At 64.1% G+C, this 115,104-nt stretch carries 103 protein-coding genes and 1 tRNA gene (2 of these 104 running past the window's edge); 54 read left to right on the forward strand and 50 right to left on the reverse strand.

Translation table 11 applies throughout. The annotated features are described in order from the left end of the window. On the forward strand, window positions 1-168 hold the 3' portion of the coding sequence (locus AC1DQQ_RS08925; protein ID WP_478039465.1) for a hypothetical protein. Its footprint begins 306 nt before the window's first position; 168 of the gene's 474 nt are visible here — the last part of the coding sequence; its start codon lies off the left edge, out of view; the stop codon is at window positions 166-168. A gap of 190 nt (window positions 169-358) precedes the next feature. Here AC1DQQ_RS08925 and AC1DQQ_RS08930 read toward each other — a convergent pair whose 3' ends face one another. The 7 genes from AC1DQQ_RS08930 to AC1DQQ_RS08960 all read right to left on the reverse strand — a co-directional run bounded on the left by AC1DQQ_RS08930 (window position 359) and on the right by AC1DQQ_RS08960 (window position 10,123). Continuing rightward, window positions 359-916 carry a carboxymuconolactone decarboxylase family protein gene (locus tag AC1DQQ_RS08930; protein WP_478039463.1) on the reverse strand — a complete coding sequence of 186 codons (558 nt, stop codon included), beginning with the start codon at window positions 914-916 and terminating at the stop codon, window positions 359-361. A gap of 100 nt (window positions 917-1,016) precedes the next feature. Beyond that, the gene (locus tag AC1DQQ_RS08935; protein ID WP_478039461.1) at window positions 1,017-1,433 is read right to left on the reverse strand and encodes a hypothetical protein; all 417 of its coding nucleotides are present in this window, start codon (window positions 1,431-1,433) and stop codon (window positions 1,017-1,019) included. A gap of 60 nt (window positions 1,434-1,493) precedes the next feature. After that, window positions 1,494-6,005, reverse strand: a complete 4,512-nt coding sequence (gene gltB / locus AC1DQQ_RS08940; protein WP_478044913.1) for a glutamate synthase large subunit — start codon at window positions 6,003-6,005, stop codon at window positions 1,494-1,496. Further along, window positions 6,002-6,679, reverse strand: a complete 678-nt coding sequence (locus AC1DQQ_RS08945; protein WP_478044915.1) for a DUF2059 domain-containing protein — start codon at window positions 6,677-6,679, stop codon at window positions 6,002-6,004. Before AC1DQQ_RS08945 ends, gltB begins: the two co-directional genes overlap by 4 nt. 31 nt (window positions 6,680-6,710) lie before the next feature. Next, complete coding sequence (locus AC1DQQ_RS08950; RefSeq protein WP_478044917.1) at window positions 6,711-8,150, reverse strand: NAD(P)-dependent oxidoreductase; 1,440 nt, start codon at window positions 8,148-8,150, stop codon at window positions 6,711-6,713. A 156-nt stretch (window positions 8,151-8,306) separates the two neighbouring features. Further along, window positions 8,307-9,113, reverse strand: coding sequence for an undecaprenyl-diphosphate phosphatase (locus AC1DQQ_RS08955; RefSeq protein ID WP_478030663.1), 807 nt, complete (start codon window positions 9,111-9,113; stop codon window positions 8,307-8,309). Window positions 9,114-9,166: 53 nt separating this feature from the next. Then, entirely contained in the window at window positions 9,167-10,123 is a 957-nt protein-coding gene (locus AC1DQQ_RS08960) for a complex I NDUFA9 subunit family protein (protein ID WP_478045273.1), read from the reverse strand. A 117-nt stretch (window positions 10,124-10,240) separates the two neighbouring features. On the opposite strand from AC1DQQ_RS08960, the gene AC1DQQ_RS08965 reads away from it, so the two are divergent. After that, a tRNA-Leu gene (locus tag AC1DQQ_RS08965) sits at window positions 10,241-10,327 on the forward strand. A gap of 275 nt (window positions 10,328-10,602) precedes the next feature. Here the strand turns inward: AC1DQQ_RS08965 and AC1DQQ_RS08970 are convergent. Then, window positions 10,603-11,508, reverse strand: a complete 906-nt coding sequence (locus AC1DQQ_RS08970; RefSeq protein WP_478044919.1) for a LysR family transcriptional regulator — start codon at window positions 11,506-11,508, stop codon at window positions 10,603-10,605. A gap of 98 nt (window positions 11,509-11,606) precedes the next feature. Between AC1DQQ_RS08970 and AC1DQQ_RS08975 the strand changes: the two genes are divergently transcribed. Continuing rightward, the gene (locus AC1DQQ_RS08975) at window positions 11,607-12,596 is read left to right on the forward strand and encodes an aldo/keto reductase (RefSeq protein ID WP_478044920.1); all 990 of its coding nucleotides are present in this window, start codon (window positions 11,607-11,609) and stop codon (window positions 12,594-12,596) included. Window positions 12,597-12,794: 198 nt separating this feature from the next. Then, a complete protein-coding gene (locus AC1DQQ_RS08980; RefSeq protein WP_478044922.1) occupies window positions 12,795-14,876 on the forward strand; it encodes an SMP-30/gluconolactonase/LRE family protein in 2,082 nt (693 codons plus the stop codon). A 200-nt stretch (window positions 14,877-15,076) separates the two neighbouring features. On the opposite strand, the gene AC1DQQ_RS08985 is transcribed toward AC1DQQ_RS08980, so the two are convergent. Beyond that, the gene (locus tag AC1DQQ_RS08985) at window positions 15,077-16,183 is read right to left on the reverse strand and encodes a CDP-alcohol phosphatidyltransferase family protein (protein WP_478044924.1); all 1,107 of its coding nucleotides are present in this window, start codon (window positions 16,181-16,183) and stop codon (window positions 15,077-15,079) included. Window positions 16,184-16,340: 157 nt separating this feature from the next. On the opposite strand from AC1DQQ_RS08985, the gene AC1DQQ_RS08990 reads away from it, so the two are divergent. Next, window positions 16,341-17,216 carry a CDP-alcohol phosphatidyltransferase family protein gene (locus tag AC1DQQ_RS08990; RefSeq protein ID WP_478044925.1) on the forward strand — a complete coding sequence of 292 codons (876 nt, stop codon included), beginning with the start codon at window positions 16,341-16,343 and terminating at the stop codon, window positions 17,214-17,216. Here the strand turns inward: AC1DQQ_RS08990 and AC1DQQ_RS08995 are convergent. Beyond that, window positions 17,189-18,079, reverse strand: a complete 891-nt coding sequence (locus AC1DQQ_RS08995; RefSeq protein WP_478044927.1) for a glycosyltransferase family 4 protein — start codon at window positions 18,077-18,079, stop codon at window positions 17,189-17,191. The genes AC1DQQ_RS08990 and AC1DQQ_RS08995 overlap by 28 nt on opposite strands. A gap of 595 nt (window positions 18,080-18,674) precedes the next feature. On the opposite strand from AC1DQQ_RS08995, the gene AC1DQQ_RS09000 reads away from it, so the two are divergent. The 3 genes from AC1DQQ_RS09000 to AC1DQQ_RS09010 are packed head-to-tail and all read left to right on the forward strand — an operon-like array spanning window position 18,675 to window position 21,641. Continuing rightward, window positions 18,675-19,772, forward strand: a complete 1,098-nt coding sequence (locus AC1DQQ_RS09000) for an inositol-3-phosphate synthase (protein WP_478030673.1) — start codon at window positions 18,675-18,677, stop codon at window positions 19,770-19,772. A gap of 43 nt (window positions 19,773-19,815) precedes the next feature. Beyond that, window positions 19,816-20,580, forward strand: coding sequence for a phosphocholine cytidylyltransferase family protein (locus tag AC1DQQ_RS09005; protein ID WP_478044929.1), 765 nt, complete (start codon window positions 19,816-19,818; stop codon window positions 20,578-20,580). Beyond that, window positions 20,577-21,641, forward strand: coding sequence for a hypothetical protein (locus tag AC1DQQ_RS09010; RefSeq protein WP_478044931.1), 1,065 nt, complete (start codon window positions 20,577-20,579; stop codon window positions 21,639-21,641). Before AC1DQQ_RS09005 ends, AC1DQQ_RS09010 begins: the two co-directional genes overlap by 4 nt. 106 nt (window positions 21,642-21,747) lie before the next feature. Here the strand turns inward: AC1DQQ_RS09010 and AC1DQQ_RS09015 are convergent, their stop codons facing one another. From AC1DQQ_RS09015 to AC1DQQ_RS09075, 13 genes are all read right to left on the reverse strand, one after another. Beyond that, entirely contained in the window at window positions 21,748-22,938 is a 1,191-nt protein-coding gene (locus AC1DQQ_RS09015; RefSeq protein WP_478040593.1) for an FkbM family methyltransferase, read from the reverse strand. 34 nt (window positions 22,939-22,972) lie between these two features. Further along, entirely contained in the window at window positions 22,973-24,085 is a 1,113-nt protein-coding gene (locus AC1DQQ_RS09020; protein ID WP_478039440.1) for an SAM-dependent methyltransferase, read from the reverse strand. 97 nt (window positions 24,086-24,182) lie between these two features. Further along, a complete protein-coding gene (locus AC1DQQ_RS09025) occupies window positions 24,183-25,337 on the reverse strand; it encodes a polysaccharide biosynthesis/export family protein (RefSeq protein ID WP_478044933.1) in 1,155 nt (384 codons plus the stop codon). Window positions 25,338-25,374: 37 nt separating this feature from the next. Then, window positions 25,375-25,965 carry an ABC transporter ATP-binding protein gene (locus tag AC1DQQ_RS09030; RefSeq protein WP_478044934.1) on the reverse strand — a complete coding sequence of 197 codons (591 nt, stop codon included), beginning with the start codon at window positions 25,963-25,965 and terminating at the stop codon, window positions 25,375-25,377. A 118-nt stretch (window positions 25,966-26,083) separates the two neighbouring features. Beyond that, window positions 26,084-27,295: a KpsE/RkpR family capsule polysaccharide export protein gene (locus AC1DQQ_RS09035; RefSeq protein ID WP_478039437.1), complete on the reverse strand. Its 1,212-nt coding sequence runs from the start codon at window positions 27,293-27,295 to the stop codon at window positions 26,084-26,086. Continuing rightward, a complete protein-coding gene (locus AC1DQQ_RS09040; RefSeq protein ID WP_478030684.1) occupies window positions 27,282-28,070 on the reverse strand; it encodes an ABC transporter permease in 789 nt (262 codons plus the stop codon). Before AC1DQQ_RS09040 ends, AC1DQQ_RS09035 begins: the two co-directional genes overlap by 14 nt. Before the next feature lie 2 nt (window positions 28,071-28,072). Continuing rightward, a complete protein-coding gene (locus tag AC1DQQ_RS09045; RefSeq protein WP_478030686.1) occupies window positions 28,073-29,248 on the reverse strand; it encodes a KpsE/RkpR family capsule polysaccharide export protein in 1,176 nt (391 codons plus the stop codon). Next, window positions 29,245-30,216, reverse strand: coding sequence for an ADP-glyceromanno-heptose 6-epimerase (gene rfaD, locus AC1DQQ_RS09050; RefSeq protein ID WP_478039435.1), 972 nt, complete (start codon window positions 30,214-30,216; stop codon window positions 29,245-29,247). Before rfaD ends, AC1DQQ_RS09045 begins: the two co-directional genes overlap by 4 nt. Before the next feature lie 54 nt (window positions 30,217-30,270). Beyond that, window positions 30,271-31,743 (reverse strand): D-glycero-beta-D-manno-heptose-7-phosphate kinase, encoded by a 1,473-nt coding sequence (rfaE1, locus tag AC1DQQ_RS09055; protein WP_478039433.1) that lies wholly within the window; start codon window positions 31,741-31,743, stop codon window positions 30,271-30,273. Between the two features lie 68 nt (window positions 31,744-31,811). Continuing rightward, the gene (locus AC1DQQ_RS09060; RefSeq protein ID WP_478040592.1) at window positions 31,812-33,017 is read right to left on the reverse strand and encodes an AGE family epimerase/isomerase; all 1,206 of its coding nucleotides are present in this window, start codon (window positions 33,015-33,017) and stop codon (window positions 31,812-31,814) included. Between the two features lie 108 nt (window positions 33,018-33,125). Next, window positions 33,126-33,764, reverse strand: a complete 639-nt coding sequence (locus AC1DQQ_RS09065) for a D-glycero-alpha-D-manno-heptose-1,7-bisphosphate 7-phosphatase (RefSeq protein ID WP_478030691.1) — start codon at window positions 33,762-33,764, stop codon at window positions 33,126-33,128. Then, entirely contained in the window at window positions 33,761-35,482 is a 1,722-nt protein-coding gene (locus AC1DQQ_RS09070) for a glycosyltransferase family 9 protein (protein ID WP_478044936.1), read from the reverse strand. Before AC1DQQ_RS09070 ends, AC1DQQ_RS09065 begins: the two co-directional genes overlap by 4 nt. A 2-nt stretch (window positions 35,483-35,484) precedes the next feature. After that, window positions 35,485-36,867, reverse strand: a complete 1,383-nt coding sequence (locus AC1DQQ_RS09075; protein WP_478044938.1) for a glycosyltransferase family 4 protein — start codon at window positions 36,865-36,867, stop codon at window positions 35,485-35,487. Window positions 36,868-36,925: 58 nt separating this feature from the next. Here AC1DQQ_RS09075 and AC1DQQ_RS09080 point away from each other — a divergent pair, with 58 nt between their 5' ends. From AC1DQQ_RS09080 to AC1DQQ_RS09100, 5 genes are all read left to right on the forward strand, one after another. Continuing rightward, window positions 36,926-37,357 (forward strand): hypothetical protein, encoded by a 432-nt coding sequence (locus tag AC1DQQ_RS09080; RefSeq protein ID WP_478044940.1) that lies wholly within the window; start codon window positions 36,926-36,928, stop codon window positions 37,355-37,357. Window positions 37,358-37,611: 254 nt separating this feature from the next. Beyond that, a complete protein-coding gene (locus AC1DQQ_RS09085; RefSeq protein WP_478044942.1) occupies window positions 37,612-39,276 on the forward strand; it encodes an MFS transporter in 1,665 nt (554 codons plus the stop codon). A gap of 1 nt (window position 39,277) precedes the next feature. Beyond that, window positions 39,278-40,396 (forward strand): HlyD family secretion protein, encoded by a 1,119-nt coding sequence (locus AC1DQQ_RS09090; protein ID WP_478044944.1) that lies wholly within the window; start codon window positions 39,278-39,280, stop codon window positions 40,394-40,396. Next, on the forward strand, window positions 40,393-41,808 hold the full coding sequence (locus AC1DQQ_RS09095; RefSeq protein ID WP_478039425.1) for an efflux transporter outer membrane subunit: 1,416 nt from the start codon (window positions 40,393-40,395) through the stop codon (window positions 41,806-41,808). Before AC1DQQ_RS09090 ends, AC1DQQ_RS09095 begins: the two co-directional genes overlap by 4 nt. 389 nt (window positions 41,809-42,197) lie before the next feature. Beyond that, entirely contained in the window at window positions 42,198-43,646 is a 1,449-nt protein-coding gene (locus tag AC1DQQ_RS09100) for an ATP-binding protein (protein WP_478045274.1), read from the forward strand. Between the two features lie 6 nt (window positions 43,647-43,652). On the opposite strand, the gene kynA is transcribed toward AC1DQQ_RS09100, so the two are convergent. Next, window positions 43,653-44,489, reverse strand: coding sequence for a tryptophan 2,3-dioxygenase (gene kynA / locus AC1DQQ_RS09105; protein ID WP_478044946.1), 837 nt, complete (start codon window positions 44,487-44,489; stop codon window positions 43,653-43,655). Beyond that, window positions 44,486-45,679 (reverse strand): kynureninase, encoded by a 1,194-nt coding sequence (gene kynU / locus AC1DQQ_RS09110; RefSeq protein ID WP_478044947.1) that lies wholly within the window; start codon window positions 45,677-45,679, stop codon window positions 44,486-44,488. The genes kynA and kynU overlap by 4 nt, the downstream gene beginning before the upstream one ends. A gap of 182 nt (window positions 45,680-45,861) precedes the next feature. On the opposite strand from kynU, the gene AC1DQQ_RS09115 reads away from it, so the two are divergent. Both AC1DQQ_RS09115 and AC1DQQ_RS09120 read left to right on the forward strand, forming a co-directional pair. Further along, the gene (locus AC1DQQ_RS09115) at window positions 45,862-46,296 is read left to right on the forward strand and encodes a hypothetical protein (RefSeq protein ID WP_478044949.1); all 435 of its coding nucleotides are present in this window, start codon (window positions 45,862-45,864) and stop codon (window positions 46,294-46,296) included. 79 nt (window positions 46,297-46,375) lie between these two features. Further along, window positions 46,376-47,074, forward strand: coding sequence for an NAD-dependent deacylase (locus AC1DQQ_RS09120; RefSeq protein ID WP_478044950.1), 699 nt, complete (start codon window positions 46,376-46,378; stop codon window positions 47,072-47,074). A gap of 149 nt (window positions 47,075-47,223) precedes the next feature. Here AC1DQQ_RS09120 and era read toward each other — a convergent pair whose 3' ends face one another. Genes era through lepB form a run of 3 tightly spaced genes read right to left on the reverse strand, consistent with a single transcriptional unit; the run spans window position 47,224 to window position 49,705 of the window. Beyond that, on the reverse strand, window positions 47,224-48,117 hold the full coding sequence (gene era / locus AC1DQQ_RS09125) for a GTPase Era (RefSeq protein WP_478030711.1): 894 nt from the start codon (window positions 48,115-48,117) through the stop codon (window positions 47,224-47,226). Beyond that, window positions 48,114-48,878 (reverse strand): ribonuclease III, encoded by a 765-nt coding sequence (gene rnc, locus AC1DQQ_RS09130; RefSeq protein WP_478044952.1) that lies wholly within the window; start codon window positions 48,876-48,878, stop codon window positions 48,114-48,116. The genes era and rnc overlap by 4 nt, the downstream gene beginning before the upstream one ends. Then, entirely contained in the window at window positions 48,815-49,705 is an 891-nt protein-coding gene (gene lepB / locus AC1DQQ_RS09135) for a signal peptidase I (protein WP_478039417.1), read from the reverse strand. The genes rnc and lepB overlap by 64 nt, the downstream gene beginning before the upstream one ends. Window positions 49,706-49,824: 119 nt before the next feature. Between lepB and pgi the strand changes: the two genes are divergently transcribed. The 3 genes from pgi to AC1DQQ_RS09150 all read left to right on the forward strand — a co-directional run bounded on the left by pgi (window position 49,825) and on the right by AC1DQQ_RS09150 (window position 53,265). Next, window positions 49,825-51,315 (forward strand): glucose-6-phosphate isomerase, encoded by a 1,491-nt coding sequence (gene pgi, locus AC1DQQ_RS09140; RefSeq protein ID WP_478039415.1) that lies wholly within the window; start codon window positions 49,825-49,827, stop codon window positions 51,313-51,315. Between the two features lie 89 nt (window positions 51,316-51,404). Next, window positions 51,405-52,754, forward strand: coding sequence for a glutathione-disulfide reductase (gene gorA, locus AC1DQQ_RS09145; protein ID WP_478030719.1), 1,350 nt, complete (start codon window positions 51,405-51,407; stop codon window positions 52,752-52,754). Between the two features lie 142 nt (window positions 52,755-52,896). Then, window positions 52,897-53,265, forward strand: coding sequence for a hypothetical protein (locus AC1DQQ_RS09150; protein ID WP_478039413.1), 369 nt, complete (start codon window positions 52,897-52,899; stop codon window positions 53,263-53,265). A 214-nt stretch (window positions 53,266-53,479) separates the two neighbouring features. Here the strand turns inward: AC1DQQ_RS09150 and AC1DQQ_RS09155 are convergent, their stop codons facing one another. Continuing rightward, a complete protein-coding gene (locus tag AC1DQQ_RS09155) occupies window positions 53,480-54,310 on the reverse strand; it encodes a TauD/TfdA dioxygenase family protein (RefSeq protein ID WP_478044953.1) in 831 nt (276 codons plus the stop codon). 72 nt (window positions 54,311-54,382) lie between these two features. On the opposite strand from AC1DQQ_RS09155, the gene AC1DQQ_RS09160 reads away from it, so the two are divergent. Further along, window positions 54,383-55,039: a Crp/Fnr family transcriptional regulator gene (locus tag AC1DQQ_RS09160; protein ID WP_478044955.1), complete on the forward strand. Its 657-nt coding sequence runs from the start codon at window positions 54,383-54,385 to the stop codon at window positions 55,037-55,039. A gap of 157 nt (window positions 55,040-55,196) precedes the next feature. Here the strand turns inward: AC1DQQ_RS09160 and AC1DQQ_RS09165 are convergent, their stop codons facing one another. Then, on the reverse strand, window positions 55,197-55,853 hold the full coding sequence (locus tag AC1DQQ_RS09165; RefSeq protein WP_478044957.1) for an ArsR/SmtB family transcription factor: 657 nt from the start codon (window positions 55,851-55,853) through the stop codon (window positions 55,197-55,199). 71 nt (window positions 55,854-55,924) lie between these two features. Here AC1DQQ_RS09165 and AC1DQQ_RS09170 point away from each other — a divergent pair, with 71 nt between their 5' ends. The 3 genes from AC1DQQ_RS09170 (at window position 55,925) to AC1DQQ_RS09180 (ending at window position 58,136) form a co-directional block, all read left to right on the forward strand. After that, the gene (locus AC1DQQ_RS09170) at window positions 55,925-56,230 is read left to right on the forward strand and encodes an NIPSNAP family protein (protein ID WP_478044958.1); all 306 of its coding nucleotides are present in this window, start codon (window positions 55,925-55,927) and stop codon (window positions 56,228-56,230) included. After that, window positions 56,227-56,574: an antibiotic biosynthesis monooxygenase family protein gene (locus AC1DQQ_RS09175; RefSeq protein WP_478044959.1), complete on the forward strand. Its 348-nt coding sequence runs from the start codon at window positions 56,227-56,229 to the stop codon at window positions 56,572-56,574. The genes AC1DQQ_RS09170 and AC1DQQ_RS09175 overlap by 4 nt, the downstream gene beginning before the upstream one ends. A 128-nt stretch (window positions 56,575-56,702) precedes the next feature. Beyond that, window positions 56,703-58,136: a GH1 family beta-glucosidase gene (locus AC1DQQ_RS09180; protein WP_478044960.1), complete on the forward strand. Its 1,434-nt coding sequence runs from the start codon at window positions 56,703-56,705 to the stop codon at window positions 58,134-58,136. Between the two features lie 124 nt (window positions 58,137-58,260). On the opposite strand, the gene AC1DQQ_RS09185 is transcribed toward AC1DQQ_RS09180, so the two are convergent. Together AC1DQQ_RS09185 and AC1DQQ_RS09190 are read right to left on the reverse strand one after the other, a co-directional pair. After that, entirely contained in the window at window positions 58,261-61,191 is a 2,931-nt protein-coding gene (locus AC1DQQ_RS09185; RefSeq protein WP_478044962.1) for a TIM-barrel domain-containing protein, read from the reverse strand. Between the two features lie 417 nt (window positions 61,192-61,608). Further along, window positions 61,609-62,625, reverse strand: coding sequence for an IS110 family RNA-guided transposase (locus tag AC1DQQ_RS09190; RefSeq protein WP_478044963.1), 1,017 nt, complete (start codon window positions 62,623-62,625; stop codon window positions 61,609-61,611). Window positions 62,626-62,747: 122 nt separating this feature from the next. Between AC1DQQ_RS09190 and AC1DQQ_RS09195 the strand changes: the two genes are divergently transcribed. After that, window positions 62,748-63,281, forward strand: a complete 534-nt coding sequence (locus AC1DQQ_RS09195) for a glycoside hydrolase family 1 protein (RefSeq protein WP_478044964.1) — start codon at window positions 62,748-62,750, stop codon at window positions 63,279-63,281. Window positions 63,282-63,569: 288 nt separating this feature from the next. On the opposite strand, the gene AC1DQQ_RS09200 is transcribed toward AC1DQQ_RS09195, so the two are convergent. The 13 genes from AC1DQQ_RS09200 to AC1DQQ_RS09260 all read right to left on the reverse strand — a co-directional run bounded on the left by AC1DQQ_RS09200 (window position 63,570) and on the right by AC1DQQ_RS09260 (window position 75,732). Next, window positions 63,570-64,136, reverse strand: coding sequence for a DUF4304 domain-containing protein (locus AC1DQQ_RS09200; RefSeq protein WP_478045275.1), 567 nt, complete (start codon window positions 64,134-64,136; stop codon window positions 63,570-63,572). Further along, a complete protein-coding gene (locus AC1DQQ_RS09205; protein WP_478044966.1) occupies window positions 64,136-66,775 on the reverse strand; it encodes an RHS repeat domain-containing protein in 2,640 nt (879 codons plus the stop codon). Before AC1DQQ_RS09205 ends, AC1DQQ_RS09200 begins: the two co-directional genes overlap by 1 nt. Continuing rightward, on the reverse strand, window positions 66,772-67,548 hold the full coding sequence (locus AC1DQQ_RS09210; RefSeq protein WP_478044968.1) for a hypothetical protein: 777 nt from the start codon (window positions 67,546-67,548) through the stop codon (window positions 66,772-66,774). Before AC1DQQ_RS09210 ends, AC1DQQ_RS09205 begins: the two co-directional genes overlap by 4 nt. After that, complete coding sequence (locus tag AC1DQQ_RS09215) at window positions 67,549-68,715, reverse strand: hypothetical protein (protein ID WP_478044970.1); 1,167 nt, start codon at window positions 68,713-68,715, stop codon at window positions 67,549-67,551. Between the two features lie 93 nt (window positions 68,716-68,808). Continuing rightward, complete coding sequence (locus AC1DQQ_RS09220; RefSeq protein ID WP_478042488.1) at window positions 68,809-69,072, reverse strand: hypothetical protein; 264 nt, start codon at window positions 69,070-69,072, stop codon at window positions 68,809-68,811. A 263-nt stretch (window positions 69,073-69,335) separates the two neighbouring features. Further along, on the reverse strand, window positions 69,336-70,088 hold the full coding sequence (locus AC1DQQ_RS09225; RefSeq protein WP_478044971.1) for a sigma-70 family RNA polymerase sigma factor: 753 nt from the start codon (window positions 70,086-70,088) through the stop codon (window positions 69,336-69,338). Continuing rightward, entirely contained in the window at window positions 70,085-72,160 is a 2,076-nt protein-coding gene (gene flhA, locus AC1DQQ_RS09230; RefSeq protein ID WP_478044973.1) for a flagellar biosynthesis protein FlhA, read from the reverse strand. Before flhA ends, AC1DQQ_RS09225 begins: the two co-directional genes overlap by 4 nt. A gap of 3 nt (window positions 72,161-72,163) precedes the next feature. Next, window positions 72,164-73,141 carry a lytic transglycosylase domain-containing protein gene (locus AC1DQQ_RS09235; protein WP_478042491.1) on the reverse strand — a complete coding sequence of 326 codons (978 nt, stop codon included), beginning with the start codon at window positions 73,139-73,141 and terminating at the stop codon, window positions 72,164-72,166. A 202-nt stretch (window positions 73,142-73,343) separates the two neighbouring features. Further along, window positions 73,344-73,661: a flagellar protein FlgN gene (locus AC1DQQ_RS09240; protein ID WP_478044974.1), complete on the reverse strand. Its 318-nt coding sequence runs from the start codon at window positions 73,659-73,661 to the stop codon at window positions 73,344-73,346. Further along, window positions 73,648-73,944 (reverse strand): flagellar biosynthesis anti-sigma factor FlgM, encoded by a 297-nt coding sequence (gene flgM, locus AC1DQQ_RS09245; protein WP_478044976.1) that lies wholly within the window; start codon window positions 73,942-73,944, stop codon window positions 73,648-73,650. The genes AC1DQQ_RS09240 and flgM overlap by 14 nt, the downstream gene beginning before the upstream one ends. 62 nt (window positions 73,945-74,006) lie before the next feature. Beyond that, window positions 74,007-74,537, reverse strand: coding sequence for a flagella basal body P-ring formation protein FlgA (locus AC1DQQ_RS09250; protein ID WP_478044978.1), 531 nt, complete (start codon window positions 74,535-74,537; stop codon window positions 74,007-74,009). Continuing rightward, window positions 74,534-75,064 carry an OmpA family protein gene (locus AC1DQQ_RS09255; RefSeq protein ID WP_478044980.1) on the reverse strand — a complete coding sequence of 177 codons (531 nt, stop codon included), beginning with the start codon at window positions 75,062-75,064 and terminating at the stop codon, window positions 74,534-74,536. Before AC1DQQ_RS09255 ends, AC1DQQ_RS09250 begins: the two co-directional genes overlap by 4 nt. Beyond that, window positions 75,061-75,732, reverse strand: a complete 672-nt coding sequence (locus tag AC1DQQ_RS09260) for a motility protein A (RefSeq protein WP_478044981.1) — start codon at window positions 75,730-75,732, stop codon at window positions 75,061-75,063. The genes AC1DQQ_RS09255 and AC1DQQ_RS09260 overlap by 4 nt, the downstream gene beginning before the upstream one ends. 341 nt (window positions 75,733-76,073) lie before the next feature. Here AC1DQQ_RS09260 and flgB point away from each other — a divergent pair, with 341 nt between their 5' ends. The 23 genes from flgB (at window position 76,074) to AC1DQQ_RS09375 (ending at window position 97,914) form a co-directional block, all read left to right on the forward strand. Further along, the gene (flgB, locus tag AC1DQQ_RS09265) at window positions 76,074-76,427 is read left to right on the forward strand and encodes a flagellar basal body rod protein FlgB (protein ID WP_066807891.1); all 354 of its coding nucleotides are present in this window, start codon (window positions 76,074-76,076) and stop codon (window positions 76,425-76,427) included. 2 nt (window positions 76,428-76,429) lie between these two features. Continuing rightward, window positions 76,430-76,840, forward strand: a complete 411-nt coding sequence (gene flgC / locus AC1DQQ_RS09270) for a flagellar basal body rod protein FlgC (RefSeq protein WP_478042501.1) — start codon at window positions 76,430-76,432, stop codon at window positions 76,838-76,840. 3 nt (window positions 76,841-76,843) lie between these two features. Next, entirely contained in the window at window positions 76,844-77,530 is a 687-nt protein-coding gene (locus AC1DQQ_RS09275; protein ID WP_478042503.1) for a flagellar hook assembly protein FlgD, read from the forward strand. A gap of 29 nt (window positions 77,531-77,559) precedes the next feature. Further along, a complete protein-coding gene (locus AC1DQQ_RS09280; protein ID WP_478030756.1) occupies window positions 77,560-78,816 on the forward strand; it encodes a flagellar hook protein FlgE in 1,257 nt (418 codons plus the stop codon). Between the two features lie 25 nt (window positions 78,817-78,841). After that, window positions 78,842-79,585, forward strand: coding sequence for a flagellar basal-body rod protein FlgF (flgF, locus tag AC1DQQ_RS09285; RefSeq protein ID WP_478030758.1), 744 nt, complete (start codon window positions 78,842-78,844; stop codon window positions 79,583-79,585). Window positions 79,586-79,598: 13 nt separating this feature from the next. Next, entirely contained in the window at window positions 79,599-80,387 is a 789-nt protein-coding gene (gene flgG, locus AC1DQQ_RS09290) for a flagellar basal-body rod protein FlgG (RefSeq protein ID WP_478030759.1), read from the forward strand. Continuing rightward, complete coding sequence (locus tag AC1DQQ_RS09295) at window positions 80,387-81,073, forward strand: flagellar basal body L-ring protein FlgH (protein WP_478030761.1); 687 nt, start codon at window positions 80,387-80,389, stop codon at window positions 81,071-81,073. Before flgG ends, AC1DQQ_RS09295 begins: the two co-directional genes overlap by 1 nt. A 67-nt stretch (window positions 81,074-81,140) precedes the next feature. Further along, window positions 81,141-82,241 carry a flagellar basal body P-ring protein FlgI gene (locus AC1DQQ_RS09300; RefSeq protein ID WP_478030762.1) on the forward strand — a complete coding sequence of 367 codons (1,101 nt, stop codon included), beginning with the start codon at window positions 81,141-81,143 and terminating at the stop codon, window positions 82,239-82,241. Next, window positions 82,238-82,624 (forward strand): rod-binding protein, encoded by a 387-nt coding sequence (locus AC1DQQ_RS09305; protein ID WP_478042506.1) that lies wholly within the window; start codon window positions 82,238-82,240, stop codon window positions 82,622-82,624. The genes AC1DQQ_RS09300 and AC1DQQ_RS09305 overlap by 4 nt, the downstream gene beginning before the upstream one ends. After that, window positions 82,621-83,958, forward strand: coding sequence for a flagellar hook-associated protein FlgK (gene flgK, locus AC1DQQ_RS09310; RefSeq protein WP_478030765.1), 1,338 nt, complete (start codon window positions 82,621-82,623; stop codon window positions 83,956-83,958). The genes AC1DQQ_RS09305 and flgK overlap by 4 nt, the downstream gene beginning before the upstream one ends. 5 nt (window positions 83,959-83,963) lie before the next feature. Continuing rightward, window positions 83,964-84,857, forward strand: coding sequence for a flagellin N-terminal helical domain-containing protein (locus tag AC1DQQ_RS09315; protein WP_478042508.1), 894 nt, complete (start codon window positions 83,964-83,966; stop codon window positions 84,855-84,857). Between the two features lie 189 nt (window positions 84,858-85,046). After that, window positions 85,047-85,910: a flagellar motor stator protein MotA gene (gene motA / locus AC1DQQ_RS09320; protein ID WP_478030768.1), complete on the forward strand. Its 864-nt coding sequence runs from the start codon at window positions 85,047-85,049 to the stop codon at window positions 85,908-85,910. Window positions 85,911-86,103: 193 nt separating this feature from the next. Then, the gene (locus AC1DQQ_RS09325) at window positions 86,104-87,045 is read left to right on the forward strand and encodes a flagellar motor protein MotB (protein WP_478030769.1); all 942 of its coding nucleotides are present in this window, start codon (window positions 86,104-86,106) and stop codon (window positions 87,043-87,045) included. Window positions 87,046-87,144: 99 nt separating this feature from the next. Next, window positions 87,145-87,720, forward strand: a complete 576-nt coding sequence (locus AC1DQQ_RS09330) for a hypothetical protein (RefSeq protein WP_478044983.1) — start codon at window positions 87,145-87,147, stop codon at window positions 87,718-87,720. A gap of 92 nt (window positions 87,721-87,812) precedes the next feature. Beyond that, a complete protein-coding gene (locus AC1DQQ_RS09335) occupies window positions 87,813-88,955 on the forward strand; it encodes a serine hydrolase domain-containing protein (protein WP_478044984.1) in 1,143 nt (380 codons plus the stop codon). A 32-nt stretch (window positions 88,956-88,987) separates the two neighbouring features. Further along, window positions 88,988-90,556: an N-acyl-D-amino-acid deacylase family protein gene (locus AC1DQQ_RS09340; RefSeq protein ID WP_478044985.1), complete on the forward strand. Its 1,569-nt coding sequence runs from the start codon at window positions 88,988-88,990 to the stop codon at window positions 90,554-90,556. A 100-nt stretch (window positions 90,557-90,656) separates the two neighbouring features. Beyond that, window positions 90,657-91,907, forward strand: a complete 1,251-nt coding sequence (locus AC1DQQ_RS09345; protein WP_478030777.1) for a dicarboxylate/amino acid:cation symporter — start codon at window positions 90,657-90,659, stop codon at window positions 91,905-91,907. Next, window positions 91,900-92,328, forward strand: a complete 429-nt coding sequence (locus AC1DQQ_RS09350) for a globin family protein (RefSeq protein WP_478030778.1) — start codon at window positions 91,900-91,902, stop codon at window positions 92,326-92,328. Before AC1DQQ_RS09345 ends, AC1DQQ_RS09350 begins: the two co-directional genes overlap by 8 nt. Before the next feature lie 101 nt (window positions 92,329-92,429). Then, window positions 92,430-93,785, forward strand: a complete 1,356-nt coding sequence (locus AC1DQQ_RS09355; RefSeq protein ID WP_478044987.1) for a S41 family peptidase — start codon at window positions 92,430-92,432, stop codon at window positions 93,783-93,785. 8 nt (window positions 93,786-93,793) lie between these two features. Beyond that, on the forward strand, window positions 93,794-95,251 hold the full coding sequence (gene dacB / locus AC1DQQ_RS09360; RefSeq protein WP_478044989.1) for a D-alanyl-D-alanine carboxypeptidase/D-alanyl-D-alanine endopeptidase: 1,458 nt from the start codon (window positions 93,794-93,796) through the stop codon (window positions 95,249-95,251). Window positions 95,252-95,410: 159 nt separating this feature from the next. Then, window positions 95,411-95,839, forward strand: a complete 429-nt coding sequence (locus AC1DQQ_RS09365) for a YciI family protein (protein ID WP_478044991.1) — start codon at window positions 95,411-95,413, stop codon at window positions 95,837-95,839. A 101-nt stretch (window positions 95,840-95,940) separates the two neighbouring features. Next, entirely contained in the window at window positions 95,941-96,588 is a 648-nt protein-coding gene (locus tag AC1DQQ_RS09370; RefSeq protein WP_478030785.1) for a glutathione S-transferase family protein, read from the forward strand. Window positions 96,589-96,636: 48 nt separating this feature from the next. Beyond that, a complete protein-coding gene (locus AC1DQQ_RS09375) occupies window positions 96,637-97,914 on the forward strand; it encodes an RNA polymerase sigma factor (RefSeq protein WP_478030786.1) in 1,278 nt (425 codons plus the stop codon). Window positions 97,915-97,932: 18 nt separating this feature from the next. On the opposite strand, the gene AC1DQQ_RS09380 is transcribed toward AC1DQQ_RS09375, so the two are convergent. Together AC1DQQ_RS09380 and AC1DQQ_RS09385 are read right to left on the reverse strand one after the other, a co-directional pair. Beyond that, a complete protein-coding gene (locus AC1DQQ_RS09380) occupies window positions 97,933-98,952 on the reverse strand; it encodes a serine hydrolase domain-containing protein (RefSeq protein ID WP_478044993.1) in 1,020 nt (339 codons plus the stop codon). Beyond that, window positions 98,949-100,520, reverse strand: coding sequence for an MFS transporter (locus tag AC1DQQ_RS09385; RefSeq protein WP_478044995.1), 1,572 nt, complete (start codon window positions 100,518-100,520; stop codon window positions 98,949-98,951). Before AC1DQQ_RS09385 ends, AC1DQQ_RS09380 begins: the two co-directional genes overlap by 4 nt. 260 nt (window positions 100,521-100,780) lie before the next feature. Between AC1DQQ_RS09385 and AC1DQQ_RS09390 the strand changes: the two genes are divergently transcribed. From AC1DQQ_RS09390 to AC1DQQ_RS09410, 5 genes are all read left to right on the forward strand, one after another. Continuing rightward, window positions 100,781-103,837, forward strand: coding sequence for a TonB-dependent receptor domain-containing protein (locus AC1DQQ_RS09390; protein WP_478044996.1), 3,057 nt, complete (start codon window positions 100,781-100,783; stop codon window positions 103,835-103,837). A gap of 271 nt (window positions 103,838-104,108) precedes the next feature. Beyond that, window positions 104,109-104,789 (forward strand): hypothetical protein, encoded by a 681-nt coding sequence (locus AC1DQQ_RS09395; protein WP_478030793.1) that lies wholly within the window; start codon window positions 104,109-104,111, stop codon window positions 104,787-104,789. A 76-nt stretch (window positions 104,790-104,865) separates the two neighbouring features. Further along, the gene (locus AC1DQQ_RS09400; RefSeq protein ID WP_478030795.1) at window positions 104,866-105,312 is read left to right on the forward strand and encodes a TadE/TadG family type IV pilus assembly protein; all 447 of its coding nucleotides are present in this window, start codon (window positions 104,866-104,868) and stop codon (window positions 105,310-105,312) included. Window positions 105,313-105,323: 11 nt separating this feature from the next. After that, window positions 105,324-106,952 carry a TadG family pilus assembly protein gene (locus AC1DQQ_RS09405; RefSeq protein WP_478044998.1) on the forward strand — a complete coding sequence of 543 codons (1,629 nt, stop codon included), beginning with the start codon at window positions 105,324-105,326 and terminating at the stop codon, window positions 106,950-106,952. 19 nt (window positions 106,953-106,971) lie between these two features. Next, on the forward strand, window positions 106,972-107,382 hold the full coding sequence (locus AC1DQQ_RS09410) for a hypothetical protein (protein WP_478030799.1): 411 nt from the start codon (window positions 106,972-106,974) through the stop codon (window positions 107,380-107,382). Between the two features lie 41 nt (window positions 107,383-107,423). Here AC1DQQ_RS09410 and AC1DQQ_RS09415 read toward each other — a convergent pair whose 3' ends face one another. The 3 genes from AC1DQQ_RS09415 to AC1DQQ_RS09425 all read right to left on the reverse strand — a co-directional run bounded on the left by AC1DQQ_RS09415 (window position 107,424) and on the right by AC1DQQ_RS09425 (window position 111,484). Continuing rightward, window positions 107,424-108,287 (reverse strand): PAS domain-containing protein, encoded by an 864-nt coding sequence (locus AC1DQQ_RS09415; protein ID WP_478030800.1) that lies wholly within the window; start codon window positions 108,285-108,287, stop codon window positions 107,424-107,426. 245 nt (window positions 108,288-108,532) lie between these two features. Next, window positions 108,533-110,584 (reverse strand): M13 family metallopeptidase, encoded by a 2,052-nt coding sequence (locus AC1DQQ_RS09420; protein ID WP_478045000.1) that lies wholly within the window; start codon window positions 110,582-110,584, stop codon window positions 108,533-108,535. Window positions 110,585-110,632: 48 nt separating this feature from the next. Continuing rightward, complete coding sequence (locus AC1DQQ_RS09425; RefSeq protein ID WP_478030803.1) at window positions 110,633-111,484, reverse strand: type 1 glutamine amidotransferase domain-containing protein; 852 nt, start codon at window positions 111,482-111,484, stop codon at window positions 110,633-110,635. Window positions 111,485-112,199: 715 nt separating this feature from the next. Here AC1DQQ_RS09425 and AC1DQQ_RS09430 point away from each other — a divergent pair. The 3 genes in view from AC1DQQ_RS09430 to AC1DQQ_RS09440 are tightly spaced (at most 4 nt apart) and all read left to right on the forward strand, a layout consistent with a single transcriptional unit that may run on beyond the window. Continuing rightward, the gene (locus AC1DQQ_RS09430) at window positions 112,200-112,898 is read left to right on the forward strand and encodes an SGNH/GDSL hydrolase family protein (protein ID WP_478045002.1); all 699 of its coding nucleotides are present in this window, start codon (window positions 112,200-112,202) and stop codon (window positions 112,896-112,898) included. Further along, window positions 112,895-114,127, forward strand: coding sequence for a GDSL-type esterase/lipase family protein (locus AC1DQQ_RS09435; RefSeq protein WP_478045003.1), 1,233 nt, complete (start codon window positions 112,895-112,897; stop codon window positions 114,125-114,127). Before AC1DQQ_RS09430 ends, AC1DQQ_RS09435 begins: the two co-directional genes overlap by 4 nt. Window positions 114,128-114,131: 4 nt before the next feature. Next, window positions 114,132-115,104: the 5' portion of an MBOAT family O-acyltransferase gene (locus AC1DQQ_RS09440; RefSeq protein ID WP_478045005.1), read on the forward strand. 434 nt of this gene lie beyond the right edge of the window; the window shows 973 of its 1,407 coding nt (coding positions 1-973); the start codon lies at window positions 114,132-114,134; the stop codon falls past the right edge of the window.

Consider the following 115,104-nt stretch of genomic DNA (forward strand, 5'->3'; position numbering starts at 1 on the left):
CTTGCGGCCACGGCGATGCCCGTGGCGCTCGTCCTGATCGGTCCGGACGACGGCATGGCGACGATTGCGCTGGTGCTGCTCACGCAGCTGTTGCTGGTGTTCAACGGCGCGCCGCCACCGCGCACGCCGTCCTACTTCATGCTATGGAAGCGGACCGCGACGGCGTAAAATCTCTATCCGGCAGAATCGTATTTAGACCACCCCGGCGAAGGCTGGGGCCCAGCCGCGATCCGCTCCCAGCGGCGCCATCCCCATACTGGCCCCCAGCCTTCCCCGGGGTGGAATTCAATCCATACCAATCAGGCTTGACCAATCCCCGCGCCCATCACCAGCGCGACCCTGCCGGCGACGCGCCCGGTCATCGCGGGAAGTCCGCGTCGAGCATTTGCCCGTCGTCGAGTTGCACCCCGAAGCTGTTCAGGAACATCGACACCTGGGTGTATTGGCCGACGGTGAAGACCGCATCCATCCGCTGGCGCTCACTCAAATCGCTCAGGCCCGCCCAGGTCGCGTCGCTGACGAAGAAATCGCGCACCAGATCGTCGGCGACGCGCATCAGGGCGGCATCGGCCGCGCTCCAGCCCGGGGCGTCGGGGCCGAGCTTGATACGGTCGATCTCTTCCTGGCTGAGCCCCGATTGCAGCCCGATCCGCGTGTGCTGCACCCATTCATAGCCCGAGCGGCACAGCCAGCCGGAGCGCAGGATCAGCAATTCGCGCTCGCGCGGCGCCAGCGAATTGCGGTCGGACAGGATATACCCGCCCCACAGGTTGAACCGCTTCAGCGCCTTGGGCGCGCGCGCCATCGTGCGGAAGATATTGAGCACGCGTCCACCGAACGGTGCCAGCACCTCGCGTTGTTCGTCGTCGAGTTCGCTATCGGCGAGCGGCGCCACTCGCGGCTGGCTGAGCCTCATCGATCCCTCTCCTTATGTTGGAGAAGGGTAGCCGATACCCATCGTTCGACAAGCCCGACAGCAACGCCATCAGGTCACCATATTCGGTTTTCCGAGTGGGTCAGTTAGGGTTGGTCGTCCCCAGCACCCGGCGAATGCGCTCGGTCGTCGCCTTGAGCTCGTCCGACACCGCCACCGCGGCGCCTGCGGTCCGGCCGGCCGCGACCACCGTCTGCTTGGCGTTACGGTGAATCTCGTTGCGGTAATCGGGATTGCGGCGCGCCGCCATGCTGTCGAGCGTGTCGCTGGGACGGATGCTCGAATCGGGCGCGATCGCGGCCATTGGGCCGACTCGCGTCTGCATCACTGCATCGGTCAGCGCGTCGATCAGTCCGACGACGCCATTCTGCACCATCGGGTTGTTGAGCGCATTGGCCGCCGCGCGCGCGTCCATCTGCGGCGGCGGGGCATCGCGATCTTGCGCGATCGCCGGAGTCGCGGCGAAAGCGAGGACGGGAAGCAGCATATAGTTACGCATGACACATCACCCGAGAAACGACCGGTGAGTCGCCTTATAGCACCGATCGCCCCTTCAACGCTACTCTGCGGCCTGGAGTTCCTCGCTGTCGTCGAGCGCGTGCGGTAATCGCTCGAGCATCTCCTTCGGGATAACTTGCCAGAACTTGGTGCGCGCGCGATCCCAATCGTCGAGAATCCCTTGCGACCAATTGCTGTCGGTCGCCGCGGCATGCGCGCGGACCAGGTTCTTGAGCACCGCTTCCCAATGCGCCGAAGCCAGCCGCTGCCAAACGATCGAGTCGCCATTGGCGCGCCGCTCGAAGCTGGCGCCGGCGTCGTAGACGAACGCCATCCCGCCGGTCATGCCGGCGCCGAAATTGGCCCCGACCGCGCCGAGCACGACCGCGATGCCGCCGGTCATATATTCGCAGCCATTGGCGCCGCAGCCCTCGACGACGACACTCGCTCCCGAATTGCGCACCGCGAACCGCTCGCCGGCCTGCCCCGCCGCGAACAACCGCCCGCTGGTCGCGCCATAGAGCACGGTGTTGCCGATGATGGTGTTTTCCTGGCTCGCCAGCGGCGAAGAGACGACCGGGCGAACAACGATCGTGCCGCCCGACAGCCCCTTGCCGACATAGTCGTTGGCGTCACCGAACACTTCCAACGTGATGCCCTTGCACAGGAACGCGCCGAGACTCTGCCCGGCCGAGCCGCGCAACCGCACGGTAACATGGCCGTCGGCGAGTTTGTCCATCCCGAAGGTACGCGTGATCTCGCTGGAGAGACGCGTCCCGACCGCGCGGTGCGTGTTGCGCACCGAATAGGTCAGCTGCATCTTCTCGCCGCGCGAGAAGACATGCGCCGCATCCTTGATCATCTGCGCGTCGAGGCTGTCGGGCACTTCGTTGCGCCAGGTCTGCAGGCTGAAACGGCGCTGGTCCTCATCGGCATCGACCTTGGCCAGGATCGGGTTGAGGTCGAGATCGTCGAGATGTTCGGCGCCGCGGCTGACCTGACGCAGCAATTCGGTGCGGCCGATGATCTCGTCGAGGCTGCGCACGCCGAGCCGCGCCAGGATGTCGCGCACTTCCTCGGCGATGAAGGTCATCAGGTTGATGACCTTTTCCGGGCTTCCGGTGAACTTGTCGCGCAGCTTGGCATCCTGGGTGCAGACGCCGACCGGGCAGGTGTTGGAATGGCATTGCCGCACCATGATGCAGCCCATCGCGACCAGGCTGAGCGTGCCGATGCCGAATTCCTCGGCCCCCAGGATCGCGGCGATGACGATGTCGCGTCCGGTCTTGAGCCCGCCATCGGTGCGCAGCTTCACCCGGCCGCGCAAGCCGTTGAGCGTCAGCGTCTGGTTGACTTCGGACAACCCCATTTCCCACGGCGTGCCGGCATATTTGATGCTGGTCTGGGGCGACGCGCCGGTGCCGCCGACATGGCCCGACACCAGGATGACGTCGGCATGCGCCTTGGCGACGCCGGCTGCCACGGTGCCGATTCCCGCCGAGCTGACCAGCTTCACGCAGACCCGGGCGCGCGGATTGATCTGCTTCAGATCGTAGATCAGCTGCGCCAGATCCTCGATCGAATAGATGTCGTGATGCGGCGGCGGGCTGATCAGGGTCACGCCGGGCGTGGCGTGGCGCAATTTGGCGATGAATTCGGTGACCTTGAAGCCGGGCAGCTGGCCGCCCTCGCCGGGCTTGGCGCCCTGCGCGACCTTGATCTCGATCTCGTCGCAAGCATTGAGATATTCCGCCGTCACGCCGAACCGGCCCGAGGCGATCTGCTTGACGCCCGAATTGGCGTTGTCGCCGTTTTCGTAGGGCTGGTAGCGTAGCTTGTCCTCGCCGCCCTCGCCCGACACCGCCTTGGCGCCGATCCGGTTCATCGCGATGGCCAGCGTCTCATGCGCTTCGGGCGACAGCGCGCCCAGGCTCATGCCCGGGGTGACGAAGCGCTTGCGGATCTCGGTGATCGGCTCGACCTGGTCGATCGCGATCCCTTCGTCGGGGAAATTGAACTGGAGCAGGTCGCGCAGATAGACCGGCGGCAAATCGGCTACCCCGCGCGAGAATTTCTGATAGGTCGAATAGCTGTCGGTTCCGACCGCGGTTTGCAGCAGATGCATCAGCTGCGCCGAATAAGCATGCGTCTCGCCGCCATAGCGCTGCCGGTAGAAGCCGCCGATCGGCAAGGTCGCCACGCCCGTATCGAACGCCTGCTGATGACGCAGTTCGGCATTGAGGTGGAGCGAGGCATAGCCCTCGCCCGAAATCTTCGCCGGCATGCCCGGGAACAAATCGGCGACCAGGCTGCGCGACAGACCGACGGCTTCGAAATTATAGCCGCCGCGATAGCTGGAGATCACCGCGATCCCCATCTTGGACATGATCTTGAGCAGGCCTTCCTCGACTGCCTTGCGATGATTGCCGAGGCACTTGTCGAGGCTGAGGTCGCCGAACAGTCCACGCGCATGACGATCGGCGATCGCCGCTTCGGACAGATAGGCATAGACCGTAGTCGCGCCGACCCCGATCAGCACCGCATAATAATGCGTGTCAAGGCATTCGGCGGTCTCGATATTGACCGAGCAATAAGAGCGCAGGCCCCGGCGGACGAGGTGCGTGTGCACCGCCGCCGCCGCCAGCACGCCGGCGATCGCGACCTTGTCCGGGCCGATCGCGCGGTCGGACAGGAAGATCTCGCTCTTGCCCTCGCGCACGGCTTGTTCAGCCTGGTTGCGGATGCGCTGGATTGCGGTGCGCAGCGCATCGGGCCCGCCGCCCGCGGCGAAGGTGCAATCGATCTCGGCGGTCTGGCTGCCGAAATGTGCCTTGAGCTTGGCCCAGTCGGCGCCGGTCAGCACCGGACTTTCGAGCACCAGCACGCGGTCCTGCCGCACGCCGGTGTCGAGGATATTGGCCAAATTGCCGAAGCGCGTCTTGAGCGACATTACGTGGCGCTCGCGCAGACTGTCGATCGGCGGGTTGGTGACCTGCGAGAAATTCTGGCGGAAGAACTGGCTGATCAGTCGCGGCTTGTCCGAGATGACCGCAAGCGGCGTATCGTCGCCCATCGATCCGATCGCTTCCTTGGCGGTCTCGACCATCGGCGACAGGATCAACTCCATGTCTTCCAACGTCTGGCCGGCAGCGACCTGGCGCCGCAGCAGCTCGGCGCGGTCGAAACGGGTGACCGTTTCGCCCTTGGGCGCCGGAAGTTCATCGACGGTCAGGAACTCGCCGATCATCGTGGCGTAATCGTGCTCGTCGGCGATGCGATCCTTGACCTCGCGGTCGTGGAGCAGGCGCCCTTGCTCGAGATCGACCGCAATCATCTGGCCCGGTCCGAGCCGGCCCTTTTCGACGATCATCGTTTCGGGCACGACGACCATGCCCGCTTCCGACCCGACGATCAGCAGCCCGTCGGAAGTCTGGGTATAGCGCAACGGCCGGAGCGCATTGCGGTCCATGCCGGCGACCGCCCAGCGGCCGTCGGTCATCGCCAGCGCGGCGGGGCCGTCCCACGGCTCCATCACCGAGCCGAGATATTTGAACATGTCGAGATGCTTCTTCGGCATCTCGCCCTTCGGTCCCCATGCCTCGGGCACCAGCATCAGCTTGGCGGTGGGCGCGTCGCGGCCAGAGCGGCAGATCGCCTCGAACACCGCGTCAAGCGCCGCGGTGTCCGACGCCCCCGCCGGGATCACCGGCTTGATGTCTTCCGACGCTTCGCCGAACGCGTTCGCCGCCATCTTGATCTCGTGGCTGAGCATCCAGTTCTTGTTGCCGCGGATCGTGTTGATCTCGCCATTGTGCGCGAGGCAGCGGAACGGCTGCGCCAGCCACCATTGCGGGAAGGTGTTGGTCGAATAACGCTGATGGAAGATCGCGACGCGGCTCTCAAACCGCGGGTCCTTGAGGTCGGGGTAGAAGACCGACAGGCTCTCGGCCAGGAACAGCCCCTTATAGACGATCGAGCGGCAGCTCAGCGAACAGATGTAGAAGCCGTTGATCTGCGCGGCGATGACGCGCTTTTCGATGCGGCGGCGAACGAGATACAGATCCTTCTCGAACTCCTCGGCCGATTGCGTGCCCGGCAAGGGGCCGGCGATCATGATCTGCTCGATTTCGGGCCGCGTTTCCTGCGCCTTGCGGCCGATTACCGACACGTCGACCGGCACCTGCCGCCAGCCATAGATCGAATAGCCCGCCTCGATGATCACGCTTTCGACGATCGTGCGGCACGATTCCTGTGCGCCAAGATCGGTGCGCGGCAGGAAGATCATGCCGACCGCGAGCTGGTTGTCGGCGACCTTGTGCCCCGACGCCTGGATCGCCTCGTCGAAGAATTTGTGCGGCAAGTCGACATGGAGGCCGGCGCCATCGCCGGTCTTGCCATCGGCATCGACCGCGCCGCGGTGCCATACCGCCTTCAGCGCATCGATCGCCGACTGCACGACCCGGCGCGACGGCTGGCCGTCGGTCGCGGCGACAAGGCCGACGCCACAGGCATCGGATTCGAATTCGGGACGGTACATCCCCTCGGCAGCGAGGCGGGCGCGTTGATCGGTCATTGCGCTGTCTTTCTCTTTGGGGGCGGCAGATCCTTGGTCGCCGCCTCGACCTTGGCCATGATCGTCGGCATCCGCTCGATCATCTTCGGTGCGAAAGCCTGCATCGCCTTCATCATGTCCGGACCCATCATCAGCGTCATCGATTCGCGCGCGTATATCTGGCCGGTCGGAGTCTGAAAGAAGGTGTGGAGGTCATTGAGCTGGGCGACGGTAAATCGCCGTGCATAGGCATTCGCAAACGCGACTCGCACGTCGGGCTCGACCTCGTTCATCAGGGCGGTCATTTCACCCATCATGACGTTCATCGACCGGCGCATACGCTCCTCGAAAAAGGGATCGTCCTCAGCCAAGACTTGGCGAAACGTCTTGCCTGTCGATTTATCGGGGCCGTCCGCCTTCAATCCCTTGGCGAACGTGTCTGCAGGCATGTCGTACATGCTGGCCATCGTCCCGTTCACCATCTGGTCCATGACCGCCCGCATGATGCGCTCGTAGGTCCCCAGCGGCCAGACCTGGTCGATAACCTGTCGCGCAGCCGCCAGCCGCGCGGGGTCGACCGGTCCGAGGTCGGCCGGGCCAGCTACAGGCGAAGATGCTGCCGACGGCACGCTTTGCGCAGACGCCGGTGCGGCGAGGAACATTGTCGCGATGGTGAAAAGGGGTGCCCTAATCATGGCAGTTTCCCCCGCGCGTCCGCGCACCCCGTCATGCCGCCTTCCTTTCGATCGCCCTCTTCGCGCGCAAATATTTGTCCATATGCGCCGCGACATCGCGCCCGTCGCGCACCGCCCACACCACCAGGCTCGCGCCGCGAACGATGTCGCCGGCGGCAAACACGCCATCCAGGCTGGTCATCAGCGTGGCATTGTCGACCAGCAACGTCCCCCAGCGCGTCACCCCGAGCTCGGGCGCGTTAAACAATCGCGGCAGATCCTCAGCGTCGAAGCCAAGCGCCTTGATCACCAGATCGGCCCGACGAACTTCGCTCTCGCCACCATCGGGTTCCGGCGCGCGGCGACCGCTGGCGTCGGGCGCGCCGAGCCGCATCCGCGCGATCGATACGCTGTCGACCGTATCGCTACCGCCGAATGCCTCGGGCGCCGATAGCCAGACGAATTCGACGCCTTCCTCCTCGGCATTGCCGACCTCGCGCCGCGAGCCGGGCATGTTGGCGCGGTCGCGGCGATAGAGGCAGGCGACCGAGGCCGCGCCCTGGCGCACTGCGGTCCGCACGCAATCCATCGCGGTGTCGCCGCCGCCGACCACGATCACATTCTTGCCAGCCGCATTGAGCGCACCGCTGTCGAAATCGGGCACGGCGTCGCCGAAGCTCTTGCGGTTCGACGCGGTCAGATAGTCGAGTGCCTCGACCACGCCGTTCGCCTCGACCCCCGGGGCGGCAAGACCGCGCGCCTTGTACACGCCGGTCGCGACCAGGATGGCGTCGTGCTTGGTCCGCAATTCCTCGAGTCCGGCTTCGCGCCCGACCTCGAACCCTTCGTGAAACACGATGCCGCCCGCTTTCAGGCGATCGACGCGACGCATCACCACCGGCTTTTCAAGCTTGAACCCGGGGATGCCATAGGTCAGCAATCCGCCCGCGCGGTCGTGTCGGTCATAGATATGGACTTCATACCCAGCGACACGCAGCAGCTCGGCCGCGGTCAGCCCGGCCGGTCCCGCACCAATGATGCCGACTGACTGGCCGCGCGCCGGCCCCGGCACGATCGGTTCGACCCAGCCATTTTCCCAGGCGGTGTCGGTGATAAATTTCTCGACCGAGCCAATCGTCACCGCGCCATGGCCGGAGAACTCGATCACGCAATTGCCTTCGCACAACCGGTCCTGCGGGCAGATGCGGCCGCAAATCTCCGGCATGGTCGAGGTCGCGTTGCTGAGCTCATAGGCCTCGCGCAACCGACCCTCGGCCGTCAGCCGCAGCCAATCGGGGATGTGATTGTGCAGCGGACAATGCACCGAACAATAAGGCACGCCGCACTGCGAGCAGCGCGCCGACTGTTCCTCGGCAGCGGGAACGCGATAACGGTCGGCGATCTCGCGAAAGTCCTCCGCGCGCTGTTGAGCGTCGCGCTTGGCCGGATAGGCCTGCGTTACACCCACGAATTTCAGCATATCACCGGCCATCGCCCGCTCCCTTCGGAACGGCCGCTAGCCTGTTTCTCTCCGTTCGTCACGCAAATTCGGTCCGATACGGCAGTTATACTGCCTTATTTAACCGTCATTCTGGGTTGTTCCGCCGCATAGCGTGGAGAAGATCATCTATTTAGTTCCGATGCGGACTTATTTGAGCAGGAACACCAGTGCCAAGGCGCCGACAGCGATTCGGTACCAGCCGAACGGGCTGAACCCCGTCTTGCCGACCAGCCCGACGAACCACCTGACCACGAGCAAGGCGACGACGAACGCGACCACGAAACCGACGGCGATCAGGCCGAACCCGACGCTGTTCGCGGCCATCAGTTCGTGCCGCTTGGTGACGAGTTCGAGCACGGTCGCGCCGAGCATGGTCGGGATGGCGAGAAAGAAACTGAATTCGGCCGCCGTCCGGCGTTCGACCCCCAGACTCAACGCGCCGAGGATCGTCGCGCCCGAACGGCTGACGCCGGGGATCATCGCCAGGCATTGGATGAAGCCGATGCCGATTACCTTGGGCAGCGGAATCTCGGCGACGCCCTTGATCCGGCCTTCCCTGACCGTGCGTTCGATGCCGATGATCGCGATGCCGCCGACGATCAGCGCAATCGCCACCGTCAGCGGCGATCCGAGCAGTTTCTCGATCTGCTTGTGCAAGACGAGCCCGATCACTGCGGCGGGCAGGAACGCGACGAGCAGGTTGCGGACGAAGCGGACCGAGGTCGGATCGAACCGCAACAGCCCCTGGAGCACGGCCCAGAAGGTCCGCCAATAGAGGACGACGATCGCCAGAATCGCGCCCAATTGGATGACGATGTTGAACAGCGCCCAATATTCGGAATTATAGCCGAGCAGCGCGCTGGCCAGAATGAGGTGCCCGGTCGAGGAAACCGGCAGGAATTCGGTCACGCCCTCGACAATGCCGAGGATGATGGCGGTAATCACGTCGTTCACGGGGGATACTCCCTATACGCGGGCGCAGCCGCGAACGGATGTCTGTTGGAAGGTCAGGCCGCCTTGGCACGCAGGCCGAACCGGCCCGCCTTGCGATATTGCACCAGCCAGGACCCCGCGACCGCCTCCATCGGCGTCGGCGTGATGCCAAGCGATTCGAGCCCCGGAAGCGTGCCGCCGGCGACATTGTCGGTCTTGAGCATCTTCCACTGGTCGAGCTTGATCGGCGCGCCCGGCAGGAAGCCGGCGTAAGCGATCGCCTGGCCGGCAATATCGGGCAATTCGATGAAGTCGGCCTCGCGCCCGATCGTCTCGGACAGCCAGCGCAGCAGTTCGCGCATCGTAATGACTTCGGGACCGGTCGCCTCGATCGTCCGGCCAGCCTGCGAATCGCTCTCTTCCAAAGCCCGCACGACCGCGCGCGCGACGTCGACGACATGGACCGGCTGGAATTTAGCGCCCGCGCGCAACACCGGCACCGCCGCGCGGCCGAACACGCCCGGGGCACTGCTGATCATCCCGGCGAAGCGGTTGAGGAACTTGTCTTCAGGCCCGAACACGACCGAGGGACGGAGCACGAGGGCATCCGGAAAAACCTCGCGCGCCGCGGCTTCGCCCGCTGCCTTGCTGGCATAATAACGCGACGGCGACTCGGCATCGGCACCGAGCGCCGAGAGATGGAGGAACGCCGCCGCGCCGGTATCGCGCGCCGCCTTCGCCGCCCCGCGCACGCCCGCGACGTGGATGCCGTGGAAATCGGGACCCCAGGTTCCCACCAGATAGACCACGGCGTCCGAGCCGGCGACCGCACGCGAGATCGTGTCCGGCTTCGTCACGTCGGCGGCGACGAACTGCGTCTGACCGAGCCCGCCCAGCGGCTTCAGGAACCAGGCGCGGCGCGGATCGCGCTCGACCACGCGAATCCGCGCGCCCGCGGCGAGCAATTCCTGCGCGACGTAACGGCCGATGAATCCGCCTCCGCCGATCAGTGTTACCAGCTTGTCCTTCATGACGATCCTCGACACCATGCCTGGCCTCCCCATGCCGCGACCCGCGCCGTGCCGCAAGCGTCGCGGTCGCTGTTGACAACCAGCAGGTGCGCCAATAGAGCGCGCCCCCTACCCCGTGCCCAGATGGCGGAATTGGTAGACGCACCAGCTTCAGGTGCTGGCGCTCGCAAGGGCGTGGAGGTTCGAGTCCTCTTCTGGGCACCAGGGACCTTCCGGCATCGTCCGGAAAGGTCCACCGAGCGGCTGGTTTACGGCATATTTTTATCGAAAATCGCCGAATGGACCTGCCGCTATGGGAGCGCGCGGAGCGCCCAGCGTTGAATCGCACGTGTGCTACGGAATCACCGTCGCATGGACCAATCGGGATGTTGTCGACTGAACGACGGGACTGCGGACGCGGGCGCCATACGGAGACGGGCAATGACATTTTCCGGTCAGCTGGTCCGAATTTGTGACGGAAGCGCCGACGGTGAGCGCGATTAGCGAGCCGGCCGGTTCGCGGCGACGAAGAAGTCTATGAACGCGCGAACTGCCGGACGTACGTGACGGCGACTGGCATGGTATAGATAATAGCCGGGAAAAGGCGGGCAATTATCGGGAAACAGTTCCACCAATTCGCCGCTGGCCAGGTAATCCGCGACCCGATGTTCGTGGAGGAAGGCGATCCCCATGCCATCGAGCGTGGCGCGGACCATGAGCTGATCGTCATTGGTGGTGAAGGAGTCTCGAGCGGCGCCCAGCGTGATTTCCGCGCCATCGCGGACCACTTCCCATTGATAGACGCCGCCGCCGGTGAAGCGGCGAACCAGGCACCGATGCCGCGCCAGATCCTCGAGCGCCAGGGGAGCGCCGTGGCGGTCGATATAGGCTGGGGCGGCGACGATCGTGAAGCGTTGTGGTCCGCCAATCCGTGTGGCGATCATGTCCGGTTGCAGGTTTTCGCCGAGGCGAAGCCCGACGTCGAAGCCATCGGCGACGATATCGACGAAGCGATCCTCGACGACCAGATCGATCGCCACCGACGGATAGGCCTCGGCAAAGGCGGCAAGATGCGGTCCGATCATCTGCAGCGTGGCAGAGCGCGGCGCGGTCACGCGCACAGGACCAGCGGGGGTGGTGTCGGTAGCGTGCGCATCGCGCATCGCTTCCTCGATCTCGCCCAATGCCGGACCGAGCCGGCCGAGCAGCCGCTGCCCGGCTTCGGTCAGCGCTAGGCTGCGCGTGGTGCGATTGAGCAAACGCATGCCCAGCCGCGCCTCCAGCGCGCCGACCGTGTGACTGACCGCCGATGGCGACATGCCGAGTTGGCGGGCGGCGGCGCGAAAGCCGCCGGTGCGGGCGACTTCGGCAAACAAGGCAAGCTGGGGCAGGCGGTCGCGATCCATTGATCGATCTCATCGAACAGGATGTACGATATAGATGGCCTAATCCGGACAGTCGAGCACGCCATATCGCTGGCGCACTTTCTGATGGAGACGTGATCATGCAAATGCGAAAACTCGGACCTCTGGATGTTTCGGCCATCGGGCTCGGTTGCATGGGCTTCACCGCGGCTTACGGCGGCCAGGACGAAGGCGCGTCGGTCGCGACGCTGCACCGCGCGGTCGAACTCGGCGTCACCCTGTTCGATACTGCCGAGGTGTACGGCCCTTATGAGAACGAACCGATCGTCGGCCGCGGGCTGAAGGAGGTTCGGGACAAGGTTCAGATTGCGACCAAATTCGGCTTCCGGATCGGCAACGAGGGCATCGGCTTCCAGCGGACCACCGGGCTGGATGGATCGGCGGCCAATGCAAAGCGCGTCGCCGAGGCGTCACTGAAGCGGCTGGGCACCGACGTGATCGATCTCTATTATCTCCACCGCCCCGATCCGGCGACCCCGATCGAGGACTCGGTCGGCGCGATGGCGGACCTGGTCCGGGAAGGAAAGGTGCGGGCGATCGGCTTGTCCGAAGTTACCGCCGATCAGCTGCGGCGCGCGCATGCGGTCCATCCGATCGCCGCGTTGCAGAGCGAATATTCGCTGTGGCAACGCGACGTAGAGGCAAGCATCCTGCCGGCGTGTCGCGAACTCGGCATCGGGTTCGTGCCCTATAGCCCGCTCGGACGCGGGTTCCTGTCGGGCCAGATTCGCAGTAGGGAAGATCTCGAGCAGGATGATTTCCGCTCGACCCTACCCCGCTTTGCCGAGGGCAATCTGGAGGCGAACCTGTCGCTGGTCGACACCCTCTCGGCCATGGCGGGCGAGCGGGGCGTCTCGGCGGCACAACTGGCGCTCGCCTGGGTGCTGGCGCAGGGCGATGACGTGGTGCCGATCCCCGGCGCGCGCAAAATCCCGCATCTGGAAGACAATGTCGCCGCGGCCGACATCGCATTGTCGGATGACGACATCGCCCGTATCGGCGGCGTCATGGCTGAGGTGCGGGGCGAGCGCTATGGCCAGCGCGAGGCGGCGCTGGTCGACCGGAAGTGATCTCGTCGGCAACAATCAGGCCACAACAAAACGATCCTAAAAAAACCGCGTGGTGTCTGCTCGATGGCAGAGGCCGCGCGGCCGGGATTCAGTTCGCTCGCCGCTAGGTTGAAACGTTCAGCGGGATCGCGGATCGGGTGGTGAGCAATCGTTGCAACACTGTGGAGATGCCGGCCGGTTTGTTGCTAGGGCATCCGCATGCTCGTGAAATCGCCGCGCAAGGTCGCCATCTTTTTGGGTCTGATCGTCCTCGCGGCGGCGGGGAGCGTGGTTTGGCTTCTGATGACGCTGGGCTGGTTCACGCCGCCGCCGACGCGGTTCGGTTGGCCGGTCGCCATGACCAATGTCGCCGGCGAGGGAGTGCGAGGGCAGACCGACGGCGGCGCGGCAAAGGCGCGCTTCGGCGATCCCTTCGCGGTCGTCCTGGATGCGCGCGGTACTTTATTCGTGGCGGACGCCGGTGACACCGGCCGTATCCGCAAGATCGATCCCGACGGCAAGGTGACGACCTTGCCGGGATCGTTCGATACGCCATCCGGCCTTGCGCTCGACGCCGCTGGCAACCTCTTCGTTGCGGACACCGGCGCCAATACGATCCGCAAGATCAGTCCCGACGGGGTGGTGACGACACTCGCTGGAGACGGAGCGGCGGGGTATCGCGATGGCCCCGCTGCAACCGCGCGCTTCAATGGGCCGATCGGCGTGGCGGCCGATGACAAAGGTAATGTCTATGTCGCGGACAGCTATAACGACCGTATCCGCGTCATCACGCCGGAAGGCCGGGTGCGGACGCTGGCGGGCCAGGACGCGCCGGGCTTTGCCGATGGACAAAGCGCGGCCGCGGCGTTCGACACGCCAACCGGGATCGCGCTCGATCGGCACGGCGCGCTGCTCGTTGCCGATTCGGGCAACAATGCGATCCGTAAGGTCAAGAAGGACGGGCGGGTTTCGACGCTCGCCCGTACCGATCCCAATGACGGCGCCGGCCTGTTGCAAGGGATCATCGGACTGGCGCCGACCTGGGACGGGTTCGTCTATATCACTTCCTATCGCCGAGGGCGGATCGTCGAAATGTCGCCCGCGGGATCGCTGCGCGTGCTCGCCGGACCGGGATCGACAATTGACGGCAATGCCGCGCTGCCGCTAATCGGGCCGGCCGGGCTCGCGATCGATGGCGCGGGCGGTCTCTATATTGCCGACGCCTCGGCCTATGCCATTCGCAAGCTCAGTCCGCGCGTTGCCGGTACCGCCCCGATCCCTGCGGCCATTCCCGAACCCGTTGCCCCCGCGCTGGTCGCAAAGCCAGTCTTCCCCTGGCCGGTCGGTCCACAATTCGGCTGGCACGAGGTGGTCGGCGACATGGGTGAAGTGCGTGGCAATTATGACGGCGAAAGCCGCGACCACCTCCATGCCGGCCTGGATATCAGCGCGCCGGTCGGAGGGACGGTGCTCGCCACGGCGGACGAGACGGTGCGGGATCCGCTTCCCAATTGGGATGTCGAGGGTCTGAGCGAAGGCCTGCGCGTCGACCAGATGACCTATATCCACATGCGCGTCGGCCGCACCGCGACCGGCGTTCCGCTGGACACGAATCGGTTCCAGATCGTCCGCGACGGCGAAGGCCATGTCGTCCGGGTCCGGGTCAAGCGCGGCACTCGTTTCCAGGTCGGCGATCCGCTCGGCACGATCAACCGCATGGCGCATGTCCATCTCGAACTCGGGGCCGCGCGCGCCAAGGTCAATGCGCTGTTGCTGCACTTCCCCAATTTCGGCGATCACGTCGCGCCGCATATCGACGACATCTATGTGCTCGATGCCAATGGTCAGCGCCTCAGCGAAAAGCAGGATGGCCGGCTGATCGTTCCCGCCGCAGGCGGCGCGGTCGGGATCGTTGCCGACGCATGGGACCAAGTCGACGAGAATGCCGCGCGCCGCCGTCTCGGTCTCTATGCGGCAGGCTTCCAGATCCTGAAACAAGACGGCACGCCGGTGGCCGGGTTCGAACGGCCGCGCATCACGATCGAGTTCGATCGCATGCCGACCGCGCCTTTGGCGGCGAAAATCGCCTACGCGCCGTCCAGCGGCGATACCGTCCATAGCGACCAGCGGACGCGCTTTCTCTACGTCGTCACCAATGTTGTGCGACATGGCCGCGTCAGTCCCGGCGGCTGGAACCCGGCGGATGTCGCTCCCGGCAATTACACGATCCGTATCCATGCTGCGGACCGCGCCGGAAACGTCGCATCCGCCGGGCGCGATCTGCCGATCACGATCCGCTGAAGCTGGACACCGGCCGGATGTGGAGCGCGGCCGCGGCGCGCTCCACGATCTCGATCAATAATCCATCGTCGGCATCGGCGCGGCCTTTTCCTCCCTCGGCAGCTCGGCGACCAAAACTTCGGTCGTGATCAGCAACGACGTCACCGACGCGGCGTCCTGCAGCGCCGTCCGCACCACCTATTCGCGTAGGGCGTTCTCGCTCATGCTGGTTCTTTGTGAGTTCGTAGAAGTACCGATAAGGTAATAGCCAGCCAGATTGTCGCGGCAATTGCGAAGATGATTAGCGTTTCGGAAGCCAATCCCAACAGGATAGAAACGGCGCCGGCAGCCGCGAAGAAGTCCCGCATCGTTATCCAGGTCAGCACTTGCATGAGCCGCGACGGCTTTGCGCGAAAATGATCCTTTACCGCATCGAAAGTGAAGGGTCCGCCTCTTAAATGCGCGCGTCGGCCGATCAGGATTAGTCCCAACGTCAGCATCGCAAGACCTTCCGCGCCCGCGGCGGCGGCGATGTGCCGGCCTTGGATCCCCAGATTGATCGTCAGTCCCGCAATGAAGGCGAGGTTTGTGGCGGCATCCGTAACACTGTCGAGCATCGCGCCCTTCGCCGACGTTCGAAAAGTAGCGCGCGCAATCTCGCCGTCGACGCCATCGAAGATTGACGCCGCCTGGAACAGCACAGCGCCCCAGATCAAGCCCATTGAATGGCCCAGGAACAAGCAGGCCGCCATCGCAATGCCGAGTGCCGCCGTACCGAAGGTGGCATGCAGCGGCGTGATGCCGGGCACGCATAGCAGAACTCGGCTGATGGTCCGGGAAATCGGACGGTTGATCGTGCGCGATACGATGCCGTCGCTCGGTTTTGCCGTTGCGAGCAAGATCTCCCCGCTCCGTCTGTTCAATTCGGCAAGGGATTTCCTCACCGAGCCGGGGTCGGCCATGTGGGCCAGATCAAATTGATCACGGCAGATCCCGGGCAATGCCGCGAGCGGATTTGTTATCGCTGCTATAATGTCGGGCGCACGCGAAAGCGCTTCGCCGCGCAGATAAAGCGCGTCGGAGAGCGGGCCTAACAGGCAAGCGTCGGCAATAGTCCAGGTGCAGTCGGGCGCGAGTCGTTTTAGTTCCGCTTCGCATCGGGCATTCGGGCTCCAGCCGCCGGGCACAGCGATAATGCATCGCCCGATCGCGTCGATCTCGCGGCCCGCCAGCGAAACCTCCCGCGCGGCACGGGCAGCCGCCGGTACGCCGGCGACGAGATAATTGGCGGTATCCGCTCGTGAAAACACGAGCACCAGACTGGTCACGGTGCGAGGAGCTCCGAAAAAGAATGCGCCGACGCTATTCCCGTCGGGCGAACTCTTATGCAAGTGGAGAAAGGTGCCGATGCGATTGATTCAGAGGGTATAAAATGTCGCGGCAGATATTTGTGGGGACAATAGGCGAAAAGAAGGCGCGAATCCGATGAGCCGCCCATCGCGTCCGCGCGAGTTGCAGGATGCGCTGAACTACCATCTATACCACCCGCTCGCCTGGTGGCTCGCTCGGCGGCTCGCTAGGACACCGATCACGCCGAACATGATTTCGGTCGCTGGGGGCCTGTGCATCGTAGCCGCAGCGATCGCCTATACCCGGCTGGCCTGGCCGTTATCCGCGGCCCTCGGGTTGCTATTTCACATGGCCTGGCATGTCCTGGACGGCGCCGATGGCGACGTCGCGCGTCTCACCGGACGGAGCGGACCGATCGGGGAAGTGATCGACGGCATTTGCGACTATGCAGGGCATGTCGTCCTGTATCTCGCGCTGGGCGCAATGCTGCAGAGAGCGATCGGCCCAATTGCCTGGATGCCGGCGATTGCCGCAGGGATGAGCCGCATCCTGCAGGCCAATCATTTTGAGGTCGAGCGGCGTCAGTATCAATGGTGGGTGTATGCCGTGCCCTGGTTGCGCAATGCGCCCCGCGGCGAATTCCGTAACAAAGGCGGTTTGTTCGTTCTGGGCGCAGCTTATCTGGCGGTGGCAAACAGTGTGGCTCCTACATCGAGACGGATCGACGACGCCATCGAAGCCGCCGCAAACGATCCCGCGGCGCTGGAGAAAATTCGTTCGGTCGTGCGCGGACAGTTCCTCAAGCCCTTGGCCGAGTTGCAACTGCTCGGCGCGAATCAGCGAACGTTGATGCTCGGCCTTTCCATGCTCTTTGGGTCACCGATCTATTATTTCCTCTATGAATCGATAATCCTGAACCTACTGCTGTTCCGGTCGATCGGCCGCTGTAGGACCGCGACGATCCGCGTTGACGCTCTGATCGGTCAACCGCGCGCCAGCGTTTTGCGATAAACGTCCAGATTGGCCCTGGCGAAATCGCGCCAGCTCAGTTCGGCGGCGCGTGCCAGACCGCGTTCGCGCATTTGGCGCGCCTGCCCGGGATCCTCGGCGATACGCCGGAGCGCCCCGGCAATCTCCAGCGGATTGCGCGGATCGACCAGGATGGCGGCACCTCCGGTGGTTTCCGGCATTGCCGAACAATTGCTCGTGACGACCGGGCAGCCACACGCCATCGCCTCGGCAAGCGGGTTGCCAAATCCTTCACATAGCGACGGGTGGAGCAACGCAAGCGCGGCGGAATAGAGATGCACGAGTTCCTCGCGATCGATCTTTCCCAGCAAGTGCACCCTCCCCGAAATGCCGAGTGATTGGGCGAGCCGTAACAGCCGCCCGGTGCCCCGGCTCATTCGTTGCACGAGGACAATGTCGATCTCATCACGGTCAGCAAAGGCCGCGGCGAAGGCGCGGAGAGCGCCTTCATGATTTTTGTAGGGCGCGAACTGACCGACCGTCAGTACAAAGCGCTTCCCCGCAGGCAATCCGAGCGACGCGAGCAGCGTCGGATCTGGGTCGACCGGGCGAAACGCCGGCGAAACGCCCGATCGCGTCACCGCGATCCGATCCGCAGCATCCGGCAACCAAGCGGCGATGGCATCCCGGCTTGCCGCGCTGACCGTCATGATCGCCGCCGAGTAGCGCAGGGCGCGATCGATTCCGCGGGTATAGAAAGTTCGTTTGACTGGTGCGAACATCCCGGAAGCGCACCATTCCGGATTCGAAAGCCACATGATGTCGTGAACGGTCGTGACGCACGGCATCGAAAGGCGACCGGGCATGATGTTGAAAGGAGCATGGAACAGGTCGACGCCCGACAAATCGGCGCAACGCGACATCCACCATAAGGTGGCGGGGCCGTTGGCGGCTTGTCGGACAATTATCTCGCGGACATTCTCTGCCATGCTGAGCCGCTTTGCAGAAGGATTGCGGAGCAGCAGGAATCGAAGGTCAGGGGCAAGACCCGGCAGGAAGTCGACCAGACCTTGCACCACCTCGCCAATGCCGCTGGGACGCGGCCCGATATACCGGCAGTCGATGCAGACGGTCGTCATGCGGCACGGATAATGGATCGGGGTTGCTCTCTCATCGGTCCCAGCCAGGCTGCTCGCCGACGAAGCGATGCTTTACCATTTTGGGGAGCCGTAAACGCATCAGGGACGAACCACGAAAACACTCCCTAGCCCGCCGTCTTTCCTAGCCGATGGGCTCGCGGCCATTGGCCAGCGAAAATGCGCCGCGGCGATGCCGCAATAGGTGGAAAATATCCCATCCGCAAAGCCCAACCGTGCCTGTGATTGGATAACCTGCGAAAATGGATGGAATTTCCGTTCCCTGGCAAACTTACTCTGGTATCAACGAGCAGGTCGTCCTACCCGCGCCGAGATTTGAAGGCGAGTAAATGAGTGAGGTAAAATGAAATCGATTCGCGTCGCGCTTGTCGGCATCGGAAATTGCGCAAGCTCGCTGGTACAGGGGGTATATCATTACCGGGGCGATGCGTCGCGGGGACTAATCCATGAGACGATCGGGCGGTACGGTGCGGGTGACGTGCAGTTCGTGCTCGGCATCGATGTCGACGCCCGCAAGGTAGGCAAGGACATTGCGGAGGCGATTTACGCCGCGCCCAACAACACCACGGTGTTCAATCCCGATGTGCCGTTGACGGGCGCGACGGTGATCCGTGGACGCGCGCTTGACGGCGTCGCTCCGCATATGACCACAGCCGGGGAGCGCGGGTTCGTGCTCGCCGATGGACCGGATGCCACCAAGGAAGGCATCGTCGAGGCGCTGAGGCAATCCAACGCGGAGATACTCGTCAACTTCCTGCCCGTCGGATCGCAGGATGCTACTGAATTCTATATGGAATGCGCCCTTGAGGCAGGTTTGGCGGTCGTCAATTGCATGCCCGTCTTCATCGCCAGCGACCCCTATTGGGAGGCTCGTTTCGCTGAGCGCAGGCTTCCGATCGTCGGTGACGACATCAAGGCGCAGGTTGGCGCGACGATCGTCCACCGCGCGCTCTCAAGCCTGTTCACCGCCCGGGGCGTGACCGTTCAGCGCACTTATCAGATCAACACCGGCGGCAATACCGACTTCATGAACATGCTGGATCGTCAACGCCTCACCAGCAAGAAACTATCCAAGACCGAAGCCGTACAGGCCGCGCTTGCCGAACGGCTGGAAGACGAAAACATTCTGATCGGTCCGTCCGAATACGTGCCGTGGCAGAAGGACAACAAGGTCTGCTTCCTCCGGGTCGAGGGTACGCAATGGGGCGATGTGCCCTTCAACGTCGAAGTGCGGCTGTCCGTGGAAGACAGCCCGAACGCCGCGGCGTGCGTGATCGATGCTATCCGTTGCTGCAAGATCGCGCTCGAGCGCGGCGAAGGCGGCGTGCTGATCGCGCCCTCGGCCTATTTCTGCAAGCATCCGCCGCAGCAATTCAATGACGAAGTCGCGGGCCGCATGCTCGACGCCTACATCGTCGAAGTCGCGCGCGCCGTGGGCTGATGCCCGAGCCGATACCTGTTGCCGATCTCCGGATGATGCTTCGATGGACGCGCTGATCATCGCGGCCGGCTTCGGCAGCAGACTGCGTTCCGTTTCCGACTCCAAGCCGCTGACCCCGATATTGGGAGTGGCGCTGCTGGAACTCGGCATCCGGCAGGCGGCAAGTGCAGGCGCGCAGCGCGCCGTCGTCGTGACCGGACATGGCGCTGACGCGGTCGAGGCGGCTCTGCCCGCCTTTGCGCGCGGCGCGGGAATTCCGGTGATCGCGCAGCGGGTCGAGGATTGGTCGTTACCCAATGGCTATTCGGTGATGGCGGGTGCCGCGCGCATCGAGGGCAATTATCTGCTGATGATGGCGGACCATCTTTTTACGCGATCGATCCTCGCCGATCTGGTCGGTCGGGGCGGAACCGATCGCGACGTGACGCTGGCGATAGATCGCCGGGTCGACAGTCCCCTGGTCGATCCGGAGGATGCCACCTGGGTCAGGCTGGATGAGCGTGGGTTCATTACGGCGATCGGCAAAACGGTTTCGCCATATGATGCGGTGGACTGCGGTGCGTTCCTGGCGACGCCGGCGCTGTCGTCCGCGATTGCCGAGGCGATTGCGGCCGGCCGGCCGGGCAGCCTCTCCGACGGCATGCAGCGATTGGCGGACCGTGGGCGAGCGGCGACGATGGAGATCGACGGAGCCTGGTGGCTCGACGTGGATGATCCGCGCGCGTTGACGATTGCCGAAGCCGAGGCGCCGGCGCGCTTGGCCGATCTCTATGCGGACCGCGCGATTGCTGCGACGGGCTGTCCATGACCGTCGAGCTTGACCCAGCCCTCAGCGAGCCGGTGACCGCACTTTCGCCGCTTTCGTCCAAAAGCAATCACCTGGCCCTGGTCGGTGGGCTGCCGTGCTCGGCGACCTATTTCGCCGCCGAACTCTGCCGCGACCTGTTGTCGCGCAAATACGGCGCGTGCGAAGTGATCCCGCTCAACGATCTCGGCGAAGCGACGCTCGAAAAGATCGCATCCGCCAGCCATCCCGCCATGTTTCTCTCGGAAGTTCCCGACGCCGCCGTCGCCGAGGCGATCGGTCGGTTCGACTTTCCCGTGCTTATAATCGACCAGAGTTTCTCCGAAGCAAGCCTGGATTTCATTGCGGCGCGCGACGCGAAGCTGCTCGATACGGTGCGGACGATGGCCCGTGCGCAGATCGGTTTGGATGCATTGCTTGAGATCCCGCGGAGCGAGTTGCTGGCGGCGAGCCATCGGGAACCCGTTTCGGCTCTCGCCGGACGCATCGCGGCCATTTGCAATGTCGACCCGGCAATGTGTCAGGCGATGATCGATGAACGCGATCTCCATCGCCCGCTGCGCGATGTTCTCGCTTCGCATTTCAACTACGAACGGCAACAACCTTCCGAGGAGGTTACCGAGCTATTATGCCGACTTGATCGCTTCTACAGCTTTCATTCCGAGCGGCGCGATCCGGCATGGCACCTTCCACTCGAACTGTTGATTGAGGCGGCGCCCCCTTATTTGCCCGCGACCCATCCGTTCGACCTGCTCGGCCCCGCGCGGTGTTTGAGTATCGGACCATATCTCCATTTGCCCAGGGGCGACTGGAAGAGCGTTCTCACCTTCTCCTCGTCGGACAACCGATCGACGAACGTGATTGGCTTCGATGTTACCGCTGATGAGCAAATCAAGCTGGAGGAAAATTTCGAAATAGAAGTTGATGGTAAGTTCTCTATCGAGTTTCGGTTCAAAATAGACGATCCATATTATCCGTTCGAGTTCCGAAGCCATTTACGCCGCGGGTCGATCGAGGGAGGGCTAAAGTTGCACTCGCTTGCCCTGGAGCGCTACAGCCAGTGATGCCGATAGAACTATCGAACAGTTCTCCAGCGCATCATGAGCGCGCGGGGCGCACATCCATGTTGTTCGCGCCGGGTTCATGCGTGCCGTCGAGAAGGATTTGACGTTACTCAATCCGCTCGACGATCATTCTTTTCAGGTCCAATTGCTCGAGATCGTCGCGCTTGCGCAACACGATTTCGAAAGCCTCGACCGGGCGGGGCAGCGTGAAGTTGATTTTGCTATCCCAATGCGAAAGCGTTTTCGACAAAATGATCGAATGACCGAAATCGGTCGTGATCGACAAATCCGCGGTGCCGATCGCATCGGCATCGATCCTCAGCGTGTAATTTCCTGCAGGCAAGCTCACATAAGGCCCGAAAAACAAACTGGGCTCAGCAACGTCAGGGTGATCCGCGCGGCGATATCGGAAGGTGCCGTCCGAACGAAGCAAGGCTCCGTCGCCTTCCGCGAAGACAGCGTGATAGTGCAACCCTGCAGGCTTGATCGACATTGCGGTCGGCGACTGCATTGCGTCATTTTCCGGTGTTCGGGTCGCTAGAAGATAGATGTTCCCCGTCGGAATTTCGCCCTCCGGGACGACCCGCAGCGTTCCGCTACCTTCGACGACGCACAGACCCAGACCAAGATGCCGGACAAATTCTACGACATTGCGTCCGTATTCGGTGATCTCGTTCGTGTTGGTATAATATTCGAGCAGAAGACGAATGTCAGGCGACCGCCTGATGGTTTTTTCCATACCCTTCAGAACAGGGAGTTCATGACTCTCAACGTCCACTTTGACGAAATTGGGATTGATGTCACTGGGCAGGAAATTGTCGATCGTAATCGAACGGACTTTGATGACCGTCTGGGTGTCGCTTGTGTCGCCCGGGTTGCGAATATGACCCGCACCAAGGTGCTCGGGATCGTATGCAAATTCCAATTCGCCATCCTGATCGGCGACGGCGAGGTTTTCCCAATGATATTGGGGTAACCAAATCAACCGGTTGGCCATCGCCGATCGGCGAAGAAATTTGTACGTATGCGGGTTGGCCTCGAACGCGAAGACCTCCCCTTTGCTCCCGATGATTTCGCTCGCGATCATCGAGTACAGGCCGAAATTCGCGCCGATATCAAGGAAAACGTCACCGGGCGAAAGGAAGCGTCGCATGACGGAAACCTCATGCGGTTCGACTGGATATCCCTGGATGTAGGTCAACGACTCCCACGATCGCGTATCCACGCAGATCAGGCTCGAAGAGCCGTGAAGCCTGGCCATACCAGTGGAATTTCCGAGGTAGTAATATTCATTCACCGCCAATGCCCCGACTCTTTATTAAGCAATGCGGTCATTGCTTAATCGCTATGATGCCGAAGCATGTCACGGGAATACCATCCGCAGTTAATTTGATGTGATTGGCATCCCCAACCCAGGCATTTGCTTGGGCAAAGTTCCAGTCATGCGGATAAGGCGCCACGTCGATAAATTTGTCCAGCGGCTTCGACCCTACGTCGAAGTTAAGCGGTGCCACCACGCAGCCTTTCGCTTCCAATCTACGCTTCATCTCTTCGAAGTGCCGGCGCTGGAACAGAACTGTATTCCAATTGTCCACCGTTTCCAGGTCGTTCATAAAATTGAACTCGGTCGTATGGACGGAGACGCCCCCCGGCTTCAGCACATCCACCGCCTTGTCGATGAAATCGATGCCGGTTTCGATAGAGCCCAGATGTTCAAAGGCGCAGATCGACCAGCAGAAATCATAGTCGCGCAAGTGATCAGGAATTTTCGTCATGTCGACATACTGGAAATCGACCAGTTTATCGAAAGTGGCACGGTCGAGAAATTCGGATCGGAACGCCCTATCGACACTGGCATGTTGATCTGTTGCGACCCAACCCGCAGCGCGCTCGTCGGTGGGTTCAAGGTCAGTAACGGTGACCTCGCATCCCTTCGAAGCGAGATACGACGGCAATGGTTCCTCCCCGCAGCCGAAGCCAAGCCCGCGCCGTCCGGGCTGCATATTGCCGGTCTGCCAGATGACCTGAAGCACGTAGGCCAGCTCCCAGATTTTTCGATGCATGACATGCGTAACGCGGAGCTCAGAGGACCAATGGCGCGTCCAGTTCGCCTCCAAATCGGCCTGGGTCGACGGTTTAGATTCGAGGTCGACGTCAAATGGTCCGTTACTCGGCAACGGTGGCAGTGCTTCCGCGAGCGTTTTTGCTAATTCATAACCGAAAAATTTCATGTTGAACTTCATGGCGCTGAAGTCACGCAGAAGCTCGGTCAGAGCGTTGATATTAGGATGTCCCTCGGCGTTCGTAAGGCTGAGCAACTCCGGCAATTGGTCACGAACAGAAGGCACTGATTCGGAAGGCAACTCCGGCCGTGCACCGACTTTCTCTGGGGATTGCGGAGGCGTTTGAGTGCGTCGCGCGAAGGGGTTTTGGGGAAGCGACATACAATATTACTCCATTAGTATTCAAAAAAAAGAAGAAGAGAGCAAGATATAAGAACGGAATTTTCGATGCACACGAATACCGTTTGGTATAACTAAATTAATTCGTCACCTGCCTCGCGATCACGATCGGCGTGAACACCTGCCCAATAATCTGCAGCAGCTTCGCTGGCTGGTTCGCTTCCGCGCCAGCGACGTAGAGCACGTCCTTGTCAGTCAGAAAGAATTGCTGGGCGAGAAAATAGGAGGCGGGTTTCAACATGTTGAAGTGATAGACCATCGGACGCTCGGTCCCGTTCTCCCCGCTCTTTTCGAACCGGAAGATAAACACCGCGGCGGGGTCGGCGAGATTCTCATTGGGTCCGCCCGACAATGCCAGAGCCTGAACTAGCGAAAAGCGCCGCAACGGAAGATCATATTGGTTGACCTTGTTCGCGCTGCCCAGAACCGAATAGCTGCGCGGCTGGCGGATCAGCTCGACCCGGTCGCCCGGCTGCATCGCCATGCCGCCGATATTGGCATAAGTCAGATTCTCGAACGGTACGTCACTGATCGTGCCCTGGCGGTTGATCTGGACGAGGATGTCCGCCGCCGAACCGCGATGCCCGCCGGCCAGGTTGATGATGTCGAGCAGCTTCTCATGAGCGCCGCTCAGCCGGACCCGGCCGGGGCTGCCGATCTCGCCGCCGACGATCACCGAACTGCCGTTCGCAGCTTCCAGGCGGACGATGACCTGCGGGTTTTCGGATTTTCCACGCAGGCTGGCTTCGACATCACGCGCCAATTGCGTTGGCGTGCGTCCCGCTGCCCGTATCGTGCCGGTATAGGGCAGGCGAATCTGGCCATTCTCATCTACCTCGATCGGCCCGACCCGCTGCTCCTTGGCCGCCGGGTCGAACGCGCTCCCCGGTGCCGACCCGCCACCGGAAAAGACGCGCGCGCCAACCTCGTAATAGATGACACTGATCACATCGCCCGGCGCAATCGCGCCGACATCTTGTGCCCCAACCGCCGGTAGCGGCGCATAATCGGGCGCGGCCGGCAGCGGCGGGAGCGCAGCGCCTGTATCCACTTCCACCACGGTGAACGCCCCCCGCTCGCCAGCGCGGGTAATCGTCTTGCCGATCGGACCGGCTTGCGGAAGCGCGGCGCAACCGCTCATCATCGTCAAGCAGGCGCAGGCCACGGCCTTGGTCATTTTGCTGCGGTTGGCCCGGCGCATCATTTTCTCCTGCAGTCCTTCAACGGTGCGCACGAACCCGGCTCCTCGCCCGTCGGCATCTCGGTAATCATCAGAGGGTGGCATAAATGTTGATCGCCAGATCGAGATCTTCGAATTCGCGGCCGTGGCCATTTTTGAGCACCAGCGCCGAGCTGCAATATTCCCGAATGATGCCAGTGTCATGGCTGACAAGGATCATCGCCGCGTCGCGCCGGTCCCGGAACAACGCGTCGTGGCACTTCTGGTGGAAGCGCTGGTCGCCGACGGCAATGACCTCGTCGATCAGGAAACAGTCGAAATCGATCGCGAGAGTCAGAGCGAACGCCAGACGCGCACGCATGCCGGACGAGTAATATTTCACCGGGAGCAGCAGGTTTTTTCCCAATTCGGCAAAATCGTCGACCCGCTCGATCGTCTCCTCGATCGGATGATTATAGATCCGCGCGATGAACCGGATGTTGTCCAACCCGGTCATGCTCACTTCGAAGCCACCGCCAAATGCCAGCGGCCACGACATCGACATGCCGCGACGGATCTCACCGGTCGTGGGCCGCTCGACACCGCCGATGATCTTGACCAGCGTCGACTTCCCGGCGCCGTTACGGCCGAGCACCGCGAGCTTCTGACCTCGCGCGATCGTGAAGTCGATATCGGTAAGCACCTTTTTCGGCCCAGTGGGCGTCTCGTAAATCTTGCTGATCCGACGCGCGGTTATCGCACCGTCGCGCCGCTTGGGAGCGACGGGTTTTTCCCGAGGCGGGATGAGAAGGTCCGGCAAACTAGTCATGGTCGAGAAACAATTCCGAAAGCGAGCGGACGATCCACAGCACGCCAAGAGCGAGCGCCATGGTGATCAGCAAATTGACCAAACCCCGCGGATACCGAGGCTCATCGGGAAGATTGGGTTGCGAAATGCGTTCCACATATAATTGCGTCCGCCCTGCGCTCGCCCGTGCGCTGGCAAGCGCCAGGCTGGCCGCCAGCAGGTGCTTTTCGGCGATGTCACGCTTGGCATTCAATTCCTCGTACGGGCGGGTCCGCTCGGCTAGCGAGCCAGGAGCGCCTGCCGACGCATATATCTGCCGCGACAATTCGGCCTCGAGCGCGGCGCGACGGGCGCGCAACTGGCCCATCGCGGGGCTGTTCGGAGCGACGCGCATCGTCTGAGCGAGCTCGACATTGCTCCGCGCCAGTTCGCTGGCGACGCCCGACGAATTCTTGATCGCGGCGCCAGCCTCCAACTTGGGTTCGAGCAGCCGAAGGTCGTTGCGCGTGCGGTTGAGCTGGTCCAGCGTGCTCGTCAGCGACGCGTTGGCGGTGTCGACCTCCTTTTCCGCGGAGGTGACGAGGCTGGCCCTTGCCCGGTCATTGAGCGCGTTCACCATTTGCTCGGACGCCTGCATCACGCGGAGGGCGATGGCCTGAGCCTCGCCGGGAGAGAAGGCTTGGACCTCGACATGGGTGATATTGGTCGATTGATCGAACGACGCGCGAACATAATGCTGAAAATGACGGTATAGATCTTCCCGGCTATGCCCGGAGACAAAGGACGGAAACGCGGAAAAGACATCGATGCCCTTCGCGGCGAACATGCGCGTTATGAGGCCATCGCGATCGATCAGGGCCAACATGTCGCGGGACCCCACGAATGACACGATCGCTTCGCTATTGTCGCTTCCGCCGCCGGTCGCGGCAACGTTCAGAATGCTGAAGCGCTCGTGCGAACTGTCGAGCGAGCGGACGACATAACTGAACTCGGAGCTGTAGCGCGGGGTCGCAATCACGAAATTGTACAGCGCCGCCCCCAGCGCCACGACCAGAAACACACCCAACAGGAAGAGGTCGCGACGGCGCGCGGTCACGTCCTCGCGATCGTCGATGCCCTGGGCCCCTTCTAGGAGCACCAGCTGACGATGGTGTTTGACGGTGTCCGACGTCTCGTCCGTCACTTTAGGGTTTCCAGCTCGCATCGTGGCGTCATTCCAGCTCAATATGCCGCTGCGCCTTGAGCACCAACACCCACCCGATGGCATTCACCGCGATCACCCACACGACGACGTAGCCAACGTCCCACGTCGTCGGCACGTCGGCACCGAAATAGCCCGCCCTGAACATCTCGATTATGTTCACGAGCGGCGAATAGGACACGATCATCTGCAACGACGCCGGCAGCCAATAGACCATGTAGAACACGCCGGTGAGGGGCAGGATCAGGTACATGATCGGCTGGACCACGCGGTCGAACGCGTCCGAAAAATGCGCCAAGGCGGTGATGATCATCGCCACCCCGAACGAAAACGCGCACATCAGCGTCCAGGCGCTCAGCAGAATGAGATAGTCGTCCACGGGCTGAATCACGTCGAGCAACGCCAATGGGATATAGGCGACGAAGAACGAGATGATCGTCCCGATACTCTCGAGCAAACCACGCGCCACGAGTATGTCGGCCGGCTTGACGTTCCGGTGAAACAACAATCCCGAGCCGTGTCGGAATGCGTGCGTCAGGCGCGCCACCATATGTCGCCACAGCGTCAGATAAGTATATCCGGTGAGCACGAGCGGGATCACACGGACGCCGTGATTGCGCTCGCCGTAGATGAACGACCAGGAGATCATCACGCCGAGCGTGAGCATCAGCGGCTCGATCACCTGCCACAAAAAGCCGATATTGTGGTGGCCGAAACGCGCCATCAGTTCGCGGATCAGCAGCGCGTTGATAGTCCGCGCCTTTTTCCGGAGCCGGGGGAAAGAGAGAGAAGCCGCCATCGCTAATTCAAATTCAAATGTTCGCGGCTGCCCGAGAGCAGAAGGTAAAGGATGAGGAAGGCCCAGAACGACAGCAACGCGGCCGTCATTATGTAGCGCAACCTGCGCGGCTCCTGAGGGTCGTCCGACAGGTTCGGCCGCGCGATCAATTCGATGAAGACCTGCTGGCGATCCGCTTCCGAGCGTGCGGTATCGAATTGCTTCTGCGCGGCTTCATAGGCCTTTTCGGCCAATTCGCGTTCGACTTGCTGCTGTTCGTAATCGCCCAGCTTGCCGGACAGAGACCCTTGCCGGCCGGTCAATTGGTTCTGTTGCGCCGTCACTTGCCCGGCAAGTGCGGCGATGCGCTGGCGCAGCGCCGGAATCGATGGATTGCCGGGCGCCCGCGCCACCATGGTCTGCAGGGTGACCCGCAATTGGGCAAGTTCCTGCTGAAGCGAAGAGCTGCGATCGACCGTGGCGCCCGCGCTCTGCTGCGGATCGACGGTACCGGCAATCTCGCGAGCGCGAGTGACATCCACCGTCGCCTGGGCCAGTCGGCGTGCCGCGTCGTCCATCGCCCGTTGGGAATCGGCCAGGCTGTCGCGCCGCGCCCGGACATTGAGCTGGTTGACCCGAGCTTCGCTCAGCGCGACGATCCGATCGAGCAGCGCCTTGGCGTCTTCCGGTCGATAGGCGCTGACCTTCACCGCCGTAATCCCGCTTTCGGGGTCCTTCTCGACCGCGACTTGTCGGATGAAATAGCGGAACAACGCTTCGTCGGACTTCGCCCTACCCGATAGACCGCCGACACGGCTGAAAATGTCGGCGCCAGGGCGCGAATAGACGGCGGGAATGTCGATCTGCTTTTCGATCGCCTGCATCACATCGCGCGAATGGATGTAATCGGCGATCGCGAATGCATCGTCATTGGCGCGCGTGATGCCGAAATCCTGCAGGTACGCGGCCGCGCCCTGCGATGCTGGCTTGTCGGCCGAGCGCACGATGAAGCGCGCTTCCGAAATATATCGATCCGATGCGACGAGCCCAAAATAGATGGCGGCCAACAATGTCGGAAGAATAAAGACCGCGACGAACAGGACGCGGCCGTAATGCGCCGAGAGATAGGTGCGCAGTGGCCCGCGTTTTTCTTCCGTCGTGAAACGAAGCGATTGCAGTTTGGCTTGGCCGGCGCTCATTCGCTTTCCGCCGCGAGATATCGATAGGTCGCCGCCACGCCATCGCGCAGGCTCGTGGCGGGAATCGGTGCGCCGATTCCGGCGAGCTTCTCCATCCGTGCCTCGGTAAAATATTGGTATCGCCCGACCAGCGTCGGGGGCATATCGACGAATTCGACCGCCGGGTCGCGTTCCAACGCGGCGAACATGGCATCGCTCACGTCGAGCCATGTCCGCGCCTTGCCGGTACCCACATTGTAGAGATCCGCCGGAAATTCGTGGTCGAGCATCCAGGAAATCACTCCGACACAGTCGTCGACATAGACGAAGTCGCGCTTCTGTCCGCCATCGGGGTAATCCGGTCGATCGGAACGGAAAAGGCGAAGGCTTCCGCCATCGCGCAGCGAATCGAAATTGCTGGTCATCACCGACCGCATCGATCCCTTGTGCTGCTCGCGCGGGCCATAGACGTTGAAAAACTTCAACCCTGCCCAACGCGGCGGCGCTGCTTCGCCTCGGCGCACGATATCGAGGACCATGCGGTCGAAGGCGAGCTTGCTCCAACCATAGGGGTTCAGCGGACGCAATTGGCCGAGATGGGCGTCGTCGGAGCGATCGTCGAAACCGAAGCTGCCATCGCCATAGGTGGCAGCCGATGAGGCGTAGATGAAGGGGATGCCACGGCGGGCGCAGAAGGCCCAAAGCGTACGGCTCAGGTGGAGGTTGGTTCGTACGATAAGATCGACGTCCCGCTCGGTCGTCGCGCTTATCGCGCCCATATGGACGACGCTCGACAGCGCGGGCCCGTGCTCGGCCAGGAACGCGTCAAGCTCCTCGGGGAAGACATAGTGATCGACCCGTGCATGACGGAGATTCTTCCACTTGTCGTCGGCGCTGAACCTGTCCAGCACCGCGATGGGCTCGCGTCCCTGCAAAGCGACGGCGATATTCGCGCCGATGAAGCCCGCGCCCCCCGTAATTAGAATCATGACCGACCGTTACCTGTTCTCGTGTACGCGCGACTCAACATGCAATTCAGGCCTTCAGATTCGGTAGGACGGCGCCAATTCCCCGCGAATGCGTTTGACCGCGCGCGTGGTGGAAAGCCCAGGGATCAGGTCGATCAGGTGCACCCGGCCGCCGGCAGACTTGACCTCATGAGCCCCCACTACCGCATCTTCGCTATAGTCGGCACCCTTGATCAGTTCGGTCGGCATCAAGGTCTTGATCAAGTTCAGCGGCGTGTCTTCGTCGAAGACCACGACCAGATCGACCGCGTCGATCGCCGCCAGCACCTGCGCGCGCGATGACTCGGGCTGGATCGGCCGGTCGGGCCCCTTCAACCGCGACACCGACGCGTCACTGTTGAGCCCCACGACCAAACGATCGCATCGAGCACGCGATTGCCGCAGGATCTCGATGTGACCGGCATGCACGATGTCGAAACAGCCGTTGGTGAAGCCGACACGCAGCCCTTCGAGTTTCCAGTGCGCCACCTGCATCGCGGCGTCCTCTTGGCTGCAGACCGCCCCGATCCGGGGATCGCCCACCGCATGGACGGCCCGGGTCAGTTCGAGACGGTTCAATGTAGCGGTGCCGAGCTTGCGCACGACGGCGCCGGCACCGGCATTGGCCAGCATCACGCACTCGTCCATCGGCAAGCCCGCCGCGATGCCCGCGGCAAAAATCGCCAGCGCGGTGTCTCCCGCGCCGGAGACATCGTACACTTCCGTCGCGGTAGCGTGAAAATGCTGCATTTCCATGTTCGGTCTGAACAGGGCCATGCCATCTTCGGAGAGTGTGAGCAGAATTGCCGACCCCGTCGCCTCCATGGCCTTATCGGCCGCTACACGGCTTGACGAAAGGTCACGGCAAGGCCTGCCGACATAGGCTGCGAGTTCGGCCCGGTTCGGCTTGATGACGGTGGCGCCCGCATAGACCCCGAAATCGCGCCGTTTGGGGTCGACTATGACCGGAATGCCGGCCTCGCGGCAGCGGGAAATCACGTGCCGAAGCACTCGATCGCTGAGGACCCCTTTCGCATAGTCCGAGATCGCAACCGCCGTATAGCCCAGGATGACCTCGTCAAATCGCTCGATGATCGATGCCTCGAGCTCGGCATCGATGGGCGTCGCATCTTCTTCGTCGCACCGCAGGAGTTGGTGGCTACCGCTGACGAGCCGCGTTTTTTGGGTCGTCATGCGGGTCGGCGCAGTGACCAACAACTCAGGGTTCGCCCCCACCTTCTCGATCAACCGCCGGCAATGCCGACCCGGTTCATCCTCTCCCACCACCGCGATCAGTCCGCAGGCGCAGTCCAAGGCGGCGAGATTCGCCAGCACGTTGCCGGCTCCGCCGAGCATCGCCTGCTCGCTGGAAACATGCATGACAGGCACTGGCGCTTCCGGGGAAATCCGGTTGACCGACCCATAGCGGAATTTGTCGAGCATGATGTCGCCGATCACGAGCACGCGCGCGCCGTCGAACGAGAAGTGCTGGGGCAGGTACGTCGACATATCAGCTCTCGTTACGCCATCAGATGCGGGATTCTCGGCGGTGCCGCCGACCGGAGTGAACCGCGCTGTTACCATGGAAGCCCGCTGAATTGCGGGTGACCCCCGCGATCGCGGAGCAATTCGGAAAAGCCAAAAAACAGATGGTAGAGCGTGGACGCGGGCACATGGTCGCCTTTCGGTCGATAGCCCTGCGCTTCGACACAATCGATCCACATCCCATCCTGGAGTCCGGCCATGATATCGTCCGCTGGCGACCTCAGGAAATATGACCAGATACGGTTGATGTTTGTTTCGATCGCCGCCTCATTGAAGCCGGGCCGGCTTCCTCTGAGTTCGCGCATGGCGATTTGGGCCTTCAGAAATTCGGTGTTCGGCCAGGCGCGCAGGTCGGTTCCGAGCGATTCCCCCGTGGACGAGACGGCAGCAAGGACCAGCCCCGTGCGGACGTCATGGCCGTGGCGAAGGGCGAAATCGAATAGTCGGTCAGCGATCGCAAAAGCCCGCGGTTGATCTGCAAGGGCGCTGTACCGGTGGAGGAGCCAGACCCATTCGTAATGATGGCCAGGCTCCACGAGCACGGCCCCGTCAGTTGCGATCGGCCGCCATTCGTCATCGAAAAATTCGGCCAGCGTGTCCGTGCCACGGTCGATCAGCACGTCTTCCGCCAGCGCGAACAACTCGTCGGCCAGGGCGCGGAATGCCGGTCGCGCCGAAAATGCTGTGAGGAAGATCGCGGCTTCGAAAAGGTGCATGTGCGGGTTCTGTTCGTGCCGGCCCGTGCCGCCCGCCCTTGCCTCGAAACCCCGTCCGGAGGGACTGGCGAGGTGTTCCCGAAGATGCGCGATCGATTGCTCGGCCACGGAGAGAGCGATTTCGTCACCGGAATAGCGATACCACCATGCCATCGCGAAGAGGCCGAACGCGATGTCGTACAAGTCCGCCGTTGAATCGAGCACTGCCCCGTCCGGACCAAGCCGACAATGGAACTGGCCGGCGTCCACACCGTGATCCATCAGCGCACGGGCAGCACGCGGAGCCGCTGCGGCAGCCGAGGGGCTCCCACCGATCGCGGCATGGCTCAAGACATATGTCTGCCGCGCCATAACGCGGACGCGGCGAAAGCCGGGCTCGACGGGACGACCCGACCAGTCGAACCGCTCGACCACCGGTAATTTCGCAGGTTGAAGCAAACGCTCATAGTCGAAAAGCTGGAGCCAGACCCGCGGGTCGAAGGGCGTGCCGATATCGGCGTGGCGCAAATTTTCTGCGTACATCACGTCACTTATCTCTGCTTTTGGCGACTCGTGGGGTCCGCGCAGTTAGACCGGGCGGCACAGCCAAGTCCAGATAAGTCGCCAAACGCGGGGGCAATACGACGAGCATCATGCGAGGTCCTCTGGCGAGATAGCGGCTATGCTCGAAACGAACCGCACGTGCGGCATAGCTCCCCCCGCTTTCTGGTCCGCGACCCATTGCTCCACCGCATCGCGTTCACTCGCGCCGTGTCCCGTCAGAACGTGTATCGCGACGCCGACGCCGGCGTTTGCCGCGGCCATGATGTCGGTCAGGCTGTCGCCCACCATCACGGATCGGGTAAGATCCAACCGCAGATGCTCTGCGGCGGCCGTTATCATGCCCCCATTTGGTTTGCGCCAGTCATGGTCGCCGCCATATTGTCCTTCGCCTTCGGGATGATAGGGGCAGGCATAGGTCGCGTTGACAAATCCTCGACCCAGTTGCTCCCGGGTCGCCGCATCCACCGCATTGTACTGCTCCGGACTGATCAGCCCTCGCGCAACGCCGGATTGATTGGTGACGATGACCACCGCGAAGCCGGCACTATGGAATGCATTGATCGCGTCGGTCGCCCCGGGGATCGGGGAGACCGCATCGGCGTCCGAAAGGTAGGGGACATTTTCGATGATCGTTCCGTCGCGATCGAGGAACAGCGCCCGCGAATCCGCCGCCGGTTGCGTCGCGATCTGCACCCATGGCTTCAGAGCATCATCCAGGTCCGTCATCGCGGCGATCCGATTGCTTTTGCCGTCGCGTCGAGCACTTCTTCGGCTGTGATGGCCGCAAGGCATGGGCTGAGCGAGCGCTGTCCGGTAATTCGACAAGGGATGTCCTCATTGCGCCAGCAAGGGACGCATCCGAAGATTTGAGGCTTCCACAAAATTGTTACATCGCGATGATGCCTGGTAAAGGTTCGCGCGTCGGTCGGGCCAAAAAGCGCGATGGTCGGGATGTGATGTGCAGCAGCTGCGTGGAGAAACGCACTATCCACGCAGACCATGGCATCTAGCCGCGAGACAAGTGCCAGAGAATTGGCAAGAGCCGTACCCGCGGTAGTGGCGACGCCCGGCCCCTGGGGCAGTCCGTCGGCGACATGATGGAAGATCAGGACATCATAATGCACCGCCAATGCCGCGATGATCCCGCGGATATTGGGGTGATCCTTGTAGCTGTCGCGTGAATAGGGCTGAACACCCACGATGGGCCGCGCGCCCAGATCTCTTTCGGCCAAGAACGCGTCGCAAAAAGCTTCCCGCTCCGCATCAACGAACTGATCGATATGCCAGCCCTGCTTCTGCAATTCGGACGACCGAATTCCCATCGCTCGCGCGAAAATCTCTACCCGGCCTCGCTTCACGAAAGGACGTGTGCGGCTTTCATACTGGCCTGCGGGGCAAAAACTCAGGTTCACGAACCGCCGATAGGCAGAGATATCGATTGCCGGTCCGTCGATATCGATCAGTCGGACGTGCGGATTGTTGGCGAAAACCGGAAAGAACTTCCGCGGGATGGCGAAATCCACCGCGACCTTTTCCCGCTCGGCCAGCGCCGCCAGGCCGGGGGCCATCATCAGCAAATCGCCGATTCCGCCCATTCCGCGAGTGATGAGGGTTTTTCCCGCCTGGTTCATTCGTAGCGAGAAGGGTGCATTGCGACCAGGCGCGCGGCGCAGGGTCAGGTAGCCCAACGTCATCAGCCCGAGATAGAGGTTCCGCCTTAAGAAGGCCGAGACGTTGCTTCGAATCCCGATATGACCACGTATAGCCCGCAAATACCCAGCGGTTGCCCACCGGATCAGCCGCAACCTGAAGGGCGCGGCGCCCTCTGAGCGCTCGTTGTTGACATAAGGCGCCATCCTTTTCGCCACGGCGGCTGTGGACGGCCCTTTCGCCTGCGCCAACAACCAAGCGCCGAAGGCAATGAAGGAGAGCGGCTGCTCTGCAACTGAGCCCCGTTGCAAATGGGCTTGCCCGAACAATTCGACCAATTCGATGCAATGCCCGAGGTTATTTTCGACCGCATAGGGGCGGAGAGCGAGGTGGGAGACGAGCTCAATCACCCGTTCGATCCGGCCCATGAACAGAAGAACTTTACCGTGCAACACCAGCACCGCGGCTGCCTCGCTCGGATAGATGGAGCGGCAAAAGGCGTGAAAGGCGCCGATCAATTCCTCGAATCGTTCGGTGATCCTGACATCGCACGTCCGGAATTGTGGCCGGCACTGCTCGAAAAACTCGTCGAGCGATCTCGTGATCCGGGCGCAGTCGCTCGGACGGATAACCGGATACCCCGAAACCGTTGCACCCTGTTCGCGCAAATTATCGAATAGGCGCTCGATCCTGCGGAATTCGGAAAACGCGTTCTCGTCGAGAAATTCGGCGAAGAAACGAGCCAGCAGGTCCGCGCCTTCGGCGCGATCGTGAATGTGGGTCATGATATCCATGGTCAGGAGCCCAGCGACCAGGCCGCTTGTGCACGCGTCTCGATCCACTGTTGATCAAGTCGCACTCGTGATCGCTCGATCTTTGCCGGCTCAGAAGTCGCCTGAGTAAAAAGGTGAAGCGGGCTCATCGCAGCTCGGCGGTCGTCCGGCGGCTTTCTGAAATTGCGCCCATTCGGACCAGCGGCAGCCAAGCTCGGCAACCTGCGACCGGCGCCATGGCGCGGCAATGTTTCGAGCCACGCCTCCACTTGCGCGAAATGGTCCGTCCAGGTTGGCGCCCGATAGTCACGCAAAAGGCGATATTGACGACTGCGATCCGGCCCGTTGTCCAGGAATCCCGTGATCGTCTGCTCCCATGCCATTGCATCGAGCGGGTCCAGCAACGTGGGGATGCCAGCGCCGATCTCGCGGAAGCATGGCAAGTCGCTGGCGATCACGGGAGTGCCGATTTGCAACGCCTCGATTATCGGCAGGCCGAAACCCTCGGCGAACGACGGCATCAACAGGGCTCGTGCAGCGCCGATCCAACGCCCCAGTTCCTCATCGGAACAATATGGCAGGGTGATCACATGATCTTGGATGGCTGTGCATCGCTCGATCATATTTTCGACATGGCTCGCCTGGGCACCCTTTTGGCCGATAATCACCAGCCGTGGCGCGGCAGCGCCCAAACGTTCCACCAGCCTGCGCCAAATCTGAAGCAGGAGGTAATGATTCTTGCGCGCCTCGATTGTCCCCACACACACGAAATAAGAGTGCGCCGCGAACGGTAACGCATCGGGCTTTTCGATCCGCGCGCCGCCGAGCCAGACCGGAATGACGGGCGGGAGGCGCAGACCCTCCGCGACAGCAAAGCGCTCCAAATCCCGCGCCGATGCGTTCGAATTCGTAATGATGCCGGCGGCATGATTGAGTGCATTGGTCACGCGACCGCGATGACGGACGATCGAACTCGGGTTGCAGAATTCCGAATGCGTCAGGGGAATCAAGTCGTGGATTAGATAAATGGATCGCAACCCGCAGGTATCGATCCAGCGCATCGATCGATCGAGATCGATATCCGTATGCCCGACGTTGATGTAATAGGCGCCATCACAGTTCAGTACGGATTGCGAATCGCTCAACGCCTTGGGCGCGAGCGCCAGCAACCTTCTTCTGAAATTCTCACCATCATCATCATCATCGAGAAGGATTTTGAACAGCGCGTCGGAATGGCCGGCCGAAAGAAAACGAGCGACGCCGCGATATTGAACCACCGCCTGCGAGCGATCTCCGAAGTATTCCAGATATGCGCGGCAAACGCGGTCTATGCCCGTCGCCAAGCGTCGCGACCAACTGCGCCAAACCAGGCGACTCACGTCAAGAGCAAATTCCCGTTCCAGCATGCAGTCCGCCTCGATACGCCACTACGTCAACATACCCGCGACCAACGGAGTCACCGTCATGGCAACCCCGCCCGCGGCGAGCGCGGAAGACACAGGAAAAGGTTCGCTTGAGTCCTGCTGTTTGGCAAAGAAATCCTGTAGGAACGATAGGTTGGCTTACGCGCAAATTTTGCCGGCCGTCAATGTGTCCCCGGGGAATTCGGTCCATATCGGCGTCGTTTCGGCGTTTTGGCGAGCCGCTGCTAAGGAAACTGACGACAGGGGAAGCGCTCTGGTTGCGCCGCAGCGAAAGCGCGAGCGCGCCGCCGACCGCGAACAGCAGCAGGACGAAGCCGGCGATCGTCACCGAACGCAATACCAGGCTGCGGCGCTGGCTGCATTAGACGCCGGCGGTCAGGCTGGCAAAGACGACCGCCGTCTCGATCGGTCCAATCGTGACGAAACTAGACAGGATGCTCGAAGCGACCTGCATCGAGAGGGAATGCGGTGAAGAGATTGTGATCGTGGCTCAGCGCCCGCGCCGCTAGGCGATGGTCGAGGAAGGGAAGTGGAGAGCGGCCCGGAGGCCGCACTCGCGATGTCAGATCGTCGGCGCCGCGTCGTGCGGCTTTGCCGCCGCGAAAGCTAAACTTCGGGAGTGTTCTGGACTTTCGCCCTCACCAGCCTGCGCTACTGGCCAATCGAGCGAAAGCTGATAACTCTGGGCGGCCGGCGGTGGGTGGCCGGGATGCCAGGGGCAGATGCGTGACGGACTATGTCTTCAAGCCGCACGAAAGGCCGACGCTGCCCGGGTCGCCGGCCAATCCCGATCACCCGGCAAGCCGCCGGTTGCTCTATTTCCTGATCGGTTGCCTGATCGGGATCACCGGCGGACTGGGCAATGCGCTGGTCACGGTAAACCTGAATTTCGCGCAGGGGACGCTCGACCTCTACACCAATGAGATCGCCTGGCTGACCGGCGCCTATTTCATGACCAACGTCACCGCCAATTTGTTGCTGGTCAAATACCGCCAGCAATTCGGGCTGCAGCCGTTCATCCGCTATTCGCTGGTCGTCTATGCCGCGACGACGCTGATGCATTTGTTCGTCCACGATTTCTGGACGTCCGTAGCGGTGCGGGCGATGAGCGGTATCGCGGCGAGCGGCCTGACGACCTTGACGATCCTCTATTTCTTCCAGTCGCTGCCCGCGGCCAAGCGCCTCGCCGGGGTGATGATCGGGATCTGCATCCCGCAACTGGCGACGCCGTTCGCCCGGATTCTGTCGCCGCACCTGCTCGAATGGGGCGATTGGCACAATCTCTACTGGCTGGAATTGGGGCTGGCGCTGGCGACATTGGCGGCGGTGATGAGCCTGCCGTTACCCCCTAGCGAGCGCGAAAAAGCGTTCGAGCCGGCCGATTTCCTGACCTTCGGGCTGCTCGCCCCGGGGCTGTGGCTGCTGATCGCGGTCCTGTCGGAGGGGCGGATCGAATGGTGGACCGACCAGCCCTGGATTGGCTGGGCGCTCGCCGCCAGCATCGCGCTGATCGCGGGCGCGGTGATCGTCGAACACCAGCGCGCCAATCCGCTGATCAATACGCGCTGGCTGGGCAGCCGCGAGATCGTACGATTGATGGTGGTCGCCGCGTCGGTACGCATCCTCCTGTCCGAACAGGCATTCGGGTCGGTTGGCCTGCTCAACGTGCTCGGGCTGATCAACGACCAGATGGTCACCTTGAACTGGATCATCGTGCTCGCCTCGATCGCCGGACTGGTCACCGCGGTGCTGACCTTCCGACCGAGCGACGTCGGACTACCGATCAGTATCGCGGTGATCCTGATCGTGATCGGCGCGTTCATGGACGCCGATGCCACCAACCTGACCCGGCCGAGCAGCTTCTATGTCAGCCAGGCCCTGATCGGCTTCGCCTCCTTGCTGTTCCTGGCCCAGGCGATGGTGATCGGCATCGCGCGAACCTTGCTCGCCGGCGGCCGCAACTTCGTCAGTTTCGTCGTGCTGTTCGGCTTGAGCCAGAGCGTCGGCGGATTGCTCGGCGGCACGTTGCTCGGCACGTTTCAGGTGATGCGCGAGAAATTCCATTCGCACGAACTGGTCCAGCGCATCGTGGCGACCGATCCCCTGGTCGCGGCGCGGCTGCGCGCGAGCGGCGGCGCGATCGCCGGCGTAGTGGGCGATCCAACCTTGCGCAGCGCCCAGGGCGCGGCCCTGCTGAGCCAACAGGTCTCGCGCGAGGCCAATATCCTGGCGTTCAACGACGTTTTCCTGTTGGTCGGGGTGCTTGCCATCCTGATGGCGCTGTGGGGTTTCGTGATCCGCTGGTCGATCTGGCGGCGTGGCGAAGCATCGCCGGTTGTGTTGCTCCAGCAGCAGATGCAGGCTCAGGCGCAAGCGCAAAAGGGGCAATGAGATGAGCGACCAACCGTTGCCAGCGGAACCAGTACCCGACGCTCAGGTCGATCCAGCACCATCGAGTTGGCGTCCGCCGGCCAAGTCGCGCGCGACCGTGGCGGCGATCATCGTGCTCGCACTCTGCGCGATCCTGGCGATCCTCTATGCGTGGCGGTTGCCGCCCTTCGCCGGCTGGTCGGAAAAGACCGACAATGCCTATGTCCGTGGTCGCGTCACGATCATCAGTCCGCAAGTCAGCGGCTATGTGATGCACGTCACCGTTCAGGACTTTGCCGAGGTCAAGGCAGGCCAGGTGCTGGCGACGATCGACGACCGCATCTATCGCGCCCGCGTCGCCCAGGCCGAAGCCAATGTCGCGGCACAGCAAGCCTCGTTGGCCAATTCGGCGCAGGCGCAACGCTCGCGCGAAGTCGCGACCGAAGCGCAGAATGCCGGCATCGCCAACGCCCAGGCGCAATTGGTCAAGGCGCAGGCCGATATGCGCCGCGCCCGCGCGCTGGTCGCCGATGGATCGATCTCGACGCGCGAATTCGACCAGACCCGCGCCGCCTTGCTGGCCGCCCAGGCCGGCGTGCGCCAGGCCCAGGCCAGCCGCGCGATCGGCACGCAGGACGTCCGCACTGTCGTCGTCGGTCGCGCCGGGCTGGAGGCATCGGTCGAATCGGCCAAGGCGCAGCTTCGCCTTGCCCAGATCGATCTCGACAACACGATCATTCGCGCGCCGGTCGATGGCCAATTGTCCGAGATCGGGGTGCGCGACGGCGCCTATGTCACCGCCGGCACGCAATTGCTGTCGATCGTGCCGCACAATGTCTGGGTGATCGCCAATTACAAGGAGACACAGACGCGCGACATGGCAATCGGCCAGCGCGCGACGTTCAAGGTCGATGCGCTTGGCGGGGCGCGGCTCAACGGCCGGATCGAGAATTTGTCGCCGGCGGCGGGATCTGAATTCTCGGTACTCAAGCCCGACAATGCCACGGGCAATTTCGTCAAGGTCGCGCAACGTATCGCGGTCCGCATCGCGATCGACCCGAGACAGGCCGCGGCGGCGCGGCTCAGGCCCGGCATGTCGGTCGAGGTCAGCATCGACACGCGTGGCGGGCGGCAACGATGAAGCTGCGGTACGCCACGCCGCTGCTCGCGCTGGTGGTAGCGCTGGCGTCCTGCGCCGGCCCTCCGGTGAGGACCGCCGCGGTGCCGCCGGTGGCGCCGCCTCCAACCTGGCGCACCGATGCCGGTCCGGTGGCGCCGATCGACCGCGCCTGGTGGCAGTCGTTCGGCGACCCGGCGATGACTGCGCTGATCGACAAGGCGCTGGCCAACAACACCGATATCGGCGCCGCAATGGGGCGGGTGCGCGAACTGGAGGCCAATCTGGCGCTCGCGCGCGCGCAATTGCTGCCGACGATCGATGCCAGTCTCAGCGGCGCGCGGTCGCGCTCGGTCAACGCGTTCGGCCTGCCGTCGGTGCAGAATGCCGCGCAACCCCAGGTCCAGGCCGCTTACGAGGTCGACCTGTTCGGCCGGCTCGCCGACCAGAAAGCAGCGGCCAGGGACGCCTGGTTCGCCGGCCAGGCGGCGCGCGATTCGGTGCGGCTATCGGTCGCCGCCGCGGTGGCGAGCGGCTATATTTCCCTGCGCGGGCTCGACGCCCGGCTGGAGGTCGCGAAGGCCACCGTCACGGCGCGGGCGGAATCGCTCCGGCTGGCGAAGTCGCGGGTTGGGCGCGGCTATTCGCCCAAGCTCGAGCTCCAGCAGGCGCTGGCCGAATATGACGCCACCGCGCAGATCGTGCCACAGATCGAGCTCGCCATCGCGCGGACCGAGGATTCACTCAGCCAGCTGACCGGGGAGACGCCGCAAGCGATCGATCGCGGCCTCCCGCTCGACCGATTGGCCGTACCGCTTGTTCCCGCCGGACTGCCGTCGGAATTGCTGCGCCGGCGGCCCGACGTGGCGCAAGCCGAGTTCCAGCTCGCCGCGTCGGACAAGTCGCTCGCCGCCGCGCGCAAACGCTTCCTGCCGCAAGTCAGGCTTAGCGCCGCCGCCGGTGCCGCCTTTTCCACCCTGCTCAAGGACCCGATCACGATCTGGTCCGTTGGCGGCAGCATCCTGGCCCCGCTTTTCGAGGGCGGCCGGCTGACCGCGCAGGCTGAAGCGGCCGGCGCGCAGCGCGACCAAGCGGCGTTCTCCTATCGCCGCGCCGCACTGACCGCGTTCCGCGAGGTCGAGGATGCCTTGGCCAGCGCCAAGCGGCTCGACGAGCAAGTGGGCCTCGCCCGCGCGCAGCAGGATGCGCTGGCGGAAGGACTACGGCTGGCGACCAACCGCTATCGCGAAGGCTATTCGCCTTATCTCGAACAGCTCGATGCCCAACGCGGGCTGCTCGGCGCCCAGCTGTCGCTGATCCAGCTTCGTTCCGACGCACTCACCGCGCGCGTCCAACTGTTCCAGGCAATGGGCGGCGGCTGGCAACGATGCCCGACGGCGGGAGATACCTGCGTGCCGGAAATTGCCGGCTATTGATCGAGCCCGGCCTAACCCGCCGGGCTTTTTCATGATATGTGTGCGCCGCATGTGGAGCCGACTGCCTCTGCCATTGCGCTCTTTCCTGTCCACGATCTCGGCGTTCGCCGCCGGCTATCTGATCGCAGTAGGTGCGTATGACATATGGCGTGGCCGCGCCGATCCCCCGTCAATCTTCATCGCGTCACTCTTTGTTGCAATCGCGGTGGGCAGTGCGTTGCGCAGCTTCAAGATCAAAAACACCGACGAGCCAACTACTGACCCTGCCTAGAATTGGGTCAAGCAGGTATATAGGTCCCTTCAGGGCAGGGGCTTAAAGTACATAATCCGCAGCTTTTTTCGCCGTCACGGCTTGCCCTTCGATGGCGGTTGCCACCATGCGCGGGGCAATGACGTTCCAGATCGATATGGGGATCGATTCGAGCGGCCGGCCGGCATGCGTCGATCTCGAAGAACTTCTCGCCACCCGTTTGCTCGTCCAGGGCAATTCGGGATCGGGTAAGTCGCATCTGTTGCGCCGCCTGCTCGAAGGCAGCGCGCGCCAGGTGCAGCAGGTCATCGTCGATCCCGAGGGCGACTTCGTCACTTTCGCCGGCCCCTATGGTCACGTCGCGATCGAGGCGGTCGATTATTCGCTGGCCGAGATTGCCCGCTTCGCGGCGCGTTGCCGCGAGCATCGCACCTCGGTCGTGCTCAGCCTCGAAGGGCTCGAAATGGAAGGGCAGATGCGTTGCGCCGCGACCTTCCTGTCGGCGTTGTTCGATGCGCCGCGCGACTATTGGTATCCGGCGCTGGTGGTGATCGACGAGGCGCAGATCTTCGCGCCGGCGGCCGGGGCCGAAGTCGCCGAGGACGTCCGCCGCGCCTCATTGGGCGCGATGACCAACCTGATGTCGCGCGGGCGCAAGCGCGGACTAGCCGGGATCATCGCCACGCAACGATTGGCGAAACTGTCGAAGAACGTCGCCGCCGAAGCGAGCAACTTCCTGATGGGACGGACCTTTCTCGACATCGACATGGCGCGCGCCGCCGATCTGCTCGGCATGGAGCGGCGCCAGGCCGAGGCGATCCGCGACTTGCCGCGCGGTACCTTCCTGGGGCTTGGCCCGGCGGTGGCGCGGCGCCCGGTGACGATCCGCATCGGTGAGGTCGAGACCAGCGCGCGCAGTTCGAGCCCCAAGCTGGTGCCGCTCCCCGACCAAAGCCCGGCCGAGGACATGCGCGACTTCATCCTGGCGCCGGTCGAGGAAACGCTGTCGCTTCCGCTGCCTCCCCCGCCCCCGCCGCGCCCGGCACCCGCAGCCGAATTGCTCGAGGCGCTGGCCGCGACTCCCGCGGCCGAGCCCGAGGATGCCGACCCGGTCGATGCCCATGCGGTCATGGCCGATGCGCTGCACGGCATCGTCGCCGATCCCGACAGCGCGCTGCGTCCCGCCGCCGCCTTGTTCCAGGATTTCCAGGTACGCTGCCGGATGGCCGGGCTGCGCCGCATCGCGCTCGACCCGTCGAGCTTCGCGCGCCGGCTGGCCGCGGCGCGCGCGGGAATCTACCAGCCCGAGGACGAGCAATGGGCGCCGGCGATGACCGCCGCCGCCGCGGTGCCCGACGAGATGCTCGGCGCCTTCCTGCTGATCGCCCGCGCCGCACGCGAAAACGCCCCCTGCCCGAGCGACGAGGAGATCGCGCGCATCTATGGCACCAGCTCGCTCGGCCGCGCGCGCCGCGTGCTCGCTTATATGGAGGATCGCGACGTCATCGTGACGCGCACCGATCTGTCGGGGCGGCGGTCAGTGACGATCCCGCGCCTCGGCTGGACGACCGCGTCGACCGACGCGTGACGCGCGCTAAAGTTCGGTCCGCACGTGCCATAATTCGGGAAACAGCTCGACTTCGAGCATCCGGCGCAAATAGGCGACGCCCTGGGTGCCGCCGGTGCCACGCTTGAGGCCGATCACGCGCTCGACCGTGGTGACGTGGTTGAACCGCCAGCGCCGGAAATAATCCTCGAGATCGACCAGTTTCTCGGCCAGTTCGTAGAGCGGCCAATGCGTATCGGGATCGCGGTAGATCGCTGCCCAGGCAGCGCGAAGCTTGTCGCTTTCGACGCGCTGCTCACCCAGGTCGGCACGCTCCGGTCCGACGTCGAAGCCGGAGCGCGCAAGCAGGCGGATCGCCTCGTCATACAGGCTCGGCCGCGACAGGATGCCTTCGAGCTCTGCCATGACCTCGGCGCGGTGGGCGTGCGGCTTGAGCATCGCGGCATTGCGATTGCCACAGAGGAATTCGATCGCGCGATATTGATGCGACTGGAACCCCGAGGACTGGCCGAGATCGGCACGGAATTCGGTATATTCGCTCGGCGTCAGCGTGCGCAGGACGTCCCAGGCATTGTTGAGCTGTTCGAGGATGCGCGAGACGCGCGCGAGCATCTTGAAGGCATGCGGCAATTTGTCGTTGGCGATCGCGTCGCACGCCGATTCGAGTTCGTGCACCGCGAGCTTCATCCACAGTTCCGACGTCTGGTGCTGGATGATGAACAGCATCTCGTCATGCGCGGCAGAGCGCGGCTGCTGTGCGCCGAGGATCAGGTCGAGGCGCAGATAGTCGCCATAGGCCATCTTATCGGCGAAGTCGGTTTCTGGCCCGCCGGCGTCGCCGGCATTTGAATGGTGGTCGGTCATGTCACTTTGGACCGCGTGGCATAGGCGGGGTCGTCCCACAAGCGCTCGGTCATCACACGTTCGAGCACTTTCGCCGCCGCGACGACATCCTCCTTCGACAGATAGAGCGGGGTGAAGCCGAAGCGGATCAGATCGGGCGCGCGGAAATCGCCGATCACATTGTTGGCGATCAACGCCTGCATGATCGCATAGCCTTGCGGGTGGCGGAACGAGACCTGGCTGCCGCGCGCCTGCGGGTCGCGCGGCGAGGCGAGCGTCAGGTCAGGGCAACGCGCCTCGACCTCGGCGATGAAGCGCTCGCTCAAGCCGATCGAGGCGGCGCGGACATCGGCCATATCGACCCCGTCCCACGCATCGAGCGCGGCATCGAGCACCGCCAGCGCCAGCACCGGCGGCGTGCCGACGCGCATCCGCTCGACGCTGGCATGCGGGCGGTAATCCAGGTCGAACGCGAACGGCGCTTCATGCCCCATCCAGCCGGACAGGATCGGCCGCGCGCTGTCGGCAAAGCGCGGCGCGACATAGATGAAGGCGGGCGCGCCGGGGCCGCCGTTGAGATATTTGTAGGTGCAACCAACCGCGAAATCCGCATCAGCGGTGGTCAGGTCGACCGGCACCGCCCCGGCCGAGTGCGCGAGATCCCACACCGTCACCGCGCCCGCCGCATGCGCCCTGGCGGTCAGCGCTTTCATGTCGTGGCAGCGGCCGGTGCGGTAATCGACTTCGGTGATCAACGTCACCGCGACGCTCTCGTCGATCGCACCTTCGACGTCTTCGGGCTCCACCAACCGCAATTCAAGCCCGCCGCCCAGCGCCTGGAGCAACCCGCTGGCGATATAGAGGTCCGAGGGAAAGTTGCCGGTGTCCGACAACACCACCTTGCGATCGCGCCGCAGCGCCAGCGCAGCGGCGAGCGCCTGGAACACCTTGACCGACAAAGTATCGCCAGTCGCCACGCTGCCCTCGGGCGCGCCGATTAACTTGCAGATGCGGTTACCGACGCGCGCAGGCAAATTGATCCAATCGGCTGTGTTCCACGCCTTGATCAGTTGATTACCCCATTCGCTCGTCATCACCTCATGCACGCGCGCCTCCGCCGCGAGCGGCAGCGGCCCGAGCGAATTGCCGTCGAGGTAAAGCACACCCCCGGGCAGATGGAACAACCGCCGGGTCGTCGCGAAATCGGTCATTCGGCCTCCGCCAGAATCCACTCGCCGAACGCGGCGATCTGGAGTCACCTATACGCTCGGTGCGGCACAGGAAGCAGAAGCACACGCTGGTGTCGACCTTGATCGAAAGGACTTAACTAACCGAAAATGCCCTTCAGGCGCGTGACGGCGTTGATGGGTGAAGCGGAGATCGCGGTGGCGGCGTGGCCGGTCGCATCATAATTTTGGCGGTACAACGATCGATTGGGGTGGCGATGCTGGAGATAAAAGACGGGGGGTCGGAGTTCCATATCTCGAAGGGGAGACTCGTCGGATGCGGATTCAGCCTTTTGGTTTTTCCGATTTTCCTGGCGTTCATCCCATTCCATCAAATCAACCGCGGCGTTGCGGCTGCGATGCTCACATTCGATCTGCTGACGGTATTGTATGTAAAACGTCGCATCATTCACGACGCGCGTTTCACAGCGACGATGATATTCTTGTTCTTGGTAGAGGTGTTTATTGCAATGCAACCGAAGATCGAAACTTTCGACCCCACCTTGCTTGCAGTCTTCCTTGCCGTCCCGGTCGGATTTTTCATGATATTTGTGGCTGGCTTGGTCGAGAAGATATTCAATATTGGATCACCGGGCTCATGATGCTGAGCTAGGTTGCGCATCGCGCGACCGCCGCTCCTCCGTGGTGGCCGATGGCGATGTGTTTGATTAGACCAGCGCAATGACAGACATCCACAACATCGTCATCCTGACCGGCGCGGGCATTTCCGCCGAGAGCGGTATTGCAACGTTTCGTGGACCGGGCGGGCTGTGGGAAGGGCATCGGGTCGAGGATGTCTGCACGCCGCAGGCGCTGACGCGCGATCCTGAGTTGGTGCACCGCTTCTACGACCTCCGGCGTGCGGCGCTGGCCGGGGTCGACCCCAATCTGGCGCATCATGCGCTGGCCAGGCTAGATGCCGAGTGGACGGGCGAGTTGTTGATCGTCACGCAGAATGTCGATGATCTGCACGAGCGCGCGGGCGCCAAACGGCTGCTTCATATGCACGGCGAGTTGAAGTCGGCATTGTGCGCGGTGTGCGAGCACCGCCAGGTGTGGGAAGGCGAGATGCCACCGGGGACAATCTGCGCGGCGTGCGGCGCGACGGCGGTGCGGCCCGACATCGTGTTCTTCGGGGAGATGCCTTACGCGATGGATGTGATCGAGCGCGCGATCTCCCGCGCCGATCTGTTCGTATCGGTCGGGACGTCGGGCGCGGTCTATCCGGCGGCGGGGTTCGTCCAGACCGCGAAGTATCACGGGGCGCGGACGCTGGAGCTCAACCTCGATCGATCCGAGGGCAGCGGGTGGTTTCACGAGAGTCGCTTGGGGCCGGCGGGAGTGCTGGTGCCGGAGTGGGTGGAGTCGGTGCTGGCCTAGTCACACTCGTCATCCCAGCGAAAGCTGGGATCTCAAGCCGCATCGCATACCGCACGAGACCCCAGCTTTCGCTGAGGTGACGGGAGGGTAGGCCGCGCTGAGGGAAGAGTTAGCTGGGGCGACAGAAGTATGCCGGAGTGACCGGAGGGTCAGTCGACCCAATCCAACCCGATATCGCGATAGACCTCGCGATCCTCGTCCCAGCCCGGCTTGACCTTGACGTGCAGGTACAGATGCACCGGGCGATCGAGCAATTCGTTCAATTGCGCCCGCGCCCGCGCGCCGATCTCCTTGATCCGGCTGCCGCCTTTGCCCAGCACGATCGCACGCTGGGTCGGGCGTTCGACCAGGATCTGCTGGCGGATCTCGACCGATCCGTCTTCGCGTTCGGTGAACGCCTCGGTCTCGACCGCGCTGGCATAAGGCAATTCGGCATGGAGCTGGAGGTAGAGCTGTTCGCGCGTCACTTCGGCCGCCATCGCGCGTTCGGTCGCGTCGCTGACCTGATCCTCGGGGAAATGCCATGGCCCTTCGGGCATGGCGTAGCTCAACGCCTGTTTGAGTTCGGCCAGACCGTCGCCGGTCGAGGCTGAGACGAAGAAGGTCTCATCGAAATGCGTCGCCGCGTTGATCCGCTCGGCATGGACCAGCAGCCGAGCCTTGTCGGCGATATCGACCTTGTTGAGCACCAGGAACTTGCGTTCGGGGCGGCCCGCGATGCTCTCGACGATCGGCATCACCTTGGGGCCGAGCCCGCCCTTGGCATCGACTACCAAAGCGGTCACGTCGGCCCCCTCGGTCCCACCCCAGGCGGCCGCGACCATCGCGCGGTCGAACCGGCGCTGCGGTTCGAAAATGCCCGGCGTGTCGACCAACAGGATCTGCGTCTCACCCTCGATCGCCACACCGAGCAGCCGCGTGCGTGTGGTCTGCGCCTTGGGGCTGACGATCGCGACCTTCTGCCCGACCAGCGCATTGACCAGGGTCGACTTGCCGGCATTGGGCGCACCGAGCACGGCGACGAGGCCGCAATGTTGCGTCATGGTTGCACCTGCGCGAGGAGCACGCGGGCGGCGGCGGTTTCCGCTTCCTGCTTGCTCGATCCTTCGGCGTCGGCGCTGGCGAAGGCACCGAGCGACACGCGCACCGTGAAACGCGGAGCGTGCTGCGGGCCGGATCGCGTGATGACTTCGTAGACCGGCGACTTGCGATTGTGCGCGGCGGCCCATTCCTGCAGCGCCGATTTGGGGTGTTGCGGCGCGCGGGCATCGGCATGGACGCGATCGGCCCAGCGCGCGCGGACGAAATCGCGCGCCGGCTCGAACCCGCCGTCCAGATAGAGCGCACCGATCAGCGCCTCCATCACGTCGCCCAGCACATTGTCGCTATCGGCAGCGCCATCGTCGCGCGCCTGTTTGCCCAGCCCGAGGAAGGGCCGCACCCCGATCTCGCGCGCGACGTCGGCGCAGACCGGCCCGGTGACCAGCGCGTTGAGGCGTTTCGACAAGCTGCCCTCAGGCTCATCGGGGAACAGTTCGTACAACCATTCGGCCATGGCCAGCCCAAGTACGCGGTCGCCGAGGAATTCGAGCCGCTCGTAATTCGCGCTCGCCTGGCTGCCATGCGTCAGCGCGCGCTCGAACCGCGCGAGGTCGCCGGGCGCACGGCCGAAGGTCGCGACGATCCAGCCGGCAAGTTCCTTGGTCGTCACGTGGCTATTCCCCGATCGAGGGGCAGCGGTCAAAAGCCCTGTCCCAAGCGGCTCCAGCGCGCCGCCGAGAACCAGGTCCAGGGCAGCAGCCATTGCGCATTGCCGTCGGTCGACCAGAAAGTGACGACTGCCTTGCCCTCCAGATTCTCCAGCGGGACCATGCCGATCGCACCATTTTCCTGCGCGGGAAAGCGGCTGTCGCCCGAATCGTCGCGATTGTCGCCCATCAGGAAGACGTGGCCGGCGGGCACCGTATAGACATCGGTATCGTCGCGGTCAGGGAATTCGCCGCGGTCGAGTACGGTGTAGCTGACCCCGTTGGGCAGGGTTTCCTTGAACTGCATGTAGCGGCAGATCGGCGTGCCCGCGCTGTCGGTCGCCTGGAATTCGGCCGGGCATTCCTTGCCGGCGGGATAATTGGGCGTCAGCGGGATGACGAAGTCGGCGACACGCACCTTGGGCACCGCGACGCCGTTCAGGATCAATTGGCCGTGGCGCATCTGGATGGTGTCGCCGGGCAGGCCGATGACGCGCTTGATATAATCCTGATCATTGCCCGGCGGCGCCTTGAACACCACGACGTCGCCCGGCGTCGGATTACGGCCGAGGATTCGCCCCGGGATCAGCGGCACGCTGAACGGCAGCGAATGCTTGGAAAAGCCGTAATTCCATTTCGAGATGAACAGATAGTCGCCGATATAGAGCCGCGGCAGCATCGATTGCGACGGAATCGAGAAAGGCGAGAACAGAAAGCTGCGGAAGATCACAACGACGACGACCAGCTTGATGATGAAGCTGAACGTGTCTTTCCAATCCTCTTCCTTCTTGGGTTTCTTGGCGGCGGGCGCAGGCGTGCCGGCGGGCGCCACAACGGGATCGAGCGCGGCGTCGGTCGGGGTCGCCTGAGGTGTATCGGTCATGGCGCGCGGTTTGCGCATCCGCGTTGCGCGCGTCAAGCTTAGCTCGGGACGCCGCGCTTCCTTGAACGGGACGGCCGGAACGCCCATTGAGGCCCCAGTGTCGAATAAGGAACCCAAACATGGCCGATTGGAGCGAGATCGAGGCGCTGAAGCGCATCCCCCTGACCAAGCTGTTCGCCGACGATCCCGAGCGGCTGGGCAAATATTCGGCCGACGTTTCCGGCATTCATTTCGATTGGTCGAAGACGCATCTGACCGATGAGGCGATCAAGGCGTTCGAGAAACTGGCCAAGGCGAGCGACCTCGCCGGCAAGCGCGAGGCGCTGTTTTCGGGCCAGGTGATCAACGTCACCGAGAACCGCGCCGTCACCCACACCGCCGAGCGCGGCGAAGGTGCCAAGGACGACGTCGCCGCGGCGCAGGCACTCCACGCCCGGATGCGCGCGCTGATCGACGCGATCGAGGCCGAGGCGCTGGGGCCGATCCGCAATATCCTGCACGTCGGGATCGGCGGGTCGGCGCTGGGTCCCGATCTGCTGATCGACGCGCTGGGGCGCGACGCCAATCGCTACGAAGTGGCGATCGTCTCGAACGTCGACGGGCTGGCGCTGGAGGAAGCGTTCAAGCGGTTCGACCCGAGCGCGACCGTACTGGCGATCGCGTCCAAGACCTTCACCACCACCGAGACGATGCTCAACGCCGAAAGCGTGATCGAGTGGATGCAGGCGGGCGGAGTCGAGGACCCTTATGGCCGCGTCGTCGCGCTGACCGCCGATCCCGACAAGGCGATCGAATGGGGCGTCGACGAGACCCGCGTCCTGCCGTTCGCGGATACGGTCGGCGGGCGCTATTCGCTCTGGTCGTCGATCGGTTTCCCGGCGGCAATGGCGCTCGGTTGGGACGCTTTTTCCGAACTGCTCGAGGGTGCGGCCGAGATGGACCGCCATTTCCGGCTGTCGGCGCTGCACGAAAACGTCCCCGCGCTCGCCGCCTTCACCGACCTGCTCTACACCCAGGCGTTCGGCTGCGAGACGCGCGGCGTCTTCTGCTACGACGAGCGGCTGCGGCTGCTCCCCTCCTATCTCCAGCAACTCGAGATGGAATCGAACGGCAAGGGGGCGACGATCGAGGGCAAGCCCGTCGGTCGTCCAACCGCGCCGATCACCTGGGGCGGGGTCGGCACCGACCAGCAGCATGCGGTGTTCCAGTTGCTCCACCAGGGCACGCATCTCGTCCCGCTCGAATTCATCGGCGTGATCGAACAGGCCGATACGCTGAGCGAGGACCATCACAAGACCCTGCTCAACAGCATGTTCGCGCAGGGCGCCGCGCTGATGAAGGGCCGCGAGAATCCCGACGACCTCGCCCGCGCCTATCCCGGCGACCGGCCGTCGACCACCTTGCTGCTCGACGAACTCGACGCGCGCACCCTTGGCGCGCTGATCGCCTATCACGAGCATCGCGTGTTCGTGTCGGGCGTGCTGCTCGGGATCAATTCGTTCGATCAGTTCGGCGTCGAATTGGGCAAGGAAATGGCCAAGGCGGCGGCCAAGGGCGGCGGCGATTTCGACGCCTCGACCCAGGATTTGATCAAGCGGGCGTTTGGGTAACAACCGTCATCCCAGCGAAAGCTGGGATCTCAGGCGGGGAAATACGGCACGAGACCCCAGCGTTCGCTGGGGTGACGAAGGAAGAGTGAATGGCTGACTACGACTACGACCTGTTCGTCATCGGCATCGGATCTGGCGGCACGCGCGCGGCGCGGGTAGCGGCGGCGCATGGCGCGCGGGTCGCGGCGGCGGAGGAATATCGCGTTGGCGGCACCTGCGTGATCCGCGGCTGCGTTCCCAAGAAGCTGCTCGTCTATGGCGCGCATTTCGCCGAAGATCTGATGGACGCGCGGCGCTTCGGCTGGGATGTCCCGGCCGACTGCAAGTTCGATTGGAAGACGCTGACCGGCAATGTGTTCGAGGAAGTCGACCGGATCAGCAAGGCGTACAACACCACGCTCGACAGCCATAAGGTCGAGGTCATCAACGAGCGCGCCGAGCTGACCGGCCCCAATTCGATCCGCCTGGCATCGGGACGCGAGGTCACCTCCAAATACATATTGATCGCGACCGGCGCGCGGCCGCACATCCCGACCTGCCCCGGCCACGAATACGGCATCACCTCGAACGAGGCGTTCCACCTGGAAAGCGTGCCCAAGCGCATCCTGATCGCGGGGGCCGGTTATATCGCCAACGAATTCGCCGGCATCTTCCACGAATTCGGCGCCAAGGTGACCCTGATCAACCGCAGCGACCAGATCCTGCGCGGCTATGACGAGCAGATCCGCGACCGGCTGCTACAGATCAGCATGATGAAGGGGATCGATTTCCGCTTCAACGCCAAGTTCGAAGGGATCGAGAAGCAGGCCGACGGGTCCTTGAAGGTGTCGATGTCGAACCATGCGCCAATCGAGGTCGATTGCGTGATGTTCGCCACCGGCCGCGTGCCCAATACCGAGAATCTCGGGCTCGACGCGGCGGGAGTCGAACTCAATGAGAAAGGCGCGATCAAGGTCGACGAGGACAATCGCTCGACCGTGTCGAGCATCTACGCCGTGGGCGACGTCACCGACCGCATCCAGCTGACCCCGATCGCCATCCGCGAAGGCCAAGCCTTTGCCGACACGATCTTCGGCAACAAGCCGACCAAGGTCGATTATCACTGCGTCCCCGCCGCGGTGTTCAGCCACCCGCAGATGGCCGGCGTCGGCTTCACCGAGAGCCAGGCCAAGATAAAATTCGGTTCGGTCAAAGTCTATGTCAGCGACTTCCGCCCGATGAAGAACGTCCTGGCCGGCCGCAACGAGCGCGCGCTCTACAAGATGATCTGCGACGGCGAGACCAACAAGATCCTCGGCATCCACATGATCGGGCCGGAGGCGGCGGAGATCCTCCAGGCGGCGGCGGTCGCGGTGAAAGCGGGACTGACCAAGGACGCGTTCGACCAGACGGTGGCACTGCATCCGACGATGGCGGAGGAATTGGTGCTGATGAAGTAGCGGACGGCCCGGATTTGCCCGCGGCAAATCCGGGACTCGTCACGTCGGGCGGCGGGCCGCACGTCCGACGGCGTGGCGCACGACGGCCGGCGCGACGTCACTATCCCTGGAACGCAGGCATCGGACAGGATAGAAAGCGCGCATGGGCTCGTTCGTGCAAAGCTGTGCCGCGCGCACGCCGTACAGGATAGCGTCGGTCATCTTGTTGCTTGCCGCCTTCGGGCTTCCTGCGATCCTCAACATGCTGGGCGGTCCCGACTGGATCGGCGCGCTGATCGGAATCGCGCTCTACATCCTGCTGATCGTGATCACATATTACCGGCTACGCGACGCAGCACTGGCGGGTGCGTGGATCGGCCTGATGATCATCAGCTTTAATGTCGGGCCGGGATGGCACGGCTGGCACATCGGTAGCCTGGTCAATCTCGTGCCGATCGTCCTCGCCTGGACCGTGAAACGCGGTGCCGGCGCTCACCCGCAGGCGGCGCGACCGGACCAGCTCAGGGCCTGATCACGCTGCAAATCCGACATGCTCCCATCTGGCGCGGTCGCCTTCGATCCAGCTTAACGCCTTAAATCTGGCGCGATTTCCTCTCCCTTTGGGAGAGGAAGGGGCCCGCTCGGCGCAGCCGAGTTGGAAGGTGAGGGCAGGCTGGTGGGCGTCGCTATGCCCTCACCCTTCCGCGCCTTCGGCGCTCCCTCTCTCTCCCAAAGGGAGAGGGAATTCAGCTCAACGCCACCCCCGAAATCGTAATGCGGTGCATCACCCTCCGATGCCCCTGATAATCGTTCATCGCGCAATGCCAGGTCGAGCGATTGTCCCAGATCGCGAGCGAGCCCGGCGCCCATTGCAGCCGACATTGGAACTCCGGCCGCATGCCGACCGAATAGAGATAGGCGAGCAACGGCATGCTCTCCTCGCGCGTCCAGCCTTCGAAATGGAGCGTGAAGGCGGGGTTGACGTAGAGGATCTTGCGGCCCGTCACCGGGTGGCGGATCACCACGGGATGGACCGCATTGGCGCGGATCTCATGCCCCTTGAGATCGGCGGCCTGGTCGGTCTTCGCGTAGATGCCGTCATGGCCATAGATGTGATCGGCCGAATGCACCGCCCGCAGCCCCTCGAGCGTCGCCTTGAGCCCGTCCGACAGCGAATCATGGGCCGCGCCCAGGCTCGCAAACAGCGTGTCGCCACCGGTCGGCGGGGTTTCCCGCGCGAGCAGGATCGAGCCCATTGCCGGGACCTGATCATAGCTGTGATCGGTATGCCAGCCACCGCCGATATTGGTGGTCTGCGTCTCGGCCTTGCGCACCTCGGCGATCTCGGGGTGGCCGCCGTTCGCCGGGAAGTAATTGTTGATGTCGATCGTGCCCCAGCGCCGAGCGAAGGCGATATGATCCTCAGGCGTCAGCTCCTGATCGCGAATGAACAGCACGCCGCGATCGGCGAGCGCCGCCTTGAGCGTTTCGATCTCGGCGTTGTCGAGGTCGCGCAGGTCGATGCCGCTGGCTTCGGCGCCGCAATGATCGGCGATCGGGCGAATCTGGATGGTCATGAGTCCTCTCCTTTGCCCGCGACACTATCGCGCCGCTTGCGACTGAATTGCTACGATCGTAGCAATTGACCGATGGAATTGCTCAACACTCTGCGCCACGGCCGCTGGTTTGCCACGCTCGACCCCGCGCTCGCCGCCGAACTGATCGCAGCCGGACGTGTCGCCATGCTCGACGCCGGGCAATGGATCTATTCGGAGGGCGATGAGGAGCCGGGTTTGTGTCTAGTAATCGAGGGCGTGTTGCGACTGGAGGCGAGCGTCGGCCCCGACCGCGACGTGCTGCTCGGGCTGGCGGGGCCGGGCCAGGCGATCGGCCAGTCCCGACGCTTCGGCGGCGGACGGCGGATCGTGACCGCGCGCGCCCAGCGTGCGGCGCGCGTGCTGCTGGTCCCCGACGCCGCCTTGCCGGGGATCGCGGCGCGCCAGCCGGGTGCGTGGCCGGCGACGATGGCCTTGCTCTACGACCAGCTAGACGTCGCGGTGCATAATGCGGCGCTCAACCTCTGTTTGTCGCCGCGCGAACGCGTCGCGGCGCGGCTGGCACAACTGGCCGACGACAAGGGTGAGGTTCCCGCGACCCAGGCCGATCTCGCCGAAATGTGCGGGCTCAGCCGCAAATCGGCGAGCGGGCATATTCTGGCACTGGCCAAACGCGGCTGGGTCGCGCCGGGCTATCGGTCGCTGCGGGTGCTCGACGCGGCGGCGCTACGCGGCGTTGCGGGGATCTAGGCCATATCGACGTTACGATTCTCCCCTCCCTGCAAGGGAGGGGATCAAGGGGTGGGTTTGGCGACGGCCTATGAGTCTTTGTGAGCGCGCGGACACGCGCACCCACCCCCAACCCCTCCCTTGCAGGGAGGGGAGCTGGAAAACTGAATGCCTCACCCTAAAGCCCGAACAACCGGTCGAACGCCGCCGCGCCGCGCTGGCCGAAATCGATCACCCTGCCCTCGCCGCGCCGTGCCCAGCCTTCGTCGAGCGCGCGGCTCAAGATCTGCGCACCGAGCGCACCGCCGAGATGGTGCCGCCGCTCGCTCCAATCGAGACAGGTGCGGCAGAACGGCCGCCGCCCGTCCCCGCGTACGAACCCACGCTCGGCAAGCCAGGCGCGACCGGCATCGGTCAGTCCGTGGTCGACCATCATCCCCTCGTCCGCCAGCTTCGCCGCCACCGCCACCGCGCGCGCGCCGGCGAGATGGTCGTAGCACACCCGCGCCTCGCGCAGCGCCGGATCGCGCGGTCCCGTCCGCACCCTGACCGCGCCGGTGCGCTGGGCAAGCTCCATCAGCGCCTCGAGCGCGGTGGCGACATCCGGCCCCGACAGCCGCAGATAGCGATGCCGCCCCTGTTTCTCTGCGGCGAGCAGCCCCGCCGTCTCCATCCGCGATATATGCCCGCTCGCGGTCGGCAGGGTGATGCCCGCGACCTGCGCCAGCTCGCTCACCGTCAGCGCGCGTCCATCCATCAGCGCGGTCAGCATGTTGGTGCGTGCGGGGTCGCCGATCAGTGCGGCGATTTCGGCGATATAGGGTCCTTCTCTCATGGTTCGATCTGTACCGAACCATCGCCGCGGCCGGAATCGCTAAAGTGCCCGCACACTTTGGAGAAGACCGAATGATCACCTGCTTCATCCGCTACGATATCGAGCCCTGGGGCCGCGACGCGTTCGTCGATTATGCCCGCGCCTGGGGCCAGGCGATCCCCGAATGCGGCGCCGATCTGATCGGCTATTTCGCCCCGCATGAGGGATCGGCGACCACCGCTTATGGCGTCTACAACATCGAGAGCCTGGCCGAGTACGAAGCCTATCGCGCGCGGCTCAAGGACCATCCGCTCGGGCGCAAGAACTTCGCCTTTGCGCAGGGCGAGCGCTTCATCCGGCGCGAGGACCGCATCTTCCTGGCGAGGGTCGACCGATGATCGCGGTGATCTTCGAGGTCGAGCCCGCCGCGGGACAGCGCGACAGCTATCTCGACATCGCCGCACGGCTGAAACCCGAACTGGAGGCGGTCGACGGCTTCATCTCGGTCGAGCGGTTCGAGAGCCTGGCCAATCCCGGCAAAATGCTGTCGCTGAGCTTCTTTCGTGACGAGGCGGCGGTGGCCGCGTGGCGCAACACCGAGGACCATCGCCATGCGCAGGCGGCGGGGCGCGGCGGGGTGTTCGCGGATTATCGGCTTCGCGTGGCGCGGGTGCTGCGGGACTATGGGATGGAGGAGCGGGACGAAGCACCGAAGGACAGTCGCGCGGCGCATCAGATTTAGGTGCTATTGGTTACGCGACCCCAAGCTAAAATATAGCGTTGACTATTGTTTTGATGCGCTCTTTGATCAGGCTAACTACCCCGCTTGTGCCGCCGCGGCCGAGACCATGGGGAGGTGGGAGAGCGAGCATGCGGAGGCGTGAATTCGTACTGGCGACGGGCGCGACGATCGCGGCACCTGGCCTGATCGCGGCGTCGAAGTCCGGGGCACAACCCGCCATGCCGGCGTTCCCACGCGATTTTCTATGGGGAGTGGCAGCGTCCTCCTATCAGATCGAAGGCGCCGTAAACGAGGACGGTCGCGGCGCGTCGATCTGGGACACGTTCTGCCGCCAACCCGGTACTATCGCGGGTAACGCCAATGGCGACATCGCGTGCGATCACTATCATCGTTATCGCGAGGACGTGGAGTTGATCGGCCAACTCGGCGCGCGGGCCTATCGGTTCTCGATCGCATGGCCCCGGATTCAAGCCGAGGGCCGCGGCGCGGCCAATCCCAAGGGTCTCGATTTCTATTCGCGGCTGGTCGACGAATTGCTGGCCAAGGGCATCGCGCCGATGCCGACGCTGTTTCACTGGGATTTGCCGCAAAAGTTGCAGGATGCCGGCGGCTGGCAGAACCGCGACACGTGCGATCGGTTCGCCGATTATGCGCGCATCATGGCGGAGCATCTCGGCGATCGCGTGCCGCGCTGGATCACGCATAACGAGACCTTCATGCACCATGTCCTCGGGCACGTTCTCGGCGTCAACGCGCCGGGGCTGAAGCTCGACATGCCGCAATCCTTCCCGGTCGCGCATCACTTGCTGTTGTCGCACGGCAAGGCCGTCCAGGCGCTCCGCGCGACGGTGAAACGCAAGGCGCAGATCGGCATCGCCCAGAATTTGGCGATGGTGCGGCCGGCCGATCCGGCGCGGGACGAACCGGCTGCCCAGGCAATGACGCTCTATTATTGGGGATTGCACGTCGATCCGCTGCTGCTCGGCCGCTACCCCGCCGAATTGCCCGCTTCCCTCACCGCGACGGCGGTCCGCGACGGCGACCTCGCGGCGATCGCGCAGCCGCTCGATTTCCTCGGCGTCAATTATTACAACACCAACTTCATGCGCGTCAGTCCGCCGGGCAGCGCCCAGCCGATCGAGGAAGCGCCGCCGCCGGCGAAATTCGCGCGAACCGCGATGGGCTGGCCAGTCGATCCGCAGGGAATGACCGACCTGCTGCTGGGGTTACGCGATCGCTACGGCTCCGCCTTGCCCCCGATCGTGATCACGGAAAACGGCGCGGCCTTCACCGATGATGTCGTGCGAGGCGCGGTGCATGACGCCGACCGGATCGCGTTCCTCGACGCCCATATCCGCGCGGTCAGGAAGGCGATGGACGCCGGCATCGATGTGCACGGCTATCTGGTGTGGTCGATCCTCGACAATTTCGAATGGGCCGACGGCTATGGACCACGCTTCGGCCTCGTGCGCGTCGATTACGCCACGCAACGCCGGACGCCGAAGGATTCGTATTATTGGTATCGCAAGCTGATCGCGGATCAGACCGGTGCCGCGAAATGATGGATTTCGGCGACGTGGGTATCGCGGCTGGCTTGCATTCGAGCGACTTTCATCAACCTGACCATCAAAGCACATGCCGACCGGCTATGAAGGCTGAGGCGCATTTGGCGACGTCCATTCGGCATCAAAAACGGACCGCCATCGGGCGGCCGGCATAGGTGATGCGCTTGGCGGCCGCGGCGGGGGCCAGCCCACCCTGGCCGGCGGTCGCAACAAGCACGAGATCAAGCTCCCGCGTCTTCACTATGCCCGGAAACGCCCCCTGCCGCGCACCGACCCTCAGGGTGCGGGCTTTGTCGTCCCAGACGAGATCGTATGTCGCGCGCTGACCCTTCTCGTAATCGTAGGTCTCGTTGTCGTCCTCATAAACCGTGAACCGGGCATCGGCGCCCGGATAGATGCGCACCTCATAAGGGGCGTCAGCCTGGGCGGTGGCATATTGCACTTCCGGCCCCATCGGCACGATCGAGCCGGCGCGGACATAAAGCGGGACTATGTCGAGCGGCGCGTCCCGCGTCACCGTTCGCCCGCCGGAGAGACGCTGGTTGTTCCAGAAATCGAACCAGTCAGCACCCTTGGGCAGATAGGTCGAAACCGAGGTATCGAGTACCTGGGTAGCGTTTCCCGTAGCGTTCAACTCGCTCGGCAGTCGCCAGCCGAAGCGCAGCGAACGATTGCCGCCACCCTGAAAATACTCGATCTTGACGGCAACCTGCTGCCCCTTGCGGAAGGACAGTTTGGCGCCCTCGTAGCGCGCGGCGCCAACCTGCCAGTTCGACACTATCGTCTTGCCGTCGACGATCAGGCGGAACCCGTCATCGCCTTCCAGCCCAAGTTCGTAAGTGCCGTCCTCGGGCGCGGTCAGCGTGCCTTGCCAGCGGACCGAAAAGTCACTGAGGCTGGCGAGGCCGCCGGGAATGTCCGCTAGGGGCGGGTCGGGCCAGTTGTGATCGATCTTGGTATCGACGAAGCGGCCTTTCGGCGTTTCGAACTTTTCGCCCTCGAAATACTGGCCGGCAAGCCCCGGCCGGCCATCGGGCGTGCGCAGATACTCGGTCGGCACCGTCGCCGCCGGCGGCGGCAGGATGTGATACATTGCTCGCGTTACGGGATGGACGAGCAAAGATGGCCCGAACATGAAGCTGTCGTCGATCGTGTCGGTCGCCCGATCGTCGGGGAAGTCCATCATCAGCGGCCGCATCAGCGTGTAGCCCGCCGACGTGACCTTCCAGCTCAAGCCATAGATATAGGGTAGCAGCCGATAGCGCAGGCGCGTGCTGTCGAGCAGCGAGGCATAGACTTGCGGGTCGAGCGTCTTGAAACGCCAGGGCTCGCGCTCGACGTCGGTGCCGTGAATGCGCATGATCGGGTTGAACGCCGCGAACTGCAACCATCGCGCGAACAGCTCTCGCCATGCCGGATTCTGCTCGCCGCCGGGGAAATCTGAAACGAAGAAGCCGCCAGTGTCGTTGGTCCAATAGGGGTTGCCCGTCACGGTCACGTCGACGCCACCGGCGATCTGCTGCTTGAGCGTTTTCCAGCTCGCGGAGATGTCGCCGCTCCACGACGCCGCGCCCGTACGCTGTGCGCCGGCCCAAGCCGATCGGGTGAGGGTAAAGACGCGCTTGTTGCTCGTCGCGCGCTCGCCGTCATAGGTCCCCTGCGTCGTCAGCAACGAATAGGGGTTGAGATAGCGCGAGAAGTCGCCGAGCGCGTTGGAGCCGAGCGCCTTGGTGTCGCGGATATTGTCGGCCGCGTTCCACATGGCGCTGCTCACCTCGACCTCGGTGCCGTCCATCCACAATGCATCGACGCCTTGATCGAGCAGGCCTGACTTGATGTACTTGAAATAGATTTGCCGCCCGAGCGGGCTATAGGCGTCGTAGACACGCGCATGCTTCGAGATCCAGTGCAGCGGCTCGAAGCGCAGATGGTGCGCGTCCAACGCGCGCGCGAGCGTGGTATCGTTGCCGATCGACGGCCAGATCGACACCATCAGCTTCAGGTTCATGTCGTGGAGCTGGCGAGTCATGCTGCCCGGATCGGGATAGCGGGTCGGGTCCCATGTCATCCCGCTCCAGCTGCCGTCTTTGTCCGAGCCCCAATATTGCCAGTCCTGTACGATGTAATCGAGCGGGAACCTCTCCTTGCGGAAGGTGCGCGCGATATCGAGCAGCTGCGCCTGGGTCTTGTAACGCTCCTTGCTCATGAACAGGCCGAACGCCTGCTTCGGATACATCGGCACCTGTCCGGTGAGTGCACGATAGGCGGCGACCACGTCGTCCGCCGACGTGCCCGCCATGAAGTAATAATCGACGCCCCCCGGCGCGCTTTCGGCCCAGAGGGAGGCGCCGCCCGCATCATCCTTGAAGCGCATCTGGGAATAAGTATCCCACATTATGCCGTAACGCCGGGTCGACATCATGACGGGAATGATGATGCCGACATTGGTCTGGACGAGGAGCAGGTCCTTGCCGCGCCGGTTGCTGGTATCGTCGCCAGTGAAACCGAAGCCGTAGATCGCCTCGTCCGGGCGCAGGGTGAAGCTGTTGGTCGCCTCATAGCTAGGGGCGCCCGCGATGGTGACTTTCTTCAGCTCCTGCGGCCCATCCGCCTTTTCCTGAGTGAAGAGCCCCCCCTTCGGATCGAGGAAGCGCAAGGCCCCTGTCGCCTTGTCCACCTCGATCCGCAGCTTCTGACCGATGATCGCCAGGGTTCTCGGCGTCTCGGCGATCGTGAAGGGAACCGGCTGCGGTTTCTTGACAATGACGATGCTGGGCGCCGTCCAGTAATTCTCGCCCAGATTGGCGTTCACCCGCACCGTGTCGGGGCCGTAGAAGATGATATTCTTGGTGACACCATTGACATGCAATTGCAGGCCATCGGCGAGGCGTTGGTAAGCGAAGGCACGGTCGCCTTTTGGCGAGACTAGCTTGAGGTGCCCATTCGCATCGAGTCCTGTCGGAATCTCCTTCGCGTTGGCCGCGCCGCTACCGGCGATCAGCGCTATCGCCGCCACACGGAGCGCGAAAACCACGATACTGCCGCCGCCCATCCGGTTCTCTCCCACTTCAATTGTTCGCTACGGCCTTGCTTGGAAGGGCGCGCCGACTATGATAGCGCTATCAGTTGCAAAACATGCCCTGCATGGCAATCGCCAAATGGGATCGGCACGACGAACATTCCGCGGGCCGCCGACGGCTGTCCAGATTCGCGAGTGATTGATCTCAGTAAAGGGGTTGTTGCACGTGTTGTCTAATTGATATTGGCATGATGTGGTTTTTCTCAAGTATGCGCGACCGTCATCTATGGTTGTCTTCGAGGTCATCGACTGACTGAGGAGCTGTGATTGTCGATGCCATCATGGTTGCGGTCAGGCGGTAACTATCGAGCGCCTCCAGGTCACCGACGAGCTTGATGCTCTACACGTGCAACGAGGTCGCTCGTCTGGATGTCCGGTCAGTCTGAGCCTTCAGGCCCATTGGAAGCTATTGCCGGATATCCAGAGTCGGTGGAGCAGGACGGCAAGCTTGCGGGCGACCGCGACACGGGCGCGCTTGGCGCCCTTGGTCGCGACGAGTGCCTTACCCCAAGTCTGCAGGTGGCATGGCCGCTTGACCCTGCAGAGCAGGTTGTTGGCTGCCTCGTAGAGCGCCGAGCGTAGCATCGGATCGCCGGCCTTGGATATGCGGCCATGAACGTCGCGCTCGCCGGACTGGCTTCGTCTCGGTGCAAGGCCAGCGAACGCCCCCACATCCTCGCCGCGTTCGAAGCGTGTGGGATCCTCGATGCTGCTCTTGAACGTTAGCGCCGTGATCGGTCCGGTACCCGGTGTGGTCATCAGCAGCGCGACCACCGGATCGGCCGCGGCGCGCGCCTTGATGCTGCGCGTCGAGGCTGCGATCTGCACATCCAGCGCCTCCAGTCCCGCCACCAGCGGCGCGAGGATCGGCCGTAACTCCGGCTTCTGGGCGAGCAGCGCTTCCAGGCGTTCGGCGCGCTTGCCCGGTGTGGTGACCTTGCCCATCCGCAGGCCGAACAGCTTCAATAGCCCGCGCAGTTGGTTGGCCATCGCCAGGCGCGCACGGATCAGCTGCTCGCGCACCTTGAGTTGCGCCCGGTCGAGGTGGGTCGCGCTCCCCTTGATATGCACCGCTTTGAACCAGCCAGTGCGTGCCAGTTGCGCGAGGCCCTCGGCATCATGCACATCGCTCTTGTTGACCCGCACCGACAGCGCGCCCTTGGCGTGGCGCGCACAGATGCACACCACCGGCACCTCGCGCTCGACCAGCCCGTGATAGAGGAATGCCGATAGCGGACCGGTCTCCAGAACTACCCGCTCCACCCCGGCCGCATGCCGCTCGAGCGTGGACGCCACCACGTCGGGGTCGGTCGCACAGACCCCACGCCACACGACCGCGCCTTCGCCATCCAGCACGCAAATGTGCGTGGCCTTGTCCCCAACATCCAATGCTGCGAAAATCTTCATCGGTCATCCTCCTGCCTGGAGCACCTGCCTGGGCGACTCCGCATATGCAGGAGGATGGCTACCTCAATTACGCCACGTCRCCGTAATTGGCGGAATTGCCGGACGCCCTCACCGCGAGGGCCGTGCGGGACGGCGACTTGGCGACGATCGCCCAGCCGCTCGATTTTCTCGGCGTCAATTATTACAATACCAACTTCATGCGCGTCAGTCCGCCAGGCAGCGCCCAGCCGATCGAGGAAGCGCCGCCGCCGGCGAAATTCGCGCGAACCGCGATGGGCTGGCCAGTCGACCCGCAAGGCATGACCGACGTGCTGCTCGGGCTGCGCGATCGCTACGGCACCGCCTTGCCGCCGATCGTCATTACCGAAAACGGCGCGGCGTACACCGACACCGTTGCGCGGGGCGCGGTGCATGACGCCGACCGGATCGCGTTCCTCGATGCCCATATCCGCGCGGTCAGGAAGGCGATGGATGCCGGCATCGATGTGCGCGGCTATCTGGTGTGGTCGATCCTCGACAATTTCGAATGGGCCGACGGCTATGGACCACGCTTCGGTCTCGTGCGGGTCGATTACGCCACGCAACGCCGGACGCCGAAGGATTCGTATTATTGGTATCGCAAGCTGATCGCGGAGCAGGCCAGTGCCGGGAAATGATGGCGAACGGCGGCAATACGCCCAGATCTCCGCGCCAGCCTTGCGCGCGGCTTCGGCTAACAGATCGCTATACAGCTGGTAATCGCCATCCTCGAAGAAGGTCTGCTGCCGGCGATGGCCGCGCTGGGTCACATGATAGGGAAAGCCGGGTAGCACCAAGCGGGGAAGACGAGCCATGCGGCTATCCTAGCGAGCCATATGACGCGCGGCGGCAAACTGACTCCAATTTGGTGTATTTAGTAAACTGTCACCGTAATTCCACCCACGCGCCGGGCATTTAGTAAACTATCACTTTAGTTCCAATCCATTCAAAATTTCTGACACCTTCTCACGCCAACCACCGGAGAACTTAGTCCGTAACGTTCTCAACATATTCAGACCGCGGTCGCCTTCTCCCCTTCGATGGTATAGCAGAGCAAGGTATATAGCCTCGGGAGGATAGCTCCTGGCTGACGGGTTGCTCTCCAACGATTCGATCATTCGATCGATGCTGTGGCTAAGCCGCAGAAAGGGAATTGCAGAATTATCAATTCCGTATAGGACTTCCTCAATACTGCTTTCTTCCCTGAGCGACCACCAGACATCTCTGCCACACGCCAACTCTCCCAAACGAGCACGGATCGTACATGCGGATTCCGCAACAAATTCTAAGCTATCCGGACCCCAGCATTTAATAAGAACTGACTTTTCTGCCGCCCCAACGTTGATGGTAAAAGTGTCTCCCGATTTAGCGACTTGTAGATCAATTACATCGATAAAATCACCGGATTCCCGGTTCCAGGTCGCGTCGAGTTTTCGGAACTGATATTTCTCTAGAAGATCATTTATCTCTAATAAGAGTTTCTTTTTCAACATCACCAAAACTTCCACCAAGGTTTAGGAGTGGGCGGAGGGGGTGGCTTATAATATATGGGACGTGCAGGTCGTCCGAGTTGTTCACTGTATTTATTTGCCTGTCTAGCGCCAGCAGCGCGCCCCGAAGGTGTGTTAGGCTTAAGCTCCATGATTCTGCCACGCGGCGTGACTACATCGGGTTTGTAAGTCTTTCCATCAGCGCCTTTCATCCTAGGCTCAGATCGCCACCCAGGCTTTTGAGCAACACGCTCCGCCAATTCTCGATGAGCCTGACGCCCTGCCGCCGCTGCAGCAGTCTCTCCGCCTCTTACTTCTGCTGATAGCGCCCTAGCTCCTCGGATTGTCGCTGCCGCCGCCACGTCTCCCACTGGGTCTTCTGGCCCTCCACCTAGGGCAATCTCCACTCCGGCTAAGACATATCCTGCGGCATCGATAACATCGCCAAGCGACGGCAAATTGCCGCCCACCATACCACAAGAAGCCCCTGAATTTCCATAGCAACTCCCGGCTTCTTTTCCCGTGGGATCGGTCTTGTTCACCGGATCATTCCCGACATAAGCATAAAGATTATTCTGATCCTTATACCCGATCGGATCGGTCTGCATGAACCGCCCGATTGTAGGGCAGTAGAACCGGGCCTTGTAATACCAGCAGCCCACCTGGGGGATCCATACCTGCCCGGTGAAGCCGTACTTGCCGAATTGCGACCACGGGATGCCATATTCGTCGTAGGAGTTGATCGAGAGTAAAGTACCTGCGGCGTTCACCACCGACGTGATCGACCCCCGCTCGTCCGCTTGCAGCGATCGCCGGTCGCTCAGGGTCGAACCGTCATACCAGAACAGCGGATTGTCCTCGCCCGCGCCAAGCACATAGCGTTTCGACAGGACCGCGCCGTCATATTCGGCGATCCGTTGGTCGCCGTCATATAGGACGGTCTTTGTCGCCGACCCCTGGATCGAGCCATAATAGCGCCCCAGGGGATCATAGAGCAGCGTCGCACCGGTATCGAACGTCGTCGCTACCATTCGGTTCTCGACATCGTACGTGTAGCTTGCGGTTCCGTCCGACGTGAGGTTGCCGTTCGCATCATAAGCGAACGTCGCGCTGCCCGCCGTCGCATATTGGTTGAGACCATTTGCCGCGTATGGCCGGCTGACGTTCACATAACCGGGCCAGGCATAGCTGGCGTTCGTCCGGGTGCGGCTGATCAACTGGCTGGCGGGACTATAGGACAGGGTCGTCGTGATGTCGTTGGTCGTGCCTCCGGGAAGATCGTCCGACAATGACGACAGCCGCCCGATCGCGTCATAGCCGAACGTCGTCGCCACGCCGCCGCGCGTCTCGCTACCCTCTAGGCCCGCCGCATTGTACGCCATCGTCGCGATGGTTGTTGTCCCGTTCTCCTTGACCGCCGCCACACGGCCCAACCCGTCATAATCGTACGTCCAGTAATTGCCGTCGGGATGGGTGATCCGCATCTTGTTGCCGTCAGCGTCGTAGAGATAGCTCACCGAGCGACTTGCCCCGCCAATCGCCGTCGTCTGCGAGGAAAGCTGCCCAAACCCGTCAAACACATTGTCGACCGTATCGGCGCCCGTCGCCGAGCCGAAGCGCGCGAACGTCTGAAGGCCGCGCAGGTCATAACCGTAATAGACGTCGGCCGCGGTTCCGCCCGGGATGTCCTTGATCGTGTTGCGATCGAGCGCGTCGAACGCGTAGCGGATGACGTTGCCGTCGCGCTTCATCAGCTTGGCGCGGTTGCCGTTGCGGTCGTAGGCGTATTTCTCGCAGTCGTCGCCGGCGGCCCTCGTTTCCGATGGACCGGCCACCGTATTGCCAAACGCGTCGGTCGCCTCCGCGATCGTCCCGATCGTGCACGCCGCCGAACTGCCGGTCGTCGCCTTCGACGGGAACGCCCAAGCGGCCAGCCGGTCGAACCCATCATAGGTATAGGTCGCAAGATTGCCGTTGGCGTCCTTCAGCGTCTTCTGCTTGCCGTTATCGGTATAGGTGTAAGTGACGTAATCCTGCTGCAGGCCGGCCACGCCATAGGCCTTGATGACCTTCAGCAATTGCCCGGCATCGTCGTAGACGTTCTTGGTGATGCGATCGGGACCGTAGGTGGCGCTGGTCGTCGCCATTGCGCACGCCGATGTCGGTAGAGCACCCCACGTCGCCGGATTCATCCGAACAGCGATGCATTCGAGCTCGCCCGATGTGTCGTAGCTATATTGAGTGGCGCCGCTCTGGACCCAAGCCGAAGCGGTAGCATCCCAGCCCCAGCTCGTTTCCAGCACCTTGCGGTCGAGCGCGTCGTAGCTCGTCTCCGTCTTCGCGGCCAAGGTGAACCCGGGCCACGACGCCGGCGCGACGGCTTCCCATTGCCAGCTCGCGAGTTCGCCCTTTTCGATTCGGATCAGTCGGCCGGCATCGTCATAGGTATTGCGGGTCGCCGCGTAATGGAGTGATCCGGCCCCGTCGGGATCGGGCGCGATCGAGCCCGTCACCCGCCGCGCCGCGTCGTATCGCGTTGCCGAGGTAAAAGCGGAGGGCGAGGCCTGCGCGCTCGCCGCCATCGGCAGGAGGATTGCCAGCGCGGCGGCGACCGCGGCCGCCCAGAGACGCCGCGCGCTCACGGGCACACCGTCAAGCCAGCGCGCGGCTTGGTCTCGCTGATCTTGTTGCCGAGCGCGTCATAGCAGAAGCAGGAGCGCAGCGTAGTGATCGTCCCGCCGACATCGGCGGTGACCGTCGTTCCCCTGAGTATCAGGGTGTTGGGTCCGCTATCCGGTCCATAATCATAGGCAGTCACCACCTCGTCCGCCGCGCCGCCGGCGCAATTGTCGGTCGAGAGGTTGGTTGCGGTCGACCTGCACGTCTTCTCGCTGGTCAGCAGATAGACACCATCGGTGTTCTGGGTGTAGCCTCCCGCGCCGTTGCTGACCCACGCCTTGCGCAAGGTGTAGCCGTAGCGCTTGACCGCCGCGATCGACGTGCCCGCGCCGTTCACTGATACCGCGGGCTCGGTCTCTGTCAGAATGCCGCCATGGGTCGGATCGTAGGTATAGGTGGTTACATTCCCCTTGGCGTCGGTCGTTGAGGTTGGTTTGGCGCACGATGCCCGATGAGTGCAGTCATAGGTTGCGGAGGTGGTGACATCCGCCAGTCCGCTGCCCGACTTGGCTACCTTACGGATCTGCAGGATGTTCTGGTCGACATTGTCCCAAGTGTAATAGGTCTTGATGCCTTCGGGATCGAGCATCCACTGCAATTGGGTCACGTAGCAGCGATTATGATAGGTCGGAGGCAGGTTCGCCTCCGCATTCAAATCGCAGTAATGAAACTTGGTCGTGCGGTTGAGCGGATCGGTAACGGTGACAGGTCCGCTGGTTTGTTGAAATTCGACCATTCAGACATTGGTCGGCGTGCACGGATAAAGGTGGCAAACTCCCCCTGCGCCAGTGCCGGGTGTAACGGGGAAATCGAACACCACGCTGCTCGTGCGTCCATTGTTGTCGGTATAGCTGCCGCCGGCAACGCTGATCGGAACGCCATCGACTTCTGGCGGGAAATTATAGGTGTAAGTATAGCTCCTCCCGTCGGCGAAGCTCTGATAGCCGACATTCTCTTGCGCCACGCCTTCGCTATTGGGTCGCACGTCGATATAGTTGGTCAGCCACGGTGCGCCGGCACCAGGTTTCTTGAACCCCATCGCCATGGCGGTTCCCGAAGTGGCATAAGTATATGACCAGGTCTTCCCGACCGCATCGATCACGCTAGCCAGCCGATCGCCATTATAGGACGTATAGCCGTAACTGACTGTTGCCGCCGCCCCAATCGGGCAGGACCCCGATGTCGGCATCGGCGCGAGCGCGAGATTGAGGACGCAGGCTTTCGACGCCAGATTCCAGTTGGCGCCCGTATATTCGAACAAGAGGGCGTAACCTCGCGAGCTCTGCACCGTCTTGAGACGCGCGCGGTTCGTCCCGGTCGACTGCGTTTCGTAGGCCAGGGCGTATTTCGTGCCGTCCGCAAGAAGTATAGACGACGCGAAGGCGCAGGCGATCATCGCCGAACAATCGCTGTTTCCCGGCGATCTGAACACGATCTGCGTCCCATCACTCGCGGCATAAGTGTAGATGGCCGTGCCCGCATTGCGATCGCCGCTATACGTAAGGCCGCCCCAACCCGCCTTGGACTCGACGGAAAAGGGACTGGTTGACCCGGCCCGAAACGTCTGCGCGCGACCGCCGTAATAGATGCTGACCTGATAATCCTGTCCGGAGCCGTCGTAATAATTGCCTTGCTGAATATTGATACGCTTCTGGGTCAGCATGATGTCCCAGCTGTGGGAGAAGTTGGCGAAGGGATTGATATGCCCGTTAACCTGATATTCCAGGCTACGCGTCAGCGCCAACGTCCCGCCGCCATCCGCCGGTCCCGCGGAAAGATCAGTGCTCTTGTAGACATATTGGCCGGTTCGCATGTCGACGCCCCCCGGAGTGACCGCGTATTTCTCGGCGGGAACCGTTTTTAACGTTCCCGTGCCGTCCTGGGCCGACGCATTGGTCGTCATCAGGGCCGCAGTAAGAACCACGATGCATGCGACTAGGAATTTCATCTTTCCCCCGAAATTCAGCAAATCGTACCGACCCTTCCCCGACTGGGCTCAAGGCGTGGAGGTCGGGGTCGGCGTCGGCGTCGGACACACCGCGGGAGTGCTGGTCGCCACGTCATAACGCGTGCGATTGCCCGCCGCGTCAAAACATGTTCCCGTCTTGCGGCCATTGTTGGTTCCGCCCGCGATCGTCGAGCCCTGGAGCCGGCCCAAACCGTCATAGGAGTAGGTGGTCGTCTCCTGCGCCAAAGCGCTGCACGACATAATAGTCACGGCAGCGACCGATCCCCTCAGCCAAGATGCGATGCGGCTCATGGATGCTCCCTGTTCGAAGCTCGCAGAGAGCATAGTGGGCAAGTCCGGTGCAACCGGAGATGCATCCATTTTAGAGCAGGTTACTGGTTGACGCTCGCGAAATTGACCTCCGCAAAGTAGCCGAATCGCTCCCCAGGACGAGGAATGACGGGCCCGCGAGGGGGCGTGACGTTTGCACGAGCCGGTCCGCGCTGCGGCATTGCCTGGCCAACGCCAGGTTCAATCATTCGATCTGGGGCTCGCCTGAAAAGTCACCCGCCCCCTCAAACCGCCTTCGCCAGCGCCTTCTTCAACCGCGCATGCGCCGACGCCTTGATCTGGCACACGCGCGCGGCGCCGACGCCCAGCACATGCCCGATCTCCTCGAGGTTGAGTTCCTCGACATAATAAAGCTGCACCACCTGCGCCTCGCGCTCCGGCAGCGCGGCGATCGCGCCGACCAGCGTCTCGCGCAGATCGGCCTCGGCGAGTTGTTCGAACGCGTCGGGCTCGTCGGACATGAACCACGGGCCGTCGTCGGTATAGACCTCATCCAAGGAGTCGAACCGGACCGCCTCCGCGCTCGCATAATCGGCGCGCAGTTTCTCGACGCTGACGCCGAGTTTCTCGGCGACATCGGCCTCGGCCGGCGGCTTGCGGTCGACGGTCAGCGACGCGACCGTTTCCTGATATTGCTTGCGCCGGCGCATCGCGCCGCGCGTCAGCGTCGCCTGGCGGCGGAGCTGGTCGATCATCGCGCCGCGCAGGCGCGTGGCGAGATATTGTTCGAACGTCACCTGGCCGCGATCCTCGAAACCGTGGATCGCCTCGACCAAGGCGACCAGCCCGATCTGGACCAGATCCTCGACCTCGCACACGCCTGAAATGCTGCCATGGACATGCCAGGCGATGCGGCGGACGAGCGGCGAATGCTTGCGCACCAAGGCGTCGATATCGGCGCCGGTGCGGCCATAGGTCAGCGGGCCGGGGATCGGTTGGGCGTTGGCGAACGCGCCCATCATCGGTTCCGCGCTCATGCCGCGAGCGCCTGGGGAGCGCCGATCACGGCGACGACTTCGACTGATTTCTCTTCAGGCACTTCGAAGAAACTCATCACTGGAGTGTCGGGGAGGCAGGTCTTGACCAGCTTGCGGATCGCGAGGCGGATCGAGGGCTGGACGACGAGCGCGAAGGGTTTGGCTTCGGCGACGAGCGGTGCCGCCGCTTGGGTCAGCGCGTCGACGATGCGGCGGCCGAGATCGGGTTCGATCGTGTGGCGGCGCGACGGGTCCGAGCGGACCGCCTGGCCGAGCAGCCCTTCGAGCTGCCCCTCCAGCGTCATCACGCGCAACGGCTCGTGCACGCCGCACAATTTCTGGATGATCAGCCCGCCGAGATCGGGGCGGATCGCCTCGATAATCTCTTCGGCGTCGACCGTGCGCTGTGCGGCGACCGCGATGGCCGAGGCGATGCGGCGGAATTCCTTGAGGCTGATGCCCTCGGCCAGCAGGCCCTTGAGCACCTGGGTCAAGGTGGTCAGCGGCAGCGGCGCCGGGGTCAGCGCGGCGACGAGTTGCGGATTGCGTTCCTTCAGCCCCTCGAGCAGCTGCTGGACCTCGTCCGCGCCGAGCATGTCGGAGGCGTTCTGGCCGAGCTGATGGTTGAGGTGCGTCGCGACCACGGTGCCGGCATCGACCACCAGATAGCCCTGGCCGGTCGCGGCATCGGCGTCGCCCGGCTGGATCCAGGTCGCGTCGAGCCCGAAGGTCGGGTCCTTGGCCTTCTTGCCGCGCAATTCGCCGACGCCCTGGCCGGTATCGAGCGCGAGCATCTCGTCGGCCGATGCCTGGTCCTCGGCGATGACGACGCCGCCGACGATGATGCGATAGGTGTAGGGCGCGAGGTTGATGTCGTCGCGGACGCGCACTTGCGGCACGACGAAGCCAAGGTCCTTGCTGAGCTGACGGCGGACGCCGGTGATGCGGCCCATCAGCGGCGCACCGCGGCGTTCATCGACCAGCGGCACCAGGCCGTAACCGATGTCGAGATGGATCTGCATGCCGTCGCTGACTTCGTCCCAGCCGATCTTCGACAGATCGGGAGCAGGCGCGGCGGGCGCGGGCGGCGGCGGGCGATGCGCGATCTGGCGCAGTTTCCATGCGGCGAATCCGGCGATCGCGGCGGCCGACAGCAGTACCAGATGCGGCATGCCCGGCAGCACGCCGAGCAGGCCGAGGATGCCCGCGACCGGGGTCCAGGTGCGCGCGGAGCCGAACTGGGTGCCGATCTGGCCGGCCAAATCCTGGCTCGAGGTAACGCGGGTAACGATCGCGGCGGCAGCGATCGAGAGCATGAGCGACGGCAGCTGCGCGACCAGCGCGTCGCCGATCGCCAGCAGAATGTAGTTATGCGCCGCATCGCTGATCGACATGCCGTGGCTGACCGGCCCCAGGATCAGGCCGCCGATGATGTTGGCGAACAGGATCAGCAGGCCGGCGACCGCGTCGCCCTTCACGAACTTGGACGAACCGTCCATCGATCCGTAGAAATCGGCCTCGGTCGACACTTCGATGCGGCGCGCCTTGGCTTCGTCGGGCGTGATCAGGCCGGCATTGAGATCGGCGTCGATCGCCATCTGCTTGCCGGGCAAGGCGTCCAGGGTGAAGCGCGCCGACACTTCGGACACGCGCCCCGCGCCCTTGGTCACCACGATCAGGTTGATGATCACCAGGATCGAGAAGACGAAGATGCCGACGACATAGTCGCCACCGATCAGGAACGATCCGAACGCCTCGATGACATGGCCGGCCGCGCTCTCGCCCTCATGGCCATGGACCAAGACGACGCGGGTCGAGGCGACGTTGAGGCCGAGGCGGAACAGGGTCGCGAACAACAAAACGGTCGGGAAGGCGGAGAAATCGAGCGGCTTTTGCGCGTTCAACGCGACCATCAGCACCGCGAGGCTGATCGCGATGTTGGTCACGAAGAAGATGTCGAGCATGGCGGCCGGGATCGGCACCACCATGAGGACGACGAGCAGCAGGATGGCGCCCGGCAGGGCGGCGTTGCGGACGTTGCCGGCGAGGAGATTCTTCAGGACAGGCGGCACGCGTTACGCTCCCAGGCTCGCAAGCATCAGATAGGCCAGCCGCGCATTGTCGGGCGTCGGCCGGAGAAGGTTGACCGCGCTGGCGGAATTGGCGGGATCGGTCGGCGCGCCGGTCGAGGCCTGCGCGCCGTTGACGCGCATCAGCGCCGCCTTGGCCCAGGCCGCGGCGCTGCCGCTGGTATCCGCCGATCCGGTGATGACCTGCGCGTCGCCCAGCCCGGTGCCCAGCCCAGTGACCGAGGCGAGCGAGGCGAAATTCGCCTTAGCGGTCTCGAACGCGCTGATGCCATAGGCCTTGGCGAACGCGGTCGCGCCCGATCCGTCGAGCGCGTCGGAGGCCAGGCTGGTCGCCCCGACCTTGGCCGCGCCCTTGTCGAGCTTGGCGGCGAAGCGCTGATAGATGTCGCTCAGGCTGCGGGCATTGCCGCCGGCGTCGTAGAAGATCGAGCGGTTGGCGCGGGCGGCGGCCGGGAACATCGCCGCGCCCGATGCGCCGGGATTGCTCTGCATCGTCTGGAGGAACGACTTGGCGCCGGCCAGGCCGAGGAAATGCGCCATATAGAGGTCGGTGCCGGTGGCGCCGCGGCCAAGCGAGCTTTCGAGCGACGCCTGATTGTCCGCGGCGAATTCGGCGGCCATCGTGGCGGAGACTTCGGGATTGTTGCGCAGGTTGAGGATCGCGCTCTTCATCTGCGGATCGCTCACCACCCAGCGGTTGCCCGAGCGGGTGATCGCGTTCGACGCCCAGCCCAGGCCGTTTTCGGCGCCGTGCTGCTTGACGATGCCGAGCCAGGATTGGTCGATGAATTGGTAAAGCCCGGTGGCCGACGAGGTGCCGGCGCGCGCGCCCGGGTTCAGCCCGCTCTCAAGCTGGGCCTGACCGAGCAGATAGTCGAAATCCATGCCGGTCGAGCGACTCGCATTCGCGATCGCCGTCCTGACGCGGTCGACATTTCCGGTAAGTGCTACGACGCCGCCCATGGGGTTTGGCTGAATGCTCCCTGTTACGGGGAACACTCAGCAAGCAGCGTGCCAGTTTAGGTTAAACTCCCCTCCCGCTCGCGGGAGGGGTTGGGGGAGGGCGTGTCGAAACAGCGCCGCCCCCCCGAGAAACATGCCCTCCCCTAGCCCCTCCCGCAGGCGGGAGGGGAAGTAGAAGACCATCAGATTTCGTTGAATAAAATTACGCGTACGCCGCGAGATGCCCGTTGGCGCGGTAGCCACCGGCAGCGTCACCGGCAAGAATTTGCAGGCGGCGACGGACATTTGCCGCCAACAGGTTGCAATAGATCCGCGCGGTCTCGTTCAGCCGCTGTGCTTCCTCGGCGAGTTCGCGCACACCGGGTTCCAGCATACCGCCGTCGATCGCCGCCAAGTCGTTGAGCGCGGCCAGCTTGGCATTGGTCGCCTTGTCCAACGCGTCGACGTCGTTCGACTTCATCGCCGCAATCTCGGCGTGAAGCAGGTCGATTACCTTGATCAGGCCATCACACCGCGTCATCGATCCATTCCCCCCTTAACGACAACATCCGGTCCGCGACCTTCTGCGGGTCGGGCTGGAAGCTGCCATCGGCGATCGCCCGGCGGAACCGGTCGACGCGGTCCGCATCCACCGGTGGCTTGGCGGCGAGTTCCTGCGCCAGCTGACCGACCGGGTGCGACGCCTGCATCTGCTGCTCGGGCGTGGCGATGGCCGACGCGATTTTCGCGGCGGCCGCCGCTCCGAGCACCGGAGCGATACGGGCATTGGGCGTTGAGCCCTTCGGTCCGATCGAGTCCACCATTGTCCACCCTGAAGCGTATCTGGATCATCGAACGTCCGCCTGCCCAAATTCTTTAGAAAAAATTATTCCGCGCCGGGAATCATCGCTTTGCCCGGCTCGACCGCAATCGCCTGGATCGGCGGCTTGCCGTCCTGGACGCGGATCAGCACGCGCGCGCCGGCCGCCGCGTCGGTCGTCGCGATACCGTCGCGCGTCACCGAAAAGCCGCCATCGCCCGCGACCACTGTCACCGGATCGCCGCGCTTGATGACGATCGCCGCCTTGGCCGCGACGACGGGCGCCGCCGCTGCCGGCGTCGCGGCAGGCACGGGCCGTGCCGGCATCATCACGGGCACGAAGATGCGCCATTGCGGATCGGTGCAAGTCACCACCACCGAATCGTGGCTGTCGGTGCGCCAATTGAGCGAGACCATCGGACAGGTCGCAAGTTTCAGCCGCGTGTCGACCGCGGTGCGCGCGCCGCCCGACTCGCCGATCGCATGGCCGGTGAAACCCCCGACCGCTTTGTCGATCAGCATGGTGCTCTGAAAATTCTGCGCCGCGGCGGGGCTCGCCGCAAGCATCAGCGCGATGAAGAATGGAGTGCGAGTCATGGTTGTTTCCTGACGGGATCGCCAGTGAAGCTCATCGTCACCAGCGCGATGCGGCGACCGGTTCCCGGCGTCGCGATCATGATACGGTCGGCGGCAACGCCGTGGGCGATCAGCCAGCTTGCGGTCGCGCGGGCGCGGTCGCTGGCCAGGATCTGAGCGCTGCCGGTGGTTGGGTCGCTATCGGCCTTCGTCCCCTCGGCACTGCCGGCGATACGCAAGGTGACGCGCGGATCGCGCAGGCTTTCCATCGCGAAGTCGAGCAGGCCGTCGGTGATGACGATCCTGGCCGAGCCGGGAGCGAACCCGGCGGCGGCGGAAGCGAGCGGGATCGGATCGGCGGGGGTGGAGATCGCAGCGGTCGTCGCCGGCTTGCCGCCGAACCCCTCGCGCAAGCCCCTGGCCAGCGCCTGGCGATCGGTCGCCTGGACGAGCACGAAGAAGCCGACCAGCAACAAGGCCAGATCGGCCAGCGTCCATAGCCAGAGCGGCCGCGCGGGCGGCGGATCGAGCAGATCGATCTCGCTCATACCGCCGCCGGCGTGAAGCTGGTGGGCGCCTTGACGCGCCCCTTTTCGGCCAGCGCGGCGAGCGGCGCGACGAGCCGCGTGCGCTCTTCGGCTTCGGCGCGCGCGCGGCGGCGCAGGCGCACCGCGATCGGCATCGCGATCAGATTGGCGACCAGCGCACCATAGAGTGTTGCGAGCAAGGCGACCGCCATCCCCGCGCCGATCGCGGCGGGGTCGGTCATCGCCCAGAACATCTTCACCAGCCCGACCAGGGTACCGACCATGCCCATGGCGGGCGCGACCTCGGCGGCGCCTGCCCACATGTCGGCGGCGGCGGCGTGGCGCAGGATGCGCGCGCGACGGCGTTCGTCGAGCTGGCGCGTGATCTCGTCGGGCGTCGCGCCGTCGACGATCCCGGCAACCGCCGCGGCGACGTCGCGGTCGGCGATCACCGAGCGATCGAGCGCATGCATGCCGTGACGGCGCGCGATCCGGCCGAGCGCGGCGATCTGGTCGACCAAAGGCGTCGCGTCGAACGGTTTGCGCGCCAGCGCGCCGAGCGCGCCAACACCGCGCCCGACATCGCCGAGCGAGGTCCGCAACAAGGTCGCGACCACAGTGCCGCCGGCGACAATGCCGATCGCGGCAGGGTCGAGGAAAGCGCCGAGCGTGATGGGATCCGTCGTCATATGCGCGATGTACTGCAAGCATGGTGCCAGTTTGACCCGTCAGACTCCCCTCCCTGCAAGGGAGGGGTCGGGGGTGGGTGCGAGCGCAGCGAGCTTCTGCCCGTGCGGTAGGAGGAAATTCCCTCCGCTCAAGCCGTCTCGCGCCCGACCCACCCCTAACCCCTCCCTGGCCAGGGAGGGGAATGGGAAGCGGCAAACCGGCAATCCACCTTGCCGTTCCCGGCAAGCTTTTGCCGTTTTGGCCGCTCTCCCTCGGCAAAACCGGCCCAACCGCCTCCCGGACGGCAATTGGCACGCCCCTTGCTGACCTATCGCGCAGGATTTCACGCGAGGTGACGGCAATGGCCGACAACACTCTGTTCGGGATACATGGGGCGGCGCTCGAAGTGCGCGGTCAGCGCATGGGCGTGCTTGCCTCCAATATCGCGAACGCCTCGACCCCCGGGTTCAAGGCGCGCGACATCGACTTTCAGCAGGCACTGTCCTCGGCGACCGGCTCGGGCGGGCTGACCGACACCGGGCTCGCGGGCGCGACGAAATATCGCGTGCCGCTGCAGCCCAGCCTCGACGGCAATACGGTCGACCTGTCGACCGAGCAGACCGCCTTTGCCGAGAACGCCGTCCAGTATCAGACGACCTTGTCTTTCCTGAACGGGCGGATCGGCCAGATCACCCGCGCGCTGAGGGGCGAATAATCATGGGCAACGGACCGCTCACGATCTTCCAGGTCTCGGGCCGCGCGATGAGCGCGCAGCTCGTGCGTATGAATACAACAGCCTCCAACCTGGCCAATGCCGGGTCGGTCGCGAGTTCGGCCGACACTGCTTATCGCACGATCAAGCCGGTGTTCCGCACCAGCTTCGACAAGGCATCGGGCATGTCGACGGTCGACGTCGAAAGCGTCGTCACTGCCGGCGAGACCCCGACGAAACGCTACGACCCCGCCAATCCGATGGCCGACAAGGACGGCAATGTCTGGGAATCGGCGGTCGATGAGACCCGCGAACTGGTCGACATGATGGAGACCAGCCGCAGCTACCAGAACAATGTCGAAGTCATGCAGACCGCCAAGTCGCTGATCCTCGATACCCTCAAGCTTGGGAAATAAGAGATGACCTCGACCTTCGATACCACGCTCGCCAATATCGGCATCGGACGGACCGGCGCATCGACGCCGACAGTCGCGCCGGCCGGATCCGGGCAAACGCTCGGTCAGGCCGATTTCCTGAAGCTGATGACCGCGCAGATGCAGAACCAGGACCCGTTCAACCCGGTCGATAATACCCAGATGGTTGCGCAGATGGCGCAATTCTCGTCGCTGTCAGGCATCTCGCAGATGAACACGACGCTGCAGTCGATCGCCGACAAGCTGACCGGCACCTCGGCCAACGACGCGCTTGCCTATGTCGGCAAGACCGTGCTGACCCAAGGCGATACCGCGTTCGGCCGCACTACCGGCGGCATTGCCGGTGCGGTCGATGTCGACAGCGCCGCGAGCGACCTCAAGGTCACGATCCAGGACCAGGATGGCAACACGCTCAAGACCCTCGACCTCGGCGCGCAGACCAAAGGCACGGTCAATTTCGACTGGGACGGCAAGACCGAGGCCGGCACCGACGCCGGCGCGGGCCCGTTCAAGGTCGTCAGCAACGCCAATGCCAATGGCGCCACGGTCGCCACCCACACTTTGGTCTGGGCACCGGTCACCTCGGTCTCGATGCCCAGCTCGGGCAGCCCCGTCCTCAACGTCGCCGGGATCGGCAACGTCGACCTCTCCGCCGTTCGCCAGATCGGCTGATCCAAATAAACTCCCAAGGAGCCTGAACCATGTCCTTTTACACGTCGCTTTCCGGCCTCACCGCCGCCCAGACCCAGATGTCGACGATCTCGCACAACCTCGCCAACGTCGACACCAACGGCTTCAAGAAGAGCGTCACCGAATTCGCCGACGTCATCGCCTCGAGCGTCAACCTGTCGCCGACGATGATGGTCGGCGCCGGCACGATGGTGAAGGGCAACGTCCAGCAATTCAGCCAGGGCAATTTCATCCAGTCGGCATCCGCGCTCGATCTCGCCATTTCGGGTGACGGCTTCTTCGCGATCAAGCCGCAGCTCAACGGGTCGAACGTCAATTACACTCGCAACGGCGGCTTCAAGGTCGACCCCGACCATTATGTCACCGACGCCCAGGGCGATTATCTCCAGGTCTATCCGGTCGACGGATCGGGCGCGGTCGTCGCGAGCGGGCTCGACCAGGCCATCAGCCTGCAGCTGCCGGCCACCAGCGGCACGCCCAGCCCGACCCAGAATGTCGGCATGACGGTCAATATGCCGTCGAGCGCCGCGGTGCCGACCACCGCGACTTTCGATCGCTTCGATCCGTCGAGCTACAATCAATCGGCGCAGACCACCGTCTATGACTCGGCGGGCAATCCGCAGACCATGACCACCTATTTCAAGCGCGAGACGACCGGTGCGCCATCGACCTGGTCGGCCTATAGCTTCATCGGCGACAAGCCGCTGACCGCGGGCGGGTCGGACCATATCACCATGTCGTTCGATGCGACTGGTGCGATGACCGCGCCGACCGGCGCTACGACGTTCGATCCGGTCACCCCGACGGGCGCCACCGCGGCGCAGTCGATCAACTTCACCCTGGGCGCTGCGAGCGCACAGACGCCGACAGCGTTCAATATAACCTCGCGCAGCGCCGACGGCGCCGCGATCGGCCAGCTCCAGGGCGTCACGGTCGACGGCGACGGCATGGTCAAGGCCAGCTTCTCGAACGGCGACGTCAAGTCGCTGGGCAAGGTCGTGCTGGCGAACTTCACCAATCCGGCCGGCCTTCGCCAGCTGGGCGACTCGACCTGGGCGGCGACTGGTGTGTCGGGCGCGCCGGTGGTCGGTTCGCCGGGCAGCGACGGCTTCGGCAATCTGATGTCGTCGACGATCGAACGGTCGAACGTCGACATCACCGAGGAACTGGTCAGCCTGATCGCGGCGCAGCGCAACTTCCAGGCGAATGCCAAGGCGCTCGATACGGCCAGCCAGATTTCCGAGACGATCTTCAACATCCGCAGCTGATGATCGAGGCATTGGGGGCTAAAGCATGGACAAGCTGATCTATACCGCGGCGTCGGGGCTGAAGAGCCACATGGCGGCGCAGGCGGCGATCGCCAACAATATGGCGAATGCGTCGACGATCGGCTTCCGGGCCGAGAAGGTCAATTTCAACAGCCTGCTACTCAAGGGCGCGGGCTTCGACAGCCGCCAGCCGGCGTCGGAGAACATAACCGATTTCGACCGCAGCGCCGGCGCCGTCACCACCACCGGGCGCAACCTCGATATTGCCATTCCGGGTGACCAGTGGATGGCGGTTCAGGCGAATGATGGTAGTGAGGGCTATACGCGCCGCGGCGATCTAAGCATCTCTGCGACGGGCGTTTTGGAAACCGGCGACGGTTTCCCGGTGATGGGGTCGGGGGGCCCCATCACCGTGCCGCCCGCGACTTCGGTCTCGATCGCGCAGGATGGGACGATCTCGATCATCCCGGTCGGCGGCGACGCCAAGAACCCGCAGGTTATCGACCGCATCAAATTCGCCAGCGCGCAAGGATCGCAGACCAGCAAGGGGCTCGACAATCTGATCCACGTGCAGGGCGGCGGTATCCTGCCGACCGACGAGAATGCCAAGTGCATCTCGGGCGCACTCGAACAATCGAACGTCAACATGACGCAGTCGCTGGTCGACATGATCGAGAACCAGCGCAGCTACGAAGTACAGGCCAATTTGATGAAATCGGCCAAGGACATGGACGAAAGCGCCGCATCCGTGATGCGGATGCCGAGCTAAGGAGTAGAATGAGATGAGCAGCGCAGCGATGCACATCGCCCGCACCGGCCTGGACGCCCAGGACATGCGGATGCGGGTGATCTCGAACAACCTGGCCAACGTCAATACGACGGGGTTCAAGAAGGACCGCGCGTCGTTCGCGACGCTGTCCTATCAGACGGTGACCGCCGCCGGCGCGCAATCGTCGAGCGACAGCAAATACGCCACCGGGCTCAACCTCGGCACCGGCGTGCGCATCCAGGGCACGTCGCGGATGGAAACCCAGGGAACGATGCAGCAGACCGGCAACGCGCTCGATCTGGCGCTCGACGGCGACGGCTATTTCCAGGTGCAGCTGCCCGGCGGCCAGCTCGGCTATACCCGCTCGGGCAATTTCTCGCGCTCGCCCGAAGGCCTCTTGGTCACCAACGAAGGCTATCAGGTGATGCCCGGCATCACCGTGCCCGAGGGTGCGACCCAGATCACCGTCGGCACCGACGGCACCGTGTCGGCGACGATCGCCGGCCAGACCGAACCTGCCCAGCTCGGCCAGCTTCAGGTCGCGAACTTCCCCAATGCCGCCGGGCTGCAGTCAAAGGGCGACAATTACATGCTCGAGACCGCGTCGTCGGGCGCCGCCAATCTCGGCGTGCCGGGCGAAGATGGTCGCGGCACCGTCCGCCAGGGCATGCTCGAGGCGTCGAACGTCAATGTCGTCGAGGAACTGGTCGACATGATCGAATGCCAGCGCGCCTACGAGGTCAATTCCAAGATGATCTCGGCCACCGACGACATGCTCAAATACGTCAATCAGAACCTCTGATGCGCATCGTCACCACCATCGCCCTCGGCACCGCCGCGATCGGGCTCGCTCTGTCGGCCGGCGCGCCCGCCGAGGCGCGCCTGTTCGGCAAGAAGAAGCCGGCCGAGGATTATTCCGCCGCCCCGCCAGTGGCACCGCCGTCGGCGCCCGCCAACGGATCGATCTTCCAGCCGCAGAACGGCTATGCCGCGCTGTATGAAGGCTCGGTGGCGAGGAAGGTCGGCGATCCGCTGACCATCGTCCTGGTCGAGAACACCCAGGCGTCGAAATCCTCGTCCTCCAAGCTCGATTCGGGCGGCGGGTTCAGCCTGACCCCGCCGAGCACTGGCGCGCTGTCGTTGTTCAAGCCCAGCGACGCATCGGTCAGCGGCGCGCGCAACTTCAACGGCAAGGGCACCGCCGACCAGTCGAACTCGCTGTCGGGCGAAGTCTCGGTCACGGTCGTCGCGGTCTATCCCAACAACACCATGCTGGTGCAGGGGCAGAAGCGCGTCACGCTCAACCGCGGCGACGAGTTTGTCCAGATCAAGGGCCTCGTCCGCTTCGCGGATATCAGCGCCGACAATCGTGTGCTGTCGACCCGCGTCGCCGATGCCCGCATCGCCTATACCGGCAAGGGCGACGTCGCTCGCGCCGGCCGCCAGGGCTGGCTCGGCCGCTTCTTCTCGGTGATCAGCCCGTTTTGATGGTTAGCGTCCTCTTAACCATCTCCATGCGACATGCCGACCTAATCGAATGATTGGATAAACTCCCATGCTGCGTGCCCTGCTCGTCTTCCTGACTCTGATGACCGGTTTCGCCGCGACCCCGGCCGCCGCCGATCGCGTCAAGGACCTGGGCGGATTCCAGGGCATCCGCAGCAACCAGCTGACCGGTTACGGCATCGTCGTCGGTCTGGCCGGCACGGGCGACGACAATCTCGAATATACCATGCAATCGATGAAGGCGGTCGCGTCGCGCTTCGGCCTGCAGCTGCCCGCCGGCGTCAATCCCGGCCTCAAGAACGCCGCGGTAGTGATGATCACCGCCGAATTGCCGGCCTTCGCCAAGCCCGGTCAACGGATCGACATCACCGTCGCGTCAATGGGCAAGGCCAAGTCGCTGCGCGGCGGCGCCTTGATCATGACCCCGCTGATGGGTGCCGACGGCCAGATCTATGCGATGGCGCAGGGCAACCTCGCGGTCGGTGGCCTGGGCATTGAGGGCAAGGACGGATCGTCGGTCGTCGTCAACGTCCCCTCGACCGGCCGTATCCCCGAAGGCGCCACGGTCGAACGCACGGTCGATACCGGGTTCGAAACCGCGCCGACGCTCGTCTTCAACCTCGCCCGCGCCGATTTCACGACCGCGCAGAATGTCGCCACCGCGATCAACGCGCGGTTCGGCGGCGGCGTCGCCGACGCGGTCGACGGCGTGTCGATCAAGGTCAACGCCCCTGCCGGCGCCGATGTCCGCGCGACGATGATGAGCGAGATCGAGAACCTGACTGTCACCTCGGCCGACCCACCCGCGCGCGTGATCGTCAATGCCCGGACCGGTACGGTCGTGATCAATTCAACCGTCCGCGTCGGCGCCGCCGCGATCACGCATGGCAAGCTGACCGTCCGCATCGACGAGAAGCAGACCGTGGTCCAGCCCGCCCCGTTCAGCCAGGGCCAGACCGCCAACGAACAGAAATCCGGCGTCAGTGTCGAGGAAGAGAAGCGTCCGATGTTCCTGATGAACCCGGGACCCAAGCTGGCCGATATCGTCAAGGCGGTGAACGCGATCGGCGCCACGCCGTCGGACCTCGTAGCGATCCTCGAGGCGCTCAAGGAAGCGGGTGCGCTCAAAGCGGACCTGATCATCCTGTGACCGATATTCCTTCACCGACCCAGCCCTTGGCCCAGCCGACGGCGGGCATCTCGACCGACACCAGCCGGCTGACGTCGCGTGCCAATCTTAAAAAGGCCGGCCAGCAGTTCGAATCGGTGTTCATCGGGATGATGCTGAAGTCGATGCGCCAGGCCAATCTGGGCGACGGATTGTTCGACTCCAAGAATTCGGAAACCTTTCGCGACATGCAGGACAAGCAAGTCGCGGAGAGCATGGCCGCGCATCAGCCGATCGGCATCGGCAAGGCGATGACCGAGTTCCTCGCGAAATCGCAAAAGGCGCTGCAGGATGCAGCGGCCGCCTCAGCCACATCGGCGGCGTCCCCCGCACCGGCCACGCCTGACGCAGGAACCACGTCATGAGCGACATGCTGTCGATCGGCGCGAGCGGGCTCAAGGCCTATCAGGTCGCGCTCAACACCGTGTCGGAGAATATCTCCAACGCCGGCACGGTTGGCTATTCGCGCCGCTCCGCTTCGACCTCCGAGGTGGCCGCGGTCGGCAAGAACACGTCGCTCAACGGCATGGGCTCACTGGTTACCGGGATCGTCCGCGCCGGCGATTTCTACGCCGCGGCCCAGGTTCGCACCGCGGGTTCCGACCTGGCGCGGACCGAGACCAGCGTCACCTGGCTCGACCGCATCGAATCGAGCCTCGACGGCAATCAGCTGAGCACCCGACTGTCGGACTTCTTCACCGCCTCGACCACGCTCGCCGCCGATCCGACATCGCTGGGCGCGCGCGCCTCGATGCTCGAAGCCGCGTCCGGCGTCGCCAGCGCGTTTTCGAGTACCGGCAAGGCGCTCGATCAGGTTGCCCAGGATCTCGACGGCACCGCGCGCTCGTCGGTCGAATCGCTCAATTCCGCAACTGCCACGCTCGCCCGGATCAATGACGGCCTCAGTCGCGCCGCCGCCGGCACTGCGGGCGCCGCGGCGTTGCTCGACCAGCGCGACCAGGTGCTCGAACAGATGAGCGCGCTGACCGACATCTCGGTCGACTTCGATGCGATCGGCCGCGCCACCGTGCATGGCGGCGGCAGCGCCGGCCCCGTCCTGGTCTCCGGCGCGCAGGCCGCGACGGTCATCTACACCTCCAATTCGGCCGGCGCGGTGTCGTTCAATGTGCTCAACGGCGCCGCGCAACAGAGTCTCGCCCCGAGCGGCGGCGCGCTGGCGGGCGTGGTCGATTCGATGCAGCGGGTGGTCGACGCCAAGAGCCAACTTCAGGCCGTGGCCCAGGATTTTGCCACTGGGGTCAACACGGTCCAGGCCGGCGGGCGCGACCTCGACGGCAATCCCGGCCAGCCGCTGTTCGCGCTCGGCACTGGCGGTACCGCCGACATGATGGTCACCCTCGACGACCCGCGCGGCATCGCCGCGGCAGCGGTCGGCGGCGGGACTCGCGACAACACCAACCTCACGGCACTCGCCGCGCTGCGCACGTCTGCCGGTTACGAGAATCGCATCGTCGACATGACGACCGCCAATGCCGCGACCCTGTCGCAGCGCAAGGCGGTGGCCGCGGCGCAGAACACGATCCACAGCAACGCCGTCGCGGCGCGCGATAGCGCTTCCGGCGTCAATCTCGACAGCGAGGCGGTCGACCTGATGCGCTTCCAGCAGGCCTATGCGGCGACCAGCCGCGTCATCCAGGTCGCGCGCGAAACGATGCAGACGATCCTCGATATCAGGTAGCCCCGATGCAGATCTCGACCAACCAATTCTACGCGTTCAACCAACAGAATATGCAGTCGCTGACCACGACCGCGGATCAATTGCAGACGCAGATTGCGACGACCAAGCGGATCAACGCGCCATCCGACGACGCGGTGTCCTGGCGGCGGCTGCAGAGCCTCGCGCGCGATGGCGCCGACGACCTCGCTTATGGCGGCAATTTGACGCTCGCCGGCACGACCTTGAGCCAGGCCGACAGCACGCTGAGCTCGATCACCGACGCGCTCCAGCAAGCCAAGGAGCTCGCGGTCAAGGCGAACAGTGGTACGCTGTCGCCAAGCGATCGCGTGGCGATCGCCGACCAGCTCGACGCCATCGTCACCAATCTGGTCAGCTATGCCAACGTCAAGGATTCGCGCGGCGCTGCGGTGTTCGCCAATGGCGACGCCGATGCCGTGACCAGGAATGCCGATGGCACGTTCAGCTTCGCGGCCACCGGCCCGACATCGATCCCGGTCGGCGCCAACGAGTCGATCCAGCCCGGCGATTCGGCCGCGCGCGTGTTCGTCGATTCGAGCGGTGGCAACATTCTCTCCACCATTTCCTCGCTCTCGGCCGCACTCAGGGGCTCCGGTAACGTCTCGACCATCGCCGGCGCGACCGGCGACGCGCTGCAGGCAGCCAACGACCAGGCGGCGAGCGTCCAGGCCGGGCTCGGCGCCCGCGCAGCGCGAGTCGATCTGGAAACCTCGCGACTCAAGGATATCGCCACCAATCGCGAAGCGGCCCGATCGGCGCTCGAGGACACCGACGTCACCGCGACGATCACCAATTTGCAGAAGACGATGACGGTCTTGCAGGCGACCCAGGCGAGCTTCACCAAGCTCGCCAGCATGTCGCTGTTCGACTTCCTGAAATAAGTCCGGCGGCGCCACCCTCCGCAGCCGCTCCAGCGATGCTGCGGAGGGTGGCGCCGCACCCGGTTCAGCTCCGCTGAATCGACAAACCGCAACGTCCTTAACCGGTTGGCTACGAAAAGCCGGTTAACCATCGATCGAACCGGTCGTTATCCGGTTAGGCCGTGATTGCAGGGGGTAAGTAGAGCTAAGATGTTTCCGGCAATCGGCCTCGTTGTCCTACTGGCGATGGTCTTCGGCGGGTTCGTCTTCACCGGCGGCGCGCTGGGGCCCGTGCTCGAGGCCATTCCCCACGAAATGCTCATCATCGGCGGCGCCGGGGCCGGCGCGCTGATCATCGGCAACTCGCCCAAGGAGCTGAAAGGCCTGGGCAGCGGCATCATGAAAGTGATGAAGGGGCCGAAATACAAGAAACAGGATTATCTCGACGTCATCTTCCTCGTCTCAAAGCTGATGAAGATGCTGCGGATGGACGGGCCGATCGCGCTCGAACCGCATGTCGAGGACCCCAAATCGTCGGCGATCTTCGCCGAATATCCCCGCCTGCTCGCCGACCACACCTTGGTCAATCTGATCGCGGACACGTTGCGCCTCGTCGTCGTTTCGTCGGGCACGCTTGACGTCCACGCGGTCGAGGAAGTGATGGATAACGCGATCAAGACCCACCACCACGAAGTCGAGGGGCCGCAGGGGACGCTGCAGAACCTGGCCGACGCGCTGCCCGCTTTGGGTATCGTCGCGGCGGTGCTCGGCGTCGTGAAAACGATGGGCTCGATCGACAAGCCGCCCGCGATCCTGGGCGCGATGATCGGCTCGGCGCTGGTCGGTACCTTCCTGGGCGTGTTGCTTGCTTATGGCATGGTCGGCCCGCTGGCGACGCGCCTCAAGCAGATCATCGAAGCCGACGCGGCGATCTATCACGTCGTCAAGCAGATCATCATCGCCTCGCTGCACGGTCACCCGCAGCCGCTGGTGATCGAGGCCGCGCGCTCGGGCATCGCGCATTCGAACCAGCCCGCGTTCGCCGAGGTCTTCGACGGTCTGCGTGGACGCTGATCGTGCAGAGGCCGGCGTTCGTCCTTGATATTCGCGCAGAGGCGCAGAGGACGCAAAGGCGTTCACCCGCGCATCAGCGCAGCTATTCCGGGCCGCTCAGAGCGAAGGGCCGCCGGCGCGGCCGGGCAACGCCTCTCGGCGTCGTCCGCGCCTCTGCGCGAACCAATATCCTGCTGAAAGCGGAGGTCGCCTGATGGCCGCGCGCGCTCCCCACGGCAGCAATCAGCCCCCGAAGATCATCGTCAAGAAGATCTATATCGAGGCCCATGGCGCGCATCATGGCGGCGCCTGGAAAGTCGCCTATGCCGACTTCGTAACCGCGATGATGGCGTTCTTCCTATTGCTGTGGATCCTCGGCGCGACGACCGAGAAGCAGCGCAGAGGCATCGCCGACTATTTCTCCCCGACCTTGGTCAACATGAAGGAGAATAGCGCGGGGTCGAACGGCATGTTTGGCGGATCGTCGATCACCGACAAGGACAATTACCCGCACAAGGCCTCGCAGACCGGCACCAAGTCGCTGACCATTCCCGTCGGCGCGACCGGCGGGTCCAATATCGGCTCGGGCGAAAAGGGCTCGCTCAAGGCACGGCTGACCGCCGAGGATCAGAAGAATTTCCAGGACATGAAACGCAAGCTCGAACAGGCGATGAAGTCGCCTGCCTTCGCCAAGCTCGCGAGCCACGTGAAATTCGTCCAGACCCGCGACGGCTTGCGCATCGACCTGGTCGACGACGCCGATTATTCGATGTTCTCGCTCGGCACGACCCAGCTCGTGCCGGAAGCAAGCAACCTGATCGGCATGATCGCGGGATCGGTCAAGGCGATGGAAAATCCGATCATGATCCGCGGCCACACCGACAATCTGGCCTATGGCAATCCGCTGGCGATGAACAACTGGATGCTGTCGACCGGCCGCGCCGAAGCGACGCGCCGCCGGCTGGCATCGGGCGGACTGGTCGAGGATCGCTTCTACCGCATCGAGGGCGTCGCCGACCGCGAGCCGATGATCGAGAACAACCCCGCCGACCCGCGCAATCGCCGCGTGTCGATCACCTTGCTCTATCGCGCCGGGTCGTTCGACGATGGCGGCCGCACAAGCATTCCGACAGGGCCGGGAGCGCTCAGCAAATAGCCGCTCCGGGGCAGGACACGGCAAGAGTGCGAAGTGCGACGGCCCCGATTGCCAGGGGCGGCGGTTGCGATATCCTTCGTTGCTCCCCGGAGAATGACGATGCTGCTTAGCGCTGTGGCCCTGCTTCTCGCCGAAACCTCCAGACCCTATTCGCCACAACGCGCCCATGGACGATATACGAGCCAGAATTATGCGCTCGCTTTCCCATCGCTGCGCGAAACCTGGACATGCCCAATTCCAACCGACTGGACAGGAACGGACCATGGGACGATCCTTTTCCTCACTCCGCCTCGCCGGTGTTACGGCATCGGTTTCCCGTCGATCGCACGTGGTTTCGAACCTGGCACGACGCCGCGTATCGAGGTCTATTACGACAGGACATTCATCGACGACGGTATTCGCCCGCTAACCGCAAGATCGTGCCGCCAGGTCGCGACCATGCGCCTGTTCGGCAGCGAGCGCCCGGTCTGCGCCATGAAGGCAAAGGCGGGGCTGAGGATCGTCAGAATCGCCTCGCTCTACCGTCAAAAAGAATATGAGGTGGAGCTGACGCTCGTAACCACCCCGGCGCGATACCAGCGTGATTTCGCTACGTTGCAGCGTCTCACGTCCGTCATAGGGACCTGCGACCAGAATCGCGACAAGGGTCCCGGTGCGTGTACCGGCATCTACTGAGGCACTGCCACGCGGCAGTACTCAATCCGGTCGTGCACATGACGAATGCGACGGCCATTGCCGAGAACACCGGCGCGCCTTAGCCTCGTCCCATGCTGTCGTTCCTCCTGTTCGCCGCGGCGAGCGCTGCGCAACCCGTCGCTTCGGTTCGTGTCACGTTCGACCGCAAGGGCGAGACCTCGGCCCGCACCGAGGGCTTCGCCGATCCGGCGGTCAATCGCGGCGTAACGCCGGACGACCCGGTGCGGATCGCCTCGATCTCCAAGCTTGTGACGGCGATCGGGGTGATGCGATTGGTCGAGCAGGGCAAGCTCGATCTCGATTCGGACATATCCAAGTGGCTCGGCTACACCTTTCGCAATCCGGCTTTCCCGGACACACCGATCACACTCCGCTTGCTGCTGTCGCATCGTTCGAGCCTGACCGACACGATCGACTATGTCCTGCCGCTAGATGGCGACATGCGCGCGACCTTGGCCAATCCCAAGGCATGGGACGCCGAGCACGCCCCGGGCAGCTTCTTCCGCTACACCAATTTCAACTTCCCGGTCGTGGCCGCGGTGATGGAACGGGCGACCGGCGAACGCTTCGACCGGCTGATGGATCGGCTGGTGATCAAGCCGCTCCGGCTCAACGCTTGCTACCAATGGGATACGTGCGACGACGCCACGATCGCGCATGGCGTGGTGCTGTTCCGCGGCGGTCAGGTGACGCGCGACGACAATCACGGCAAGCGCCCCGCCTGCCCGGTCACACCGGCGACCGACGGCAGCTGCGACCTCTCGCGCTGGAAGGCGGGCGCAAATGGCGCTATCTTCGCGCCGCAATCGGGGCTGCATATCTCGGCGCGCGGGCTCGAGCGGATCGGGCGGATGCTGCTCGGCAACGGCAAGGTCGACGGTGTGCGGCTGCTCTCGCCCGCGTCGCTCAAGATGATGGAGACGCCCGCCTGGACCTATGACGGCAAGAACGGCGACATCGGCGACGGCTGGGTGTGCAGCTATGGCCTCGGCATGTTCGTGATTCCGACGCCGCAAGCGGGGTGTCGCGACGATCCGTTCGGCGACGGCAAGCGGCGGTTCGGGCATCTTGGCGACGCTTATGGTCTCAAATCCGGATTGTGGGTCGACTCCGCCAGCGGCACCGGCGTGGCCTATTTCGCGACCGACGTGCCGACCGACAAGGGTATGCACTCGAGCTATACCATCACCGAGGAATCGCTAGCCCATCCTTGACGCCGACTGCCGCGACCGAAAGGATCGCGGCCATGAAGTTGCGCCTCGCTCTTACCGCCACCTTGCTCGCCGGTTGTTCGATCGGCGCCGCACCCTCCCCCGCCATGCAAGCCGACCTGATCCTGCGCGGCGGCACCGTCTATACCGGCGATGCCGCACCCTTCACGGGCGATGTCGCGATCAAGGACGACAAGATCGTCGCGGTCGGGCCGAGCCTGAAAATCGCCGCCGCGCGGACGATCGACGCGACCGGCATGATCGTCGCGCCCGGCTTCATCGATCCGCACACCCATGCCGGCCCCTGGCTCGCCTCGGCCGACGCGAAGACGCGGCTGATCCCCGCCTTCCTGCTCCAGGGCGTGACCACCGCGTTCATCGGCAACGATGGCGGCGGCGGCACCGATGTCGCCGCGACCTTGGCGACGCCCAAGACCAAGCCGGTCGGGCCCAACTTCGTCACCTATGTCGGCTTCGGCGCGATCCGCAGCCAAGTGATCGGCGGTGCCAATCGCGCGCCGACGCCGGCCGAGCTCGACAAGGAAAAGGCGCTGGTCGCCAAGGGCATGTGCGAAGGCGCGATCGGCTTTTCGACCGGGCTCTTCTACGCGCCGCAGAGCTTTTCCAAGACCGACGAAGTGATCGCGCTGTCGCAAGAGGCGGCCAAGCGCGGCGGCTATTATGACAGCCATATCCGCGACGAATCGAGCTACACCGTCGGCCTCGCCGCCGCGATCGACGAAGCGATCGAGATCGGCAAGGCGACCGGGATGCCGATCCATATCAGTCACATCAAGGCGCTGGGCGTCGATGTCCAGGGCATGGCGCCGGCGATCATCGCCAAGATCGACGCCGCGCGCGCGGCCGGGGTCAACATCACCGCCAGCCAATATCCCTGGTCCGCCTCAGGCACGAGCCTGGTCGCCTCCTTGATCCCGCTCTGGGCGCAGGACGGTGGCGATGCCGCGCTGATCAAGCGGTTCGATGATCCCGCGCTCAAGCAGAAGCTGCGGGAAGGCATCGCCGAAAATATGCGCAAGCGTGGCGGGCCGCATTCGCTGCTGATCACGGAGGGGCAATGGCGCGGCAAACGCCTCGACGAGATTGCCGCGGTAATGAAGACCGATCCGGTCTCGGCCGCGATCGCGGCGATCCGGGTGCACGATGCCGGGGTCGTCTCGTTCAACCAGAGCGAAGCCGACATCGCCGCGTTCATGAAGCAGCCCTGGGTGATGACCGACAGCGACGCGTCGAGCGGCCACCCCCGCGTCTGGGGGACGTTCGCGCGCAAATATGCCAAATATGTCGTCGCGGATAAGGTGATCAGCCTGCGCGATTTCATCGAGCGCAGTTCGTCGGTCACCGCCAAATGGTTCGGACTGACCGGACGCGGCGAGCTCAAGCCTGGGGCGTTCGCCGACGTCGTGATGTTCGACCCGAAGACCTATGCCGCGCAGGCGACCTACGAGCAGCCGACTTTGCCGGCGACCGGCGTGAAGACCGTCGTCGTCAATGGCAAGGTCGCGGTCGACAACGGCAAGCTGACCGGCTCCGCCGCCGGCCGCGCGCTGCCGCATACGCCGACGCCCGGCACCTGTTCATAATGCTGCCCTCACCCTTCCGGCGCTTCGCGCCTCCCTCCCTCTCCCGCATGCGGGAGAGGGAAGGGGCCCATCGCGCCAGCGATGGGAAGGGTGAGAGCCTGTGAACCCTCTGCGCTTCTGGTTCGCCATCCCCTTGTGGCAGCGCGTCGTCGGCGCGCTCATCCTCGGCGTGATCTTCGCGCTCGCCTGGCCGGCGGGCGCCCCGTACGTCCAGTTCATCGGCGACCTGTTCGTCCGCGCGATCCGCATGCTGGTCGCGCCGATCGTGCTGGTGACGATCGCCGCCGGCATCACCAGCCTCGCCGATCCCAGGAAGCTCGGCAGCCTTGGCGCGCGCACGATCGGGCTGTTCGCGGCGACCACCGCGATCGCGGTGTCGGTCGGCATGCTGGTCGCGACCGTGATCCGCCCCGGCGCCGGCGCCCCGCTCGGCACCGCCGCGCCGCACGCGCTGGGCACGCCGGTCACGCCCTATGACCAATTGATCGCTATCATTCCGCTCAACATCGTCGATGCGCTGGCCAAGGGCGACATGCTCGCCCTCATCTTCGTCGCGATCCTGTTCGGGGTCGGCACGGTGCTGACCGGGGAAGCGGGCAAGCCATTCGCCACGTTCCTCCAGGCGACCTCGGCGGTGCTGCTCAAGGTCGTGACGATCGTGATGGAAGCGACTCCGTTCGGCGTGTTCGCACTGATCGCCAATGCGGTCGCGGCCAATGGCGCCGCGGTTTTCGTCCATGTCGGCTGGCTCGCGCTGGCGGTGGTCGTCGGGTCGCTGATCCAGATGCTGGTGGTGCACAGCCTGTTGCTGCGCCTGGTCGCCAAGCTACCGGTGCTGCCCTTCTTCCGCGGCATCGTCGACGCGCTGGTCGTCGCCTTTTCGACCGCGTCGAGCGGGGCGACGCTCCCCGTCGCGATGCGCGTGTCCGAGGACAATCTCGGCATCAGCCGTCCGGTCTATTCGACCGTGCTGCCCTTGGGCGCGAGCATCGGCAAGGACGGCACCGCGATGTATGTCGGGCTGCTCAGCCTGTTCGCGCTCCAGGCGTTCGGCACACCGTTGACGCCCTCGGTATACCTGCTCGTCCTGCTCACCGGATCGCTCGCCGCGTTTGGCACCGCGCCGGTCCCCTCCGCGTCGCTGTTCATGCTCGCCGCGGTGCTGTCGGCGGTCGGCGTCCCGCCCGAGCAGACCGCGCTCGTCGTCGGCTTCGTCCTACCGTTCGACCGCCTGCTCGACATGACCCGCACCGTGCCCAGCGCGTGTGCCAACCTCGCCGTCGCCACGACCGTCGCGCGCTGGGAAGGCGAGCTCGACGAAGACATCTATCGCTCGGCCGACGATGAGTGACGCCCCGCTGATCGAAGCGAGCCTGATCGCGCTCGACGGCCGCGAGGCCGCGATGCGCGGGCTGTTGTTCGACCGCTTCTTCGCGCGCTTTCCCGAGCGCCGCGCGATCTTCATCCATGTCGACGCCACCTCGGTGCGGATGACCGACGAGACGCTGCAATGGATGTACGGGCTGGCACAGGATCGTAAATGGGTCTGGAGCCAGGTTGCCGAACTCGTCTTCAACCACCGCAATTACGGCGAGCTCCGCCAGGACGAATATGATGTGTTCGTCGACTTCGCGATCGATGCGCTGCGCGACACGATCGACCATTGGGACGCGGCGACCGAGGGCGCGTGGCGGCGGCAGGCAGCGACGCTCAAGACATTGATCGCGCGGGCACGCGCCGAATGGGCGGCGTCGCCGCTCGCTTTTTCGTGAGCACAAATCGCGATACCGTTGTTCCGACAGGAATCATTGTTGACTACAGATGTAGTCGATCTACCCTTTCAGCGAATCATCCTTTCGCTGGAGACCCGAAAATGACCGCCCCTCGCTTCGCGATCGTCGCCTTGCTCGCATCGGCAACGTCCATGCCCGTCCAAGCACAACGCGCGGCGCCTACCGCGGTGGCACGCACCGGTACCGCCATCGCGCTGACGCCAGCGGCACGTAACGCCGCGATCGACCAGATCATCGGCACGATCGAAAAAGGCTATGTCTTTCCCGACCGCGTTCCCGCGATCGTCGCCAGGCTGAAGGAGGGGCTCACCCAGCGCTACGACACCGCCGATCCCAGCGTCTTCGCCGAACGGGTAACGACCGATCTCCGCGCCGCCAGCAACGACCGGCACATGTATCTCAACTACGCGCCTGACGAATTCGCCGCAGCGGGGAACGCCGGGACCGCCGCAAACGACCAGAAGGAGAGCCCGGCGCTGGCAGCGATCCACCGCCGCACCGCGATCCGCGCCAATCATGGCCTGGCCCGGATGGACATCCTGCCGGGCAATGTCCGCTATCTGAAGATCACCGGGTTCGAGTGGGTCGATGACCAGACCGGCGCAGCGTACGATTCCGCCATGCGCTTCCTGCGCGACGGCGATGCCGTCATCATCGACTTGCGCGGCAATGGCGGCGGCTCGCATGCCGCGGTCCGCTATCTGCTCAGCCACTTCATGGACGGCGACACGCTCGACATGACCTTCCTTCAGGCCGGCGAGCCGCCGTCGCAGTCGCGGACGCTGGAATATCTTCCGGCCGGACGGCTCAAGGGCAAGCCGCTCTATGTGCTGATCGACCAATATGTCGGGTCGGCCGCGGAGGCCTTTGCCTATGACGTCCAGCAATTTCGGCTGGGAACATTGATCGGCGCGACGACCGCGGGTGCGGCGAACAACAACCGCTTTTCGCCGATCGCACCCGGATTCATGCTGAGCGTCTCGTTCGGCCGACCGGTCCATCCGATATCGCAGTCGAACTGGGAGAAGAACGGTGTGTCGCCCGACGTGGCGATCGATCCCGGCCTGGCATTGGATACCGCCCAGTCGCTGGCGCTGGCATCGCTCGCCGCTCGGCCCAACGCGGACGCCGGCGATCGTGCCGATTGGCAATGGGCGCGCATCGCCATCGATGCCCGCCTGCGTCCGCCGGTAATCGCCGAGGCCAAGCTCCGGTCATGGACCGGCGTCTATGGCACCAACCGCATCGGGTTTCAGAATGGCGGCCTGACCTACCAGCGGACCAACGGTCAGGTGGTGAAGCTGGTACCGCTGACCGCCGACGGGCTGTTCTCGATCGAGGGCTATGACGATCATCTCCGAGTTCGCCTGACCGGCGATGCCATGGAGCGGCAATGGATCGACGAGCCCAGCGCGACCCGCATTCCCAAACAATAGAGGATCCGATGGCGACATTGCCGACGAAGAAAACCACGCTCGCCCTGCTCGCTGCGCTGACCGTCTCGGTTCCCGCGACGGCGCAGGACAAGGACCTCACGGCGCGGGTCGAGGCGACGCTGGCACAGCTGGCCGGGCCGGGGACGCGGTTCGGCATCGTCGTGGTCGACGACCAGGGCCGCGACGTGGTCGCGATCAACCCCGATGCGCGCTTCATCCCGGCGTCGAACACCAAGATGTTCACCACCGCGACGGCGCTGGCGACGATGGGCGACCTGACCCAGCCCGACACGACCGGGGGTGCCGCTGTGCGGCTCGACGGGCGCGACGTCGTGCTGATCGGCAATGGCGACGCGCGGCTGTCGGGCGCCGACGATTGCACGGTCGATTGCCTGACGACGCTCGCCGATGCGGTCGCGAAAAAGACGCGCGTGGTCGGCGATGTCATCGGCGACGACACCCTTTTGCCCGACGAGCGCTGGGGCCCGGGGATGAGCTGGAACAACATCCCGACGCGATCGGGTACCGGCACCTCGGCGCTGACGATGGACGACAATGAATTACCGGTGACCATCACGCCCGGCCCGGTCGGTTCGGTGCCCAAGGTCGAGCTGCCGGCTTATTACACGGTCGATAACCGTCTGATCACCGTTCCCGGCGCGAAAAGCTCGGTCGAGTTCGATCGCGCGCCCAATGGCTTTGAGCTTCGCCTGACCGGCACGGTCGGCGCCGACGCCAAGCCCGAAAAGCTGCGCGTCGGGATCGACGATCCGGCGCGCTACGCCGCCTGGCGCTTCGTCCAGTTGTTGAAGGCACGCGGTGTCCGCGTCACCGGCAAGGTCAACGTCCGCCACCGTCCATTGATGCCCGGCGACGATCCGGCGATCCGCGGCAACGCGCCGCCCGCCCGGCCGCCATTGCCCCCGGTACTCGCCAAGCTGACTCCGCCGCCGCTGATCGATGACATGCATCTGACGATGAAGGTCAGCCAGAATCTCCACGCCGAACTGTTCCTGCGCCGCTCGTCGCTGGTCGCCGGCAGCGGATCGATCGCCGATGGCCAGGTCGCGGTGCGCGCGATGCTCTCCAAGGCCGGCGTGCCGCGCGCGGCATTCGACTTCTCGGATGGGTCGGGCATGTCGAGCTACAACCGCGTCGCACCGCGCGGCGCGGTGATCATGCTGCGCTGGATCGCGACGCAGCCCTGGGGCGCGGCGTGGCGCGAGACTTTGCCTGTCGGCGGGGTCGACGGCACGCTGGCAAAGCGCTTCGGCGGGACTTTGCTCGACCACAAATTGTTCGCCAAGACCGGCACGCTCAACGCCTCGGCTGCCTTGTCGGGCTATATGATTGCCAAGAGCGGCCGTACGTTGACCTTCTCGACTTATGCCAACGACATCCCACCGGGCGTCGAAGCGACCAAGGCGGTGGACGCCGCGCTGGAACTGATCGCCGCGGAGAATTGAAGGACACCAAAGCGGAGCGACACGGCTGGTCAGTCAGCCTAACCAACCACGCACATTGCCCGTCGGAAAAAATTTGCGAACTCATGTCGATTTCCGACACACTCGTTCGTCGTCCCGATGAGACGCCAATTGGGGCCGGCTCGACCAAGGAGACAGACGATGCGTGTAATGGTGCTGGTGAAAGGCAACGAGGACACCGAAGCGGGCCTCGCGCCCACCCCCGAAATGCTGGAAGCGTTCGCGGCGATGGACCGGTTCACCGAGGAACTGGTCGAGGCCGGCATCTTCATCGCCGGCGCCGGGCTCAAGCCCGGCACCGAATCGAAGCGTATCGCGTACGAGGGCGGCAGCAGCACGGTCACCGACGGGCCGTTCGCCGAAGCGCGCGAGCTGATCGCGGGCTTCTCGATCTGGGAAGTCAGGGACATGGACGAGGCCGTGGCCTGGGCCACGCGCTACCCCATGATGGCCGGCAGCGAGGTCGAAATCCGGCCATTCTACGAAGCGGCGGACCTGGCCGATTTCGTCGCGCCCGAGGAACTCGCCAGCCCGCGCGGCGGCGACCGCGGCAAGCTTGGCGTCGCCTGAACCGGTCGGCTGGGGCGGCAAGGCCTCTCCAGCCGGCTTCACTCTGATTGGCGGCCGATGATCGTTTCGTCGACACGCCTTGCCATCATCGGAGATTGACGATGACCATCACCATCACTGCGTTCGAACGGTCGCCCGACGGCGGCAAAGGCCTGGCACGTGATACGCGGGTTCGCTGGGCGCTCGAAGAAGCAGGGCTGCCGTACGACGTTCGTTTCGTTTCCTTCGCCGAGATGAAGGAACCGGCACATCTGGCGGTGCATCCGTTCGGCCAGATACCCACATTCGAGGAAGGCGATCTCGCCTTGTTCGAGACCGGCGCGATCGTCTTCCACATCGCGGAGCGACACACGGCCCTGCTGCCCGAGGACCCTGATGCCCGGGCGCGCGCAATTACCTGGATGTTCGCCGCGCTCAGCAGCGTCGAGCCGCCGATCCTCGACCTCCAGACGGCCAAATTCGCGGAAGGCGACAAGCCATGGGCGCAGGAGCGGATGCAGCTGGTCTTCGACCGCATCCGCGCCCGGTTGCGCCAGCTGGCCGATCGCCTGGGCGATGCCGAGTGGCTCGACGGCAGGTTCAGCGCAGGTGACCTGCTGATGGTGTCGGTGCTGCTGCGGCTGCGGATGTCGGGGATTCTGGATGAGTTTCCGACCCTGGCCGCCTATGTCGCACGCGGCGAAGCGCGCCCGGCCTATCAGCGGGCGTTCGCCGCGCAATTGGCGGTGAACGCGCCGCCGACCAGCTGAATAACGGCCTGCTTGCGTCGTCGCCGCCCCTGACGGACAAGGGGCGGCGTGACGGCAGGCGAGACGTATACCGGCGAAACCCATCAGGCGATCGAGGCGACCTTTCGCATCGAACGGGCCAGGCTCATCGCCGGCCTCGCCCGCATGGTGCGTGACATCGACCGGGCCGAGGAACTGGCGCAGGAAGCGCTGATCGTCGCGTTGTCCGATTGGCCGAAGACCGGCGTTCCGGCCAATCCGGGCGCCTGGCTGATGGCCGTCGCCAAGCGGCGCGCGATCGACGCCATCCGGCACGACCAGATGCGGATGCGCAAGCACGAGGAAATCGCGCGGACGCTCGATGAGGAAGCCGAGGATGCGACAGCGGCGATCGACGCCGCGCTGGACGACGACCTCGGCGACGAATTGCTCGGGCTGATCTTCACCGCCTGTCATCCGATGCTGTCGGCCGATGCCCGCGCGGCGCTCACGCTGCGGGTGGTCGGCGGGCTGACGACCGACGAGATCGCCCGCGCTTTTTTGTCGAGCGAAGCGACGATCGCACAGCGCATCGTTCGCGCCAAGAAGGCGATCGCCAAGGCCGGCCTGGCGTTCGAGGTGCCGCGGGGCGCCGAGCGGGCGGCGCGGCTGCCCGCGGTGCTTGAGGTCCTCTATCTCATCTTCAACGAAGGCTATGCGGCGACGGCGGGCGACGACCTGGTCCGGCCGGGGCTGGCGCAGGAGGCGCAGCGGTTGGGGCGCATCCTGGCGGGGTTGATGCCCGAGGAAGCTGAAGTACTAGGCCTGCTGGCGCTGATGGAGATCCAGGCGTCGCGGCTGAACGCGCGCACCGGGCCGGACGGCGCGTTCGTGCCCATCACCGAGCAGGATCGCGCGCGCTGGGATCAGTTGCTGATCCTGCGCGGGCTCGACGCGCTGGCCCGCGCCGACGCGCTCGGCGGTCAGGGGCCTTATGTACTGCAGGCCGCACTCGCCGCCTGCCATGCGCGCGCGCGCCGGGCCGCCGATACCGATTGGACGCGCATCGCCGCGCTCTACGATCGGCTGCGCGTCGTGACCCCCTCGCCCGTGGTCGACCTCAATCGCGCGATCGCGCACAGTATGGCGTTCGGACCGGACGCAGGGCTCAGGCTGATCGACGAGATTCCCGATGCCGACGCCTTGCGCTACTATGCGCCATTCCCGGCGGCGAGAGGCGATTTCCTGTTCCGGGCGGGCCGGCTGGCCGAGGCGCGGACGGCATTCGAGGCTGCCGCCGCGCTTACCCGCAACGCGCGCGAGCAGGCGTTTCTGCTCGGGCGAGCGGATGCTTGCGGCGGCAACTAGCCCAGTCGGTCGCCGCCGCTAAGCCTGACGCTGCGCGTCCCAGGCCGCGATCACTGCATCGCCGGTCGCCGGCCTGACCTCGAAAATGCTCTTCCCTGCCTCGCTATGTCGCGACGGATGGACACGGTTGGTCAGCAAGGTCCACGCGATGCCGCGGTCGAAATCGACCCACAGGCCGGTACCGGTGAAGCCGGTATGGCCGATCGTCTCGCCCGAACAGGCCGCCCCGCCCGACCAGCCGTCGAAGCACCGTTCCCAGCCGCAGGTGCGGTGGCCGTAATAGGGCGTGCGCATCGCCTCGAGCATCGCCGACGACGCGCCGCTGCCGTCGAGCAGCCCCAAAGCGAAATCGAGCACCCCCGAGACCGTGCCGAACAGCCCGGCATGACCGGTCTCGCCACCCATCGCGAAGCAATTCTCGTCATGCACTTCGCCCTTGAGGACGCGTCCGCGCCACTGGCAAAGCTCGGTCGCGACAGCGGGACCCGGCGGCGGGCCGTAGCTCAACCCCGTCCCGAGCGGCCAGGCCGAGAGCGGCCGCCCGGTGATCCGCTCGATCGCGATCCCCAGCAGGATGAAGTTGATGTCCGAATAGACCGGCGGTCCATGCCGCCACTCGCGCTGCAACACGAACGCGCGCAGCCGCGCCGGGTCATCGCCATACGTGTAGATCGGCTCGACCGCGGGAAGGAAGCTGCGATGCGCCAGGCAGTCGCGAAAGCTGAGCTTGCGCTCGGCGGCGTTGGCGACGTCGTACTGACGCAGATCGGGGATGGCGTCGGTCAGCGGGCGGTCGAGGTCGAGCCTGCCCTGATCGGCAAGGCGCAAGATCATCGTCGTCGTCGCGATCACTTTCGACACCGAGGCGAGGTCGAACCAATGGTCGAGCGTCAACGCCTCGGGCTCGGGCAGCAGCGCGGCCATCCCGGCATGCGTCACCCAGCGCCGCCCGTCGGCTGCCACCACGCCCAGCGTCGCACCGGGAATCCTGCCCGCCACGACCGCGGCGGCGGCAGGAGCGAAGGCCTGTTCGATCATGCCGCCACGGCTCCGGTCGCGTTGGGATCATCGTCGGGTCGCGGCTTCGCGCGGACAATGAACGGCAGCAGGACCAGCACTGCTACGCTCATCGTGCCCGCCATGATGAAGAAGCCGTCATAGCCGATTGCCTTCTGGAACACCCCCGACAACCCTGCGAGCAATCTAGGAATGAGGAAGGCGAGCCCGGAGAACAGCGCATATTGCGCGGCGGGATAGCGCGGATTGACGAGCAGCGAGAGGTACACGACGAACACCGCGCCTTCGAATCCGTGCCCGAATTGATCGACCGCCATGGCGAGATAGAGATCGAGATCGCCGGCGGTCACGCCGAGGCCGAACAGCGAGAACAATACCGGCCCGCCGGGCGCCTGATGCGCGAGCCACGCGAAGATCCAGTTGCTGAGCGCGGACATCACCCCGCCGATCACCAGCGCCCAGCCCATCGACACCCGAGCCGCCAGCAGCCCGCCCAAGGTCACGCCGAGCAACCCCGACACCAAAGCGACGACGCCGTCGGCGGCGCTGATCTGCTTGAGCCCATAGCCCAGGAAATTGAACATCGGATGCGACAGCGTGTTCGCCATCACATCGCCGGTCCGATAGATCGAGATGAACAGCAGGATCGGGATGACGACGAGGCCGTATCGCCACGCCACGTCGACATAGGGGCCGACCGCCAGCGACCGGCGCAGCGGTGCGTGCCAGGGTAGCTTGCGAAGCCAGGGCACTGCCGCGCCGAGCACCAGGAACGGCAGCAGCCCGAGCCCGGCCACCCAATATTTCATGATGTCGGGATTATCGATCCCGACCGAGCCGATCGCGGACAGCAGCACCCAGCCGATCACCGCGGTCGCCGCGGTGATGGCGGCGATTGCTGCCGCGCTGGTCAGCAAACCGCTCAGCAGCGCGTGGATCCGACCGTCGACGCGGCCGCTCTCGGACCGCATCGCCGCCAGTAACGGAAAAGGCAGGAACGCCAGCACGCCGATAGCCAGATAGGCGAAGGTCCAGTCGGATATCGCGGCGACGTAGATCGCGCCGCCGCCGGCCACTACCATCGAGATGCGATAGCCCCATTGGTTGACCGCAACGAGCGGCCCCTGCTCTTCGGCGGTCGGCGCCAGTTCGACCCGCCACCCATCCGCCGCGATCTCGAGCGTGCTGGTCCAGAAGGCGAGCAGCAAGGCGAACAAGGCGGTCAGCGGCAGGCTCTTGTCCGAGGCGGTGAACGCCATGCCGATCGTCGACAGGAAGATGCCGAGCTGGGAAACCATGATCCAGCCTCGCCGCCGACCCCAGAAGCGACCAAACCCCGGCATGTCATATTTGTCGAGCAACGGCGCCCAGGCGAATTTGAACGTCGGCAGCAGCGATACCCAGGCGAAATAGCCGATCGTGACGATGTCGACATTGTGCCGCGCGAGACGCAGGAACAGCACGGTGTTGAACATGTAGAACGGCAAGCCGGCCGAAAAGCCGAGCAGCGTGTACAGCGCCAGCCGCCCGAAACCCGGACGCAGCGCAGTGCGCTCGGCCGCACCGGAATCCATCGCTCCTGCCGTCATGCGCGCGGTCCGATCTTGCGGCTGATCAAATGCTGCACCGGCGATCCTCTCTCACGCATTGGAGCCACGGTCCGATGCCCGCCCGGCCGCGTCAATGGCTGCTGTGTTGCAACCACGCAACGCTTTGCCCCTTCTGCACACAAAAAGGGAACCGGTTTCATCTCTTGGCGCAAAAGGAAGGTGACAAGACTTGTCCATTTTGATGCTTAATGTCGCCAATGAAAGCGCCTCGGGAAGGGCGCGTCCAGGGGGACCATATCATGACAGGATCGAACTCGCTTCGTCTCGTGCTGGCGTCGGGGACGGCGCTTGCCGCCTTGTGCTTGCTGCCGAACGCTGCCTTCGCGCAATCGACCAATAGCGATCAGACCACGGCGCCCGCCGCGACTCCGACGGGTGCGGCGGCGCCGGTGGTCAACGACCAGGAGGACCGAGGCAGCGGCAAAGAGATCATCATCACGGGTTCGCGTATCAAGCAGGACCCGAACAATAGCGCGCTGCCGTTGACGATCATCACCAACCAGGACCTGCAACGCAACTCGATCAGCAGTCCCGAACAGCTGATCATGTTCCTGCCGACCAACGGCAGCGGCGCGGACAACCTTGCATCGAATTCGGACGTGGTCAGCGGTGCGCAGCGCGGCACCAATGGCCTGTCGGCGGCGAACCTGCGCGGCCAGGGGTCGGCTGCGACTCTGGTGCTGCTGAACGGCCGCCGCGTCGCCGCGCACGGTCTGTCGGGATCGGCGGTCGACGTGAACCAGATTCCCTTCGCCGCGATCGACCGGATCGAGGTGCTGAAGGACGGTGCCTCAGCGATCTACGGCACCGACGCGGTCGGCGGCGTGATCAACTTCATCACCAAGAAAAACTTCACCGGCCTGGATGTCCAGGGCTTTACCGACACGACCGAGCAGGGCGACGGCAACATCTACCGTTTGTCGGGCGTGGTCGGCTATGGCGACCTGAACAAGAACGGCTTCAATATCATGGCCGCGGTCAGCTACAGCTGGAACCAGATCCTGCGCGGATCGGACCGCGATTTCGTCAACGGCAACCAACCCAATCGCGGCCTGTCGATCGACACCCGCGGCACGCCGATCGCCACCATCTTCAACACCGGCGCCAGCGTGCTGCAGCCCCGCAACTCGCTCAACCCGTTGCTGACGGGCACGCTGACTGGCGGCCTGACGCTGACAGCCCCCAATGGTGCGAATGCCGCTGCCGGCGGCATCAACACGCTCGATCTGCCCGGCGGCGCCGGTTGCGCCTCGATCGATGGCGGGATGGCGTATGACGAGGTGCTGTGGAACGCGCCGACGGCCTATTATGCCTGTTCCTGGGACACCGGCCGTGCTGCCGTCATCCAACAGCCGATCAAGACTCTGACCTATTATGGCCGCGGCGTGGTCAAGCTCGGGGCGAGCGAGTTATCGCTCGAAGTGACCGGATCGGATGCAAAGTCGGCCAAGAGTTTCTCCAATGCGCAGCTGTCGGGCAATACGACCAGTCTGCCGGTCGCCTACCCGCTCAATTCGATCACCAAATCGACCTATGACTCGATCTTCAATGCGCTCCTGACCAACTTCCCCGGTGCGACGGCGGGGCTTAACGCCAATTACGGCAAGCCGATCGGCTTCCGCTGGCGTTGCGCCGCCTGCGGTCCGCGCGAATATGTGACCGACACCAAGACGCTCCGGATCGCGGCAGGATTGGAAGGGCCCCTGCCGCTCAAAGGTTGGGATTATCGCGCCGGCGCTTCCTATGCGCGCAGCGAATCCTCGTCGGTGCTGGGAAGCGGTTATTATTATTCGGGCATCCTCGCCACGACTAGCGGCACGCCCCCCGTCACCACTTATTCAAACGATCCCAAGGCACCAATCGCACCCGGCGCGACCCAGCCTGGCCTGGTCGGCCTGATCAACAGCGGCATCCTCAATCCGTTCTCGCTGACCCAATCCCAGGCGGCAATCGATGGACTAGCGGCGGTCTCGGCCAAGGGCACGACGCTCTATGGCGGCAAATATGAGGTGAAGCAGTTCGACGCTTCCATCTCGGGCCCGCTCTTCCCGATCGGGGGCCGCGACATCCAGCTTGCATTGGGGGTAGACTATCGCCGTGAGACCTATTCGTTCAATGGGTCGCCGGCGGCAGCCGCAGGCCAGCCGACGATCTTCCTGGCGGCGTTCGATAACGTCAACGCACTGACGCCCAAGGAACGCACCGTTAAGGCGGCCTATGCCGAAATGCTGGTACCGATCCTACCGGGCCTCGACGTAACCGGAGCCGTGCGCGTCGACGACTATACCGGCTTTGGCACGACGACCAATCCGAAGGTGTCGTTCAAGTTCCGGCCGGTCCAGCAGATCATGTTTCGCGGATCGTACAATACAAGCTTCCGCGTGCCGACCTTCAACCAGATATTCAACGGCATCACCGAATCGCCTTACGCGGGCAGCGACTTGGCCGATCCCGTCAAATGCTCGGGCGGCGTGCCTAACCTGACGAATCCGGCCTGCGCGTTCATCCGACCGAATATCTGGACTGGCGGCACGCTGAGTCTGAAGCCCGAAACCGCCAAGCAGTTCAACCTCGGCGTGGTGCTGCAGCCAGTCAAGAACGTCAGCCTGTCGGTCGACTGGTGGTCGATCAGCGTCGACAACACCATCCAACTGCTGACCCTACGTCAGCTGATCGACAATGCATCGTTGTTCCAGGATCGGTTCATCCGCGATTCGACCGATACGATCGTGACGATCGACGATCGCTGGATCAACGCCGGGTCGCGACGCACCCAAGGCCTCGAATTCACCTATCGCGGCTCGTTCGACGCGCTGGGTGGCACAATCAGCACCGGGCTCGACGGCTCGTTGCTGCTCAAGAAGCGCGAGAAGCTCACTCCGACCTCGGCTTACGGGCCGAGCCTGATCGGCGTGTTCACCTTCGCTGGCGACCTGGGCATCCGGTGGAAGCACAACGCCTTCGTCGCCTGGTCGAACAACAATGTCAGCGTTTCGCTGACCCAGATTTTCCGCAAGGGCTATAAGAATTTCGCTTTGCCGGGGATCGCCGCGGGCACCGTCTCGCGGCCCGATTACAACCAGTTCGTCGACGACTACATCATCTACAACGCATCATTGGCCTATACTGGTCTCAAGGGCTTCAAGATCGCGTTGGGCGTCAAGAACCTGTTCAACACCGATCCGCCCTTCGCCATCACCTATGACGGCAACACTGGCGCCGGTAGCTCATGGGAACCCCGCGTTACCGATCCGCGTGGCCGGTCGTACACCATGTCAGTCGAGGTGAAGTTCTGACGCCAACGACCATCGCGCATAAAATTAGAGGGGCGTCCGGCAACAGGCGCCCCTTTTTCTGTCCGGCCGAGAGCGTGATGCGAGTGAGTGGAATCCGTCTAATCGCGTGTCTAGCAGGCTGAATCGCCGACCGAATCGTACCGATTGTCGCCCGAGCGCACAGACTCAAAGCCAAAAACTGCGTAAATTGCGCAGTTGGCCTTCTGCCCCCGTCAACGGTCGCGCAATGCGCGTGCGCGCAAACCCCTCGCCCATCATCGAAAAGGTTTGCATGCGACCGACGGCGACATTCTCACCCGGCCCTTCCAGTCCCTGGCCAGCGCTCGCGCCGGTCGGATTGTTCCTGGTCGTCGCCGCCGTGCTGATCGTCGGACGCACGTCGCCGCCGATGATGTGGCTGGCGCCGATGTGCTTCGGCGCCTTCGCCTCGCTGATCCTGGTGTGGCGATCCGGGGCGCCGGTATTCATCCAATCGGGCGTGTCGATGCTCGTTATCACCGAACTCATGATGGTCGGGGTGCGCAGCGACGCACTGGGGATGCGCCAGGTCGAAGGCAAAGTGTCGACCGCGATCGCATCCTCCGACGCCGAGGGCAGTGACCCGGCGGCTGCGACCACGCCCGCGCCGGCATCGCGCGTGTCGATCGCGACGACCTCCACGGATGCCGCGGGCGAAGCCGACGACTTGTCACGCCGGATCCAGCAAAATCTTCCCGAGCACCTGCGTAACAGCGAAATACGAGGCGAATTGAAGGTCGACCGGCTCCGCTCGGACACCAGGTTGGCGCTGTCATGGTCGGTCGGACCGGCGGGCAGCGCGACCTGGTGCGGATCGACCAGCGTGTTCGCTGCCAACGCCCAAGCCGGAGTCGCACTGCTCGCCGCGGAAGTGGCGAAACGGCTGTCGCCGCCGCCCGGTGCGCGCCCCGGATGCGGCAGCCAGCACGCGTAAAACTGCGCAGTTTGAGCAATTGCATCGAACAGGCCGCTAGCGATTTCGGCAATGCCCCTCGCCTAACCATGTCGTCATGACGAGCCGTAACGCCTTCCTGTCTCGCCACCGCGGCGGTCGCCGGCGACTTCTTCAAGACGAACGCGGTGCGGCGCTGGTCGAGATGGCGATGGTCCTGCCCGTGCTGCTGCTGCTGATCATGGGGATCATCGTCTACGGACAATGGCTGGCCTGTGCGAACGCCCTGCAACAAAGTGCGAATGAAGGCGCGCGCGCCAGCTTGTCGGGCCTGTCGCAGGAAGAACGCGCGCTGACCGCGCGGCAGACGGTTACCGACTCGCTGTCGCATTATGACGGCATCGACCAGCGCAAGGTGGTTGTCGGCATCCAGGACGACGGCGCCACGCTCAACGTCACGGTCAATTACGACATGTCGGACCAGCCGGTGATGAAGCTGCCGTTCGCACCCATTCCCGACAAGGTCCTATCGCGCAGCGCCGCCGTGCGGTTGAGCAATTTTTGAAGGGGGCAAGAATGCGCGTCAGATCTTCCCTGTTCGCCTCGACCAGCGGCAACGTCACGATCCTGTTCGGCGGCGGCCTGCTCGCGTTCCTGGGGGTCGCTTCGCTCGCGGTCGACGCGACCAATCTTTATTTGGCCAAGCGCCATGCTCAGGGGATCGCCGATGCGGCGGCGCTGGCGGCGGCGGGTAATATTGACGATGCGAGCGGCGCCGCAGCCGCGGCGCGCAACGCCAATTCGATGCAGGGGCTCTCGATCGTCAGCGTCGAGCCTGGCAAATATACCGACGATCCGAAGATTGCGGCAAGCACACGCTTCGTCGTGGGTGCCGATGGCGCCAACGCCGCGCGCGTCCGTGTCCATGTCGACGTGCCGCTCTATTTCGCCCGGATTTTCGGCAAGCCGACCGTGCCGGTCGAAGCGCGCGGCACCGCCGCCCGGATCGATCTGGTCGCCTTCTCGATCGGCTCGCGGCTGGCGGGGGTCAGCGGCGGTCTGCCCAACGCCATGCTGTCGCAACTCGCGGGCACCGACCTGCAACTGAGCGCAATGGACTATCAGGCACTCGCCGGCGGCCAGCTCGACATCCTCAAATTCAGCGAGGCGCTGCGCTCGCAACTCAACGTCCAGACCGCGACCTTTGGCGAGCTGATGAACATGGAGGCCAGCTTGCCCCAGATTTCGCGCGCGATGGCGGCATCGGTCACCGACGCCCAGGCGTCGTCGGTGCTGAGTGCCGTCGCCAACCGGTTGCCGCAAAACTCGACCAAATTGTCTTCGCTGATCGACCTCGGTCCACTCGCGGAAGAGACCAAGTCCGACCCGTCGCGGCCGATTACCGTCGATGCTTTCTCGATGCTGCGCGGCACGCTCGAGCTTGGCGGGCAGCATCAGATCAGTACCGATCTCGGCGCGACGGTGCCGGGCCTCACCTCGACCAAGATCTGGATCGCGATTGGTGAACGGCCGGCAAATTCGCCTTGGCTCAGGGTCACCGCGGCGCATGATGTCGAGGTACGTACGGCGCAGACGCGGATCTATCTGGATACCCAGGTCGCGCCGCAACTCGGCCTCGCCTCGCTCAGAGTGCCGATCTATGTCGAACTGGCCGCCGCCAGTGCGAGATTGAAGGAGGTGTCCTGCTCCGCGGGAGCGAGCAAGGCGACGGTCAAGCTGACCGTGACGCCTTCGCTGGGCGAAGCCGCGATCGCCGATGTCGATCCGACCACGCTGGGAAATTTCCAGGCGGCGCCCACGCTCAACCGCGTGACGATGCTGCGCACGCCGCTCGCCAGCGTGTCCGGCTTCGCCGACGTCAAGCTGGGCGGCGCCGATCCACAGGATGTGTTCTTTTCGGCGAGCGACATTGCCAACCACACCGTGAAGCAGGTCAGCACCAACGACCTGCTCCAAGGCGTGGCATCCTCGCTGATTTCGCGGATCGACCTCAACGTCAATGTGCTGGGACTGGGGCTGAACGTGGGGACGCTGACGGCATTGGTCGGCCAGGTGCTCAATCTGGCGGCCGCACCGCTAGACGGTGTGTTTGGCCAGGTCACGTCGCTGCTGGGGGTTCACGTCGGGCAAGCGGACGTGTGGGTAAATGGTGTGCGATGCGGCACGCCGGTGTTGGTCGGATAGCGACCGGGGTGGGGAGGAAATGGGTAGATCGAATTTAGTCTTCAGGCGCGACGATACCTGGCGGCCGCTCAGCTATCGGCTCGAATTGCCGGCCGAAATCCGCGAATTCCGGTCGTGCCGCCTCGACATCTTGCTGCTCGAACTGTCGGTCGCCGGCTGCGGATTATGGGCCGGATTCAAGATCCGGGTCGAACGACCGATCACCTTGTTCGTCGATGGCTTCGCGCCGATCAAGGCGAGTACCGCCTGGAGCGACAGCGGTTTCGCCGAACTGATGTTCGACCAGCATCTGCACCTCAGCGTCGTTCAGCACATGGCTCGGGAGTCGGCGGCCTGTTGCCGTCGTGTCATGCCGTACGGCGTGCCGAGCGCCGCGCATGCCGAGTACGCCGCGCTATCGCAGGAACTGGGAAAACCGCTGGATATCTGAGCCTCATGCGGCAGGGCGGGTTCGGCGTCGCCCGAGTAAATCTATTTGCGCGTCACCACCATCACCGCGCCTTCGCTGCCATAGACGCCGCGCAGGTCCTTGATCGCCCCGACTGCCGGGACGGTGGTACCGTCGTTGCGCAGGAATTCGGTCTCGAACCGTTGCGTGCCGCCGTGGCTCAGCACGGTCTCGATCGCCTCGCGCAGCATCACGCGCTGCCCAACCGGCACGAGATCGACGACGGAGACGTTGGACAGTCGTTCGCGGGGAAGCTGGAGCAGGTCGCTCATCGCGGCGTCGACTTCCTCGATCCGTCCGCGCACGTTGAACCAGATATAGCCGATCCCACCATGCGCCAGGATCGCTTCGATCAGCGCCTTCTTCGTGTCGGCCAGCCGATAGGCTTTCACGTCATCGGTAATGTCGCGCGCGAGCATCACGACGCCCTGATGTGTCCGGAACGTCTCCATCCGATGCCAGGTGTCCGACCCGAACAGCCCCGGCAGTTCGAACGAACACGGCTCACCCGAGCGCTCGGTCCGATTGCAATAGCTCTCGAACATGGTTTCCCTGAGCGCCGGAAAGGCCTCGAACAAGCCGCGCCCGGGAAGCGCCCCTTCCGCCTTGCGCGCCATCGCATGCGCGGTGCGGTTGGCCATGATGATATTCCGCCCTTCATCGACGACGACGAGCAATAATGGCAGCCAGTCGGCGAGTTCCTGGTTGGAAAAGAGCGAGTCATGATCGTCGCTTTTCGCGGTGGCGATAAATTCGTGATAATTGGCGATCGGGAGCAGAGCATGGGTTTCGCGCCCATGATGTGTGACGAATACTGTCCTACCAGCCTGACTCAGGTGGCCGAATTGGCGCGCAAATTCCGACGCTCTTACAAAAATACCTTGCACTACGTCCCCCGTACGGCTGACGCTTTATACTCCCGGCATCGAATACCACGCTAGTCAACTTGAGATTATAACCTATGTATCAGACAATCACTATCTTCTGGTAAATCGAAGCCAAAATGAGCAAGATTTATACGTCCAGTATATCGAAAGATATTGGCCGATGTCGCTTCCGTACTATTACGGTAGCGTGCAGGAGCCGCTCGGCCTTAAAGAAGGCTGGGAGATTATCGGGTCTGTCCGAGTCCCTACCAGATCGCCGCCCGATTGCCGGGCGCCAGATATAGCGGGTCGGCCGCCCTGACTCCGAACGCGCGCACCCATGCCTCCATGTTGCGCGCGGTCCACACGCGTTGCGCGGCGGGAGCATGCGGGTTGGTCAACAAGCGCCGCCTGAGGTCGGCGTCGCGATATTTCAGCCGCCAGATCTGCGCCCAGCCGAGAAAGAACCGCTGGTCGCCGGTCAGGCCGTCGATCACCGGCGCTTCTCGTCCGCCCAGCGAAGCGCGATAGGCGTCATAAGCGATCGTCAGTCCACCCAGGTCGGCGATATTCTCGCCGAGCGTCAGTGCGCCGTTGACGTGCAGGCCGGGCAATGGCTCGTAGCGGTCGAATTGCGCGGTCAGCACCGCGGTGCGTTTCGCGAACGCGGCGCGATCGGCGGCCGACCACCAGGATGCCAGCCGCCCCTGTTCGTCATATTTGGCGCCCTGATCGTCGAACTGGTGCGTCATCTCGTGCGCGATCGACGCGCCGATGCCGCCATAATTGACCGCGGGATCGATTCTGGGATCGAAGAAAGGCGGCTGCAGGATCGCTGCGGGAAAGGTGATCGCGACCTTTGGGTAATTGGCAAAGGCGTCGACCGTCATCGGCGTCGCGCTCCATTCCCAGCGATAGATAGCTCGCCCGATTTTGGCCGCTTCCCAATCGTGGCGAAACTCGGCGGCGCGCATGGCATTGCCGAACGCATCGCCGTCGCGCATCGTGAGGCCGGCATAATCGTGCCAGCGATCGGGATAACCGATCTGGGCATGGAAGGCCGCCAGTTTGCGGTGTGCGCGCGCCTTCGTCTCCGGCGTCATCCAGTCGAGCGCGTCGATCCGGTGGCTAAAGGCCGCAACCAGGTTGCGCACCATCGCCTCGGCGGCGGTGCGCGTCGCCGGCGCGAAATGGCGCGCGACATGGATTTTGCTGACCTCGTCCGGCACCGCGTCGAGCACGAAGGCGATGGCGCGGCGCCAGCGCGGTTCCGGCGTGTCGACGCCATCGATCACGTGACCGTAGAATGCGAAATCGGCCGCCCGAGCGTCTGCAGGCAGGACTTCAGCATAATGATGGAGCGTGCGGACGATCAGTATGGCGCGCAACGTCGCGACCGGGGCCGCATCGATCAGGCGCAACGTGGCGGCGATGGCATCGGGCTGGCGCACGATGATCCGCGGCGTGCGATAGCCCAGCGCCCGCACCAGCGTGGCGACGCGATAGCGGGAGCGCCCGGCATCGAGCGCCGACACGGCAACCGGATTGTAGGTCCGGGCGGCATCGCGGCTGTCGGCTGCCGACCATTGGGTTGCCGCGATCGCCGTCTCCAGGCGAAAGACGGCGTCCGCGGCGCTGTCCGGCGCCGCGACGCCCGCGACCGTCAGCATCCGGATCAGGTAATCGCGATACGCGGCGCGCGCCTGCCGCATCGTCGGGGTGTCGGAGGTATAATAATCGCGATCGGGCATGCCGAGCACGCCTTGCGACACGGTGAGCGCATAATGGCCGGGATCGCGGTCGTCGGGTTCGACCGCGAAGGCAAGCGGCAGATCGACCCCGCGCCGGCCGGCCTGGGCGGCGGCGGCCCAATAATCGTCCGGCGACCGGACCGCCCGCAGCTTATTGAGCCAAGCGTTCGCCGACGCCATGCCCAGCCGGTCGATACGATCCTGGTCGAGGAACGCGCGATAGGCGGTGCCGGCGCGGCTCGCTCGGTCGCGTGCCAGTTCGTCGAGGATGGCATGGACCTGGGTCCGGCTGAGATCGTCGAGTTGGCCGATCGTGCCGATGCTCGACCGGTCGGCGGGAATCGCGGTGCGGCGCTCCCAACCACCATTGGCGTAGCGGAAGAAATCGGCCCCCGGCGCGACGCTGCGGTCCATGCCGCTGGCGTCGAATCCGGAGCCTCCGATCGGACCGTCCGCGCCGCCACGCCCGGGGATCGCGATCGCTGCTGCAATGGCTAAGGCTGGCGCGCTCCCGCGGGCAATGCCGACCAGTCGCGCGATCGCAGGCCGTTGAATTGGTTGACGCATCCGTCGCGGCTCCTCGCGAACCGCCTAGCAGCGCGCGGCCCGCCCGGGCTAGTCCAACAATTCGGCGAAGCGCGCAGCGAAGGTATGTGCGTCGCCCGGCCAGCGCGCGGAGACATACTTGCCGTCGCGCACGATCCAGGCCGGGCGGGCATCGTCGATCGTATCGCGCGCCAGCCCGCTCGTCTTGCGCCGGAAATCGGACGCATCGCGCGGCACGTCGACATAATCGCCGGGGCTTGCCAGCGCGCGCGTCACCTCTGCCTCGACCGACATATGGCCCTTGGGCTGACCGGGTTCTTCGACATAGGTGCGGTAATAATCGCGATCCCACCAGCGCCCAACATGCGCGAGCGCGCTGGCGGCGCGCTCCTGCGCCCAGGTCAGCGACGCGGTGCGGCGGCCGTGCAGCACCGACTTGCCGTCGCCGCGCAGGCTGCGCGCGGCGAGCAGCACGCCGTGGCAGATAGCGCCGACCGGCTTGTCGGCATCGAAGAAGGCAACCACCAGCCGCTGCAGCATCGCGCTTTCGAGATAATCGCGCATCCCGCGCGCGCGATGTCCGCCGGGTAGCACTAGCCCATCGAAATCGCCGGCCGATGCCTGATCCCAGCGCAGCGGCGTACGGAAATGCGGATCGCGCTCGAGCTCGGCGTAAGCCCGCCGCGCATCGCGATTGGCGCGCAGCACCAACCCGATCAGGCGGATACGGCGTAGTCCCGGCACGCGACTCCAAAGATCGAGCCCGATGCCGTCGAGCATGATCGGATCGGCCGTTGCGGGTCCGCCATCCGGCGTCGCGAACCACACCTCATGTCCGCGATCGGTCAGCACGCGCCAACTGACCGCCACTTCCGACGGATCGAAATCGCGATGCGGCAGCGGCATGACCACCCGGGCCATCGGCAATCCCTCCCATCGATCGGCGGATCGTGCCGCAGCGACCGGGGCAAGGCAATCGACGGAATGGCGGCGACTCATGGCCACGAATCGACTGAAAACCGTCGGCCGGCCCAATCTTCCTCATTTCGTCGCACCCCGATCACGTTTCACCGCTGATTTGGCTCGACTCGTCGCGCGAATTGTCGCGAGATAAAGTGTCGTCGCCGAAACGATATCGGTTTTAGTCGCGAGAATCGCCGGAGCCTCGGAAAAACAGCGGAAAACGGTGACGGATAGTAACGCGATCGAATACTGACCGGCGATTCTTGCTAAATTGCCGTGGATAGATCGCGCCATATACGTGGATAGGACATTTAGCCTGCCCCAATTTGCACAACCTATTGATGGAGATTAAATATAGCCTGCCATTTCTTCAAGTAATTATGAGATAATATCAATAAAATACTATTGCCCGTTCGTATGATTCGGCGTACCTGGATATCGCACTCGAACTAACGGGTTCACCATGCCATTGCCATTCATAGTATTGGACCGCTCTGCGGTCCTTCTCCTCGGCGTGTGCGCCGGGGCCGCCATAGGTCTCGGCTTTGTCGGGCACGCCGGTTCTGGCGCGTCCGCAGTAAAAGCCCCTGTCTGCGCGATTCCCGCCAAGACGAACGCCGCGCCGCCGGAAGTCGCCGCCGCGCGCTTATGCGGATCGGTTCCGCAAAAACAGTTGATCGCCACCTTGCACCAAGGCCGCCCGGTACGTGTAGCGGTGTTCGGCGATTCGTACGGCGACGGTGTCTGGTCGGGGCTACAGCGGCAATTGTCGCGCGCGAACTTCGAGGTCGTCAAATACAGTCAGCCGGCAACCGGCTTCACGCGCTACAAGCGGCTCAATATCGAGGCACATACCGCCGAGCAGCTCGGCGCCGAGCCGATCGATATCGCTGTGATCTCGTTCGGCGCCAACGACGTCCAGGGCATCATCACCGATGACGGCAAATATGGCCCGATGCTCGGCGACCGCTGGAAGGCGCAGATCGCGACCCGGATCGACCGTTTCGTCGGCCTGCTCCGCCGCCACCATGCGATGGTCTATTGGGTCGGCCTGCCGCGCATGCGCGAGGCGCAGACCGACAGCGACATGGGCGCGATCAACGACTTTTACGCGAGCGAAATGGCCAGGCTCGGCGTGCCGTTTGTCGACACCCGCCCGCTCGCCTCGGACAAGAACGGCCAATATGCCGCCTATCTGCCCGATCCCAAGACTGGCGAGCGCACTTTGGTCCGCGAAGGCGACGGCGTGCACATGTCGATGACCGGCTATCTGTGGATCACCAAGGGGCTGGCGGCGCGCATCCGCGACTATGTCGATGCCACGCGAGCGATCGATACCGCGCCCGCCGTCGCACCAGAGGTCGCGCAGTGAAGGCGCTCGCCTTTGCCCTGGCGTTGCTGTTGCCCGGCACCGCCGCTGCCGACAATTGCCAGCGCGAGGCGTGCAATCTCGCCACCCTCAGGCCAGTCTTCGCGCGGCTCGACGCGGCGCGGGCGGGAATCCCGGGCATGCGCCCGGTCCATATCGTCCAGATTGGCGACAGCCACACCGCCGGCGATGTGCTGACCGGCGCCTGGCGCGACCTGCTTCAGGCGCGCTACGGCAGTGGAGGGCGCGGCGTGGTCGCCGCCGGACGGCCGTGGGACGGCTATATTACGCATGGCGTGACCGCGACGATGTCGCCTGGCTGGCGGGTCGCGGCAAGTTTCGGCAAGGGTTCCGAGAACGTGGCGGTGCCGTTCGGCCTGTCGAGCTATTCGCTGACCTCGCTCCAGCCCGGCGCGACGATCGGCCTCACCACCGACAGCCCAACCATGGATTTCGACCGCTTCGTGCTGTGCGCGATGGCTGGACCCAATGATGCGACGCTGACCGTCCGGCTGAGCGGGATCGACCAACGCATCACGCTCGACGCCCCCGTCCCGACCCCGCGCTGCACGACGATTCGTAGCTCTATGCCGCAATCGTCGGTCGCCGTGACCGCCGGCGATCGCCCCGCGACGATCACCTCCTGGGCGACGTTCCGCGACCAGGGCGGCGTGGTGCTGTCCAACCTCGGCGTGGTCGGCGCGCAGCTGCGGCATTTCGGCCGCACCGACGATGCGGTGATCGCCGAGGAATTGCGCGCTTATACGCCCGATCTGATCGTGCTGGCCTTCGGCACCAATGAGGGCTTCTCGCCGTACCTGGACCCGCGCGAATACGAGACAAGCTTGCGCGGCCAGATCGACCGGATACGCACGCTCACCCCCGGCGTCCCGCTACTACTGCTCGGCGCGCCCGACGCGCTGACCCGTAACCAGACGCTCCGGAGCAATGCCGACGGCGCATTGCTCGGCTGCCCCGACGCGGTAACGCCCCCCTTGATCGCACCGCCGGCACTCGGGCGGGTTCGCGGCATCCAGCGCGAGGTCGCGCGCGATCTCGGTATCGCTTTCTGGGACTGGCAAGCAGCGATGGGCGGACCGTGCGCTGCGCGCGCGTGGACGAACGCGATGCCGCCGCTGATGCGCCCCGACCATGTCCATTTCCGCTGGCTTGGCGGTCAGGCGCTCGCCGCCCGGCTTCAAGCCGATCTCGACGCTGCGATGAGCGAGTGACGCGATGCTGTTCCCGACGCTGACCTTCGGCCTGTTCTTCCTGATCGTCTTCCCCGCGGTGTGGGCCGCGCGGTCGAACGAATGGCGAAAATTGCTCCTGCTCGTCGCCAGCTGGGTGTTCTACGGCGCGTGGGACTGGCGCTTCGTGCCGTTATTGATCGGCTCGGCGCTGATCAACTGGGGCACCGCCGCGCTGATCGCGCGCAGCGACGATGCGCGTGCGCGCAAGGCGCTGCTGATCGGCGGCGTCGCGGCCAATCTCTTGGTGCTCGGCTTCTTCAAATATTTCGACTTCTTCGCGCAGCAGGCGGGCAGCCTGCTCACCTTGTTCGGCATCGGCCAGGACGCGCCGCTGATGCAGGTGATCCTGCCGGTCGGCATCTCGTTCTTCACCTTCCAGGGGATCAGCTACGTCGTCGACGTGCATCGCGGGCGCGTTCCCGCCGCGCGATTGCTCGACATTTTGCTGCTGATGTCGTTCTTCCCGCATCTCGTCGCCGGGCCGATCGTCCGCGCCGCCGATCTCGTGCCCCAGTTCCAGCAGACCCCGAAGCTCAATCGTGGAATGGTCTCGATGGGGTTGCTGCTGATCGTCTGGGGATTGTTCAAGAAAGCGGTAATCGCGTCCGAGCTCGCGACGCAATTCGTCGACCCGGTCTTCTCGGCCCCCTCGGCGCATGGCTCGCTCGACCTGATCCTCGCGGCGTACGGCTATGCGGTCCAGATTTATTGCGACTTCTCGGCCTATTCGGACATGGCGATCGGCATCGCCGCCTTACTCGGCTACCGCTTCCCGCGCAATTTCGACCGGCCCTACCGCTCGGCCTCGCTCCAGGAATTCTGGCGGCGCTGGCATATCAGCCTGTCGCGCTGGCTGCGCGATTATCTCTATATCGAGGCGCTGGGCGGCAGCCGCGGCGGCAAGATGCGGCTCTACCGCAACCTGATGATCACCATACTGCTCGGCGGGCTGTGGC

The sequence above is a fragment of the Sphingomonas sp. P4_G3 genome (genome assembly GCF_056401105.1).

What these genes read in the sequence shown, in the direction of transcription:
- AC1DQQ_RS08930 (WP_478039463.1), bottom strand. Translation starts at nt 916, where the DNA reads ATGAGGCTCAGCCAGCCGCGAGTGGCGCCGCTCGCCGATAGCGAACTC.
- AC1DQQ_RS08935 (WP_478039461.1), bottom strand. Translation starts at nt 1,433, where the DNA reads ATGCGTAACTATATGCTGCTTCCCGTCCTCGCTTTCGCCGCGACTCCG.
- gltB (WP_478044913.1), bottom strand. Translation starts at nt 6,005, where the DNA reads ATGACCGATCAACGCGCCCGCCTCGCTGCCGAGGGGATGTACCGTCCC.
- AC1DQQ_RS08945 (WP_478044915.1), bottom strand. Translation starts at nt 6,679, where the DNA reads ATGATTAGGGCACCCCTTTTCACCATCGCGACAATGTTCCTCGCCGCA.
- AC1DQQ_RS08950 (WP_478044917.1), bottom strand. Translation starts at nt 8,150, where the DNA reads ATGGCCGGTGATATGCTGAAATTCGTGGGTGTAACGCAGGCCTATCCG.
- AC1DQQ_RS08960 (WP_478045273.1), bottom strand. Translation starts at nt 10,123, where the DNA reads ATGAAGGACAAGCTGGTAACACTGATCGGCGGAGGCGGATTCATCGGC.
- AC1DQQ_RS08970 (WP_478044919.1), bottom strand. Translation starts at nt 11,508, where the DNA reads ATGGATCGCGACCGCCTGCCCCAGCTTGCCTTGTTTGCCGAAGTCGCC.
- AC1DQQ_RS08975 (WP_478044920.1), top strand. Translation starts at nt 11,607, where the DNA reads ATGCAAATGCGAAAACTCGGACCTCTGGATGTTTCGGCCATCGGGCTC.
- AC1DQQ_RS08980 (WP_478044922.1), top strand. Translation starts at nt 12,795, where the DNA reads ATGCTCGTGAAATCGCCGCGCAAGGTCGCCATCTTTTTGGGTCTGATC.
- AC1DQQ_RS08990 (WP_478044925.1), top strand. Translation starts at nt 16,341, where the DNA reads ATGAGCCGCCCATCGCGTCCGCGCGAGTTGCAGGATGCGCTGAACTAC.
- AC1DQQ_RS09000 (WP_478030673.1), top strand. Translation starts at nt 18,675, where the DNA reads ATGAAATCGATTCGCGTCGCGCTTGTCGGCATCGGAAATTGCGCAAGC.
- AC1DQQ_RS09005 (WP_478044929.1), top strand. Translation starts at nt 19,816, where the DNA reads ATGGACGCGCTGATCATCGCGGCCGGCTTCGGCAGCAGACTGCGTTCC.
- AC1DQQ_RS09010 (WP_478044931.1), top strand. Translation starts at nt 20,577, where the DNA reads ATGACCGTCGAGCTTGACCCAGCCCTCAGCGAGCCGGTGACCGCACTT.
- AC1DQQ_RS09020 (WP_478039440.1), bottom strand. Translation starts at nt 24,085, where the DNA reads ATGTCGCTTCCCCAAAACCCCTTCGCGCGACGCACTCAAACGCCTCCG.
- AC1DQQ_RS09040 (WP_478030684.1), bottom strand. Translation starts at nt 28,070, where the DNA reads ATGGCGGCTTCTCTCTCTTTCCCCCGGCTCCGGAAAAAGGCGCGGACT.
- AC1DQQ_RS09045 (WP_478030686.1), bottom strand. Translation starts at nt 29,248, where the DNA reads ATGAGCGCCGGCCAAGCCAAACTGCAATCGCTTCGTTTCACGACGGAA.
- rfaD (WP_478039435.1), bottom strand. Translation starts at nt 30,216, where the DNA reads ATGATTCTAATTACGGGGGGCGCGGGCTTCATCGGCGCGAATATCGCC.
- rfaE1 (WP_478039433.1), bottom strand. Translation starts at nt 31,743, where the DNA reads ATGTCGACGTACCTGCCCCAGCACTTCTCGTTCGACGGCGCGCGCGTG.
- AC1DQQ_RS09060 (WP_478040592.1), bottom strand. Translation starts at nt 33,017, where the DNA reads ATGTACGCAGAAAATTTGCGCCACGCCGATATCGGCACGCCCTTCGAC.
- AC1DQQ_RS09065 (WP_478030691.1), bottom strand. Translation starts at nt 33,764, where the DNA reads ATGACGGACCTGGATGATGCTCTGAAGCCATGGGTGCAGATCGCGACG.
- AC1DQQ_RS09070 (WP_478044936.1), bottom strand. Translation starts at nt 35,482, where the DNA reads ATGGATATCATGACCCACATTCACGATCGCGCCGAAGGCGCGGACCTG.
- AC1DQQ_RS09075 (WP_478044938.1), bottom strand. Translation starts at nt 36,867, where the DNA reads ATGCTGGAACGGGAATTTGCTCTTGACGTGAGTCGCCTGGTTTGGCGC.
- AC1DQQ_RS09080 (WP_478044940.1), top strand. Translation starts at nt 36,926, where the DNA reads ATGGCAACCCCGCCCGCGGCGAGCGCGGAAGACACAGGAAAAGGTTCG.
- AC1DQQ_RS09090 (WP_478044944.1), top strand. Translation starts at nt 39,278, where the DNA reads ATGAGCGACCAACCGTTGCCAGCGGAACCAGTACCCGACGCTCAGGTC.
- AC1DQQ_RS09095 (WP_478039425.1), top strand. Translation starts at nt 40,393, where the DNA reads ATGAAGCTGCGGTACGCCACGCCGCTGCTCGCGCTGGTGGTAGCGCTG.
- AC1DQQ_RS09100 (WP_478045274.1), top strand. Translation starts at nt 42,198, where the DNA reads ATGACGTTCCAGATCGATATGGGGATCGATTCGAGCGGCCGGCCGGCA.
- kynA (WP_478044946.1), bottom strand. Translation starts at nt 44,489, where the DNA reads ATGACCGACCACCATTCAAATGCCGGCGACGCCGGCGGGCCAGAAACC.
- kynU (WP_478044947.1), bottom strand. Translation starts at nt 45,679, where the DNA reads ATGACCGATTTCGCGACGACCCGGCGGTTGTTCCATCTGCCCGGGGGT.
- AC1DQQ_RS09120 (WP_478044950.1), top strand. Translation starts at nt 46,376, where the DNA reads ATGACAGACATCCACAACATCGTCATCCTGACCGGCGCGGGCATTTCC.
- era (WP_478030711.1), bottom strand. Translation starts at nt 48,117, where the DNA reads ATGACGCAACATTGCGGCCTCGTCGCCGTGCTCGGTGCGCCCAATGCC.
- rnc (WP_478044952.1), bottom strand. Translation starts at nt 48,878, where the DNA reads ATGGCTGCTGCCCTGGACCTGGTTCTCGGCGGCGCGCTGGAGCCGCTT.
- lepB (WP_478039417.1), bottom strand. Translation starts at nt 49,705, where the DNA reads ATGACCGATACACCTCAGGCGACCCCGACCGACGCCGCGCTCGATCCC.
- pgi (WP_478039415.1), top strand. Translation starts at nt 49,825, where the DNA reads ATGGCCGATTGGAGCGAGATCGAGGCGCTGAAGCGCATCCCCCTGACC.
- gorA (WP_478030719.1), top strand. Translation starts at nt 51,405, where the DNA reads ATGGCTGACTACGACTACGACCTGTTCGTCATCGGCATCGGATCTGGC.
- AC1DQQ_RS09150 (WP_478039413.1), top strand. Translation starts at nt 52,897, where the DNA reads ATGGGCTCGTTCGTGCAAAGCTGTGCCGCGCGCACGCCGTACAGGATA.
- AC1DQQ_RS09155 (WP_478044953.1), bottom strand. Translation starts at nt 54,310, where the DNA reads ATGACCATCCAGATTCGCCCGATCGCCGATCATTGCGGCGCCGAAGCC.
- AC1DQQ_RS09160 (WP_478044955.1), top strand. Translation starts at nt 54,383, where the DNA reads ATGGAATTGCTCAACACTCTGCGCCACGGCCGCTGGTTTGCCACGCTC.
- AC1DQQ_RS09165 (WP_478044957.1), bottom strand. Translation starts at nt 55,853, where the DNA reads ATGAGAGAAGGACCCTATATCGCCGAAATCGCCGCACTGATCGGCGAC.
- AC1DQQ_RS09170 (WP_478044958.1), top strand. Translation starts at nt 55,925, where the DNA reads ATGATCACCTGCTTCATCCGCTACGATATCGAGCCCTGGGGCCGCGAC.
- AC1DQQ_RS09175 (WP_478044959.1), top strand. Translation starts at nt 56,227, where the DNA reads ATGATCGCGGTGATCTTCGAGGTCGAGCCCGCCGCGGGACAGCGCGAC.
- AC1DQQ_RS09180 (WP_478044960.1), top strand. Translation starts at nt 56,703, where the DNA reads ATGCGGAGGCGTGAATTCGTACTGGCGACGGGCGCGACGATCGCGGCA.
- AC1DQQ_RS09185 (WP_478044962.1), bottom strand. Translation starts at nt 61,191, where the DNA reads ATGGGCGGCGGCAGTATCGTGGTTTTCGCGCTCCGTGTGGCGGCGATA.
- AC1DQQ_RS09190 (WP_478044963.1), bottom strand. Translation starts at nt 62,625, where the DNA reads ATGAAGATTTTCGCAGCATTGGATGTTGGGGACAAGGCCACGCACATT.
- AC1DQQ_RS09200 (WP_478045275.1), bottom strand. Translation starts at nt 64,136, where the DNA reads ATGTTGAAAAAGAAACTCTTATTAGAGATAAATGATCTTCTAGAGAAA.
- AC1DQQ_RS09210 (WP_478044968.1), bottom strand. Translation starts at nt 67,548, where the DNA reads ATGGTCGAATTTCAACAAACCAGCGGACCTGTCACCGTTACCGATCCG.
- AC1DQQ_RS09215 (WP_478044970.1), bottom strand. Translation starts at nt 68,715, where the DNA reads ATGACGACCAATGCGTCGGCCCAGGACGGCACGGGAACGTTAAAAACG.
- AC1DQQ_RS09220 (WP_478042488.1), bottom strand. Translation starts at nt 69,072, where the DNA reads ATGAGCCGCATCGCATCTTGGCTGAGGGGATCGGTCGCTGCCGTGACT.
- AC1DQQ_RS09225 (WP_478044971.1), bottom strand. Translation starts at nt 70,088, where the DNA reads ATGAGCGCGGAACCGATGATGGGCGCGTTCGCCAACGCCCAACCGATC.
- AC1DQQ_RS09235 (WP_478042491.1), bottom strand. Translation starts at nt 73,141, where the DNA reads ATGGGCGGCGTCGTAGCACTTACCGGAAATGTCGACCGCGTCAGGACG.
- AC1DQQ_RS09240 (WP_478044974.1), bottom strand. Translation starts at nt 73,661, where the DNA reads ATGACGCGGTGTGATGGCCTGATCAAGGTAATCGACCTGCTTCACGCC.
- flgM (WP_478044976.1), bottom strand. Translation starts at nt 73,944, where the DNA reads ATGGTGGACTCGATCGGACCGAAGGGCTCAACGCCCAATGCCCGTATC.
- AC1DQQ_RS09250 (WP_478044978.1), bottom strand. Translation starts at nt 74,537, where the DNA reads ATGACTCGCACTCCATTCTTCATCGCGCTGATGCTTGCGGCGAGCCCC.
- AC1DQQ_RS09255 (WP_478044980.1), bottom strand. Translation starts at nt 75,064, where the DNA reads ATGAGCGAGATCGATCTGCTCGATCCGCCGCCCGCGCGGCCGCTCTGG.
- AC1DQQ_RS09260 (WP_478044981.1), bottom strand. Translation starts at nt 75,732, where the DNA reads ATGACGACGGATCCCATCACGCTCGGCGCTTTCCTCGACCCTGCCGCG.
- flgB (WP_066807891.1), top strand. Translation starts at nt 76,074, where the DNA reads ATGGCCGACAACACTCTGTTCGGGATACATGGGGCGGCGCTCGAAGTG.
- flgC (WP_478042501.1), top strand. Translation starts at nt 76,430, where the DNA reads ATGGGCAACGGACCGCTCACGATCTTCCAGGTCTCGGGCCGCGCGATG.
- AC1DQQ_RS09275 (WP_478042503.1), top strand. Translation starts at nt 76,844, where the DNA reads ATGACCTCGACCTTCGATACCACGCTCGCCAATATCGGCATCGGACGG.
- AC1DQQ_RS09280 (WP_478030756.1), top strand. Translation starts at nt 77,560, where the DNA reads ATGTCCTTTTACACGTCGCTTTCCGGCCTCACCGCCGCCCAGACCCAG.
- flgF (WP_478030758.1), top strand. Translation starts at nt 78,842, where the DNA reads ATGGACAAGCTGATCTATACCGCGGCGTCGGGGCTGAAGAGCCACATG.
- flgG (WP_478030759.1), top strand. Translation starts at nt 79,599, where the DNA reads ATGAGCAGCGCAGCGATGCACATCGCCCGCACCGGCCTGGACGCCCAG.
- AC1DQQ_RS09295 (WP_478030761.1), top strand. Translation starts at nt 80,387, where the DNA reads ATGCGCATCGTCACCACCATCGCCCTCGGCACCGCCGCGATCGGGCTC.
- AC1DQQ_RS09300 (WP_478030762.1), top strand. Translation starts at nt 81,141, where the DNA reads ATGCTGCGTGCCCTGCTCGTCTTCCTGACTCTGATGACCGGTTTCGCC.
- flgK (WP_478030765.1), top strand. Translation starts at nt 82,621, where the DNA reads ATGAGCGACATGCTGTCGATCGGCGCGAGCGGGCTCAAGGCCTATCAG.
- AC1DQQ_RS09315 (WP_478042508.1), top strand. Translation starts at nt 83,964, where the DNA reads ATGCAGATCTCGACCAACCAATTCTACGCGTTCAACCAACAGAATATG.
- motA (WP_478030768.1), top strand. Translation starts at nt 85,047, where the DNA reads ATGTTTCCGGCAATCGGCCTCGTTGTCCTACTGGCGATGGTCTTCGGC.
- AC1DQQ_RS09325 (WP_478030769.1), top strand. Translation starts at nt 86,104, where the DNA reads ATGGCCGCGCGCGCTCCCCACGGCAGCAATCAGCCCCCGAAGATCATC.
- AC1DQQ_RS09330 (WP_478044983.1), top strand. Translation starts at nt 87,145, where the DNA reads ATGCTGCTTAGCGCTGTGGCCCTGCTTCTCGCCGAAACCTCCAGACCC.
- AC1DQQ_RS09335 (WP_478044984.1), top strand. Translation starts at nt 87,813, where the DNA reads ATGCTGTCGTTCCTCCTGTTCGCCGCGGCGAGCGCTGCGCAACCCGTC.
- AC1DQQ_RS09340 (WP_478044985.1), top strand. Translation starts at nt 88,988, where the DNA reads ATGAAGTTGCGCCTCGCTCTTACCGCCACCTTGCTCGCCGGTTGTTCG.
- AC1DQQ_RS09350 (WP_478030778.1), top strand. Translation starts at nt 91,900, where the DNA reads ATGAGTGACGCCCCGCTGATCGAAGCGAGCCTGATCGCGCTCGACGGC.
- AC1DQQ_RS09355 (WP_478044987.1), top strand. Translation starts at nt 92,430, where the DNA reads ATGACCGCCCCTCGCTTCGCGATCGTCGCCTTGCTCGCATCGGCAACG.
- dacB (WP_478044989.1), top strand. Translation starts at nt 93,794, where the DNA reads ATGGCGACATTGCCGACGAAGAAAACCACGCTCGCCCTGCTCGCTGCG.
- AC1DQQ_RS09365 (WP_478044991.1), top strand. Translation starts at nt 95,411, where the DNA reads ATGCGTGTAATGGTGCTGGTGAAAGGCAACGAGGACACCGAAGCGGGC.
- AC1DQQ_RS09370 (WP_478030785.1), top strand. Translation starts at nt 95,941, where the DNA reads ATGACCATCACCATCACTGCGTTCGAACGGTCGCCCGACGGCGGCAAA.
- AC1DQQ_RS09380 (WP_478044993.1), bottom strand. Translation starts at nt 98,952, where the DNA reads ATGATCGAACAGGCCTTCGCTCCTGCCGCCGCCGCGGTCGTGGCGGGC.
- AC1DQQ_RS09385 (WP_478044995.1), bottom strand. Translation starts at nt 100,520, where the DNA reads ATGACGGCAGGAGCGATGGATTCCGGTGCGGCCGAGCGCACTGCGCTG.
- AC1DQQ_RS09390 (WP_478044996.1), top strand. Translation starts at nt 100,781, where the DNA reads ATGACAGGATCGAACTCGCTTCGTCTCGTGCTGGCGTCGGGGACGGCG.
- AC1DQQ_RS09395 (WP_478030793.1), top strand. Translation starts at nt 104,109, where the DNA reads ATGCGACCGACGGCGACATTCTCACCCGGCCCTTCCAGTCCCTGGCCA.
- AC1DQQ_RS09400 (WP_478030795.1), top strand. Translation starts at nt 104,866, where the DNA reads ATGACGAGCCGTAACGCCTTCCTGTCTCGCCACCGCGGCGGTCGCCGG.
- AC1DQQ_RS09405 (WP_478044998.1), top strand. Translation starts at nt 105,324, where the DNA reads ATGCGCGTCAGATCTTCCCTGTTCGCCTCGACCAGCGGCAACGTCACG.
- AC1DQQ_RS09410 (WP_478030799.1), top strand. Translation starts at nt 106,972, where the DNA reads ATGGGTAGATCGAATTTAGTCTTCAGGCGCGACGATACCTGGCGGCCG.
- AC1DQQ_RS09420 (WP_478045000.1), bottom strand. Translation starts at nt 110,584, where the DNA reads ATGCGTCAACCAATTCAACGGCCTGCGATCGCGCGACTGGTCGGCATT.
- AC1DQQ_RS09425 (WP_478030803.1), bottom strand. Translation starts at nt 111,484, where the DNA reads ATGGCCCGGGTGGTCATGCCGCTGCCGCATCGCGATTTCGATCCGTCG.